The 115,343-nt window shown below is 60.3% G+C and carries 92 protein-coding genes, 1 tRNA gene and 1 riboswitch (2 of these 94 cut by a window edge); of the genes, 67 read left to right on the top strand and 26 right to left on the bottom strand.

All coding sequences use genetic code 11. The annotated features are described in order from the left end of the window. The 10 genes from ACIQTW_RS12655 to pyk all read left to right on the top strand — a co-directional run. Positions 1 to 691, top strand: partial view of an anthranilate synthase component I gene (locus ACIQTW_RS12655; protein WP_402937255.1) — the 3' end only. Its footprint begins 893 nt before the window's first position; only the last 691 of its 1,584 coding nucleotides appear in the window; the start codon falls outside the window, past its left edge; the stop codon is at positions 689 to 691. After that, complete coding sequence (locus tag ACIQTW_RS12650) at positions 688 to 1,293, top strand: Trp biosynthesis-associated membrane protein (protein ID WP_402937253.1); 606 nt, start codon at positions 688 to 690, stop codon at positions 1,291 to 1,293. The genes ACIQTW_RS12655 and ACIQTW_RS12650 overlap by 4 nt, the downstream gene beginning before the upstream one ends. A gap of 131 nt (positions 1,294 to 1,424) precedes the next feature. Next, the gene (locus ACIQTW_RS12645) at positions 1,425 to 1,697 is read left to right on the top strand and encodes an HGxxPAAW family protein (protein WP_011774532.1); all 273 of its coding nucleotides are present in this window, start codon (positions 1,425 to 1,427) and stop codon (positions 1,695 to 1,697) included. A gap of 2 nt (positions 1,698 to 1,699) precedes the next feature. Continuing rightward, on the top strand, positions 1,700 to 2,518 hold the full coding sequence (gene trpC, locus ACIQTW_RS12640; protein WP_402937252.1) for an indole-3-glycerol phosphate synthase TrpC: 819 nt from the start codon (positions 1,700 to 1,702) through the stop codon (positions 2,516 to 2,518). A 114-nt stretch (positions 2,519 to 2,632) separates the two neighbouring features. After that, entirely contained in the window at positions 2,633 to 4,009 is a 1,377-nt protein-coding gene (trpB, locus tag ACIQTW_RS12635) for a tryptophan synthase subunit beta (RefSeq protein WP_402937251.1), read from the top strand. Then, positions 4,009 to 4,821 (top strand): tryptophan synthase subunit alpha, encoded by an 813-nt coding sequence (gene trpA, locus ACIQTW_RS12630; protein WP_402937249.1) that lies wholly within the window; start codon positions 4,009 to 4,011, stop codon positions 4,819 to 4,821. The genes trpB and trpA overlap by 1 nt, the downstream gene beginning before the upstream one ends. Before the next feature lie 21 nt (positions 4,822 to 4,842). Beyond that, positions 4,843 to 5,997 carry a prolipoprotein diacylglyceryl transferase gene (gene lgt, locus ACIQTW_RS12625; protein WP_402937248.1) on the top strand — a complete coding sequence of 385 codons (1,155 nt, stop codon included), beginning with the start codon at positions 4,843 to 4,845 and terminating at the stop codon, positions 5,995 to 5,997. A 259-nt stretch (positions 5,998 to 6,256) separates the two neighbouring features. Further along, positions 6,257 to 10,870 (top strand): glutamate synthase large subunit, encoded by a 4,614-nt coding sequence (gene gltB, locus ACIQTW_RS12620; protein WP_402937246.1) that lies wholly within the window; start codon positions 6,257 to 6,259, stop codon positions 10,868 to 10,870. After that, entirely contained in the window at positions 10,863 to 12,320 is a 1,458-nt protein-coding gene (locus ACIQTW_RS12615) for a glutamate synthase subunit beta (protein WP_364309467.1), read from the top strand. Before gltB ends, ACIQTW_RS12615 begins: the two co-directional genes overlap by 8 nt. A gap of 54 nt (positions 12,321 to 12,374) precedes the next feature. Then, positions 12,375 to 13,868 carry a pyruvate kinase gene (pyk, locus tag ACIQTW_RS12610; RefSeq protein WP_402937244.1) on the top strand — a complete coding sequence of 498 codons (1,494 nt, stop codon included), beginning with the start codon at positions 12,375 to 12,377 and terminating at the stop codon, positions 13,866 to 13,868. A gap of 139 nt (positions 13,869 to 14,007) precedes the next feature. On the opposite strand, the gene ACIQTW_RS12605 is transcribed toward pyk, so the two are convergent. Further along, positions 14,008 to 14,613, bottom strand: coding sequence for an ANTAR domain-containing response regulator (locus ACIQTW_RS12605; RefSeq protein WP_011774540.1), 606 nt, complete (start codon positions 14,611 to 14,613; stop codon positions 14,008 to 14,010). A 198-nt stretch (positions 14,614 to 14,811) separates the two neighbouring features. Between ACIQTW_RS12605 and ACIQTW_RS12600 the strand changes: the two genes are divergently transcribed. Further along, a tRNA-Leu gene (locus ACIQTW_RS12600) sits at positions 14,812 to 14,893 on the top strand. A 518-nt stretch (positions 14,894 to 15,411) separates the two neighbouring features. On the opposite strand, the gene ACIQTW_RS12595 is transcribed toward ACIQTW_RS12600, so the two are convergent. Then, positions 15,412 to 16,071, bottom strand: coding sequence for a TetR/AcrR family transcriptional regulator (locus ACIQTW_RS12595; RefSeq protein ID WP_402937242.1), 660 nt, complete (start codon positions 16,069 to 16,071; stop codon positions 15,412 to 15,414). A gap of 185 nt (positions 16,072 to 16,256) precedes the next feature. Between ACIQTW_RS12595 and ACIQTW_RS12590 the strand changes: the two genes are divergently transcribed. The 10 genes from ACIQTW_RS12590 to ACIQTW_RS12545 all read left to right on the top strand — a co-directional run bounded on the left by ACIQTW_RS12590 (position 16,257) and on the right by ACIQTW_RS12545 (position 30,398). Next, positions 16,257 to 16,481 carry a hypothetical protein gene (locus ACIQTW_RS12590; RefSeq protein ID WP_402937240.1) on the top strand — a complete coding sequence of 75 codons (225 nt, stop codon included), beginning with the start codon at positions 16,257 to 16,259 and terminating at the stop codon, positions 16,479 to 16,481. A gap of 32 nt (positions 16,482 to 16,513) precedes the next feature. Beyond that, positions 16,514 to 18,316, top strand: a complete 1,803-nt coding sequence (locus ACIQTW_RS12585) for a sigma-54-dependent Fis family transcriptional regulator (RefSeq protein WP_402937239.1) — start codon at positions 16,514 to 16,516, stop codon at positions 18,314 to 18,316. 226 nt (positions 18,317 to 18,542) lie between these two features. Further along, on the top strand, positions 18,543 to 19,490 hold the full coding sequence (locus tag ACIQTW_RS12580; RefSeq protein WP_402937237.1) for a C-terminal binding protein: 948 nt from the start codon (positions 18,543 to 18,545) through the stop codon (positions 19,488 to 19,490). Positions 19,491 to 19,508: 18 nt separating this feature from the next. Next, positions 19,509 to 20,798, top strand: a complete 1,290-nt coding sequence (locus ACIQTW_RS12575; RefSeq protein ID WP_402937235.1) for an aspartate aminotransferase family protein — start codon at positions 19,509 to 19,511, stop codon at positions 20,796 to 20,798. A gap of 2 nt (positions 20,799 to 20,800) precedes the next feature. Next, the gene (locus ACIQTW_RS12570) at positions 20,801 to 21,700 is read left to right on the top strand and encodes a fumarylacetoacetate hydrolase family protein (protein ID WP_402937234.1); all 900 of its coding nucleotides are present in this window, start codon (positions 20,801 to 20,803) and stop codon (positions 21,698 to 21,700) included. Positions 21,701 to 21,731: 31 nt separating this feature from the next. After that, positions 21,732 to 23,822: a hydantoinase/oxoprolinase family protein gene (locus ACIQTW_RS12565; protein WP_402937232.1), complete on the top strand. Its 2,091-nt coding sequence runs from the start codon at positions 21,732 to 21,734 to the stop codon at positions 23,820 to 23,822. Positions 23,823 to 23,824: 2 nt separating this feature from the next. Continuing rightward, positions 23,825 to 25,585 carry a hydantoinase B/oxoprolinase family protein gene (locus ACIQTW_RS12560; protein WP_091466934.1) on the top strand — a complete coding sequence of 587 codons (1,761 nt, stop codon included), beginning with the start codon at positions 23,825 to 23,827 and terminating at the stop codon, positions 25,583 to 25,585. Positions 25,586 to 25,669: 84 nt separating this feature from the next. Next, entirely contained in the window at positions 25,670 to 26,803 is a 1,134-nt protein-coding gene (locus tag ACIQTW_RS12555; protein WP_402937230.1) for a Gfo/Idh/MocA family protein, read from the top strand. A 200-nt stretch (positions 26,804 to 27,003) separates the two neighbouring features. Further along, complete coding sequence (gene iolD / locus ACIQTW_RS12550) at positions 27,004 to 28,953, top strand: 3D-(3,5/4)-trihydroxycyclohexane-1,2-dione acylhydrolase (decyclizing) (RefSeq protein ID WP_402937228.1); 1,950 nt, start codon at positions 27,004 to 27,006, stop codon at positions 28,951 to 28,953. A gap of 89 nt (positions 28,954 to 29,042) precedes the next feature. Then, the gene (locus ACIQTW_RS12545; protein WP_402937227.1) at positions 29,043 to 30,398 is read left to right on the top strand and encodes an aldehyde dehydrogenase family protein; all 1,356 of its coding nucleotides are present in this window, start codon (positions 29,043 to 29,045) and stop codon (positions 30,396 to 30,398) included. A gap of 70 nt (positions 30,399 to 30,468) precedes the next feature. Here the strand turns inward: ACIQTW_RS12545 and ACIQTW_RS12540 are convergent, their stop codons facing one another. After that, positions 30,469 to 31,653, bottom strand: coding sequence for a Gfo/Idh/MocA family protein (locus ACIQTW_RS12540; protein WP_402937225.1), 1,185 nt, complete (start codon positions 31,651 to 31,653; stop codon positions 30,469 to 30,471). A gap of 185 nt (positions 31,654 to 31,838) precedes the next feature. Here ACIQTW_RS12540 and ACIQTW_RS12535 point away from each other — a divergent pair, with 185 nt between their 5' ends. The 12 genes from ACIQTW_RS12535 to ACIQTW_RS12480 all read left to right on the top strand — a co-directional run bounded on the left by ACIQTW_RS12535 (position 31,839) and on the right by ACIQTW_RS12480 (position 48,443). Then, entirely contained in the window at positions 31,839 to 32,606 is a 768-nt protein-coding gene (locus ACIQTW_RS12535) for an SDR family NAD(P)-dependent oxidoreductase (protein ID WP_402937223.1), read from the top strand. A gap of 54 nt (positions 32,607 to 32,660) precedes the next feature. Beyond that, complete coding sequence (locus tag ACIQTW_RS12530) at positions 32,661 to 34,421, top strand: IlvD/Edd family dehydratase (RefSeq protein ID WP_402937222.1); 1,761 nt, start codon at positions 32,661 to 32,663, stop codon at positions 34,419 to 34,421. Further along, positions 34,418 to 35,476 carry a D-2-hydroxyacid dehydrogenase gene (locus tag ACIQTW_RS12525; protein WP_402937220.1) on the top strand — a complete coding sequence of 353 codons (1,059 nt, stop codon included), beginning with the start codon at positions 34,418 to 34,420 and terminating at the stop codon, positions 35,474 to 35,476. The genes ACIQTW_RS12530 and ACIQTW_RS12525 overlap by 4 nt, the downstream gene beginning before the upstream one ends. Before the next feature lie 142 nt (positions 35,477 to 35,618). After that, on the top strand, positions 35,619 to 37,082 hold the full coding sequence (locus ACIQTW_RS12520; RefSeq protein ID WP_402937219.1) for an APC family permease: 1,464 nt from the start codon (positions 35,619 to 35,621) through the stop codon (positions 37,080 to 37,082). Positions 37,083 to 37,222: 140 nt separating this feature from the next. After that, a complete protein-coding gene (gene iolG / locus ACIQTW_RS12515) occupies positions 37,223 to 38,230 on the top strand; it encodes an inositol 2-dehydrogenase (RefSeq protein ID WP_402937217.1) in 1,008 nt (335 codons plus the stop codon). 630 nt (positions 38,231 to 38,860) lie between these two features. Then, positions 38,861 to 39,745 carry an ATP-binding cassette domain-containing protein gene (locus ACIQTW_RS12510; protein WP_402937215.1) on the top strand — a complete coding sequence of 295 codons (885 nt, stop codon included), beginning with the start codon at positions 38,861 to 38,863 and terminating at the stop codon, positions 39,743 to 39,745. After that, positions 39,742 to 40,740, top strand: coding sequence for an ABC transporter permease (locus ACIQTW_RS12505; protein WP_354226314.1), 999 nt, complete (start codon positions 39,742 to 39,744; stop codon positions 40,738 to 40,740). Before ACIQTW_RS12510 ends, ACIQTW_RS12505 begins: the two co-directional genes overlap by 4 nt. Positions 40,741 to 40,829: 89 nt before the next feature. After that, positions 40,830 to 41,798, top strand: a complete 969-nt coding sequence (locus ACIQTW_RS12500) for a sugar ABC transporter substrate-binding protein (protein WP_402937213.1) — start codon at positions 40,830 to 40,832, stop codon at positions 41,796 to 41,798. A gap of 124 nt (positions 41,799 to 41,922) precedes the next feature. Then, positions 41,923 to 44,862, top strand: coding sequence for an FAD-binding and (Fe-S)-binding domain-containing protein (locus tag ACIQTW_RS12495; RefSeq protein ID WP_402937211.1), 2,940 nt, complete (start codon positions 41,923 to 41,925; stop codon positions 44,860 to 44,862). A 614-nt stretch (positions 44,863 to 45,476) separates the two neighbouring features. Beyond that, entirely contained in the window at positions 45,477 to 46,142 is a 666-nt protein-coding gene (locus ACIQTW_RS12490) for a carboxyltransferase domain-containing protein (protein WP_402937209.1), read from the top strand. A gap of 32 nt (positions 46,143 to 46,174) precedes the next feature. Beyond that, complete coding sequence (locus ACIQTW_RS12485; protein ID WP_402937208.1) at positions 46,175 to 46,849, top strand: TetR/AcrR family transcriptional regulator; 675 nt, start codon at positions 46,175 to 46,177, stop codon at positions 46,847 to 46,849. Positions 46,850 to 46,979: 130 nt separating this feature from the next. Further along, positions 46,980 to 48,443: an APC family permease gene (locus ACIQTW_RS12480; protein WP_402937206.1), complete on the top strand. Its 1,464-nt coding sequence runs from the start codon at positions 46,980 to 46,982 to the stop codon at positions 48,441 to 48,443. Positions 48,444 to 48,970: 527 nt separating this feature from the next. Here ACIQTW_RS12480 and ACIQTW_RS12475 read toward each other — a convergent pair. From ACIQTW_RS12475 to ACIQTW_RS12460, 4 genes are all read right to left on the bottom strand, one after another. Continuing rightward, positions 48,971 to 49,873 carry a DUF4192 family protein gene (locus ACIQTW_RS12475; protein ID WP_402937572.1) on the bottom strand — a complete coding sequence of 301 codons (903 nt, stop codon included), beginning with the start codon at positions 49,871 to 49,873 and terminating at the stop codon, positions 48,971 to 48,973. Positions 49,874 to 51,129: 1,256 nt separating this feature from the next. Then, the gene (locus ACIQTW_RS12470; RefSeq protein WP_402937204.1) at positions 51,130 to 51,702 is read right to left on the bottom strand and encodes a flavin reductase family protein; all 573 of its coding nucleotides are present in this window, start codon (positions 51,700 to 51,702) and stop codon (positions 51,130 to 51,132) included. Positions 51,703 to 51,704: 2 nt separating this feature from the next. Beyond that, the gene (locus tag ACIQTW_RS12465) at positions 51,705 to 52,751 is read right to left on the bottom strand and encodes a methionine synthase (protein ID WP_402937202.1); all 1,047 of its coding nucleotides are present in this window, start codon (positions 52,749 to 52,751) and stop codon (positions 51,705 to 51,707) included. Between the two features lie 20 nt (positions 52,752 to 52,771). Beyond that, complete coding sequence (locus ACIQTW_RS12460) at positions 52,772 to 53,764, bottom strand: DUF1852 domain-containing protein (RefSeq protein WP_402937201.1); 993 nt, start codon at positions 53,762 to 53,764, stop codon at positions 52,772 to 52,774. Positions 53,765 to 53,884: 120 nt separating this feature from the next. Between ACIQTW_RS12460 and ACIQTW_RS12455 the strand changes: the two genes are divergently transcribed. Continuing rightward, positions 53,885 to 54,826 carry a LysR family transcriptional regulator gene (locus ACIQTW_RS12455; RefSeq protein WP_026546662.1) on the top strand — a complete coding sequence of 314 codons (942 nt, stop codon included), beginning with the start codon at positions 53,885 to 53,887 and terminating at the stop codon, positions 54,824 to 54,826. A 209-nt stretch (positions 54,827 to 55,035) separates the two neighbouring features. After that, positions 55,036 to 55,229, top strand: a riboswitch (cyclic di-AMP (ydaO/yuaA leader). 3 nt (positions 55,230 to 55,232) lie between these two features. Then, entirely contained in the window at positions 55,233 to 56,072 is an 840-nt protein-coding gene (locus tag ACIQTW_RS12450) for a LysM peptidoglycan-binding domain-containing protein (RefSeq protein ID WP_402937199.1), read from the top strand. Positions 56,073 to 56,276: 204 nt separating this feature from the next. Here ACIQTW_RS12450 and ACIQTW_RS12445 read toward each other — a convergent pair whose 3' ends face one another. After that, entirely contained in the window at positions 56,277 to 57,155 is an 879-nt protein-coding gene (locus ACIQTW_RS12445; RefSeq protein WP_402937197.1) for a LysR family transcriptional regulator, read from the bottom strand. A gap of 106 nt (positions 57,156 to 57,261) precedes the next feature. Between ACIQTW_RS12445 and ACIQTW_RS12440 the strand changes: the two genes are divergently transcribed. The 10 genes from ACIQTW_RS12440 to ACIQTW_RS12395 all read left to right on the top strand — a co-directional run bounded on the left by ACIQTW_RS12440 (position 57,262) and on the right by ACIQTW_RS12395 (position 67,290). Beyond that, positions 57,262 to 58,029, top strand: coding sequence for a cyclase family protein (locus ACIQTW_RS12440; RefSeq protein WP_402937196.1), 768 nt, complete (start codon positions 57,262 to 57,264; stop codon positions 58,027 to 58,029). Beyond that, on the top strand, positions 58,026 to 59,402 hold the full coding sequence (locus ACIQTW_RS12435; RefSeq protein ID WP_402937194.1) for a hypothetical protein: 1,377 nt from the start codon (positions 58,026 to 58,028) through the stop codon (positions 59,400 to 59,402). The genes ACIQTW_RS12440 and ACIQTW_RS12435 overlap by 4 nt, the downstream gene beginning before the upstream one ends. Before the next feature lie 172 nt (positions 59,403 to 59,574). Then, positions 59,575 to 61,140, top strand: coding sequence for a multiple monosaccharide ABC transporter ATP-binding protein (gene mmsA / locus ACIQTW_RS12430; protein WP_402937193.1), 1,566 nt, complete (start codon positions 59,575 to 59,577; stop codon positions 61,138 to 61,140). After that, on the top strand, positions 61,137 to 62,477 hold the full coding sequence (gene mmsB / locus ACIQTW_RS12425) for a multiple monosaccharide ABC transporter permease (RefSeq protein WP_402937191.1): 1,341 nt from the start codon (positions 61,137 to 61,139) through the stop codon (positions 62,475 to 62,477). Before mmsA ends, mmsB begins: the two co-directional genes overlap by 4 nt. A 75-nt stretch (positions 62,478 to 62,552) precedes the next feature. After that, positions 62,553 to 63,638, top strand: a complete 1,086-nt coding sequence (locus ACIQTW_RS12420) for a substrate-binding domain-containing protein (RefSeq protein WP_402937189.1) — start codon at positions 62,553 to 62,555, stop codon at positions 63,636 to 63,638. Positions 63,639 to 63,743: 105 nt separating this feature from the next. Continuing rightward, positions 63,744 to 63,962 (top strand): hypothetical protein, encoded by a 219-nt coding sequence (locus tag ACIQTW_RS12415; RefSeq protein ID WP_402937187.1) that lies wholly within the window; start codon positions 63,744 to 63,746, stop codon positions 63,960 to 63,962. 75 nt (positions 63,963 to 64,037) lie between these two features. Beyond that, positions 64,038 to 64,712, top strand: a complete 675-nt coding sequence (locus ACIQTW_RS12410) for a hypothetical protein (protein WP_402937186.1) — start codon at positions 64,038 to 64,040, stop codon at positions 64,710 to 64,712. A gap of 231 nt (positions 64,713 to 64,943) precedes the next feature. Next, positions 64,944 to 65,369 (top strand): YybH family protein, encoded by a 426-nt coding sequence (locus tag ACIQTW_RS12405; RefSeq protein ID WP_402937184.1) that lies wholly within the window; start codon positions 64,944 to 64,946, stop codon positions 65,367 to 65,369. A gap of 436 nt (positions 65,370 to 65,805) precedes the next feature. Further along, positions 65,806 to 66,645 carry an AraC family transcriptional regulator gene (locus tag ACIQTW_RS12400; protein ID WP_402937183.1) on the top strand — a complete coding sequence of 280 codons (840 nt, stop codon included), beginning with the start codon at positions 65,806 to 65,808 and terminating at the stop codon, positions 66,643 to 66,645. Between the two features lie 63 nt (positions 66,646 to 66,708). Continuing rightward, entirely contained in the window at positions 66,709 to 67,290 is a 582-nt protein-coding gene (locus ACIQTW_RS12395; protein ID WP_402937181.1) for a dihydrofolate reductase family protein, read from the top strand. Between the two features lie 260 nt (positions 67,291 to 67,550). Here the strand turns inward: ACIQTW_RS12395 and ACIQTW_RS12390 are convergent, their stop codons facing one another. The 7 genes from ACIQTW_RS12390 to ACIQTW_RS12360 all read right to left on the bottom strand — a co-directional run bounded on the left by ACIQTW_RS12390 (position 67,551) and on the right by ACIQTW_RS12360 (position 76,026). Next, positions 67,551 to 68,426 carry an NmrA/HSCARG family protein gene (locus ACIQTW_RS12390; protein ID WP_402937180.1) on the bottom strand — a complete coding sequence of 292 codons (876 nt, stop codon included), beginning with the start codon at positions 68,424 to 68,426 and terminating at the stop codon, positions 67,551 to 67,553. 631 nt (positions 68,427 to 69,057) lie between these two features. Continuing rightward, a complete protein-coding gene (locus ACIQTW_RS12385; protein WP_402937179.1) occupies positions 69,058 to 69,360 on the bottom strand; it encodes a hypothetical protein in 303 nt (100 codons plus the stop codon). 105 nt (positions 69,361 to 69,465) lie between these two features. After that, positions 69,466 to 70,122 carry a TetR/AcrR family transcriptional regulator gene (locus tag ACIQTW_RS12380; protein WP_402937177.1) on the bottom strand — a complete coding sequence of 219 codons (657 nt, stop codon included), beginning with the start codon at positions 70,120 to 70,122 and terminating at the stop codon, positions 69,466 to 69,468. Beyond that, on the bottom strand, positions 70,119 to 72,578 hold the full coding sequence (locus ACIQTW_RS12375; RefSeq protein ID WP_402937175.1) for a beta-glucosidase: 2,460 nt from the start codon (positions 72,576 to 72,578) through the stop codon (positions 70,119 to 70,121). The genes ACIQTW_RS12380 and ACIQTW_RS12375 overlap by 4 nt, the downstream gene beginning before the upstream one ends. After that, positions 72,575 to 73,711 (bottom strand): LLM class flavin-dependent oxidoreductase, encoded by a 1,137-nt coding sequence (locus tag ACIQTW_RS12370; RefSeq protein ID WP_402937173.1) that lies wholly within the window; start codon positions 73,709 to 73,711, stop codon positions 72,575 to 72,577. The genes ACIQTW_RS12375 and ACIQTW_RS12370 overlap by 4 nt, the downstream gene beginning before the upstream one ends. A gap of 26 nt (positions 73,712 to 73,737) precedes the next feature. Next, on the bottom strand, positions 73,738 to 74,730 hold the full coding sequence (locus ACIQTW_RS12365) for a LysR family transcriptional regulator (protein ID WP_402937172.1): 993 nt from the start codon (positions 74,728 to 74,730) through the stop codon (positions 73,738 to 73,740). A 78-nt stretch (positions 74,731 to 74,808) separates the two neighbouring features. Further along, entirely contained in the window at positions 74,809 to 76,026 is a 1,218-nt protein-coding gene (locus tag ACIQTW_RS12360) for a flavin reductase (protein ID WP_402937170.1), read from the bottom strand. 273 nt (positions 76,027 to 76,299) lie between these two features. Here ACIQTW_RS12360 and ACIQTW_RS12355 point away from each other — a divergent pair, with 273 nt between their 5' ends. Then, a complete protein-coding gene (locus ACIQTW_RS12355; protein WP_402937169.1) occupies positions 76,300 to 77,868 on the top strand; it encodes an MDR family MFS transporter in 1,569 nt (522 codons plus the stop codon). Positions 77,869 to 77,891: 23 nt separating this feature from the next. Here ACIQTW_RS12355 and ACIQTW_RS12350 read toward each other — a convergent pair whose 3' ends face one another. Then, a complete protein-coding gene (locus ACIQTW_RS12350; RefSeq protein WP_402937167.1) occupies positions 77,892 to 81,194 on the bottom strand; it encodes a glycosyl hydrolase in 3,303 nt (1,100 codons plus the stop codon). A gap of 262 nt (positions 81,195 to 81,456) precedes the next feature. On the opposite strand from ACIQTW_RS12350, the gene ACIQTW_RS12345 reads away from it, so the two are divergent. From ACIQTW_RS12345 to ACIQTW_RS12325, 5 genes are read left to right on the top strand one after another with little or no spacing between them, the layout of a single operon-like run. Further along, complete coding sequence (locus ACIQTW_RS12345) at positions 81,457 to 82,773, top strand: ABC transporter substrate-binding protein (RefSeq protein ID WP_402937166.1); 1,317 nt, start codon at positions 81,457 to 81,459, stop codon at positions 82,771 to 82,773. Positions 82,774 to 82,809: 36 nt separating this feature from the next. Continuing rightward, on the top strand, positions 82,810 to 83,769 hold the full coding sequence (locus ACIQTW_RS12340) for a carbohydrate ABC transporter permease (RefSeq protein WP_402937164.1): 960 nt from the start codon (positions 82,810 to 82,812) through the stop codon (positions 83,767 to 83,769). 6 nt (positions 83,770 to 83,775) lie between these two features. Beyond that, positions 83,776 to 84,612, top strand: coding sequence for a carbohydrate ABC transporter permease (locus tag ACIQTW_RS12335; RefSeq protein WP_402937162.1), 837 nt, complete (start codon positions 83,776 to 83,778; stop codon positions 84,610 to 84,612). Next, complete coding sequence (locus ACIQTW_RS12330) at positions 84,609 to 86,150, top strand: family 43 glycosylhydrolase (RefSeq protein WP_402937160.1); 1,542 nt, start codon at positions 84,609 to 84,611, stop codon at positions 86,148 to 86,150. Before ACIQTW_RS12335 ends, ACIQTW_RS12330 begins: the two co-directional genes overlap by 4 nt. A gap of 42 nt (positions 86,151 to 86,192) precedes the next feature. Beyond that, positions 86,193 to 87,827, top strand: coding sequence for a DUF5597 domain-containing protein (locus ACIQTW_RS12325; RefSeq protein ID WP_402937159.1), 1,635 nt, complete (start codon positions 86,193 to 86,195; stop codon positions 87,825 to 87,827). 60 nt (positions 87,828 to 87,887) lie between these two features. On the opposite strand, the gene ACIQTW_RS12320 is transcribed toward ACIQTW_RS12325, so the two are convergent. Continuing rightward, positions 87,888 to 89,387, bottom strand: a complete 1,500-nt coding sequence (locus ACIQTW_RS12320) for a GMC oxidoreductase (protein ID WP_402937157.1) — start codon at positions 89,385 to 89,387, stop codon at positions 87,888 to 87,890. Positions 89,388 to 89,679: 292 nt separating this feature from the next. Between ACIQTW_RS12320 and ACIQTW_RS12315 the strand changes: the two genes are divergently transcribed. Together ACIQTW_RS12315 and ACIQTW_RS12310 are read left to right on the top strand one after the other, a co-directional pair. Next, positions 89,680 to 90,732, top strand: a complete 1,053-nt coding sequence (locus ACIQTW_RS12315) for a sugar phosphate isomerase/epimerase family protein (protein ID WP_402937155.1) — start codon at positions 89,680 to 89,682, stop codon at positions 90,730 to 90,732. Then, positions 90,722 to 91,114, top strand: a complete 393-nt coding sequence (locus ACIQTW_RS12310; protein ID WP_402937154.1) for a DUF6379 domain-containing protein — start codon at positions 90,722 to 90,724, stop codon at positions 91,112 to 91,114. Before ACIQTW_RS12315 ends, ACIQTW_RS12310 begins: the two co-directional genes overlap by 11 nt. A 215-nt stretch (positions 91,115 to 91,329) precedes the next feature. On the opposite strand, the gene ACIQTW_RS12305 is transcribed toward ACIQTW_RS12310, so the two are convergent. The 5 genes from ACIQTW_RS12305 to ACIQTW_RS12285 all read right to left on the bottom strand — a co-directional run bounded on the left by ACIQTW_RS12305 (position 91,330) and on the right by ACIQTW_RS12285 (position 96,261). Beyond that, on the bottom strand, positions 91,330 to 92,520 hold the full coding sequence (locus tag ACIQTW_RS12305; RefSeq protein ID WP_402937153.1) for an FAD-dependent monooxygenase: 1,191 nt from the start codon (positions 92,518 to 92,520) through the stop codon (positions 91,330 to 91,332). A 19-nt stretch (positions 92,521 to 92,539) separates the two neighbouring features. Further along, on the bottom strand, positions 92,540 to 93,223 hold the full coding sequence (locus tag ACIQTW_RS12300; protein WP_402937151.1) for a TetR/AcrR family transcriptional regulator: 684 nt from the start codon (positions 93,221 to 93,223) through the stop codon (positions 92,540 to 92,542). Continuing rightward, complete coding sequence (locus tag ACIQTW_RS12295; protein ID WP_402937569.1) at positions 93,216 to 94,133, bottom strand: alpha/beta hydrolase fold domain-containing protein; 918 nt, start codon at positions 94,131 to 94,133, stop codon at positions 93,216 to 93,218. Before ACIQTW_RS12295 ends, ACIQTW_RS12300 begins: the two co-directional genes overlap by 8 nt. 219 nt (positions 94,134 to 94,352) lie before the next feature. Beyond that, positions 94,353 to 95,783 carry an APC family permease gene (locus ACIQTW_RS12290; RefSeq protein WP_402937150.1) on the bottom strand — a complete coding sequence of 477 codons (1,431 nt, stop codon included), beginning with the start codon at positions 95,781 to 95,783 and terminating at the stop codon, positions 94,353 to 94,355. Between the two features lie 70 nt (positions 95,784 to 95,853). Next, positions 95,854 to 96,261, bottom strand: coding sequence for a hypothetical protein (locus tag ACIQTW_RS12285; RefSeq protein ID WP_402937148.1), 408 nt, complete (start codon positions 96,259 to 96,261; stop codon positions 95,854 to 95,856). A 226-nt stretch (positions 96,262 to 96,487) separates the two neighbouring features. Here ACIQTW_RS12285 and ACIQTW_RS12280 point away from each other — a divergent pair, with 226 nt between their 5' ends. Beyond that, a complete protein-coding gene (locus ACIQTW_RS12280) occupies positions 96,488 to 97,402 on the top strand; it encodes a dihydrodipicolinate synthase family protein (RefSeq protein ID WP_402937147.1) in 915 nt (304 codons plus the stop codon). 11 nt (positions 97,403 to 97,413) lie between these two features. Here ACIQTW_RS12280 and ACIQTW_RS12275 read toward each other — a convergent pair whose 3' ends face one another. The 4 genes from ACIQTW_RS12275 to ACIQTW_RS12260 form a co-directional block, all read right to left on the bottom strand. Continuing rightward, the gene (locus ACIQTW_RS12275) at positions 97,414 to 98,130 is read right to left on the bottom strand and encodes a YoaK family protein (RefSeq protein WP_402937145.1); all 717 of its coding nucleotides are present in this window, start codon (positions 98,128 to 98,130) and stop codon (positions 97,414 to 97,416) included. A gap of 145 nt (positions 98,131 to 98,275) precedes the next feature. Next, positions 98,276 to 99,001 (bottom strand): GntR family transcriptional regulator, encoded by a 726-nt coding sequence (locus ACIQTW_RS12270; RefSeq protein WP_402937144.1) that lies wholly within the window; start codon positions 98,999 to 99,001, stop codon positions 98,276 to 98,278. A 103-nt stretch (positions 99,002 to 99,104) separates the two neighbouring features. Next, on the bottom strand, positions 99,105 to 100,919 hold the full coding sequence (locus ACIQTW_RS12265) for a gamma-glutamyltransferase family protein (protein WP_402937142.1): 1,815 nt from the start codon (positions 100,917 to 100,919) through the stop codon (positions 99,105 to 99,107). Between the two features lie 47 nt (positions 100,920 to 100,966). Then, the gene (locus ACIQTW_RS12260) at positions 100,967 to 101,491 is read right to left on the bottom strand and encodes an Lrp/AsnC family transcriptional regulator (RefSeq protein WP_402937140.1); all 525 of its coding nucleotides are present in this window, start codon (positions 101,489 to 101,491) and stop codon (positions 100,967 to 100,969) included. 148 nt (positions 101,492 to 101,639) lie between these two features. Between ACIQTW_RS12260 and ACIQTW_RS12255 the strand changes: the two genes are divergently transcribed. The 13 genes from ACIQTW_RS12255 to ACIQTW_RS12195 all read left to right on the top strand — a co-directional run. Beyond that, complete coding sequence (locus ACIQTW_RS12255; protein WP_402937138.1) at positions 101,640 to 102,731, top strand: Glu/Leu/Phe/Val dehydrogenase; 1,092 nt, start codon at positions 101,640 to 101,642, stop codon at positions 102,729 to 102,731. Then, on the top strand, positions 102,728 to 103,810 hold the full coding sequence (locus ACIQTW_RS12250) for a thiamine pyrophosphate-dependent enzyme (RefSeq protein ID WP_402937137.1): 1,083 nt from the start codon (positions 102,728 to 102,730) through the stop codon (positions 103,808 to 103,810). Before ACIQTW_RS12255 ends, ACIQTW_RS12250 begins: the two co-directional genes overlap by 4 nt. Next, positions 103,807 to 104,793: an alpha-ketoacid dehydrogenase subunit beta gene (locus tag ACIQTW_RS12245; RefSeq protein ID WP_402937135.1), complete on the top strand. Its 987-nt coding sequence runs from the start codon at positions 103,807 to 103,809 to the stop codon at positions 104,791 to 104,793. The genes ACIQTW_RS12250 and ACIQTW_RS12245 overlap by 4 nt, the downstream gene beginning before the upstream one ends. 13 nt (positions 104,794 to 104,806) lie before the next feature. After that, positions 104,807 to 106,096: a dihydrolipoamide acetyltransferase family protein gene (locus tag ACIQTW_RS12240; protein WP_402937133.1), complete on the top strand. Its 1,290-nt coding sequence runs from the start codon at positions 104,807 to 104,809 to the stop codon at positions 106,094 to 106,096. Positions 106,097 to 106,139: 43 nt separating this feature from the next. Continuing rightward, a complete protein-coding gene (locus tag ACIQTW_RS12235; RefSeq protein WP_159734508.1) occupies positions 106,140 to 106,379 on the top strand; it encodes a hypothetical protein in 240 nt (79 codons plus the stop codon). 43 nt (positions 106,380 to 106,422) lie between these two features. After that, positions 106,423 to 107,637, top strand: a complete 1,215-nt coding sequence (locus tag ACIQTW_RS12230; RefSeq protein ID WP_402937132.1) for an acyl-CoA dehydrogenase family protein — start codon at positions 106,423 to 106,425, stop codon at positions 107,635 to 107,637. A 46-nt stretch (positions 107,638 to 107,683) separates the two neighbouring features. Continuing rightward, on the top strand, positions 107,684 to 108,439 hold the full coding sequence (locus ACIQTW_RS12225) for an SDR family NAD(P)-dependent oxidoreductase (RefSeq protein ID WP_402937131.1): 756 nt from the start codon (positions 107,684 to 107,686) through the stop codon (positions 108,437 to 108,439). A 47-nt stretch (positions 108,440 to 108,486) separates the two neighbouring features. After that, positions 108,487 to 109,707, top strand: a complete 1,221-nt coding sequence (locus ACIQTW_RS12220; RefSeq protein ID WP_402937129.1) for an acetyl-CoA C-acetyltransferase — start codon at positions 108,487 to 108,489, stop codon at positions 109,705 to 109,707. Between the two features lie 148 nt (positions 109,708 to 109,855). Continuing rightward, positions 109,856 to 110,782, top strand: a complete 927-nt coding sequence (gene prpB, locus ACIQTW_RS12215; protein ID WP_402937127.1) for a methylisocitrate lyase — start codon at positions 109,856 to 109,858, stop codon at positions 110,780 to 110,782. Further along, complete coding sequence (locus tag ACIQTW_RS12210; protein WP_402937126.1) at positions 110,779 to 111,957, top strand: bifunctional 2-methylcitrate synthase/citrate synthase; 1,179 nt, start codon at positions 110,779 to 110,781, stop codon at positions 111,955 to 111,957. Before prpB ends, ACIQTW_RS12210 begins: the two co-directional genes overlap by 4 nt. A 43-nt stretch (positions 111,958 to 112,000) precedes the next feature. After that, a complete protein-coding gene (locus ACIQTW_RS12205) occupies positions 112,001 to 112,774 on the top strand; it encodes an enoyl-CoA hydratase (protein ID WP_402937125.1) in 774 nt (257 codons plus the stop codon). Between the two features lie 236 nt (positions 112,775 to 113,010). Then, positions 113,011 to 114,123, top strand: a complete 1,113-nt coding sequence (locus tag ACIQTW_RS12200; RefSeq protein WP_402937124.1) for a branched-chain amino acid aminotransferase — start codon at positions 113,011 to 113,013, stop codon at positions 114,121 to 114,123. Between the two features lie 103 nt (positions 114,124 to 114,226). Further along, positions 114,227 to 115,343: the 5' portion of a Re/Si-specific NAD(P)(+) transhydrogenase subunit alpha gene (locus ACIQTW_RS12195; RefSeq protein ID WP_402937122.1), read on the top strand. 440 nt of this gene lie beyond the right edge of the window; 1,117 of the gene's 1,557 nt are visible here — the first part of the coding sequence; the start codon lies at positions 114,227 to 114,229; its stop codon lies beyond the right edge, outside the window.

The raw sequence follows: 115,343 nt of genomic DNA, 5'->3' as shown, positions 1-115,343 counted from the left end.
GTACTCGATCGTTGGTTCATCACCGGAAGCCCTGGTGACGGTGACCGGTGAGGAAGTCATCACCCACCCGATCGCCGGTTCACGCCCCCGCGGTAAGACTGTTGAAGCCGATAAGGCCCTGGCTACTGAACTGCTGGCCGATCAGAAAGAGCGCGCTGAGCACCTGATGCTGGTTGATCTTTCGCGCAACGACCTCTCAAAGGTGTGTGTAGCCGGAACGGTTGACGTCACGCAGTTCATGGAAGTGGAGCGGTTCAGTCACATCATGCACCTCGTGTCCACTGTGGTTGGCGAGCTAGCCCCCCATGCCAAGGCCTACGACGTCCTGAAAGCGACCTTCCCGGCCGGTACGTTGTCCGGAGCGCCCAAGCCCAGGGCGCTGAGGCTCCTTGACGAACTCGAACCCCACCGGCGCGGTATCTATGGTGGCGTGGTTGGTTACCTGGACTTCGCCGGCGACATGGATATGGCCATTGCAATTCGCTCAGCCCTTCTCCGTGAAGGCCGCGCCTACGTGCAGGCCGGCGGTGGCATCGTGGCTGATTCCCATAAGCCTTCCGAGGCGTTGGAGACGGTGAACAAGGCTGCGGCACCTCTACGGGCAGTTCACACCGCCGGGTCGCTGCAGAATATCGCGGCGGACGCCGTAGGGAATGCGGAAAAATCCGACGACGGGACGCCCGCCTCATGAGTACAGCAGCATCAGCGCCTTCCGTGAGGCAGTCGCCGCGGTGGGCGCGGAAGTCTACGGTGGTCCTTGCCACCACCATCCTTGCATTGGCCGTATTCGGAGCCACCACGCAGACCTGGATCGAGGTGCGCCTGGACCCCGCCGGTGCTTCGAACAGCGACCTCCATGTCCAAGGAAGCAAGGCGGCCACAGCGGTCACGGCGCTGGCCGTCGTAGCCTTGGCCGGCGGCTTGGCTGCATCCATTGCCGGCAAGATTGCCCGCTGGATCATCGCAGTCCTTATCGCGTTGTCTGCTGCGGGAATCATCCTCGCGGCAGTGACCGTGATACTGGATCCACTCGGCGCCGCACAGGGATCAATCGCTGCGGCCACGGGAGTATCGGGCGGGCAGGCCGATGCAGTGATCACGGCCTTCCCGGTCCTCGCGATCGTTGCCGGCTCCCTCTTGGCTGTGTGCGCCATTGCCTTGCCGCTGGCGGGGCGCTACTGGACCTCGCGGACCAAGTATGACGCCGGGGCGCGGGGCAAGAAGAGCGCCAACGAACCGGTGGACGAGATTGACAGTTGGGACAGCCTCTCGCGCGGTGAGGACCCGACGTAGGCACTCATAGAGGACTTTGGACCGCTATGGCGCAACAAAGCCGACACCGGCTGTCCTGACGTCAGGCGATGTCCCGGCCGTCGCCAATAAATGGCAGAATGTAAGCAGTATTCATCCTGAGGAGATTTCACATGAGCAAAACCACAGTGTCCAACAACCAAGCGGAATCCACCATGGCCAGCCACGCTGACGCCATCGGCCACGGAAACAGCCCGGCTGCCTGGACGTGCGTACTTGTGATGCTGGTCGGTGCCCTGATTTCCTCCATCGCGTTCGTCATCGCCAGCACCCCGATCTTCGTTGGCGGACTTGTTGTCATGGTTATCGGCCTGATCGTGGGCTTCGTCATGCGTAAGGCAGGCTACGGAGTTGGCGGCAGCAAGCTGCAGAACAACGGCCACTAATCGTGACCGTTCTTGATGACATCATTGTTGGAGTCAAGGAGGACATGGAGGCCCGCCGAGGCCTCGTGTCCCTGGCGGAGCTGAAGGAGCGCGCCGCAAGCGCTGCTCCCGCTCGTGATGCGTGGGCGGCCCTGGGTGGCCCGTCTTCCATCCGCAACGACCTCAAAGTCATCGCCGAAATCAAGCGCCGCAGCCCCTCCAAGGGTGACCTCGCCTCCATCGCCGATCCCGCGTCGCTCGCTGTGCAGTATTCGGACGGCGGAGCTTCCGTCATCAGCGTCCTTACCGAGCAGCGCCGGTTCGGCGGCTCGCTGGCGGACCTCGATGCGGTGCGCGCCGCCGTCGAAACGCCGCTGTTGCGCAAGGACTTCACCGTTGATGAGTACCAGATTTGGGAGGCCCGTGCCCACGGAGCCGACCTCATCCTGCTCATCGTCGCGGCATTGTCCGACTCGGAGCTTGCCGACTTCAGCGCGCTGAGCCACGAGCTCGGGATGAACGTGCTGGTGGAAACGCACACCGAGGAAGAGATCGAGCGCGCAGTTGCGGCGCAGGCCAGGATCATCGGCATCAATGTCCGCAACCTCAAAACGCTCGACGTCGATCGCTCCGTTTTCGGATCGTTGGCCGGTTTGATTCCGGCTGAGTCCGTGATCGTAGCGGAATCCGGCGTCAGGGGTCCCGAGGATGTCGCGCATTATGCCGCGGCTGGTGCCAACGCCATCCTGGTGGGGGAGGCGCTGGTCAGCGACTCCACACCGCGCGAACGCATTACTGAATTCAAGGCAGCTGGAGCTGCCGCCATCGCCGTCAGGAACTGAGGCAGTAACTGAATCACGGCGAATAGTTGCAAGGCAGCCCGGGCAGAAGCCTGCGGCTGCCTTGTGGCACGTGGAACTACCCAATGAACTAACTGGAACAGGACGGTGAGACTGATGGTCGACGCGCCAACAGCCGGCTCAGAAGAGAATGCGGCGGACGCATTCCTCCAAGGTGGCCCTTCGCTGCGGAACGCATCGGGGCCCTACTTTGGCAGCTATGGCGGACGCTGGATGCCCGAGTCGCTCATCGCCGCCCTTGACGAAGTCCAGGACACTTTTGAAAAGGCCAAAGCTGATCCCGATTTCATCGCGCAGCTGAAGGACCTCAACAAGAACTACTCCGGCAGGCCTTCCCTGCTGACCGAAGCCAAGCGCTTCTCGGAGCACGCCGGGGGAGCACGTATTTTCCTCAAGCGCGAGGACCTCAACCACACTGGCTCCCACAAAATCAACAACGTCCTGGGCCAGGCACTCCTGGCGAAGCGCATGGGCAAGACCCGCGTTATCGCTGAGACGGGTGCCGGTCAGCACGGCGTTGCGAGTGCCACGGCCGCAGCCCTGTTGGGCCTCGAGTGCGTGGTGTACATGGGTGCTGAGGACTGCCGGCGGCAGGCCTTGAACGTGGCCCGCATGCAGCTGCTCGGCGCTACGGTGGTTCCGGTGACCAATGGTTCCCAGACGCTCAAGGACGCCATCAACGATGCCCTTCGGGATTGGGTCTCCAACGTGGAGCACACCCACTACCTTCTGGGCACTGCAGCTGGTGCGCACCCGTTCCCTGCGATGGTCCGCTACTTCCACGAAGTCATTGGTGAAGAAGCACGCAGCCAGATCCTGGAGCAAACGGGCAAGCTTCCGGACGCCATCGCCGCGTGTATCGGCGGTGGCTCGAACGCTATCGGTTTGTTCCATGCCTTCCTCGATGACGCGTCCGTGAAGATTTACGGCTTTGAAGCCGGCGGCGAAGGGGTAGAGACGGGCCGCCACGCTGCAGCCATCTCCCTGGGCCGTCCAGGCGTACTCCACGGGGCCCGTTCGTACCTCATGCAGGACGAAGACGGGCAGACGATCGAATCCCACTCCATTTCGGCCGGCTTGGATTACCCGAGCGTCGGACCGGAGCACTCGTACCTGGCCGACATCGGGCGTGTGACCTACGAGGCCGTGACCGACACCGAGGCCATGGATGCGTTCAGCCTGCTGTGCCGGACTGAAGGCATTATCCCCGCCATTGAGTCCTCCCACGCCCTGGCCGGTGCCATTAGGATCGGCAAGCGGCTCACCGAAGGCAAGGACACGCCGTCGGAAGTGACGGTGATCGTCAACCTGTCCGGACGTGGTGACAAGGACGTGGAAACTGCCGCTGCCTGGTTCAACATGTTGGATGAGGAAGGGCACGTCAAGGGCACTACGCTGTCCACCCGCAAGCCCAAAGGACCGGCCGAGCGCACGTCCGAAGCAGCCGTGGACGTCAACGAGGACCAGAACTGATGACTGAAGAATTCGCCAGCAAATCCGCCGTCGCCATTGATCGTGCCAAAGCGGAAGGACGCGCTGCCCTGGTGGGCTACCTTCCCGCGGGCTACCCCACGGTCCAGGAGAGCATTGAGGCCGGCATAGCCTTGGCACGCAACGGTGCCGACCTCATCGAAATCGGGATTCCGTACTCGGATCCCGTGATGGACGGACCGGTCATCCAGGCCGCTACCACAGAAGCGATCTCCAACGGCTTCCGCGTTGCCAATGTCTTTGACGTGGTTGCCGGCATTACGGCAGCTACTGATGCGGCAGTTTTGGTCATGACCTACTGGAACCCTGTCATGCGCATGGGCGTCGACGAGTTTGCCCGAAGGCTGGCCGAAGCCGGGGGAGCAGGGCTCATCACGCCGGACCTGGTACCTGATGAAGCCCATGAGTGGTTCGAAGCCTCCGACAAGTACGGCTTGGATCGGGTGTTCCTCGTGGCACCCTCGTCCACTCCGGAGCGACTGGACATGACAGTCAAGGCGAGCCGTGGTTTCGTCTACGCCGTCTCCATCATGGGTGTTACCGGAACACGCACCTCCGTCAGCAGCAGCGCTGAAGATGTGGTGGCCCGTGCCCATGCAGCCGGTGCCGAGCGCGTTTGCGTCGGTTTGGGCGTCTCCAACCCGGATCATGTCCGGGAAATCGCTGCCTACGCGGACGGCGTGATCGTCGGCACTGCTCTGGTCGCAGCCCTCCGCGATGGCGGCGTGGACGCCGTCGGACAACTCACCAAGAACCTCAGCGCCGGCTTGGGCCGCGCAGCTGCAGAAGCCTAGGAAAAGGAAACAGCGAAGCGAATGCAGACCGTCCTCCACGCTGCGGCAATGGTCCCCTTGAGTATCCCGAGCCCGTCGTGGTCCGGTTTCGACATTCCGCTACCGTGGGGGACGCTGCGCATCCACGCTTACGCCCTCTGCATCCTGGCGGGCATCATCGTTGGTTTGTGGCTGACCTCCACCCGTTGGAAGCGCCGAGGGGCGCCGGAAGGCAGCCTCTGGGACATCGCCATCTGGGCTATTCCCTTCGGCATCATCGGCGGCCGCCTCTACCACGTGTTCTCTTCGCCGGATGCGTACTTCGGCCCGGGTTTTGACGGCACTGGGGACCTTTCCCTGATCCCGCAGATCCAGCGTGGTGGTTTGGGCATTTGGGGTGCCGTGATCCTTGGTGCAGTAGGTGCGTGGATCGGCTGCAGGCGGGCAGGCGTCAAGTTGACCGCTTTCCTCGACGCCGCTGCTCCCGGACTGTTGCTGGCGCAGGCCATTGGCCGTTTGGGGAACTGGTTCAACCAGGAACTCTTCGGTGCGCCCACCACCTTGCCCTGGGGACTCGAAATCGATCCCGCCAATGCGAATTTCCCGCCGGATATGGCTGCCGGTACGCTCTTCCACCCGACGTTCCTTTACGAAATGTTGTGGAACCTCGTTGGGGTGGCCATCCTGCTGCTCCTGGACAAGAAGTTCAACTTCCGTTGGGGCCGGCTCTTCTGGCTGTACGCCGTGTACTACACCTTGGGCCGTGTGTGGATTGAAGCGCTGCGCATTGATGATGCTGAACAAATCAGCCTCTTCGGCATCACTACCAGACTCAATGTCTGGACCAGCATCTTCGTCTTTATTGCAGCGCTGGCCATCTTCTTTATCCTTGGCAGGCGGGGCCGTCCGGTACCGGACACCCCTTATTTGCCGGGCCGGGAACCGGAAAAGAACGCGGATAAAGACGCCGCTGCGGTGACCAGCGTCACCAGTCATGATGTGGACGCATCTGTCTCAGATACTGGTTCGCGTGGTAATCTCCCAGATAACCAAAGCGATCCGGGCCACGTTGACGAGCCGCAGGAATCAGCAGGGGACAGGGATAAGGACAGCATGTCCGGTACCGGTTCCACATCTGCTGCTACTGCCGCAAGGAAGGCCCCCGGATCCACGCCGAAGGCAGACGACACCAAGTAGTCGCGTTCGGTAAAGGGGCAACAGAGTCACCGCTCGTAGGGCCCAGTCCACAGCGTCGTGGCACCCCGGAAACCGGATCGCAGCATACCGATGTTCACTGGTCAAGCCGGGGCCAGAGGTCTGCGTAACTGTTCGTTGCGCTGGATCGGCTGGCCTACAATTCCAATTACTAGCGCTTTGTTGTGCCCGTCACAGGGCAGGCAAGGTGGGGCCAACGTTGTCCCTTCCATACGCACGATTCCGAGGAAGGACGTCTCCCATGACCCATCTTCATAACCCCGGTTGGTCCGAAAATATCGAACCTCAGGGTGCCATGTCTCCATTCAAGCGCTTTGCCGCGCTCCCGGAGGCTCAGGGTCTTTACAACCCTGACAAGGAGAAGGACGCCTGCGGCCTGGCTATTATTGCCACGCTCCGCGGGGAACCGGGATACGACATCGTGGAAGCGGCACTGACCGCCCTCCGCAATCTCGAACACCGCGGCGCTGTGGGCGCCGACGAAGGTACCGGCGACGGTGCGGGCCTGCTCATGCAGGTTCCGGACGAGTTCTTCCGGGCCGTCACCGAATTCGAACTGCCTGCCCCGGGCCAATACGTGGTGGGCACTGCCTTCCTCCCCGCTGAGTCCCGCGAAGCAGAGACCGCAAAGGCCGGCATTGAAGCACTCGCAGCTGACGAGGGCCTGACGGTCCTCGGCTGGCGTGAGGTTCCCGTGGTTGCCGACCTCGTAGGTGCCATGGCACGGGCATGTATGCCGTACTTCTCGCAGCCGTTCTTTGCTTCCGCCACCGGTGAGCAGCTTGAGCACAACGAGTTGGACTCCCGCGCCTGGCGTATACGCAAGCGTGCCCAGAATAAGTTCGGCGTGTACTTCCCGTCCCTGTCCTCGCGCACCATTGTGTACAAGGGCATGTTGACCACGGCACAGCTCGAGCCGTTCTACCCGGACCTTTCGGACAAGCGCTTCAAGACGAAACTCGCAATCGTCCACTCGCGCTTCTCCACCAACACGTTCCCGTCATGGCCGTTGGCGCAGCCTTTCCGCACCATCGCCCACAATGGTGAGATCAATACGGTCAAGGGCAACCGCAACTGGATGCGCGCCCGCCAGTCCCAACTGGCCAGCCCGCTGCTCGGCTCCGTCCCCGAAGAGCTGTACCCGATCTGCACCCCTGGTGCCTCGGACTCCGCTTCCTTCGACGAGGTAGCCGAGCTCCTCTGGCTGTCCGGCCGCCCCATCACGCACTCCATCATGATGATGATCCCGGAAGCGTGGGAAAACCACGCCACCATGGATCCCGCCCGCCGTGCGTTTTACGAGTACCACTCACTGCTCATGGAGCCGTGGGATGGCCCGGCCGCTGTCTCCTTTACCGACGGCAACCTCGTCGGCGCCACGTTGGACCGCAATGGCCTGCGCCCGGGACGCTACTGGATCACCGAAGACGGCCTCATCATCTTCGCCTCCGAAGTTGGCGTGATCGAGGTAGAGCCTTCCAACGTGGTCAAGAAGGGCCGCGTTGCCCCAGGCAAGATGTTCCTGGTGGACACCGAGGCCGGACGCATCATCGACGACGCCGAGGTTAAGGCCGAGGTCGCCGCAGCAAACCCCTGGGCCGAGTGGCTCAAGGACAACCTGATCGACATCAACGAGCTCCCCGAGCGCGAGCACGTTGTTCACACCGCTGCGTCGGTGAATATCCGCCAGCGGACCTTTGGCTACACCACCGAAGAGCTGAAGATCCTGCTCGGACCAATGTCCCGCACCGGCGCTGAGCCCTTGGGTGCCATGGGTTCGGACACTCCGGTGGCCGTGCTCTCCAAGCGTCCGCGCTTGTTGTTCGATTACTTCGTGCAGTCCTTCGCGCAGGTCACCAACCCGCCGCTGGATGCCATCCGCGAAGAGTTGGTCACCTCGCTGAAGTGCGCCATCGGCCCCAACGGCAACCTCTTGGACGGGAAGCAGGTCCGCCAGCCGCAGATCTCCCTGCCGTTCCCCGTGATCAACAACGATCAGCTTGCCAAGATCGCGAACATCGAAAGCCCCGACGGCGACCGCATCGCCATGAAGGTCCGTGGTCTTTACCGCCCCGAGGGTGGAGAAGCGGCACTTCGTGCCCGCCTGACAGAGATCTGCGAGCAGGTCTCCGGCGCAATCAACCGTGGCGTGCAGTACGTTGTGCTGTCCGACCGTGACTCGAACGCGCAGTGGGCTCCGATTCCTTCGCTTCTGCTGGTCAGCGCAGTCCATCACCACCTGCTCCGCAGCGCCAACCGAACCAAGACCGCGCTTGTGGTGGAGGCCGGCGACGTCCGGGAGACGCACCACGTGGCAGTCCTCATCGGTTACGGTGCTTCTGCCGTCAACCCGTACCTGGCCATGGAGTCGGTGGAACAGCTGATCTCCAACGGCGACGTTGTGGGTGTAACCCCGGAAGACGGTGTCTACAACCTCATCAAGGGCCTCGGCAAGGGTGTCCTGAAGATCATGTCCAAGATGGGCATCTCCACTGTTGCTTCCTACACGGGCGCCCAGACTTTCGAAGCACTGGGCTTGTCCCAGGAGCTCGTGGACGAATTCTTCTCCGGCACGCACTCCCAGCTGGGCGGCGTCGGCCTGGACGTCATTGCCGCGGAAGTTTCGGCACGCCACCAGATGGCGTACCCGGAAGGTGGCATTGAGCACCCGCACCAGCCGCTGCTCGGTGGCGGCGAATATCAGTGGCGCCGTGACGGCGAACCGCACCTCTTCAACCCGGAGACGGTTTTCCGCCTGCAGCACGCCACCCGCGAACGCCGTTACGACATCTTCAAGTCCTACACCAAGGGCATTGACGATCAGTCCGAGAACCTGATGACCCTCCGCGGGCTCCTTAAGTTCAAGGACGGAGTCCGTCCGGCTGTTCCGCTCGAGGAAGTGGAGCCTGTCTCCAGCATCGTGAAGCGTTTCTCCACGGGTGCAATGAGCTACGGCTCCATCTCGAAGGAAGCCCACGAGACCCTGGCAATTGCCATGAACCGTTTGGGCGCCAAGTCCAACACCGGTGAAGGTGGCGAGGATGTTGATCGCCTGCTGGACCCGGAGCGCCGCTCTGCCATCAAGCAGATCGCTTCCGGCCGCTTCGGCGTCACCAGCCTGTACCTGACCAACGCCGATGACATCCAGATCAAGATGGCGCAGGGTGCCAAGCCTGGCGAAGGTGGCCAGCTGATGGCCCAGAAGGTTTACCCCTGGGTAGCCCGGACGCGTCATTCCACCCCCGGCGTCGGACTCATTTCCCCGCCCCCGCACCACGACATCTACTCGATCGAAGACCTCGCGCAGCTCATCTACGATGCCAAGCGCGCCAACCCTTCGGCACGTGTGCACGTGAAGCTGGTTTCGGAAGTCGGGATCGGCACGGTGGCGTCCGGCGTCACCAAGGCCAAGGCCGACGTCGTGCTTGTTTCAGGTCACGACGGCGGTACCGGCGCCTCGCCGCTGAACTCGCTCAAGCACGCGGGTGTGCCCTGGGAACTTGGGCTTGCCGAGACCCAGCAGACCCTCATGCTCAACGGTCTCCGCGACCGCGTGGTGGTTCAGGTTGACGGCCAGCTCAAGACTGGACGCGACGTTGTCATTGCTGCCCTGCTGGGTGGCGAGGAATACGGCTTTGCGACCGCTCCGCTGGTGGTCTCCGGCTGCATCATGATGCGCGTCTGCCACTTGGACACCTGCCCTGTTGGTGTTGCGACGCAGAACCCCGAGCTTCGCTCCAGGTTCAACGGCAAGCCCGAGTTCGTGGTCAACTTCTTCGAGTTCCTGGCAGAAGAAGTCCGCGAAATCCTGGCCGAGCTCGGATTCCGCAGCCTGGAAGAGGCAATCGGCCACGCCGAAGTTCTGGACACCCGCGAAGCGATCAACCACTGGAAGGCCGAAGGCCTGGACCTCGATCCCATCCTGCATGGGCTTGAGTTCGACGACGACGTGCCGCTGCGCAACATGACCGGCCAGAACCACGAGCTGGACAAGCACTTTGACCAGCGGCTGATCACCATGGCTCAGGAAGCACTCAGCGACCGCATGCCCGTCAAGATCACCCTGGACGTCATCAACACGGACCGTTCCGTGGGTACGATGCTCGGCCACGTGGTGACCAAGACGTTCAGCACCGATGTGCTGGCGACCGATACGATCGATGTGACGCTGAACGGTACTGCTGGCCAGTCCCTCGGGGCTTTCCTGCCTGCCGGTATCACGCTGCGCATGTTCGGTGACTCCAACGACTACGTCGGCAAGGGCCTCTCCGGTGGACGCATCATCGTTCGACCGGACCGCACCAACGTGTTCCAGGCGGAGCGCAATGTCATTGCCGGCAACGTGATCGGTTATGGCGCCACCAGCGGTGAAATGTTCCTGCGTGGCCAGGTTGGTGAACGCTTCCTGGTCCGTAACTCCGGTGCGACCGCCGTCGTCGAAGGTATTGGCGATCACGGTTGCGAGTACATGACCGGTGGCCAGACACTGATCATCGGCCGGACAGGCCGCAACTTCGGTGCCGGCATGTCCGGCGGTACGGCCTATGTACTGGACCTGCAGCCTGAGCGCGTCAACAAGATGGCCCTCGATACCGGTGAACTCCAGCTCCTGGAGCTCGACGCCGAGGACCGCGACATTGTCCACGGCCTGCTCACTAAGCACGTTGAGGAAACCGAATCCGTCCTGGCCGGCCGTCTGCTCGAGAACTTCGACGACACCGCCGCCCGCATCACCAAAGTACTGCCGCGCGACTACGCCGCAGTCCTGCAAACCCGTCTCGACGCCATCGAAGAGGGCCTTGACCCTGATGGCGAAGAAGTATGGTCTCGAATCCTGGAGGTAACCGGTGGCTGATCCACGCGGATTTCTGAAAGTCCGGCAGCGCGAGACGCAGCCACGCCGTCCCGTTCCCGTCCGCATCATGGACTGGAAAGAAGTGTACGAAGCCCAGGAAAAGGGCGTCCTGAAGAGCCAGGCCGGACGCTGCATGGACTGCGGCGTACCGTTCTGCCACCAGGGCTGCCCGCTGGGTAACCTCATTCCTGAGTGGAACGACCTCGTGTGGCGGGACAAGGGTGAAGAAGCTATTGAGCGTCTTCACGCCACGAACAACTTCCCGGAGTTCACGGGCCGTCTGTGTCCTGCACCCTGCGAAGCGTCCTGCGTGCTGGGGATCAACCAGCCTGCCGTGACCATCAAGCAGGTTGAGGTTTCGATCATCGACCAGGCCTTCGACAACGACTGGGTCCAGCCCCTTCCTCCCACACGCCTCACCGGCAAGACGGTGGCTGTGGTTGGTTCCGGTCCCGCCGGCTTGGCCGTGGCACAGCAGCTGACCCGAGTGGGCCACACTGTTGCCGTGTACGAGCGCGACGACAAGATCGGCGGCCTGCTCCGCTACGGCATCCCCGACTTCAAGATGGAGAAGGAACAGGTTGACCGCCGCCTGGAGCAGATGAAGGCCGAAGGCACGCGCTTCCGGACCGGCGTCGCTGTGGGTACCGACGTCACCTGGGAACAGCTGCGACGCCGTTACGACGCCGTTGTTGTCGCCACCGGTGCCACCGTCCCGCGCGACCTGCCCATCCCCGGCCGTGACCTCGAGGGTGTCCACTTCGCCATGGATTACCTTGTTCCGTCCAACCGCAAGGTGGCGGGGGAGAACCCTGAGAACCACATCGATGCGCGCGGCAAGCACGTTGTCATCCTTGGTGGTGGCGATACCGGTGCTGACTGCATCGGCACCGCCCACCGTCACCAGGCTGCCTCGGTGACCACGCTCGCGATCGGCAAGCAGCCGCCCGCCGAACGCGCCACCCACCAGCCGTGGCCGACGTTCCCCACCCTTTTCGAGGTCGCCAGCGCCCACGAAGAAGGCGGCGAGCGGACGTACCTTGCATCAACCGTTGAGTTCGTTGGAGAAAACGGCAAGCTCACCGGCGTCAAAGTTGCTGAAACCGAGTTCGTGGACGGCAAACGCCTGCCCAAGGCCGGTACAGAACGAATCATTCCAGCTGACCTTGTGTTCTTGAGCCTGGGCTTTACCGGTGCTGAGCCGGCAGGTATCACGGAGCAGGTCAGTGCAGAATTCGACGGTCGGGGCAACGTTGCCCGCGACGGCTACTACATGACGAACACCGAGGGAGTGTTTGTTGCCGGTGATGCCGGACGTGGCCAGTCACTGATTGTGTGGGCCATTGCGGAAGGCCGTGCTTGCGCGGCTGCAGTGGACAGGTTCCTGATGGGAAGCACCATCCTCCCGGCACCGGTCGCCCCCACCGACCGGGCGATAGCGGTCTTATAGCGCCGGCAGGAACACTTCTTTTACTCAATCAGCATGACTACTTAGGGTAGGTATATGAGACGCGCGAAAATTGTGGCAACTTTCGGCCCGGCTATCTCCAGCTTCGACAACACCCTCGCGGTGCTGGAGGCCGGCGTCGACGTTGCTCGCATGAATATGAGCCACGGCGACTACTCCGTGCATGACACCACCTACGAAAACGTCCGCAAGGCTGCCGCCCAGCTCGGCAAGCCCGTGGCCATCATGGCCGACCTCCAGGGACCCAAGATCCGCTTGGGTCGCTTTGTTGACGGCCCGCACGAGCTGGCCGTGGGCGACACTTTCACCATCACCACCGAAGACGTCCCGGGCACCAAGGACATCTGCTCCACCACGCTGAAGAGCCTCACCGAAGACGTCAACGTGGGCGACGCCCTGCTCATTGACGACGGCAAGGTGGCTCTGCGAGCCCTCGAGGTTGACGACGTCAAGGTTGTCACCACCGTCACGGTTGGTGGCAAGGTCTCCAACAACAAGGGCATCAACCTGCCCGGTGTTGCCGTCAACGTCCCCGCCTTGAGCGAAAAAGACGAGGACGACCTCCGTTGGGCCCTCAAGCGCGGCGCCGACCTCATTGCCCTCTCGTTCGTGCGTGATGCCTCTGACATCAAGCGCGTCCACGAGATCATGGATGAAGAAGGCCGCCGTGTTCCGGTGATCGCAAAGATCGAAAAGCCCCAGGCCGTGGAGCAGCTCCACGAAATCATCGACGCCTTCGATGCCATCATGGTGGCCCGTGGCGACCTCGGTGTCGAACTGCCGCTCGAAGAGGTGCCGATCGTCCAGAAGCGCGCCATTGAACTGGCACGTCGTTGGGCCAAGCCGGTCATCGTGGCAACCCAGGTCCTGGAATCCATGATCGACAACCCGCGTCCGACGCGCGCCGAGGCTTCCGACTGCGCCAACGCAGTCCTCGACGGCGCCGATGCAGTCATGCTCTCCGGCGAAACCTCTGTGGGCCAGTACCCCATCGAAACCGTCAAGGTCATGGCCCGGATCATCGAGTCCACCGAAGTCCACGGCCTTGAGCGCGTCCCCCCGCTGGGAACCAAGCCCAAGACCCGTGGTGGCGCCATCACCCGTGCCGCCGTCGAGATCGCCGACCAGCTGGACGCCAAGTACATCTGTACTTTCACCCAGTCCGGCGACTCTGCACGACGCCTCTCGCGCCTGCGTCCGGTCAAGCCGGTCTTCGCGTTCACGCCGGTTGAGCACGTCTGGAACCAGCTGGCCCTCACCTGGGGCATCCAGCCGGTGCTGGTTCCCTCCGTGGGCCACACCGACGAGATGACTGCACAGGTGGACAAGAGCCTGCTGGAAATGGATCTCGTGGACGAAGGCGACCTTGTTGTCATCGCTGCCGGTTCCCCTCCAGGACAGGCCGGTTCCACGAACTCGCTGAAGGTCCACAAGGTAGGCGACCTCGCCGACACCTCCAAGACCGACGACGGTTCACGCAAGGAACCCGTTGGCCCGTGGCCTGAAAAGAAGTCCAAGGCCAAGAGCTAAGTTCTTCGCTTTCTTTGGTGCGGGCCCCGCCTTTTGGCGGGGCCCGCATTTTTTGTTTTGTCTTTGGCTTGTAAGGGCTTACGACGGCGGCCGCCCACCTCGCGTGAGGTGAGCGGCCGCCGTCGTGTGTTGCTTTGGGTTAGTTGACCTGGTTGATGATGGTTTCGGCAACCTCACGCATGCTGAGGCGACGGTCCATGGAGGTCTTCTGGATCCAGCGGAACGCTTCCGGCTCCGTGAGGCCCATCTTGGTGGTCAGGAGGCTCTTGGCGCGCTCTACAAGCTTGCGCGTGGCGAACTGCTCCTGGAGGTCGGAAACCTCGTTCTCGAGCGCCTTGATCTCCTCATGGCGGGAAAGGGCGATCTCGATGGCGGGGATCAGGTCTGCGGGGGAGAACGGCTTGACGACGTACGCCATGGCGCCGGCGTCGCGTGCGCGCTCCACCAGTTCCTTCTGGCTGAAAGCGGTCAGCAGCACAACAGGGGCAATGCGTGCCTTGACGATCTTCTCAGCCGCCGAAATGCCGTCCATGACGGGCATCTTCACATCCATGAGGACAAGGTCAGGCTTGAGCTCCTCGGCCAGCTGTACGGCCTTCTCGCCGTTGTCTGCCTCGCCGACGACGTCGTACCCCTCGCCCTTCAAAATCTCGATAATGTCCAGGCGGATGAGGGTCTCATCCTCGGCTACGACAACGCGTCGGGCCGGCTGGGCTGTGGACGTGGACTCCGTCTGTTCGGTCACGGGATCTCCTTGAAAAGGTTCGGCGGGTTCATGTCCATCTTAGTGTGGACTCTTTGATGGCTGGTTTTTGTTGCATCAGCGCGCCCGGTTCTTTGAATCAGCCTATCTGCATGTAGAGTAGTTTCGCGTGCTGGGAAAGGATCGCGTTGCTCACAGAAATGAGAGCAGTCAGCGAGATTTAACTTCCCGGTAATCCGCGCCCGAGTGGCGGAATTGGCAGACGCGCTGCACTCAAAATGCAGTATCGAAAGGTGTGTGGGTTCGAGTCCCACCTCGGGCACGGCATACCCCCTCGTCAGAGGGGGTTTTTGCTTTAACGTATGTACATTCTGTTGGGTCAGGTCCCTCTGACACTGGCCGCGGGGGGTGCCTGGCGCCGCGGATCGTCTGTTTGTTTGTGGGGGAGCGGGGTCAGGGTCGTGGCTGGCGGGCACTCCGCGCGCTCTGTACTGGGGCTATGCGTTCCTCTCTTGGGTTCGTTCGGTAGGTCTTTTTTGGCCTACACCACTTCATGGGTAGGGCGACTGAGCACAACATGACTTTGAGAACTTGCGTCGAAGATCCTGGGTTCGGCTCGTTCCCTTAAGTGAGGAAGCTGGCCAGGCTGATGCTTTGTCAGGCCAAAGCCAGCAGTAGACGAACCTGGGAGACCCGGGTGCCGGATACTGGTTGTAGGCACCAGTCACCAGGCAGCCGCCGTAGCCCTGAGGTGAAGCTAAATCTGAAAGGCGCGGAGCCTGCGTTCCGTGCCTTTCAGATCACGGGAATCCATACTCCTGCCCGGGGGGGAGGATGGCGCTACGGTTCGCCGGGCAGTTCGGCCCCAAGAATGATGCGGGACAACAGCACGGCCTTGTCCGCCATAGCTTCGAGTTCCACATCGTTATAGTGGTTTGGAGCCCAGCGTGTGGCTCCTTCCAGGAGGGTCACCACAATCCGGACCTTTTCTTCGGGATGTGGGTGGCCCATGTCCCGGGCGGCAGCTGCGTACATGTTTTCGTGGAGTGCAACCCAGTCATCCACCTGGGCCCGCAGGTCTGCGGGAAGGATCGAGGCCATCCTGTCGGTTGCCACGAGCAGGTCCCACAGATTGCTTTCGGGAAGCCTGACCTGTCTGGTGAAATGCAGCCTCACCATGGCGTCCCAGAAGTCATCTGCTGATTCCGCGTGATCAACGGCCTCGAGAAGAGCCGTGCCGAAACGGTGAAAGTGCCAGCGCAGTGATTCCGCGACGATTTCGTCCCTGCCGTTGGGGAAATGCGAGTAGAGGCTCGGCGGTTTGATGTTGACGGCGTTGGCGATGGTCCGCATGGAGACGGAGCTGAACCCGTTGGCGATGGCCAGTTCCAGAAATGCCTCGAGTATGTGGCGTCTTGAAGCCCCTTGGCCGGCCCAATCCCATTCTTCCAAGCGGTGGGCGAAGGTGTCGCGGGCGGCCTTGTAGGAGGAACTGCTCATGCTTTGACCCTAACAGTCGTGGGGGTCGACCCTTCGGAATTGGTCCATCGCCGTGGCACATTAAACATGGTCCAACTTTACGCAAACTCTTGGCTAACGACCATTAGTTAGCTACTCTGAAAGTGGCGCAAGCCAGCACAGGCTGGTCCCGTCACTATCAGTGCCTTAACAGGGAGGAACGGATCATGTTTAGCGAAGATTCGAACCGGGGGGCCAAAGGAAGCAGCATGACCTTTGGCAGTGGGCTTTCTGGCATGATCGCCGCCTATATCAGCGCGCGCGCTGTGGAAGACGATGCGGCTCACAACGACAACTGGCACGCGCAACAGGCTTTCCGCCCTAAGAGTCGAGGCCGGGCGCGCAAGTGGCATAACTCCCGCCGTCGCGGTGGTACCGCCGTCGTTTCCTGAATACCTGGCTCCAGCAGAAAGAACCAATTGACATGTCCTCTGCAGAAGTACTTTCCCCTTGGGTGCCGCGAGAGCCGCTGCTTCAAATCGATCGGTTACGCGAACTCTTCCTCATGCAGCCCCATGCCGACCTCAGCGGAATCCGACCCATCGTCGCGCGCTCCTGGTACAGGAGCAGGGCAGCCGGCGTTGATGCTGTGGCAGACCGAGGGTTTTTTGACGAGGGTCGCGTGGACGAACACACCATCCAGGCGGCAGGTCCACACCTGCAAAAACTGGACGAGGTCGCCGCGGACCTTGGCGGTTACGTCAACCTGACGGCGCCCAACGGTGTACTGGTCAAAGCGGACTACCTACGGGATGACGGCTTCCCGGCCGGATACTCACTCCTTGAGGAGAGCTGCGGAAGCAATGGTGAAGGTCTAGCCCTTGAAGAAGGACGGGGTGTCTGGCTCGCACCGGAAGAGCACTTCCGTGAGGACATGCGCGGTAACTGGTGTTTCGCTTCCCTCGTCCGCGACCCTTTCCACAACAGGGTTCGGGCCGTCATCGGACTGACTCTACCCGGCAATCGGGTCACCTCTTTGGAGCCATCGTCCACTTTGCTGATGCTGGAAGGGGTAGCCTCTCGGATTGAGCGCGACATCGAGGTGCGGACCTCATCAAAGGAACGTGCTCTGCTCAGCGAATACTTGAGGATCTCCCGCCGGCGCGGCAACCGGGCAGTGATTGCCCTGGACGGCAAGAACTCCCTGCTCAACGCAACGGCAACGGCGACCTTGGAGGACGGCGACGTCTCCGTCATCTCCGGGTATGCGAAAGCGGTCATGTCCTCCGGCCGCGAACTCAACTGTGAGGTCTCGCTCCAGGGGCCTGGGATCTCCACCCTGGAAGTTTCGCCCGTGACGTTATCTGCAGCCAACGTAGGGGCCATCGTGGTGGTCCGCCCACACTCACCCACGAAGGAACGTCCAACCCAACCGCATAGCGACGAGGTAGTGCCGCAGGCTGCCTTGCCGGATGCGGCAGACAGGCTGTTGAAGCATGTTGACGGGACGAGCATGGGCTTCAAGCGCACCTTGAGCCTTGCCCGCAAGGCTGTAGAGCAGGAGCGTTCCGTTGTCATCATTGGAGAGCTCGGTAGCGGTAAACGCCGGCTTGCTGGCGCAATTGCGGACATTCGCGGCCAGCACGTGGTGGTCGATGCAAGGGGTGGCTCGCTCCGGAACAACCAACTCCGGGATGTGATACACCGAGTATCCACCGAGCTGCCATCGACGTTGATCGTCGAACATGCCGACGAACTTTCACAGAGCGAGGCAGCAGAGCTCGCCCGGAACCTTCGGGGCAATGCCACCACCAAGCTTGCGTTCACCATCACTCACCCAACGGATGCCACATTGATACTGTCAGAGGCGTTCGACGTCTTGGAAATTATGGTTGAGCCGCTGCGAAACAGGCGGGAGGACATTCCCCAGCTTGCGGTGGCGATTGCAGAAGAGATGGGGGACCGAAGGTTGTCCCGACGGCTACTAACAACGCTGACGCATGCTGACTGGCCGCGAAACATCGACCAGCTCCGCGCCGTAGTGTCCAATGCCGTTGAACGCGCCAGCGGAGCGGAAGTTACCGTAGACGATCTCCCGCAAGGGTTCCACCGGGTCTTGACCAAAGGGCGGTTGTCCCGTCTGGAGGACGCCGAACTCAGCGAGCTACGAACCGCGCTGCAGGAAGCGTCGGGTAACAGGAGCCTTGCGGCAGAGACGTTGCAGATTGGCCGCTCCACCCTCTACCGCCGGATGGACTACTTCCGCAGTAGAGGCTTCGACCTATAACCCCAAAACTGCGCAGTAAGGCAGCCGGCCACCATTGATGGCCGGCTGCCTTTTTGGGTCCTGGCCCCCCGACAGTCACCGGTGGGACACTGTCCCACCCCAGTGTCTCGAATTGGTACGGATGAACCTGCACATATCGCGTTGTACTTGAAATCACCCGCACACCGGCACCCTACAACGGGTGCTCGGCAGATGAAGAGGGTACTCAACGAACAGGACGACGACTATGACCCGCGATGCCCAGGGAACCATTCTTGTGGCCCCCCATCACTTTCCAAACCTGGACCGCGAGCACGCGCTCGCAGAGGAGTTCGGTTACACACTCAACCCGGCTGCCGACGTTGAAGCCTTCCGGGAAGGCCTTCCCGAAGCCGACATCGTGATGATCACCCCTTACGCGAAACTCACAGCCGCAGACTTCCCTGTGATGTCCAAGTGCAAGGCTGTCATCAGGTATGGAATCGGCTACGACAACATCGATGTTGATGCAGCCACCGCGGCAGAGATCCCCGTGTCAATCGTCCCCGGAACAGCCTCAGAGGAGGTGGCATCGCACGCGTTTGCGATGGGTTTGGCACTGGCCCGCCGTCTGCCGGCAGGTGGCGCATCGATCCAGAACCTTGGTTGGGCCGGGACCATCGGCTACGACACCCCGGTTCTGTCCGAACTTGAGGTCGGGGTCCTGGGAATGGGGCGCATTGGCCAGCACGTTGCCCGCATGTACCAGGCCGTTGGGGCGCGGGTCCGGGCCTACGACCCGTTCGTGACGGAGAGCTTTGTGGACCTGACCACCTTGGACGACATCCTGGAAAATTCCGACGTCGTATCGCTTCACCTGCCGCTGACCGCTGATACCGCAAACCTGATCTCCAAGGATGTTCTGGCGCGCATGCGAAAGGGAGCAGTGGTGGTCAACGTATCCCGTGGCGGTCTCATCGAGGAATCAGCCCTCGCCGAGGCACTCACCTCCGGCCACATCGCAGGTGCAGGCATCGACACCTTTGCCGAGGAACCCCTCGGGGCAGAACACCCGCTTCGCTCAGCGCCCAACACCATCCTGACGCCCCACATTGCCTGGCGCTCCAACCGTTCCACAGGCGCACTTCAAGAGGGTGCCGTTGAACGTGTCCGCCTGGCCCTGACCGGGCAACCGCTCATCGACCTCGTGAACTGAAAGACTGGAGAGAACCAAGTGGGAACAGAAAACCAGAAAACAACCCCGCAGAGCCACCTCTCGGAGGACCCGCACCTGCGCAGAGGACCTCGTGGATTCCCTCTGCTGCCTGGCGGCTACGGCCGCTCGACGTACTACACGGGGGCCCCGAGCCCCTATGCCATCCGAGGTGAGGGCTACAGGGTCTGGGATGACCGTGGTCATGAACTAATCGATGCGAACAACAACTTCACCTCACTGATTCATGGCAACGCGCACCCCGAGATTACAGAGGCCGCGACCAAAGCACTCACTGCCGGTGCCAGCTGGGGAATCCCCAATCTCTACGAGTGGGAATTGGCGGATCTCCTGCTTTCCCGCCTGCCTGACCTTGACCAGGTGCGATTTGCCAACTCCGGCACCGAGGCCGTCATGTCCGCAATCCGCATCGCCCGAGCGAGCACCGGACGGGAGCGAGTCATCGTCACCAAGGGCGGCTACCACGGAACATCTGAAGTGGCCTTGGTCCCGGGCGGGCCTGCCTACCAGCGTGGAGTAACCCGCGGCGTGATCAACGATGTTACCGCAGTGCCCCTCAATGACATTGATGTCCTGCGCCAGGAAGTTGAAGCAGCACCCGACTCCTACGCAGCCATCATTCTGGACCTGTTGCCCAACAGAGCCGGTCTTCTCAGGATTTCCGAGGAGTTCGTGCACACCGCGAGGGACCTCGCGACGCAGTACGGGATTGTCCTGATTATTGACGAAGTCATCAGCCTCCGCTTGGGATTCAACGGCTTCAGCGGTGAATATGGTGTTTCCCCGGACTTGCTCACCACGGGCAAATTGATCGGTGGAGGCTTCCCCGTTGGCGCTGTTGCCGGTAGGGCTGAGCTGATGGCCGAAGTGGATCCCACTCGTCCCGGCAGCTTGCCCCACGGTGGAACATTCTCCGGCAACCCCGTCAGCATGGCCGCCGGAGCCGTCGCTTTGAGGCTCTTCACTCAAGAAGAAGTAAAGAGGCTGAATCACTTGGGCGACACCACCCGCGACTCTGTGAACGCGAAGATCGCTGACGCTGGCTGGGAAATTCGCGGCCGCGGTTCGTTGTTGCGCGCGGTTCCTGCTGGTGCGGAAAAGGTTAACGAGCAAACTCAGCACGAGTTGTGGTGGGCTTCGTATGAGCGCGGCTTGCTCGGTTCTCCAGCCAATCTGCTGTCCTTGTCCACCCCTATGGACGAAAAGGTAGCAGGGGATATCGCTGACCGCTTGGCCGACGCTGTGCTTGCTGTGGCAAACCAGAACCCGGCAACGGAAGGTGCTAAGTAACCATGAAGATCGTTTCCTACCACCACGAATCGGGTGTCCGCGGCGGAGTCCTGATAGACGATGCCGTCTATGACCTGGAGTTGCTCCTTCAAGGCTCCACAGAAGCCATCCACGGTGCCACAACTTCCGTACGTGAATTCCTGTCGCTTTACGGTGACCGGATCCCTGCCATTTCTTCCGGCATCACAGCCCTTGCCTCCGAGGATCCGGTGGCCCGGGTAGGCGCAGTGGACGAGGTCCGGTTGACCACGCCGGTCACCGATCCGGCGAAGGTTCTGTGCATTGGTCTCAATTACAAAGACCACGTTGCAGAAACCGGGCGTGCGTTCCCCGAGTATCCGGACGTCTTCGCCAAATTCGCCTCCACCATGGTTGGCCCAGAGGACGAAATCGGCGGCGCTCACGTCAGCAACAACCTCGATTTCGAAGGAGAAGTCGCCGTCATCATTGGTCGACGGGCATCCGAGGTCTCCGAGGACGAAGCACTTGATTACGTCGCAGCCCTCGCGCCCCTCAACGATGTCACAGCACGCGATCTCCAGTACCGCGGGACCCAGTGGCTGGCCGGTAAGGCCGTGGACGGATCAACCCCGTGGGGCCCCGCCATTGTCACATTGGATGAAGTTGGAGACCCGCAGAAGCTGGACATCGCGACACGGGTCAACGGCATCGAAGTGCAGCGCTCGAATACCCAGCATCAGATCTTCCCCATAGCCCGCATCGTCTCTTACCTGTCGAGTTTCCTCACTCTCGAGCCGGGAGATGTGATTGCCACAGGCACGCCCCAAGGCATTGGTGCCAAGCGGAATCCTCCAGTCTGGCTTGAACCGGGCGACACGGTGGAAATCGAAATCGACAAGGTGGGACTGCTGCGTAACCGCGTCGGCAAGCCCCAGCTATAACCCCTCCAACTCTACGAAAGTTAGATGACCCATGAGTGAAGTACAGACACAACCAGGTGAAGCGAGGTACCGCATCGCCGTTGATACCGGTGGCACGTTTACGGACGTGGTGGTTGGTTCAAACACAGGCGACATGGCGGTAGGTAAGGCACTAACTACCTATGACCGTGTGTTCACAGGCTTTGAAGCCTCTGTTCGCAGGGCGGCCGAATCCGTTGGTTGGAGCGGCGACGAAGTCCTGCGCAATGCCGACGTCATCGTCTATGGCACAACGCACGCAACAAACGCAGTCCTCACCGGCAAGGTGGCCAAGACTGCTCTCCTGACAACTGACGGTTTCGCCGACACCCTCCTGCTCCGCGAAGGCGGACGCCGGGACGCCTTTGACTCCAAAGCTGCCTACCCCCCGCCGTACATCCCTCGTCATCTGACCTTCGAAATTACGGAGCGGATCTCTGCTGAGGGTGATATCTTGGTGCCCCTGGATGAAGGGAAAGTGCGCGAAGTACTTGGTTCCTTCAAGGAGCAGGGGATCGAGGCAGTCGCGGTTTCCTTCCTCTGGTCCATCATTAACGACGCCCACGAGAAGCGCGTCGCGGAACTCATCGAAGAGATTCTGCCCGATGTGCCCTACACGTTGTCCAACGAGGCCAACCCGACAATTCGCGAATACCGCCGTTCGTCGGCGGCGTCAATTGATGCCTCGCTGAAGCCGCTCATGGCAGACCACCTTGGCAAACTGCGCTCCGACCTCGAAGAGTACGGATTCGGTGGTGACCTTTTGGTAGTGACTTCCGAAGGCGCCGTGCTCGACGTCGTAGATGTTCTGGACCGCCCGGTACTGCTCTTGAACTCCGGCCCGTCCATGGCACCTTTGGTTGGCGCGGCCGCTGCTCCGGACCGGGACACTGTGGTGGTCTGCGATATGGGCGGCACCACGTTTGACGTGTCCTTGGTTGAACAGGGCGTCGTTCGCCACACCAGGGAAGCCTGGCTGGGAGAGCCCTTTGTGGGCCACCTGACAGGTTTGTCCTCGGTAGCTGTTTCCAGCATTGGCGCCGGCGGTGGCAGTATCGCATGGATCGACGGCGGCGGTCTGCTTCGCGTGGGTCCGCAGAGCGCCCGGAGTACCCCCGGACCGGCCGCGTATGGTCGCGGTGGCGAGGAACCCACCGTCACGGACGCTTGCGTAGCTTTGGGTTACCTCGACGCCGACGGATTTGAAGGCGGATTCACGCTGAACCGTGAGGCTGCCATCCGCGCCATCGATATCCGCATCGCTGGCCCCTTGAACATGGATACTCTGCAGGCGGCACAGGCCATTTTGGATGTATCCGCAAACCACATGGCAACAGCAATCCGCCAGGCTTCCTTGGAACAGGGTGTTGACCCGCGAGGTGCCTTGATTGTGGCGGGCGGCGGTGCAGGTGCCATGGTGGCGGCCGCCATCGGCGTGCTCCTGGAAGCTGACACCGTCCTGATTCCCGCGACCGCGGGCGTGCTCGCGGCCTACGGCGCGCATCGCGCTCCGATCGCTACGGAATTCCTCTCGCCATTGCACAACGACACCCGTAGCTTCGACGCTGGCTCCGCTTCGCGGGCCGTTGAGGAGCTAACGGGGAAGGCCGAGGTGTTCGCCAAGAGGTTCGATGGTGTGGGAGCCGCTCCCAATGTCACCTACTTTGTTGACGCCCGCTACCCGGGCCAGGCCTGGGATTTGCGTGTGTACTTGGACGCTGCGCCCGACACTGCAGCTGATGCTGCGGGCATCGTTGAGCGCGCCTTCCACGAAGAGCACGATCGCCGCAACGGCACGCACGATCCGGACAGCCGCGTGGAGATCATCACGTGGGGCGTCAGGGTCGAAATCCCGCGGCCTGAGCTGACAAAAGACCAAGCCGAAGTAGGCCGTGGGACTGAAGTCCACCGTACGGACTCCATTGTGTTCGGGGGCGAAAGTTTCAGCACCCAGCGATACCGCGGAGTCACCCTTGCTCCCCGGGACAAGATCGTTGGCCCTGCTGTCATCGACCAGCCCACAACCACCATCGTGGTGCCACCGGAGTGGAACGCCACGCTCGACGAACGATCCAACATCTACCTCACCCGTAAGGAGGCGTAACCATGACACGCGAATTCGATCCCGTAAAGCTCTCGGTCCTCGCTAATGCATTCGACGGCATTGTCCGCGAGATGACCAACGGCCTGCTGCGTTCCGCCCGTTCCTCTGTCATCAACACTGCCCGCGACTTTTCGTGTGCTGTTCTGACAGCTGACAACCAGCTCTTGGCAGCAGCAGAAGGCGTCCCGGTGCACGTATTCGGTGCCGGACCGCTCGGCGAGGACATGGTTGAGCTGCACGACGACATCCGTGAAGGCGACGCGTTCCTTCACAACGACCCCTATATGGGCAACTCGCATGCTGCCGACCACGTGATCCTCGTTCCGATCTTCATACAGGGACGTCATCTCTTCACCGCTGTGACCAAGGCCCACCAAGCCGACTGCGGTAACTCGTTGCCCACCACCTTCTTCGCCACAGCACGGGATGTTTATGAAGAAGGCGCACTGATCTTCCCGTGTGTCCGTGTTCAGCGCGACCATAAGGACATCGACGACATCATCCGTATGTGCCGGTCCCGCATCCGTGTACCTGACCAGTGGTACGGCGACTACCTGGCCTCGGTCGGTGCGTCGCGCATCGCCGAACGCCGCATTCACGAACTCGCCGAAAAATTTGGTGTAGATGACCTGGTGGACTTCGTGGATGCTTGGTTCGACTATTCGGAACGCCTCACCGCGACTGCGATCGAAACGCTGCCCGAGTACGTACTCCACGGCACCTCGGTTCACGATCCTTTCCCCGGGACCAGCGCAGACGGCGTGCACCTGCAGGCCACCCTTGAGGTGAAGCCCAAGCAGGGCAAGATCGTCATTGATTTGCGCGACAACCCGGACAATCTCCCCAACGGTCTGAACCTCACAAAGGCTACAGCTACGGGTGCTGCCTTGGCCGGCATCCTCTCCGGCATCCCGGAGAACCTGCCGAGCAACGCGGGCACCTTCCGTCGGGTGGAAGTGCTTCTGCGCGACGGCTGCGCGGTGGGAGTCCCGAAACACCCCTACTCTTGTTCATCGGGAACTACTAACCTTGCCGATCGGGTTGTCAACATTGTTCAAGCCGCCTTCTCCCAAATCGACGACGGCTACGGTACGGCTGAGGGAGCGGCCGGACAGGCTCCGGCAAAGTCGGTCATCTCCGGTATTGACGAACGCAACGGTAACGCCTATGTCAACCAGATTCTTGTTGGCGGCGTAGGCGGCCCGGCAACACCTTACGTTGATGGTTGGCCGACTTATCAGCGACCCGTATGCGGCGCATTGCTGTACCACGACAGCGTCGAAGTAGATGAACAGCGCTACCCCATTTTGGTTCACGAACGCACCCTGGTTCCTGACACTGGCGGAGCCGGCAGGCAGCGAGGCGGACTCGCGACCCGCGTGACCATGGAACCTCGTGGTGAAAGCGTCACGCTCACCTACGGAATCGAGGGCAAAATCAACCCGCCGAAGGGTGTTCGCGGCGGCCACGACGGTGCCGAGCCGTCAACCTGGGTTGAAGATCTCACAACCGGCGAACGACGCGAGATCCCTGTGGTGGGTCGTTACGATCTCCAGTCCGGTGAAAAGGTTGTATCCATCACCCCTGGAGGTGGTGGATACGGTGATCCGCTGGAACGCGACGTCCTCGCAGTCCTGGACGACTACCGCGAATCACGGATTTCCTTGGAAGCGGCTGCCGCCAAGTATGGCGTCGTTATTACCGACGGCGCCGTTGACGAAACAGCCACGGCAAAGACGCGCGAATCGCGTCTGGCCAGCTGAAAAGTATCAGCCATAGCAACTGATTCCGGGGCGGGGTATAGTCCTCGCCCCGGAAGGTTTCACCAACTACTGACGGAGATTCACATGGAACCCATTCGAGTCGGCATTATCGGCGTCGGAAACGTTCTCAACCAATATTTGGACAAGATCGGTGTCCACCCGGACGTGAACGTCGTGGCACTTGCGGACGTGAACCCTGAAGCTGTGAAAGCCCGGGCAGCGGAGTATTCGGTTCCCAAGGCGCTCACACCGGATGAGCTGCTGGCAGATGAAGAGGTTGAGTTGGTCCTGAACCTCACTCCGCCCAAGCTCCATGCACCGGTGACGCTCCAAGCGATCGCTGCCGGGAAACACGTCCTCTCGGAAAAGCCGTTCGCTACTTCACTCGAGGAAGCACAACAGATCCTGGATGCTGCACGCAAGGCAGGCGTCAAAGTAGGATCCGCTCCCACCACCTTCCTCGGATCCGGCATGCAGACCAGCCGCAAGCTCATCGACGACGGATGGATCGGAGAGCCGGTAGCTGCCTTTGCATCCTTCGCCTGCCGCGGCTACGAACACTGGCATCCTAGCGTTGACCCCTTCTACAGCCCAGGCGCCGGCCCGATGCTGGACATTGGGCCGTACCTGATCACCAACCTGGTGAACTTCTTCGGTCCCGTGAAACGGGTTTCTGCTACTACACCGCGCTCATCTGAGACCCGGCCGCGTCCGGGCAAAGACGGAGAATTCATCCACATCAAAACCCCGACGCACGTCACCGGCACCCTCGACTTCGAGTCCGGTGCGAGCGCCACCGTCATGGTCAGCTGGGACATTTGGAACCACAATCTGCCGCATTTGGAGGTCTATGGGACGGGTGGCTCCCTTGCTGCGCCGAACCCGGACCACTTCTCCGGCGCGCCCGTCCTCCGCCGCGGCGAACCCGGCGACCTGGCTCTGGACATGACTCCTCCGGGTGGAGGCGACTGGCGCGAAACGCTCATCACGCATCGGGACGACGCCTACCGCGGCATCGGCTTGGCTGAATTCGGTTATGCCATCCGCAAGGGCCTGGAACCTCGTACAGGAGGGGACTTCGCCTATCACGTGCTCGAAGTGCTGCTCGCCTTCGAGGCCTCTTCGGAACAGGGTCGTCACATCGAGATCGAAAGCACCTGCGAGCGGCCACGTCCTCTGCCCTCGGTGGGGCCGCAGGAGCCTTATCGCTTCGACTAGAGAGACATCAAGAAAACAGCAGCCGACGGCGGTACACGCGTACCGCCGTCGGCTGCTGTTTTTTGGTCTTAACCGATTTGCCACTGCGGATACGACCGCGTATCAAAGTGGGACACACTGCGTCCCCGCGACGGTGAAAACCTGAAGTTCGGGCGAATCGGTTTGCAAATGCCGACGCACCTTCGAATTTAGGAGATCGCATGACTAGCACAGCCGCTGCTGACATCGGCACCGTGGTCGACAACAAGGCCGTCCGCCGCCGCACTGTCGCACAAGCAATCGTTGAATACCTTCAGGTCCAATACAGCGAATTGGACGGTGAGCGTCGTCGCCTCGTTCCCGGCATGTACGGCATCTTTGGCCACGGCAACTCAGTTGGTCTGGCGCAGGGAATCGACGAGTACGGCGTGGACTTCCCGCACTACCAGGGCAAAAACGAGCAGTCCATGGTCCATGCGGCCATTGGCTTCGCGAAGGCTTCCAACCGCGCAGCAACCCTTGCGTGCACGGCATCCGCAGGGCCGGGTTCTACCAACATGGTTTCTGGTGCCGCCACGGCAACTACCAACCGGCTGCCCGTGCTTCTGTTCCCTGCGGACATCATCAACAACCGCTTTGGCGATCCGGTGCTGCAGCAGATCGAGCATCCGGTAGAGCGGGATGTCTCCGCCAATGACTGCTTCCGCCCGGTCAGCCGCTATTTCGACCGGATCACTCATCCGGCGCAGCTGCTGTCCACCCTTCCCGAGGCCATGCGAGTCCTCACCGATCCCGTGGAAACCGGCGCCGTCGTGGTCTGTCTTCCCCAGGATGTTCAGGGTGCGGAATTCGATTTCCCGGAAGCGTTCTTCACTCCGCGGGTGTGGCACATCCGTCGCCGTCCGGCTGTGGAGGACGAATACCGCGATGCTGCCGAGATCATTGCAAACGCCGAGCGTCCCCTGCTGATTTCAGGGGGCGGCGTTCGGTACTCGAAAGCACAGGAGGAACTGGCACGCTTCAGCGCCGACTTCGGAATCCCGGTTACTGAGACCTATGCAGGTAAGGGCAGCGGTCCCATTAGTGAGCTGAACCTGGGCGCGCTGGGTGTGACCGGAACGGTGGGAGCTAACGAGGTCGCCGATGGTGCTGATGTTGTCATCACCGTTGGTTCACGCCTCCAGGACTTCATCACCGCTTCACACTCGTTGTTCCAGAACCCCAACGTGAAGTTCGTAAACCTCAACGTTGGCTCGTTCGACGCCCACAAGATGGGTTCGTTCCCCGTCATCGGAGATGCAAAACTGTCCCTCGTAGCCCTGCGGGACCGCCTGGCAGCTGTTGACTACGGCACCTCCGATGATTACCGCAGCGACATTGCGGACGCGCGAAAAGCCACCTTCGAGGTACGCAAGCACGATCTGCAGGCTTTCCCTGGGGAAAACATGAGCCAGGCCCAGGTCATCGATGTTCTGAACCGCACGGCAACCAATCAAGACGCACTGATCTTGGGCTCAGGTGGTGTGGTTGAGGGTATCCACAAGGCCTGGGATCCTTCCAACGGTGCCGAAATCCATTTTGAGTACGCGAACTCCTGCATGGGCCATGAAATTCCGGCCGGCCTCGGCTACCGGATCGCACGTGGAGATGCACCGGGCGAGGTGTACGTTTTGATCGGTGACGGCACCTACTTCATGCAGCCTACGGAACTGGTCACCGCTGTACAGGAACGGAAGAAGATCATCACCATTGTGATCGACAACCGGGGGCACCAGTGCATCTGGCCGCTGCAGGTTTCCAAAGGTGGCCCTGGCCGGGAGTTCGGAACACAGTACCGGGAACGCAGCAATGAGTCAGGCCGCCTTGACGGTGCGATCTTGGACTTCGACATTGCAGCCAACGCCGCCAGCATGGGCTGTGCAGCCTGGTCAACCTCCACGGTCGAGGAGTTCCAGAACGCGCTCACGGAGGCCAAAGAAGTGGACGGGCCCGCAGTCATCGTTGCCCGCGTAGAGCCTTGGCGGTACCTGTCCGGCAACGGAGCCTTCTGGGACGTGGGAGTACCCATGACCTCGCAGCGCCCAGGCAGCCAGGAAGGTACTGCAAAGCACCTGGAGGGTCGCGCCCGCCAGCGTTTCTACGCAGCAACCACTGCACCTGACGAGCGCTAAGCGCAACGGGCGGGACCGTCATGCGACGGTCCCGCCTGACCCTTTTACCGGGTCAACCCAAGCCCTATTTTCCGATAAGGAGTACTATCATGAGCGCATTTGCCGTTATTGATCCAGCCACGGGAACTACCCACGCACAATACCCGGCGGCTACGGACGCAGAGGTCGAAGCCGGCCTGAGTGCAGCCCAGACGACGTACCAGAACTGGTCACGCACCACCACTGTGGCTGAGCGGGCTGCCATGGCCAAGCGCCTGGCCGAACTGTTCGTAGAACGCAAGGACACACTTGCAGCCATCATCAACCGGGAGATGGGCAAGCCCCTCGCGCAAGCAGCCGGAGAAGCAGAATTCTCCGGTTCCATCGCCGCAGCCTTCGCCGAGCACGCAGAGGAATGGCTGGCTGACGAGGAGCTCGAGGTGGCCGATGGTCTGCGGACGTTCTTCCGCTACCAAGGCCTGGGCGTAGTTCTGGGCATCATGCCGTGGAACTACCCGTACTATCAGGTGGCACGTTTCGCGATTCCCAACATCATCCTGGGCAACACGGTGATAGTTCGCCATGCGAGCCAATGCCCGGAATCTGCCCTGGCACTTGAAGAACTGTTCCGCGACGCCGGTTTCCCGGACGGTGCCTACGTCAACCTCTTCGCCACACATCAGCAGATCTCAGACATCATCGCTGATGACCGCATCCAAGGCGTTTCTCTCACTGGCTCCGAGCAAGTGGGCGCAATCGTGGCGGAGCAAGCTGGCCGTGCTTTGAAGAAGTGTGTGCTGGAGCTCGGCGGCGCCGACGTGTTCATTGTGCTTGACACTGACGACGTGGATCAGGCCGTAAAAAAGGCTGTCATGGGTCGGATGGGCAACACCGGTCAGTCATGCAATGGCTCCAAGCGGATCGTGGTGCTGGACAAGTACTTCGACGAGTTCTCCGAAAAGTTCAAAGCAGCCATTGCCGGCCAGTCTTACGAGAACGGCGACTTCGGACCGCTATCTTCAGACTCTGCCACCAAGTTCCTGAAAGAGCAGGTGCAGGGAGCCCTCGATCAGGGAGCCGAAATCCTGGTGGGCAATAACGAACCGCAGGGCAACGTCTTCACGCCGACAGTGATTACCAACATCACCCCTGCCATGGACGTCTACAGTGAAGAGCTCTTCGGACCCGTTGCCCAGCTTTACAAGGTCAGCAGTGACGAGGAAGCCATCAAGCTCGCGAACTCGTCGCCGTATGGTCTGGGATCTGTGGTGATTTGTGATGACCACGAGCGTGCCGAGCGGGTAGGGAACCAGCTCGATGTTGGTATGGTCTTCATTGGCGCCTACGACCTCAGCGGAGCCGACGTACCGTTCGGCGGCGTCAAGAAGTCCGGTTATGGACGTGAACTGGGCAAGGTTGGCATGCTCGAGTTCGCCAACAAGAAGCTGTTCCGCTTCGCCAAGTAAACAGATACGTAGAAGAGGAGGCCGGATCATTATGATCCGGCCTCCTCTTGTTTGCAGATGGCTGTGGTGCTTAAGCCTGGTAGGTCGTTCGCCCGGAGACTTCCGGAACCTGGACCCATTCGCCGGAGCCGGCGCTACGCAGGGAGGCATCAACGAGCTCGGACGCTGACCAGCCGTCCGCGACGGAAGGACCAAGTTGTTTCCCTTCGGCCACTGAACGCAAGAACAGTGCCGCTTCAATGGTCTTGAGGTCATTGAAGCCGATGCCGGGGCCGGGTCCGGGCTGGAAGCGTCCGAACTCACCGAAGGACGGGGGAGTCATGATGGTGCGATAGCCAGTGCGGTCGGTGGCGAGTTCCAGTTGGTTCATCCGCTCGAAGTTCCAGCGCAATGATCCCTCGGTGCCGTAGACCTCGATGATGTATTCGGCGTGCGGGCCGACGGCGACGCGGGTGGATTCGAACATACCGATTGCTCCACCCTCAAAGCGGGCAAGCATGGCAGTGTAATCCTCATTTTCCACCTTTTGCGTGACCTCGGAAGCCTGGCCCATATCGAAGGAATTCGAGGAGTTGCCAGCGGGGAGCGGTCGGTCCTTGATGAAAGTCTCGGTGACGGCGTTCAAGGACGTGATGCGACCTACCAGGAACTGAGCTAGGTCGAAGCCGTGGCTCAGTACGTCGCCCAAGACGCCGGATCCTGCACGTGCCTGCTCGTAACGCCAGGTGAAGACTTGGTTCGGATCCGAGGCGTATCCGGTAAGGAGGCGAATTTGCACATTGGTGATCTTGCCCAGCGTTCCGGACCGGATCAGCCTCCGCGCTTCCGCCACGGCGGGTGCATGCCGGTAATTGAACCCGACCGAGGTAATGAGTCCTGCGGCCTCGGCACCTTGGGCAATCTCGCGCGACTCATGGGCGCTGCGGCCCATGGGCTTCTCAATCCAAAAGTGTTTTCCTGCCTCAATGGTGGCAAGCGCTATCTCGTGGTGAAGGAAGTTGGGCGAGCAAATAGATACAACGTCCACATCCGGGTTTTCCAGCACCTTGCGATAATCCGTGGCGGTTTCCTTGTAGCCGAGTGCGTCTTCGGCGTGATGGCGTCCGGCATCGTCCGGGTCGGCCGCGATCACCAATTCTGGATGACGCGGCAACTCAGGAAAGAACTGCTTGGTCGCCAGATACGCGCGAGAATGCAGTCTCCCCATCCATCCGACCGAAATCAGGCCAACTCCAATGCGGTTTTGCTGTTCCAAGAGCGCTCCTTAGTCTCTACCGCTGTCCGGCGGTGCAGTGCCGCAGACTGACGGCGGCATCTGTTGATTAGCCTAGGAACGTTGTCCGTGTGCTCTGTGTCTCAATGTGAGACAGCTGGAGGCAGCTGCGCGCTGTTTTAGTGGGACGTACTAGTCCGCCGCCAAGCAAGAGGAGCCCGTCACTGATGATGGACCGCGAGCAACAACTTCGAACGGAACCACTTCGGGTTCTCATCACCGGGGCAAGTTCAGGACTTGGGGAAGCGACCGCAAAGCTCTTCGCCAAACGCGGCGCAACTGTGTCACTGCTGGGACGGCGTCCTGCCGAACTGCAGCGAGTGGCCGGGGAGATCGGCACCTGTGCGCACATCGTGGTTGCGGATGTCTCCGATGCCCTGGAAGTCAGGAATGCCGTCCAGAGCGCGGTGCACGCAATGGGTGGCTTGGACGTAGCGGTCAATGCAGCGGGTGTAGCCGGGAATATTGCTTTGGAAGACCTCACCGAGGACCACTGGCACGAGGTGCTGCAGACAAACCTGTCCGGCACTTTTTATGTGGCCAGGGAGGCGGCACTCCACATGAGGCGCTCCGGCGGAGGGTCGATAGTCAATGTGGCATCCGATCTCGCCGCCATGGGCGTGCCGGGGCTTATTCACTACTGCGCTGCGAAAGCAGGCGTAGTGGGACTAACCCGCGCCATGGCGATGGAACTCGCCCCGCATGTGCGCGTGAACGTCGTTTGTCCCGGGCCAATTGACACGGCCATGCAGCGGGCCGAGCTTGCTGCGGTGCCGGATCCAGTTGAAGCTCGCACGTTGAAAGAGCGCACAGTGCCGCTGAATCGGCTCGCGGATCCTGACGAGGTGGCGGCAGCCATATATTTCCTGGCGGTCGACGGAACCTTTGCCACCGGAACCAGCATGGCGTTCGACGGCGGCACATCTGCCGCGTAGTCATCGTCACCAAATTACCTGTCGAGACCTATCTAACCCAAGGAGCTATAAGACATGGAAGAGTCAAGCTATAAAGACCTCCGCAGTGCGCGGTGGTTCGCGCCCCACGACCTCACGGGATTCGTTCACCGTACAGCGATTCAGGCTGAGGGCTTCTCGCGCTTCGCACTCAAGGACAAGCCGGTCATCGGTATCGCGAACTCATGGTCGGAGCTTGTCAACTGCAACATCCACTTCAAGCTGCTGGCCGACGCGGTGAAGCGTGGTGTTCTCATGGCCGGCGGGCTGCCACTTGAGTTCCCCACCATTTCCTTGGGCGAGAGCTTGATGAAGCCTTCGGCCATGCAATTCCGAAATCTTATGGCGATGGACGTTGAAGAGTCCATCCGCGCCTACCCGTTGGACGCCATTGTGCTTCTGGGCGGCTGCGACAAGACCGTTCCAGCCCAGCTAATGGGTGCTGCTAGTGCAGACGTTCCAACCATCATGCTCACGGGTGGGCCCCAAGAGCCCGCGCACTTCAGGGGTAAGCAGCTCGGTGTCGGCACGGACACGTGGAAGTACGCAGATGAGCTGCGGGCAGGGAAAATCACAGAGGCGGACTTCGACGAGCTTGAGTCGGCGGCCAAGCCCTCTGCTGGACACTGCAGCGAAATGGGAACCGCCTCTACCATGACGTCGCTGGTTGAGGCACTCGGCATGTGTTTGCCGGGCACTGCATCAATCCCGGCCGTGGACGCGCGTCGTGCCCAAGCTGCCGAAGCCACAGGACGCCGGGCAGTTGAAATGGCCATGTCACAGGGACCAAAGCCAAGCGAAATATTGACGAAAGAGGCGTTCGATAACGCCATCACCCTCCTGATGGCCGTGGGTGGTTCCACGAACGCAGTAGTGCATCTTCTGGCGCTCGCGAGGCGCGTCGGTTACGAGTTGCCGCTGGATCGCTTCCATGAGATTTCGCAACGTACGCCTCGAATTGTCAACGTCCGCCCCTCGGGCGAGTACTTGGTGCAGCAGCTGTTCCAGGTGGGCGGTATTTCCACGGTACTCAAGGAACTGGCGCCGCTGCTGAACAAGGATGCCATTACCGTTACAGGTGAGTCCCTCGAAAATGGTTACAGCTCGGCCCCCGAACCCGATGGTGTAGTGGTCAGCACCCTCGAAGCCCCGTTTGATGCCTCCGGAGGCATCGCCGTCGTCCGCGGCTCCCTCGCGCCCAACGGCGCGGTGATCAAGCGTAGTGCGGCGTCGAAGGATCTGCTGCAGCACAAGGGATCGGCGGTGGTGTTCGAGGACATTTACGATCTTGGGCGCAGGATTGACGATCCCGAGTTGGACATCACCGAAGACTCCGTTCTGGTCTTGCGAAACAGCGGGCCCGTTGGAGCTCCCGGGATGCCTGAATGGGGTATGTTGCCTATACCCGAGAGGCTGTTGCGGCGCGGTATCCGTGACATCGTCCGTATATCCGACGCCAGAATGAGCGGCACCGCCTTTGGAACCACAGTGTTGCACGTGTCTCCCGAAGCCGCCGTGGGCGGACCGCTGGCCATTGTTCGGGACGGAGATCCTATTGTGCTGGACGTAGAGAACCAGCGTCTGGACCTGGATATCCCAGCCGAGGAGATTGAGAACCGGCTCGCGGAACTCAAACTGCCGGAGCCGAAGTATCGGCGGGGCTACGGACGGCTCTTTATAGATCACGTCAACCAGGCCGACGAAGGCTGTGACTTTGACTTCCTGAAGGGCCTTCCCGACGAGGAGCCACAGCGCTTGCCGTATGGCCTCATGAGCGGTTGGCAGGGTGGCTGGTGAGTAGCTACGCGTTCAAACACGAGAACAACCGGGGGAGTGCCGTTGAGGGGAAAGGCCGGGAAGTGGAAACGGTGTCACGACCGAAAGTGATGGTGATTGTTCAGGAGGGCAGGCCGCTGCCTCCGCTTGAACGGTTGGAAGCCGAGGCTGATATCTCGGTGGTGCGCACTGCAGATGAATTTCGGTACGCTCAGCCAGGAACAGAGATCCTGTTCCTGAACGATTTCCGGACCAAACTTCTTCGAGAGGTAGGACCCGGCGAATTGCGCTGGATACACACGTCCAGCATCGGTGTTGACAGCCTCATGACCCGCGAGATCATCGACAGCGACATTGTCGTCAGCAACTCCCGCGGCGTGTGTGAGCGTCCCATAGCTGAATGGGTACTCGGGGTATTGCTGATGTTCACCAAAGACCTCCGTCGCACCATCGAGCTTCAGCAGGCCCGGACATGGCAGCATCGCGAAACCCAGCCGCTGCTGGGACGCAAGGTCCTGGTTGTGGGGCCGGGGCCGGTTGGCCGCGAAACCGTTCTTCTCCTTCGTGCTGCTGGAATGGACGTTGACATTGTGGGTCGATCTGCGAGAAATGATTCACAACTGGGACAGATCTCCGGCTTTGATGATCTTGACCGGCTGCTGGGCAGCGCTGATGATGTGGTGCTCACCTTGCCGCTTACAGAAGAAACCCGGGGTCTGTTCAACTCATCCCGATTCAGAAAAATGCAGCCTGGAGCTCGTTTGGTGAACGTGGGCCGAGGGGCGGTAGTGGTAGAGCAAGACCTTATGGACTCTCTTGACTCCGGGCACATGGGTGGGGCGGCCTTGGACGTCTTCGAGCATGAGCCCTTGGATGCCACTAATCCGCTGTGGGGCCGACGGGACATCCTGGTGTCACCGCATGCCTCCGGGGACTTGATCGGTTGGCGGGGAAAAGTGGTGGACTGTTTTGCCCGGAACCTGAGGCGTTGGAAGGCCCACGAGCCATTGCGGGACGTTGTGGACCTGAAAAAGCTTGACCCGTCCGCTTCGGTTACAGCACAGAATAGGACCTGATAAAGCCGGCCCCATGGGATATTCCGAGAATGAAAACACGCTGGAATATCCCATGGGATCCGGTGTCTCAAGCTGGTACAGTGCTTCCACGATCCTCGTCGATAGTGTGATTCAGCACTCTAAATTTCGTGACGAGGATTACATGTCAAGCACAACAAGAGGTACGACGAAAACGCCGACCCAACCCCAGGAACACAAGCTCAGCGGCAACATGGGCGTAGGCGAGTTAGTGATGAATGTTCTCGCCTTTTCCTCACCGCTGACCACCGTTGCAGGCACGCTGCCTGTGATGCTTCTGTTTAGCGGCCACACGGCACCGGGCATCTACCTTCTGGTGACGCTCATGCTGCTGATTTTTTCAGTTGGCTTCGTCAAAATGAGCCGCAGCGTTGAAGCTCCGGGCGGTTTCTATTCATTTGTCACAGCCGGCCTCGGTAAACCGGCGGGCCTTGGGGGAGCGCTGCTGGCGCTGTTTGGCTACATTTTCATCGGGTTCTTTGCGCCGTCCCTCTTCGCGCTGACGCTCCAGAGTTTCGTGGTCAACACTCTCAACGGCCCTGACATCCCCTGGTATTGGTACGGGCTTGGCATCATTGCCATCACTACCCTCCTCGCCTACAACCGTATTGATCTCTCGGCAAAGGTTCTGACCGTCGTCATGCTGCTGGAATCGGCAGTAGTCATTGTTTTCGACGTCGCAGCTTTTGCAACTGGATCAGGGGAGATGGTTCAGGGGATCGGCTTCTCCATGCCGTGGATCACAGATGCCGGCCTGGGGTTGGCGCTGCTGTTTGCCGTTGGAAACTTCTTCGGATTTGAGGCGACTGTCATCTACAGGGATGAAGTCAAAAACCCGGACCGCACCATTCCCAGAGCCACCTACATTGCAGTGGTGGGAATCGGATTGTTCTACGCCGTGGCGGCATGGGCCTACACAGCCTTCATCGGGCCTGACAAAGTCCAAGGCGAAGCTGCAGCGAACACAGTGAACTTGTTCAATGATGGTGCCACGGTGTTGGTTGGAAAGATATTTGCAGATATTGCGATTGTCCTGCTCATCACCTCGATTCTGGCGTCAATGCTCTCGATCCAAAACATCGCCGCCAGGTATAGCTTCTCGCTGGCCGCAGACGGAGCGTTGCCTTCGATTCTAGGCCGGGTGCATCCCCGTCATAAGTCGCCCTACCTTTCAGCGTTGGCCGTTGGCCTACTGTGGGCCGTCGCGACCGTCGTTTTCACCGTCATTGGGGTTGCCCCGGAGGCCTTGTATCCGATTGCAAGCGGGAGTGGCACTTTCGCAGTCCTGCTTCTGATGTTCATCACCAGTTTTGCCGTCCTTGTCTATTTCGTTCGCCGCCGGCGTCTGAACCCGGATTCGGTCTGGAAGACCATCGTGGCTCCGATTGTCAGTGTCGTTTTTCTTGGGCTCATCACCTACCTCGCCATCACCAATTACCCGGAACTTATCGGCGGCTCTGCAGTCATGACCGCGATCTTCATGAGCTTCACTTTTGCCTTGTTCTTTGGCGGGATTGTCTACGCATATCTCCTGCGGTCCAAACGACCAGATGTTTATGCGCGCCTGGGCCGGCAAAAGATCGACTAGTAAACAAAACGTACTTCAACATCAATAAGTGGAGATCTGCAATGCGGTCCATGCGGCCTGATTTTTATGCGCGCCTGGGCCAGCAGAAGATCGACCAATAAACAAAAACCTACTTCAACATCAACAACTGGAGATCTGCAATGACGCAACAGATCAGAGTCGGCCTGTTCGGAACCGGGCGTATAGGCCAGGTACATGCCATGAGCCTGGCCACCTTGGACGAGGCAACGCTGTCCTGGGTCTGTGATCCCTTCATTGAGGGGGCAAAACAAACAGCTGCCGAGTTCGGTGGTCGGGTGACTGACGATCCTGATGAAGTGTTCGCTTCCGGCGAGGTCGATGCTGTCATTGTTGCCTCCCCCACGGCGACTCATTTGGACCTCGTGGAGAAGGCGATCGACGCCAACGTGCCAGTACTGTGTGAAAAGCCAATCGACTTGGAGATTTCCCGTGTAAATGCATTCCGGGATATAGCCGCAGGATCAGACGTTCCGGTTGCTCTTGGGTTCAACAAGCGCTTTGACAGGCACTTCGTCGAACTGAAGCGTCGCGTGGCTGCCGAAGAAATCGGGGCCTTGGAGCAGTTGCTGATCACCAGCCGGGACCCGGGCGAGCCGCCGGCAGCCTATCTTCCCCAGTCCGGCGGAATTTTCCGGGACATGACCATCCACGACCTTGATATGGCGCGATACTTCATCCCAAACATCGTTGAAGTTTCAGCGCAAGGTGCAAACGTTTTCAGCGACGCCATCCGTCTCGCGGGGGACTTCGATTCCACCGCTGTCACCTTGCGGGGGTCCAACGACGAACTCGTGACGATCATCAATTCGCGCCACTCAGCCTACGGCTATGACCAGCGGATCGAAGCCTTCGGCTCAAAGGGACTGCTGCAGGTGGGGAACAAAAACGACAACCTGGTTCGGCACTGGGGACCTCGATCCGTTGAATCCATAGGGCCCTACCAGGACTTTTTCCTGGAGCGCTATGCAGAGGCCTACCGTCTGGAAGTTGCAGAGTTCCTCCGTGCTGTTCGAGGACTGCCTTCCAGGAGTCCCGGGTTCGAGGACGGCCGCGCTGCATTGATTCTTGCGGATGCCGCCGAGAAATCCGCCCGAACCGGCACTGCCGTTGAAGTAGACCTGAGCTAATCAGGTAACAAGGCCGCCTGCCTGGGCCGCAGATGTTCTCGCAACGACATTTGCGGCCCAGAGCAGGCATTTTCATTGAAAGAACCTTGGTGATCCGTTGCCAATGGGAAGGATGGGTAACTGGACATGAACGCAGCACATAAGTCAGAGAACGAAATGCGGGCCAGCTGGACACCGCCAGCCGGATTCTGGGAGAAGACGGAGCCAGGGGACGCTGTCCGCTTGCAGAGGCCTGGATGGCCACCCTATGACGGATACGTTGACGATAGGACTCCCGACGGTGATATCGTTTGGGTTCTTTCGTTAGGTGAGCGTCGACTATTTCACAAAGCCGATGGCTACAGCCTTGTAATGTGTGGCCATAAGTAACTGCTTCTAGCGTCCTTTATTCACTTTAGAAGCTACATTTGGCTTGTAGTTGAAACGTATCATTTCCGTGTTCCAAAGTGGCACACATCCTCTGAACGCCAGTCCGTCAAAGTTCTAGTAAGTGAAACAGTGTGGCGAAGGTCACGCGGATTCGGGGCTTTAGAACCATCCCGACTCAGCAGGTCAAACAACGTAGTTCGATTGACCGCGACTCAAGTGTTTCACCGGATCATTCACATGGCCCTAACGAACGAGGATGAGATGACCGAAGCACCACCGGCGACCCCTCCACTGGTCGCCCTCAAGGACATACACAAGACATTCGGAGCGGTGTCCGCGCTGCGCGGCGTCAGCATCGATGTCCAGCCCGGCGAAACCTTTGCCCTGCTAGGCGACAACGCCGCCGGCAAATCTACGCTGATGAAGGTACTTACGGGTGTGTATCAACCAGATAGAGGTTCGATTGAACTGGACGGTAAGGCGACAGAGTTCCCAACCCCGTCGGCTTCCCGCGATCAGGGCGTGGAGATGGTCTATCAGGACTTCGCTTTGGCGGATAACTTGGATGTTCGGTCCAACATTTTCCTGGGCCGGGAACCACAGAAAAACATCCTCGGCCCCCTATTGCGGATCATCGATCGCAAAAAGATGGAACTCGAAACCAAGCGGGTGCTCGAACGTTTGGACATTCCCATCAATCCGCGGCTTAAGGTCAAGCGTTTGTCCGGCGGACAGCGCCAGGCAGTCGCGATTGGCAGGGCACTGGCATTCGATGCCCGCCTAATCATCATGGATGAGCCAACGGCAAACTTGTCGGTAGCCAAGGTGGACAAGCTCATTGAAGTGACCCAGCGACTCAAAGATCTCGGCATCGCGGTCATCATCATCACTCACCGACTGGATGAGGCATTTGCCGTGGCAGACCGCTTCGCAGTCATGCGCCAAGGCCAAGTAGTGGGCCGCTTCCGGGTAGGTGAAGTTACCGAAGCACAGGTGGCACACCTCATCTCCCACGGCACGCTGGACGACTACATCGACGACGGTGCAGGCATCCCGGAAGAACGCCGCAAAATCGGAAGCACCTCATCAATGGATGTCGTTGATGCGTTGGCCACTCCAGGTACTACGAATGGGAGCCACTCATGAGTCTCACAATGGAAAACATCAAGACCAAGCTCGGACCCGCCGACCTCAAAGAAGGAATGACTGCCACCAAAGTCAAGCGCTTCATTGGTGACTATGGGATCATCATCCTTTTCGTAGTAATCCTCGTCTTCCTCGCCGTCGCTGCGCCAAACTTCCTGACCCTGAACAACATAGTCAACGTCGTCCGGCAGTCCTCCATCATAGGGCTGATCGCCTTAGGGATGACGTTCATCATGATCACCGCCGGCATCGACCTGTCTGTCGGCTCGATTGTGGGTTTGGCCGGTATGACCTTCGCATTGCTGGCGCCGGCAAGCGGAGGCGCCTTCTGGCTGCCGCTGGTTGCAGGCCTCGCAGTAGGCCTGCTGGTCGGATTCCTGAGCGCAGCGTTGGTGGTCTGGGGGGCCATCCTGCCCTTCCTGGCAACACTGGCGACAATGGCAATCGCCCGCACGGCAGTCCTGGTCATGACGGACGGGCAGGTTGTCTCCGGACTCAGCGGACCTGCTGAATGGCTTGGTTCGGGCTTCATCGGTCCGGTTCCCGTCCCGGTCATCATCTTCTTGATCGCCGCCGTCATCTGCGAGTTCGTACTCAGCCGAACCAAATTCGGTTCTCACGTCTACGCCGTAGGTGGCAACGAAGAGTCCGCCAAGAAAGTGGGCATCTCCACCAGCCGCGTGCTCTTCACCGTGTACCTCATTGGTGGCGTGACAGCCGCTCTGGGAGGTCTGGTCCTCACCGCGCGTCTGGACGGCGCCGCGCCGGTTGCTGGCACCGGATACGAACTTCAGGTGATTGCCGCCGTCGTTATTGGAGGAACGAGTCTCTTCGGTGGCGTAGGAACGATTCGCGGAACGGTCATCGGGGTCCTCCTGCTGGGTGTGGTCATGAACGGCATGAACCTGATGGGTGTCTCGTCGTACTACCAGCAAGGTGTCCAAGGCATCATCCTGGTCCTCGCCGTCCTCCTGAACCGGTGGAAGTCGGACTAGCCACTACAACAACCGAAATGCCCCAAAGCAACCGGGGTCCATAGAACCAACAATCTCCTAAGCAATCAGAACCACTGAAAGGAACAATCATGGGAATGCGACAGAAGCTCGCCGTGACCACAGCTATGCTGGCCGCGGGAGCTCTCACTCTCACCGGCTGCGGGGGCAGCAGTACCCCCGGGACCTCGGAGGCTGCAGGCAAGTCCTACAACATCGGCGTTGTGGTGCTTGACCTTCAGGACCCGGATCTGGCGCACATGACGGACGCCATGAAGAAGACGGCTGATGAAAAGGGCGTCAAGCTCAACATCACCGACTCCAAGAAGGACGTAGGCAGTGAACTGAACCAGGTTGAGGATCTCCTCACCCGACAGGTTGACGCCGTCATCATGCAGCCGTTGGACGGGGAGGCCAGCCAGAATGCGGCAAAGCGCGTCATTGCCGCCAACATTCCACTGTTCATCCTGTCCACCGAGTTCGCCGAAGGTTCAGACGTTGAGTACAAGAGCTACATTGGCGTGGATGACACCGTGGCCGGTGAAATGCAGGCCGAGTACCTGAACAAGGCCCTTCCGGAAGGCGGCAATATCGTGTTCGCCGCCGGCATTTACGGCGCCTCCTGGACCGATCGCCGCAAGAACGGCTTCGACAGCAAGATCAACAAGAATTTCAAGGTCGTGGCGGAATTCCAGGCGAAGGGAAGCCGTGACGACGCCAAGCGCAATATGGAAGACACCCTTCAGCGCTTTGGCGCTGGCCAAATCGATGCCGTAGTGGCCAACAATGACGAGATGGCTATTGGTGCAGCCTCTGCCATTGCTGACGCGGGACGGACGGCCGAGTTCAAGGCAGTAGTTGGCGTTGATGGTACTGAACCAGCCATGCAGGACATCAAAGCCGGAACAATGTCAGCTACGGTCCGACAGGATTCTGCTGGGCAGGGCGTCAAGGCAGTTGAGGTTGTAACTGACTTCCTCAATGGTGGAAATGTGGAGAATCGTTACACTCTGCCGTTCACGCTCATCACCAAGGACAACCTTTCCGAGTTCTTGAAGTAAGCAGCTGATCAGTCCAACGGGCACAGCGGATTCGTCCGCTGTGCCCGTTCTGTTTTGGCACAGTCTGGCGCGTACCCCAGCTGCCTACACTTCTTCCGGAACCCTACGAATGGAGAACGCAACCATGTCCCATGGTGACAACGGCGACACGGCTCTGAGGCAGTTGCTCGCCCGGTTGGAACATCACGGCGTAGAGGTGGACGACTCTCCGCGAAGGCGGTCTGAGTACTCCTACGATGCATCGAATTATCGGGTAAGACCTGCCGCTGTCGCCTTCCCAAGGAACGTCGACGACGTACGAACAGTTATGCGCGTATGTTCGGCCCTGGGAGTTCCCATGACTACGCGCGGCGGGGGTACCTCGATGGCCGGGAACGCCATCGGCGACGGTTTGGTGATGGACCTCTCTCGCCGCATGAAGACGGTAGGAGCTCTCGACGCCGAAGATAGGACAGTTTGGGCCGACGCAGGGGTTGTCCTCGGTGAGCTGCGCGCGCACGTTGAAAAGGCCACCACGGGGACTCTGACATTTGCACCGGACCCTTCCTCTCTGACCCGGGCCACCATCGGCGGTTCCATCGGCAATGACGCCTGCGGAAATCACTCGGTGGCCTATGGCCGAATGACGCATCATGTGCGGGAAGTGGAGCTGGTCACCGCGGACGGTGCCTATTTGAAGGCCGGGCGTAATTTCCTCCGCGCTGTTGACGAAACTGACACCCACTCAGTTGCCCGAGCGCTGGAACTCACGGACTGCCTGAAAGCCTTGGCCGCTGAGAACATGGCCAGGCTCCGCGTTGAGCTGCAGACCATTCCCCGGCAGGTCTCTGGTTACCACGTGGGCCACCTGCTGCCGGAACACGGATTTGATGTGGCCGCGGCATTAGCTGGCAGCGAAGGTACGTGCGCAGTTGTTGTGCGGGCACAGGTGGGCCTCGTGTCGAAACCCCTCACCACAGCCCTGCTGTGTTTGGGCTACCGCGACACCATCGATTCCGCACGTGATGTCACTTCCATTTTGGCTGCAAAGCCGAGCGCTATCGAGGGGCTGGACGTCTCTATCGTGGACATCATGCGGCACCGGCGAGGAGCCGCCAGCGTTGAGTCGTTGCCTGATGGCAGCGCTTTCCTCATGGTGGAGTTTTCGGCTGACACCTTGCAGCAGGCGGGCGCTTCGTGTCAGGAACTGGCTGACAGGCTCGGCGCGAATGGGCGCGTTGTTGATTTCAGGATCGTCGCCGACCCCGTTGAGCGGGCAAAGCTGTGGCGTGTGCGTGAAGACGGCGCCGGACTCTCGTCCCTGCGGATCGACGGAGTGCAAACGTGGCCGGGTTGGGAAGATTCTGCGGTAGCCCCGGAACGGCTTGCCGACTATCTGTCGGACCTCCTTCCACTGGTGAAAAGGTACGGATACACCGCCCTGATGTACGGCCACTTTGGGGCGGGCTGCGTTCACATGCGGCTGGACTACGATCTTCGCAGCGACGCTGGACGCCAGGTATTTGGTGACTTCACCCGTGAAGCGGCCAAGCTGGTAGTGGCTCATGGCGGCTCTCTGTCCGGTGAACATGGAGACGGTAGGGCACGCAGCGAATTGCTGGAAGTGATGTATTCCAAGGAGATGATGGGCATCTTCAGGGCCTTCAAACACATCTGGGATCCGGCCGGAATTCTCAACCCCGGGATCATCGTTCATCCACTTCCCTTCGATGCATCGCTGGCTTTGGAAGGTGTCGTCAAACCCGGACCCAACCATGCTGAGCTAAGCGCAGACCCGGGTGGCGCCGTCGTACTTTCCTCTGGAAATCGCGAACTGCTACCGGTCTCGAGTCCTTTTGTGGGTAATACCCACGCCTGCATCGGCGTAGGCAGATGCCGTTCCACCACCGGGGGGTTCATGTGCCCCAGTTACCGGGCTACCAAGGATGAAAAGGATTCGACTCGCGGCAGGGCCCGGGTATTACAGGAACTGACCCGTGCAAATGGCAGCAGCAAGGATGGTTGGTCAAGCCCGGAAGTCCGGGAGGCCCTGGACCTTTGCCTATCTTGCAAAGCCTGTTCCACTGACTGCCCAACTGGCGTAGACATTGCCGAGGCGAAATCAGAATTGGTCGATGAGTACTATCGTGGACGGATCCGGCCCTTCACGCATTACTCCATCGGGTGGCTGCCCCGGTGGCTTCCAGTGCTGACGCGGGTGGCGCCACTGGCCAACTTGGGAACCTCATTCCGGCCCTTCAGGCTTGTGGGGGAGTGGTTGGGCATCAGTGCTCGACGACGGCTTCCCGCCTTTGCGGCTAATGGCAAGATCCGAAGGCGGGTGACTGAAGCCAAATTCGTGGAAAACGCCGACATCCTTGTGTTCATAGACAGCTTCACCCGCGCTTTCAGGCCCGAGGTAGTTCCGGCCGCTGCCCGAGTGCTCGGTGACACAGGCAAAACCGTAGGCTGTACGCCGGACGCCTGTTGCGGTCTGACCTGGATCTCCACGGGTCAGCGCGGAGGGGCTCGACGACGGCTGGCCCGGTTGATCAGCAAGCTCGACGACGGCACAGACCGGGACATTGTTGTCCTCGAACCCAGTTGCGCTGCCACCATCCGCGACGAAGGTCCGAAACTGGTCGGCGGCGCCGCTGCTGCGAGGGTCGCGGCCAGGGTGCGATCCTTCGCGGTTGCCTTGGATGAAGCCGTTGCGCGAGGATGGAAACCGAAGGCCTTGCCGCCTGAATCAGCAGTATTGCAAACGCACTGCCATGAGCATGCCGTGTTCGGCTCGGGCGCTCAGAAACGGGTCCTGGAAGCCTGGGGGGTTTCCAAACTGGAGGAATCGTCCTCATGCTGTGGTGTGGCCGGCAACTTCGGTTTCGAGGCTGAGCACTTTGACATGTCGATGAAAGTCGCGGAGCACTCGATCATTCCTGCCCTTGCGACAGGAGATAGCTCGGCGCTTGTTCTCACGGACGGTTTTAGCTGTGCCATGCAGGTCTCGCAGATAGACGCGGATTACACAACCAAGCATCTGGCCGTGGCGCTGGATCCTTATAGCGCCCGCTGGGTTGGCTAAATGGAGTACTTCGGCATCTTCCTGGTCCTAGTTGCTGCCGGGCTGCGTTTATTCGGCGACCATTTGACCAAGCCTGGGCCTCAACCGCGAGCGACAGCAACGATGCGAGGTATCCACAGCGTGCCGCCTGGTGCAGCGGCGCTTCTGATTGCTGCATCTGGGATCTTCATCTTTGTTATCAGTATCAGCTCGCGTTTGAGTCACTGAGTTCTTTTGCAGTGTCTCAAACTGACACGGATGGAAAGGTCCGCAAAAACCCAAACTGGAAGGGACCAAACGGCACAACTAATTCTTAAGGGTTGATCCCGATGATGAACAGGAAGCTCGCACAAGGACGGCACGTTGAGTGGCTGCGAACCTCACCTCACTCCAGTGAGACGGATCCCGGAGAGCGCAGCGACCATGCACTAAAGCGCTCTGGCAGGACTGTTCATCGACTCCTGCAGGAGATGTCGGAGGGCCGCGACACGAGCGATGCGTGGCCGTGGCCAACTCGGGGCATTTAGCCCTGCAAGCTGCGGTCCGTAGCGCTTGTTCCTGGCACTGTGTTCAAGCGCTACGGCCCGCTTTCCTTTTTCGCGCGGAGATCTGAGGGCATTGTGAATCTCCAAGATATGGCTTTCATTGCCTGTGAACCGGGAAAGCTGCTGGTGGAAATACTGGCTCCAGCCTTTCCGCGTCCGCCCGTAGAAGCGTTTGTGGAGGCCGTCCAGTCCCTTGAATCAGTCGCTATCAATAGTTTCAAGAAGATGAAGGATGGCGTCCTTCTCGAATACGACGAGCGTTCTATAGATGCGCAGGACCTCAAGGCCTTCTTAGCGGCTGCCTATTCAACGGTCACCTATGACTCTGGTAAGCATTGCCCAGCAACGCACATCTTGCCGGTCACGTTTGGAGGTCCAGCCGGTCCGGACCTGGCTGTGGCAGGTGTCCTTTTAGGTACATCGGAGAACACCCTGATCAGGCGGATCTGCCGAAGTAGACACACTGTAAGAATGTTTTCGGAGCCCGGGGCATCTGCGCTCCTCGAATTGCCATGGTCGGACGGTGGCCTCCAAACCGTACAGGCGAGCAGATGCAAACGGGCTGTGCCTCCGGGGTCGCTGACACTGTCTGGGGCTGGCCTGACTATTGCCAGCCGCGCATCTTATTCGGACGAACTCATCTTGGGACGGGTGAACAACAATTCGGTCGAGGCCTCCGTGCTCTTGAGAATGGGCGATCATGTATGGCTGAGAGGACGGTTAGATTCATCCCCTAGGCTAACGAGTGTTCGTTAGCTAAGCTGGAGTTATCACTGTTGATAAACGGAGTGGATGATGTGAGCGAATCGCCGCGTGTGCAAGCAAATGCCGCTGTCAGAAGGTTCTTGGCGGGGCGTGATTGGTCAATTCAGACTCCGGCCCGGCGCCGAATCGTGGCAGGCTTCCTGCAACTCGCCACGGCCCGCGGCTTTGAGTCAGTCACCATGCGAACTTTAGCTCGGGAGGTAGGCGTGAAGGCACCCAGCATCTACTCGAGCTTTCCCGAGGGAAAAGACGAGATCGTAGCTGAGGCGCTCCGGTCGTTTACACATGCCTTCGCTTTTGACCTTCTTGCGGGAGCAGAGAAGGCGACGTCAGCCGAGGAATACTGGGCTGCGCTCGTTAGAGGCCACCTGGCCCAACAGCTCCAGAGACCTGAACCAGGTCTCTGGGACCTATTGGTCGCCACTGACAAAGTTGCACGATTCCTCAAAGACGAGGTCCGCGCCGATCTTGACCAATGGGTGCGGCTGCACGAGGACATGTACATTGCCGCAGCGGAGGAGATGGGCTTCGAGCTATCTGTTCAGACCGTCCGAGTGATATTTACTTTCCTGGATGGTGCCCGGCGATGGGCCGATTGGAGCGGAAGTGATGGGGAGCTTGCTCAGTTAGGCGACCGTTCTGTTGCGCTGACACGCACCCTCCTCAATGTCAGCAGCGGAATTCGCAGCCCCGCTTAGTCAGCGGCGTGCTCCGTTGTCGACCCCAGGCGACTGCGCCGCTGCAAGCGGTGTCTCAAGCTGGCACACCACCACGGCAATCGGCGTCGATACTGTGATTCAGAACTCACAACTCAGTGACGAGGACGACATGAATAACACCACAATTGACGCTCCTCAGGCGACGCGTCATAGCCAAGAAACCCGGCTCAGCGGCAACATGGGGGTGGGAGAGCTGGTAATGAACGTGCTGGCCTTCTCCTCACCTCTGGCCACAGTGGCCGGAACTCTGCCGGTTCTCTTGATGTTCAGCGGGCAGACAGCACCTGCCATCTATGTACTTATTACTCTGATGTTGCTGATATTTTCTGTCGGCTTCGTGAAGATGAGTCGCAGTGTCAAAGGACCAGGCGGCTTCTACTCCTTCGTTACGGCCGGATTGGGAAAGCCTGCCGGTCTTGGAGGCGCATTTCTCGCGCTGTTTGGCTACATCTTCATCGGATTCTTTGCACCTTCGTTCTTCGGTGTGACCCTTCAGGGCTTCGTTATGAATTCCCTGAATGGCCCGGATGTCGCTTGGTATTGGTATGCGCTAGCCATTATCGCCGTGACCACACTCCTCGCGTATAACCGCATCGATCTCTCGGCGAAGGTGCTCACTGTCGTCATGCTCCTGGAAGTGGCCGTGGTGGTGACGTTTGACATTGCGTCGTTCTTAGCAATGGGGATGGAGGCGGTACAGGGAGCGGTCTTTGCCCTTCCCTCTCCAAGTGACGCAACCCTAGGCTTGGCGCTCCTGTTCGCCGTCGGTAACTTCTTCGGATTTGAAGCCACAGTCATCTATCGGGACGAAGTACAGAATCCCGACCGGACCATACCCCGGGCCACCTATATTGCCGTCGTCGGCATCGGGCTCTTCTACGCGGTCGCTGCGTGGGCGTTTATCGCGTTTTTGGGACCCGAGAATGTGCAGTCGGCAGCGGAGGCGAACACGGTGAATCTCTTCGATGACGCCGTTGGGGCGTTGGTCGGAAAAGTCTTTGCCGATGTCGCTGTAGTGCTGCTTATCACCTCGGTACTCGCTTGCATGCTTTCGATTCAGAACATTGCTGCCAGATATAGCTTCGCATTGGCCACCGATCATGCTTTGCCATCGGTTCTCGGTCGGGTGCACCCCAAGCACAAGTCTCCCTATATTTCGGCCTTGGCTGTTGGACTCATCTGGGCTGCCGCCACGGTCATCTTCACTGCGCTGGGTGTCTCGCCGGATGACCTTTATCCGATCGCAAGCGGAAGCGGCACTTTTGCTGTTCTGCTGCTGATGTTTATCACGAGTTTTGCGGTATTCGTCTACTTCCTTCGCCGCCGCCGGTTTGCTCCGGAGTCTCTTTGGAAGAGCATCATAGCGCCACTGATCAGTGTCGTTTTCCTAGGGGTCATCACTTACTTGGCGATCGCCAACTACCCGGAACTCATTGGCGGTTCAGCCGTTCTCACTGTGATCTTCATGAGTTTTACCTTCGCGCTGTTTTTGGGTGGCATCCTGTACGCCCTCTTCCTCCGATCCAAGCGTCCCAACGTTTATGCGAGGCTGGGCCGGCAGAATGTCGACTGATCCTCGATAGGACTTGCCGGAATCTGAAATTCCTTACCGAAAATGCTCCGCTAGTTGCCGTTCCCATTATTGGAGACTCGAATGAACAGCTATTACCCGCTCGCTCTTCTACTCGCTCGACAAGAAGCTGCGCAAAGCGCCTTTGAAACCGCAACCAGTGCTCTGCCAAACGCTCCTGTCGTCCCTTACGCTGAAAAATCTTCACCGCGTTGGTTGGATGCCCTACGCGGGCGCGTTGCAACGATACTCCATCGCGTTGCGTGGGCACTTGAGCCAGAGGATCACATCGGCATCGATCACTAGCCAGGCTTTTCGCGCCAGTAGCGGGTGGACTGATTGCGCTTCGGCGTTTTGATTTTTTCGGATGGCGGGACGGTGGATGATCCATGGAAGTTCGTTAATCTCACTTCCGCGCTCCGATCCATGAACTCAATCTCCCGGACGGTGCCAGGGCTTGGACACGGGACTGTGTAGAGGTCCAGCCCTAGTCCGATACCCCACAGAGCATCATCGGTCGGCTGTAACCTTCAGGGCATGTCGAGCCGGGTTTTGTAGGCGGTGTCTTTGTTGGTGTTCCAGCCGGCAATGATGCCGGCTCCGAGCATTTGGTCCGTGAGACGAGCGAAGCGGTAGCCCGGGTCCGTGTCGAGGGCGAGTTGCATGTATTGGTGTGCTTTGGAACCTCGTCCTTCCCACCAGTTGATGTAGCCGATGGTGGTGAGGATAGGTGCTGCGTGTTGAGGGCTCGTTCTCGTATAGGCGTGGAGGAGTAGCTGTTGTGCCCATTCGACGCGTGACCACTTCGGGGCGGTTTTGGTTTGGGCGAAGAGGATGTGTTGGGGTGGTTCGTTGATGCCGGGGATGTCTGCCATGAGCCGGTCGCGGATGTGGGGAAATTGGAAGTTCGCGATGAGCGCGGTGCAGTCTTCGTCGGTGGGGAAGTCGCTTGCCTCCAGCATGGTCGACCACAGTTTGCTGGCTTGTTCTGCGGCTACACCAGGGGGCAGCGCCCTGATGATGGTCATGTGGTCATCGACTGCGATTGCTTGCGCTGCTTCCTGGGCTGGCGCAGGGAGGACGATTCGGTTGGTGGGTTCGATGGTGCCGCCGCGGTAGATGAATTCGGCGTTTACGCGGCTGTATTCGGTGGTGCTGAGGGGCAGGCTGATGTCTTGTCCGGGTTCGCTGTCGTAGGGGGAGTAGGTTTCGTCGCTGACGAAGATCCCGTCGCGGATGGTGATGCCGTTCTCGGCGAGGACCCCCGTAAGGGCGGCAATGGTAGCTGCGTGGGGTTTGGGCTGTCCTGGTTGGCAGTGGGCTGAGGCGTAGAGGGCGAAGATGATACTTGTCGCGTTGGTGTCGCTGGTGAGGTAGCTGCTGACCGTCCGGGCGTAGGGGAGTTCTGTTCCGAGTTGGCGGGGGAGGTCGATGCGGAGGGTGGTGTGTTTTTGGCCTTTGCGCCGTTCTGATAGGGGATCTGCGCGCTGGTGAGGGGCTGGACTTCAATTTGGGGGACCGGGACAGAGGCGGAAAGTTCTGGAGAATGGGAATGGCCCGGAGCGCAGAGCCAATTTCCCGGATTGATCCGGCCGCCTCGCGCAGTGGTTGCACGGAGGTCCATCCAGCGATGACCGTGATATCAGAATGACAAACAGCGTTGTTGCTTCTGGCTATTCATGGGCGGGCTGATCCGTAGCGCCATGACGTGATCTGCCCTATTTTTAGGCGTGTGCAATCCCTTGTCGGAATCCCTGAGTTGGGTAGCCCGGGTGACTGCTTCCAGTCCCGACATATGCGCCGTTATCGGCGGTTGCGTGCTTTCCGATTGTCCGATTCTTCGAGGCGGCGCGGTGCTCGCCGCCGCTGACCTACGCTGGTGCCAACTTGTTGCGGGTGAGTTACGACGAAACCAAAACACCAAAGAGCCGCGCCTGTCTTGATGTGGACCTATTGATTGCGCAAGCTGTCTGATTCTTGGGAGTCCTTTGTCGACCTGCGGACACGCGTCCTACTTCGGCCAGGGGCGCTTGTGTTCTACGTTTTTTGGACTCCTGGCCTGAAACTTGTTTGCGGCAGTAGTAAAGCTTCGGGGAGCCAAGTCCCAGATCCTTTCGTGGTGTTTGCCTAGGAGCCCTGCTGCCATTGGGTGGGTCCCTCCAGGTCTGCACGCCCAGATTCCAAGTTGTTGCGTGGGTCGGTGTCGTAGGGGGACCAAGTGGCTCGTCGATATAGGTGCTGTCGCCGATCGTGATGCCCGCCTTGGCGAGAACTCCATAGAGAGGGCTGTGACGGTGTCCCGATGCGGCCGCGCTATGTCTGGTTCTGATTGTTCTGCGATGTTGAGGGCGAAGACGATGCCATTGACACGGTCGTCGCAGATCACCTGTGTGCAGGGCGCACGGTTCTCCCAACGGACGTGCCTTAGGGTTCTGGTCTCGACGCCGATAATGGCGCCGCTGACATGAACCAAAGGAATAAACACATGCTCGAAGCAACCCGACCCCTGCCCGGCACAGAAGATCAAAGAGTTCTGAGTGTGCTTCGCGGCATGTACTTCAACTACATGCTCGGGAAGCGGTCCGAGATAGACGCCGTATTCGTGGCCAACTTCTCGAGGACGACGGCGGGAGTCACCTCCCGCCGTCGTGCGTTGTTCGCGTGGCGCCCCGCGTTGTTGGCGAGGCGCTTAGCTTTCGAGTTTGGAGTGCTCGCCGAGGCGGTGCCACGAACGGTTGTGGTAGACCAAGGCGTCTCCGGGTTCTCCCGCTGGGACGTCACGCATCACGCGGGACTCCAGGGCGTGAACGGCGATGATGGTGGAGGTCCCTACCTCCATGCGGTTGATGATGGCGCAGCGCACCCAGGCGCGGACGTCGTCATACACTGCTTCGCCGGTTGCGAGGGCTGACCAGCGGTGCGTCTGGTTGAAGCGGTCGGCGCCGGGGGTCGCTCCGAACTTCGCCAGGTCGACGTCGTGTGCGTCCAGCAGGTGCACGACGACGGTTTCGGCGCGGGAAAGCACCGTCGACGCAGAGGACAGTGCCGAGACCGAGAAAATCAGCAAGGGAGGTTCCGCACTCACTGACACCACCGACGATACCGTCAGCGCCACGGGTCCTTCGCCTGCATCGGCCGTGATGACGGCGACACCGCCTGGGTGGCCACGGAACAGTGCTTTGAATTCGTCGGCCGAGAGGGAGGACGGGAAGCTCTGGTTCGGAGCCCCGAGCCAGGTGTCTGGGGGGTAGGCGTGAAACATCGTTATGGCACCTTGGGGGCGGAGCGGGCGAGTTCCTCGCGAACGATGTCCGTCCCTGCGCTGAGGGCACTGAGTTTGGCCAGTGCGACGTCCCGGGGGAACGGTGCCATGCCGCAGTTGGAGCTGGCTATGAGCTTGTCGGCATCGACGAACTGCAGGGCTTTGCGGAGGGTGTCGGCGACTTCTTCCGGGGTCTCGATGGTTTCGCTTGCGACGTCGATTGCTCCGAGCATGACTTTCTTGCCGCGGAGGAGCTCGATGAGGTCCATGGGCACGTGGGAGTTCTGGGATTCCAGCGAGATGATGTCGATGCTGGAGCTCTGAAGCAGCGGGAAGGTTTCCTCGTACTGCCGCCACTGTGAGCCGAGCGTCGCCTTCCAGTCGTTGTTTGCCTTGATCCCGTAGCCGTAGCAGATATGTACGGCGGTTTCCGCGCGCAGTCCTTCTGCCGCTCGCTCGAGCGCGGCCACGCCCCAGTCCTTGACCTCATCGAGGAAGACGTTGAACGCGGGCTCGTCGAACTGGATGATGTCAACGCCGGCCGCTTCGAGTTCTTTCGCTTCCTGGTTCAGGATCGCTGCGAACTCCCAGGCCAGCTTCTCGCGGCTCTTGTAGTGGTCATCGAAGAGTGTGTCCACCATGGTCATGGGACCGGGAAGAGTCCATTTGATCGGGCGGTCGGTGGTTGCGCGGAGGAACTTTGCGTCGTCGACGAATACCGGCCGCTCGCGGCGCACCGGCCCGACGACGGTGGGCACGCTCGCGTCGTAGCGGTCGCGGATGCGCACGGTCTTGCGTTGTTCAAAGTCGACCCCGCTGAGATGCTCGATGAAGGTGGTGACGAAGTGCTGGCGGGTTTGCTCGCCGTCGCTGACGATGTCGATGCCGCGTCGGCTTTGCTCGTGGATGGCGATGCGCAGCGCATCCTGCTTGCCCTCGAGCAGCGCATCTCCCTCCAGCTTCCAGGGGGACCACAGAGTCTCCGGCTGTGCGAGCCACAATGGTTTGGGCAGGCTTCCGACAACGGTGGTGGGCAAAAGTGTGTTCATGATTGACGATTCTCCGTGGGTCAGTTGACGAGAGCGGGGTATTTGGCGGTCCACTGGTCCAATAGATCCTTGTGGGGCGTGATGAAGTGTTCCTCCGTGTACTTCGCCTGAGTGACCGCGAGCTGACTGCGCTCGACGCGGTCGTAATCGATCTGGGTCCGCGAGTAGTCCTGCTCTCCCAGGCTCGGCTGATAGACGACGGCGGCGGCGGAGTTCGCGTTGTAGACCTCCGGGCGGTAGATCTTCTGGAACGTCTCCATGGTGCTGATCGTGCCGATGAGCTGGAGGTTGGAGTAGTCGTTGAGCAGGTCGCCGCGGAAATAGAAGGCCAGCGGCGCAACGCTGCCGCGTGGCATGAAGTAGCGAACCTGCAGCCCCATCTTTGCGAAGTACGCGTCCGTCAGTGAGAACTCGTCCTGCTGGTACTCGACGCCCAGGACGGGGTGATGGTTCTCGGTTCGCCGGTACGTCTTGGTGGTGGAGACGCTGATGCACACCACTGGCGGCTGCGGGAAGCGTTCCTGGCATGCCGGGGAATCGAGGAATTGCTGGAACAGCTTGCCGTGAAGTTCGCCGAAGTTCTCGGGAACGGTGGGCTTGCCTGTCTCCGCTGCTGCCGCTGGCAGTACAACGCTGAAGTCGAAGTCACGGACGTAGGAGGAGAAGTTGTTCCCCACGATCCCTTGGTGGCGGACCCCGTTCAGCTGGTCAACGATCTGGATGTCGAGAACCTCGAACAGCGGGAACTGCTGATCCGTACCTTCGGCAGTGAACTCTATCTGCACGGAAACGATCTCCAGTTCGAGCGTGTAACGGTCCCGGTCCGGGTTGTCCCAGCTGGCGAGATCGTTGAAGCGGCGCCGAATCATGGTCAAGGCGTTGCGGAGGTTCTCCTGACGGTGCTCGCCCCGTGCCAGGTTGGCGAAATTCGTGGTGATCCGCGAGCCTTCCGACGGGGAGTAGTCCTCGTCGAAGGGGGTCGTGGTGATGCTGAAGGTGAAGTCGTCTGCCATGTGCTGCCAATCCGTTGATGGGCCGGAGACGGCCTTTCCGAAGGTGATGTATCCATGGTGCAGCCTAGGGCGGGGTATCAGGTAACTAGTGGTTGCTATGCATTGATATAGAATTTTCCTATGGCCCAGATTTCGAGCGGATTGACCCTGCAGCAGCTCCGCTACTTCATAGAAGTTGCAGCGGAGGGGTCGATCTCCGCCGCTGCCGATCTTCTCTACGTAGCGCAGCCGACGATGTCTGCATCGATGAAGGACCTTGAGGCCCGGGTGGGGCGTGCGCTCCTGGTTCGCTCGGCCCGCGGGGCCACCCTCACCGCCGACGGGGTAGAGTTCCTTGGCTACGCGAGGCAGGTCGTGGAGCAGTTCGCTCTCCTCGAGCAGCGCTACCTTGGCAGGCCGCCGCGGCGGCGTCTGCTCGGGGTGTCAACGCAGCACTACTCGTTTGCGGTGGACGCATTCGTCCGGATGGTCAAGGCCACTGATGTGGCCGAGTACGAGTTCTCGCTGCGTGAGTCCCGCACGTGGGACATCATCGAGGATGTCCGGACGCTCCGCAGCGAGATAGGCATCCTCTACCGGAACGATTTCAACAGGAAGGTCATTGACAAGCTGCTCCGGGAATCCGGGCTCGCGTTTACTCCGCTTTTCCTCGCCGACCCTCACATTTTCGTTGCACGGAACAACCCGCTCGCTTCAAAAGAGCGTGCGACTCTCGATGATCTCGCCGGGATGCCGCGGCTCACCTTCGATCAAGGTGCGAACAACTCCTTTTACTTCGCCGAGGAGATTCTCTCCACCATGTCCAGTAAGCAGGAGATCAGGGTCTCTGATCGTGCCACGATCTTCAACCTCATGATCGGGCTCCACGGCTACACGATCTCCACCGGCATCATCAGCGGGGAGCTCGATCCGGAGATCGTCGCTATCCCGCTTGACGTTGACGAACGCATCGAGATCGGCTGGATCGGCCACGCAGCGATCCCGCTCACCGACCAAGCGCAGCACTACCTCAGGGAATTGCGGGCCGTCGTCTCTGAGTTCGGCGTAGCGCTGCTCGACTGACCGCAGTTGAGCGGGCGGGTCATACGTATTGGTGAGCTTACCGGGCATATACGGACTCCCGTCGCTGACCTGCGACGTCAGTGCTGGTATGGATGAATCTGAGGCGGCGTCTTGGTGAACTCCAACCCTATATTCCGTTATCGGAATGTGACATCTGGGAAAAGCAGCGGCTAAGGTTGCTCGGTGTCCTGATTCAAAGCTGGGACATACCCGTCAGTATGCCGAGCCCTGCCGCTGAACCGGGACCCCAACGCAATCAACTGGCAGGGACGGGGGAACCACTTTTCCACGGCTTCATCCGAAGCCTTGGGGTTAAGCCATACGACCGTCCTGAACGGCGTACGGCCGGGTGTCTCCGACCCGAACCCGACAGCTCACCCCGCAGGCATGGGAGAGGCAACCAACCATGTCCAAGATGTTCACTGCCGCACGCCATCGCGCAGCCCCCACCACGTCCCGCACCATGATGATCGGGCGGCCGGCCCTCGTAGTCGCCGCCGCATCCGGCCTCTTTTTCGGCTTCAGCGCCCCGGCACAGGCCAGCGTCGGCGGACCCGACAACTCCGGGGCAGCCACTGTTCCGGGCCAGGTAAGTGCACCGGCAGCTGCGGCTCTGGTTCCTGCACCGGCCGCAGCCAACGTTCATACCGTCGTCCCCGGCGACACCCTGGGCCAGATCTCCGCCGCGAACGCCGTATCCCTCAACGACGTCCTGGCCGCCAACGGGATGTCCCTGAGCACCGTCATCTATCCGGGCGACCAGATCAAGATCCCCGGCGCAGGGCAAACGGATGCGGCAACGGCCGCGACAGTCGCGTCGGCGTCCGCGGGTGCAACAACCCCGGCCACGGCAGCCCAGACCGCCCTGGCGCCGGCTACGCCCACCAACACAGGCGTCGTGCTGGCCTCAACCTCGGCTACAGCCCAGGCCCCCACCGGCTCAGCTGGCTCGGCAATCCTGGCCTCCGCGTACTCCCAGCTGGGAATGCAGCAGGACTGCACCGCCATGGTGGAGAAGGCACTGCGCTCTGCCGGCAAGAGCGTGGGAGACCTGGCCCCGGGCCAGTTCTTCCAGTACGGCAGCGTCGTAGGCACCCCTGCCCCGGGTGACCTGGTGATAACCGCCGGACACGTGGGCGTCTTCGCAGGCAACGGCCAGGTTGTCAGCGGCGGCGTGGACGGTTTCAAGACCGAGGTCCACTCCCTCAGCTGGCTCCAGGGCGCATCCTTCGTCCGCGTAGCCTGACCCCTGCCGGTCGGGACGGCGGCGGGCGTCACCCAGCCGCCCGCCGTCGTCGGCCGTTGTTGATCTTCAGACTCCCTGCCCCGACCAAGGCATATCGCTCCGCCTGATCCTTGCGGGCGGTACGAGCCGACCCATCAGGCGCGCATCCTTCCCCGCCGGCACGTTGTTCGTGGAGGCTAGACGACGACAGTGTTCATTACTGCTTTATTTTTGCCCAGCGGGTTGAGCTTGGGTGGCCACGGCATTGACCAAGGCCCGTTCCAGCGGGCCCAGATCCGTTCTCGAAGCGGCCATGACCCGCTCGGTTGGCGATGGGCTGAGTTTGATCTTACGGAGGGAGCGTTCGTCGACTGCGCGGTCAGCGGTCGTGAACGTTACCCCCAGCCCAGCGGCGACCATGGCTTCCGCAGCTTGTGCCGATGAGGCGGTTACCGCGATCTCGTCAACGAAGCTCCATTCGTCTCTGATGGATCGGAGACGGAGCAGTGCAGGCGATTCGATCCAGTTTTCAGTCGACAGATCGTCGGCAACAACGGTGTCTCTGTCTGCGAAGCGGTGGTGGACGGGCACCAGGAGGATGTAGTCGACGTCGAAGGCGAGGACCAACTCACCAGGCCATTGGTTGAACTCGATGCCGAAACCGACGTCGATCGTGCCGCGCTGGATGGCCTCTCGGAGCAGTTGACCGTTCTCGAATTCCTGGACCCGTGCGCGAAGATGCGGGTGTTGGACACGGAGGGATGCCAGGGCGGCAGCAACGCGGGGGATGTGCTCGCTGTGTTGGATGCCTACCCCGATTTCGGGAATTTCAGCAGATGCGGCCGTCAGTGATGCCAGGCGCGCGGTTGCTACTTCGCCTGAGAGGTGTCTTACCTTGTCCAAGAACGCCTGACCTGCGGCAGTCGGGAAAGTGCCCCCGGGCAGACGGTCAAAAAGGCGGACACCAACCTCGTCCTCGAGAGCAACGATCTGCTGCGACAAGGATGGTTGGGCGATGTGCAGTTGTTTTGCTGCGAGGCAAATAGAACCGGCCATTTCAACTGCAAGAGCTGCATCGATTTGGCGAAGAGTGATCTTCTCCATAGAGAAATCCTATGCCTATGGGCAAGCTACCTAATAGCTTTTGCCTATGCCCCTAAGCGCGGATTGGTCTTTGATTCGGCGGGAATCCAGCGCGCACTGTTGATGCATGACAATCCACAACGAACTGGACTCGCATCAGGCCTCGGCCGAAGCGCTGCGGGACACTCTGAACTCCTACCGCGTCATCGACCTCAGCCGTGAACTGATCCAGGGAATCCCGACGTTCCCCACGCACCCGAAATTCTTTCTTCTGCCGTTCCCCGCGATGTCGGATCCCGCGGAATTCAACCAGCTCATCATGAGTGACCACTCGGGCACGCATGTGGACGTGCCGGCCCACTTCGTCCCGGAACACGACGGCGATCGCCGTGTATACACTCACGAGATCCCAGTGGACGGCCTGATGGGCCGGGCCGTGAAGCTCAGCTTCGGCCCGTACGAAGCGACCAGCTACAACATCGGTCTAGACGAGATCACTGAGTGGGAAGCCCAGAACGTCGCGATCGAAGCGGATGACATTGTCCTCATCGACACGAAATGGGAACACCGTTGGTCCCTCGTTCCCGAGGGCTTCGACTACCTGCGCGGCTGGCCGGGACTGACCGGTGAAGCAGCAAAGTACCTCCGCGAAAAAGGCGTCAAAGCAGTCGGCATCGACTGCATCAGCATCGACCCAGGCGACAAGTCAGGCTCTGATCTTCGCGCCCACTACGAGCTGCTTCCTCACGGAGTACTCGTCGTAGAAAACCTCTGCAACCTCGCAGAGGTCCCCACTGTCAGCTACTTCATGGCCCTGCCGCTGCGGCTTACCGGGGGCACAGGCTCTCCGCTGCGCGCCATCAGCCTGGTACCGGAAACGGGCGACGTCCGATGACACGCGAAGTCTCCTTCAAGGAGGTCCAGCTTTCCGAACTCGCCGCCTTGGAGAACGAACCGGTTCTTCCCCGGGAAACATACGAACAAAGGTGGGTACAGCTGCGGGAACGCATGGCGGAAAGCGGACTAGGAACCGTTGTAGTGTACGCAGATCGTGAGCACCCCGCCGGGGCTCTGTACTTGACCGGTTTTGACCCCCGGTTCGAAGAGGCCCTGGTTGTCATCGGCGCGGAAGGACCGCTGGCTGTCATCGCCGGCAACGAGTCCCTGTCCATGGTCGCCGACCGTGGCCTGGACTTGAAGGGTGTGCTGTGCCAATCCCTGAGCCTGCCCGGCCAGAAGCGCCAGACCCAGCGCAAACTCTCCGATGCCCTGGTAGAAGCCGGAATTGATGCGTCCCTGCCCGTTGGCCTTGTCGGCTGGCGCCCGATCCCGCAGGATGATGTCCGCGGATCGGAGCCGGCGTTCGCAGTACCCCACTTTGTTCTCCACGAATTGCGTCACGTCGCCACGGCCGGAGTCGTGGATGCCAGCAATCTGCTTGGCGGTAACGACGGACTTCGAGCGACCAACGACGTCCACCAGCTTGCATTGAATGAACACCGCTCTACCCGGGCCTCAGGTCATGTATGGCGGGCCATCGACGCCCTGCGCCCCGGAATCAGCGAACTCGAACTGTCCCAGTACATGGGCTTGACCGGGCTTCCGCTGTCCGCCCACGTCATGCTCGCCACCGGCGCGGATAGGGTCAACGGGCTTTACAGCCCCAGCGACAGAGAGATCAGCCGCGGTGACCGGTTGTCCACAGCTGTTGGACTGCACGGCGGCCTGGCCTCCAGGGCCGGCATCGTCGCTGAGATCGGCGACGATGAACTCAGTGGAGAACAGCGGGAATTTGTCCGCGGATACTGGCTCGCAGTCGCGACCTGGTACGAATCCTTGACGATAGGTGCCTCCACCGGTGACATAGCAGAGACGGTCACCAAAGTGCTTGCCACGGCGAATATTGAACCCCTGCTGAACCCGGGGCACCTGCAGCACATCGACGAATGGCTTGACAGTCCCTTCACAATTGGGGACGACCACCGCATCCACTCCGGAATGTCGCTACAGGCGGACATCATCCCCGTAGGTTCACACGATGGACTGTTCGCCAATGTCGAGGACGCCCTCGCTATTGCTGACGAACCGCTCCGCGCCCAGCTCGCCGAACTCTACCCCGCAGCCTGGTCCCGTATCCAAGACCGCAGGACGTTCATGGAAGAAGAACTCGGCATCAAACTCGCCGAAGAAGTTCTTCCCTTCTGTGACCGGCCGGCAGCGCTACCGCCCGGTCTCTTGAGCCCAACAGTCGTCGCGACCTTGGGCTGATCTGCAGCAGCGTGGACCGGCAGGGAGGCCGCCAATAACCGTTGGCGGCCACCACCCCAGCTTCCGGCGGCAACGCCTGCCCCACACCGCGAGCTTCAGGCTCGCCCCGCTCTCAAGGGTTTCGGCCCTTTCAACAGCCCTACATCGTCCCAACGGGAGGAAAGCCGTGCCAATGGCGCCCCAACCAGTCATCCTAGAGATGCGCGCGATCACCAAGGAATTTCCCGGTGTTAAGGCCTTGAACGATGTCTCCCTTACCGTTCGTGCCAATGAAATCCATGCGATCTGCGGCGAAAACGGAGCCGGGAAATCAACCCTCATGAAGGTCCTTTCCGGGGTCTACCCTCACGGGACCTACACCGGAGACATCGTTTATGGCGCTCAAACCATGCGCTTCAAGGACATCAAGTCCAGCGAGCAGCACGGCATCGTGATCATTCACCAGGAACTCGCGCTGATTCCCGAGTTGTCCATCACGGAGAACATCTTCCTGGGGAATGAACCGGGCAGGCACGGCATCATCAGCTGGACCGAAGCACGACGCCGCGCCTCGGAGCTCCTCGCCAGGGTGGGTCTTTCGGATGACCCTGACACCCAGGTTAAGAACATCGGGGTCGGGAAACAGCAACTGGTCGAAATCGCCAAAGCGCTCAACAAGGAGGTCAAGCTCCTCATCCTTGACGAGCCCACAGCAGCCCTGAACGAGGCGGAATCCGCACACCTTCTGGACCTCATCGTGGGCCTCAAACACAAGGGCGTCAGTTCGATCATCATCAGCCACAAACTGAACGAGATTGAGCAAATATCCGACCAAATTACGATCATCCGAGACGGGCACACCATTGAAACCCTGGACGTCAAAAAGGATGGCGTAGACGAGGACCGCATCATCCGCGGCATGGTCGGTCGAACGCTGGAGAGCAGATTCCCTGAGCGCACACCAAACATCGGGGACATTCTTTTCGAGGCACGTGACTTGGTCGTCCAACACCCGCAGGTCCCCGAACGCCTGGTCGTAAAGAACTCCAGTTTTTATGTCCGGCAAGGCGAAATCGTCGGATTCGCCGGCCTGATGGGCGCCGGGCGCACGGAACTGGCCAGGAGCATCTTCGGCCGGTCATACGGCACCTGGCTTTCCGGGAGCATTTACAAAAATGGCAACGAAATACAGGTCCGGAACGTCTCTGAGGCCATCGACAACGGCTTGGCCTACGTTTCCGAAGACCGCAAAGTCCTCGGCCTGAACCTCCTCAACGACATCAAAGAATCGATCGTTTCAGCCAAACTCAGGAAAATCGCCAAACACGGGGTCGTCAGCGACCAGAAGCAGTACGCCATCGCGGAAACCTACCGCAAGAGCCTGCGCATCAAATCCCCTGACGTGGACAGGGGAGTAGGAACGCTTTCGGGCGGGAACCAGCAGAAGGTCGTGCTGGCCAAGTGGATGTTCACCGACCCGGACATCCTCATCCTGGACGAACCCACCCGCGGGATCGACGTCGGCGCCAAATTCGAAATTTACGCCATCATCCAGGAACTCGCAGCCCAGGGAAAAGGCGTCATCGTCATTTCCTCCGAGCTTCCCGAACTCCTCGGAATCTCCGACCGGATCTACACGATCTTTGAGGGTCAAATAACCAATGAGCTCCCCATCGCCGAGGCAACACCCGAGGCCCTGTTGAGGAGCATGACATCTGCCAAGAACACGCAAGTCACCAAGGACGTGAGCCGAGCATGACAACCCTGTTAGCCGAGAAAAAAACATCGGGAGGCATCCGCGACCTGGGCAAAATGTTCGGTAGCGGCCAATCGACAGGACGCCAATTCGGCATCCTCGGAGCCCTCGTCGTCATCACAGCCCTATTCCAGATACTCACCGGTGGCAAAACACTTGACCCCGTGAACCTGATCAACCTGATCAACCAGAACGCCTACGTCCTGATCCTCGCCATCGGCATGGTCATGATCATCATCGCCGGGCACATCGACCTCTCCGTCGGTTCAATCGCGGCCATGGTCGGCATCATCGTGGCCAAGGCAATGACCGAGTGGCACATGCCCTGGCCGGCGGCAATCCTGCTTGGCCTCTGCATTGGTGCCGCCGTCGGCGCTTGGCAAGGATGGTGGGTCGCCTACATCGGCGTACCGGCATTCATCGTGACCCTGGCCGGAATGCTCATCTTCCGCGGCTTGAACCAGCTCATCGGAAATGCCAACACCATCCCCGTCCCGGCCGACTTCACCTTCATTGGTGGCGGCTTCCTCCCCGAATGGGGACCCGATACGGGCTTCAACAATCCAACCATCATCCTCGGTCTGCTGATCACAGCTGCTCTGGTGATCATGGAAATACGGACGCGGCGTACCCAGACGAAACTCGGATCAGACAAAGCACCCCTGTGGGTCAGTGCCTTCAAAATCCTGATCCTCTGCGCCGTAGTCATGTATGCCACGTTCTTGTTCGCCGGGGGACGGGTGGGCACATCCTTCCCGGTCTCGGGCATCATCCTTGGCGTCCTGATCATCATCTACTCCTTCGTCACCCGGAACACCGTCTTCGGCCGGCACGTCTACGCAGTGGGCGGCAACTCACACGCAGCTGAGCTGTCCGGCGTGAAAATCCAGCGCATCAATTTTCTGGTGATGATGAACATGTCTGTCCTGGCCGCGCTTGCCGGTATGATCGCCGTCGCCCGTTCCATCTCATCGGGACCACAGGATGGCCTGGGGTGGGAACTGGACGCCATCGCCGCTGTCTTTATCGGCGGAGCAGCAGTTGCCGGAGGTATCGGTACCGTGGCCGGCTCAATCGTCGGCGGCCTGGTCATCGCGGTCCTGAACAACGGTCTCCAACTGCTCGGCGTGACCAGCGACAAGGTTCAGGTCATCAAAGGCCTCGTGCTCCTGATCGCCGTCGGCATCGACGTCTACGCAAAACGCAACGGCCGTCCCTCCTTGATCGGCAAACTGCTCAACCGGAGCAAAACCCCCTCAACCGGGACCGGAGACAAAACGACTCCGGCATCAAATCGTCCCGACGAATCAACTGAAGAGACCCCCTCATTGGTCTCCTAAGACCTTTCCAACAGCAACACCCAGCTCCACAATTCAACTCAACCACAACATGAGTTCCATAGAAAAGAGATGCAAGTGCGCAAAGTATCCACCGCGACAGTGACTGTCGCAGCGGCAGCCATGCTCGTCCTCTCCGGGTGCTCCGGCCGCGGTGAAGCGGCAGAATCCGCCGCAGCGGGCTTCGACAAGGGAGCAACCATCGGTGTAGTACTTCCAACCAAAACATCCGAAAACTGGGTTCTGGCCGGGGACCTCTTCACCAACGGCCTCAAAGACGCAGGTTTCAAGGGCGACGTCCAGTATGCCGGGGCGTCCAGCTCCGTCGCTGATCAGCAATCCCAGATCACCTCCATGGTCACCAAGGGTGCCAAAGTCATCATCATCGGTTCGGTCGACGCCGGCCAGCTCGGCTCCCAAGTTAGGGCCGCCCACGACGCCGGCGCAGTCGTCATCTCCTACGACCGCCTGATCACCAACAGCGCCGACGTGGATTACCACATCGGATTCGACGCAGCCAGGGTCGGGGAACTTCAAGGACAATCCCTCCTTGACGGGCTTAAAGAGCGGTTCCCGAACAAGACGAGCTACAACGTCGAGCTCTTCTCCGGCTCCCCGGATGATTCCAACTCGGCAGTCTTCTTCAACGGTGCCATGAAAGTCCTCAAGCCAAAGATCGAGGACGGCACCATCAAAGTCGTCTCCGGCCAGACAGACATCAAGCAAACTGCAACACAGGGATGGCTCCCGCAGAACGCCCAAATCCGCATGGACACCCTCCTGGCCGGCACCTATGGCTCAGCCGAGCTCGACGGTGTCCTCTCCCCGAACGACGCGATCGCCCGGGCCATCCTGACCTCGGTCAAGAGCACCGGCAAAACGCTCCCCGTTGTCACCGGTCAGGACTCCGAGGTCGAATCAGTGAAGTCCATCATGGCCGGCGAGCAATACTCGACGATCAACAAGGACACCCGTCTACTGGTCAAAGCGAACATCGAAGCGGTCGAGGCCCTGGCCAGCGGACAAAAGCCCAAGACCACTTCCGACGTCAACAACAACACCAAGCAGGTCCCCGCCAACCTCCTGACACCACTGATCGTCACCAAAGCCAACGCCACTGAAGCCTACGCGAACGACCCCACCCTGTTACCGCTCACCAAATAGCAGCACCACAGGGCAGGACAGGAGGCGGGCTGACCCCAACGGCCAGTCCGCCTCCAGCCGCCTCACCACATCCTCCAAACCACTTCACTCCAGATCGGAGAACACATGGCACTGTCCATGCCGCTATTGGTCGCAGAAGTTACCGCGGCCGATCGGGTAACACTGGAAGAAATGCTCGACGAAGCAGAAATGCTCGCCAGGCACGAAGCCATCAAGACGGGTGCAGGCGGCATCCTGGTCACCCGCCACAGCCACGACCGCTTTACCATCACCCTCACCGACGCTGTGCCGTACGGCACCACACGCATGCTGACCTGCTGGTGAGCGATCACAACGCCGAATAACGTCCCCAAGACCCGACGGGTCGATACCTTCAGTACGAGAAGAAGCTCGCTAATCATGACAACTAATGGCGCACTGCCGCAGATACTCGAACGCATCAAGTCGTTCGACAAAGTTATTTGGGACTTCGACGGCGTCCTCTCCGAGACAGAAGTTCTGCACCAGGAAAGCTATCGACGTGTAGCATCCGATCTCGGCTTTGTCCCCACCGGTGACTGGTACACACCACTTATCGGCAACACAGCCTTCAACAATTGGGGCACGCTCATCAAGTGTGGACTGCAGGCGACCACGGCAGATATCCCGGAGCTTGAAGCGCGACGCGAGCAGCTCTTCACCTCACTTGCCGGCGCCGGACTGCGTTTTAGCAACATCGGCGAGATCCTCGTCTTCGCTTTTGACGCCGCGGGCATACAACAGGAAGTTGTCTCGAACGGTGACCTCTCACTCATCGCGGAATCCATCGGGCAGTGGGGATATGACGGGGTCCTGCACGTCGTGGAGCGCCAGCCCGACGCCGACAAACTGGCCCTTCTCGAAGCCCGCGCCCGCCCAGGAACCATCACCTTCGACGACACGGACCGATACCTCCGCGCGGCTGAACAAGCCGGAGCACACGCTGTCGGCGTTCGTCATGGTCACAACAGCCATTGCGTGCTCACTGATCCTGCCTTGAACATCGACGACGGCCGCGACTTTCCCGTCCGTTCCAACGAATGCCTGCAATTGTGAACACGGACGCCCGCAGCACGTCACTACGTCGAGAACTTCTCTTCCAAGGTCGCCGAGCGCAGTAGTCCACACGCTTGTCGTTGTGTGCACGTCGAAGCCGAACAGTTTGCCGGTAAGGCCTTTGCAGGGCCAACGAAAGCTTCTGGACTTCGCGGGGCGGTGGTGCCACTATGGCCGCAGAGGCGGCCGCCGCTTGGGCCACACGGCTCTAAACCGGACGTTGGAGGGACCATGTCAGGGACTGTCGATCTGCTTTTGGAGCAGTACCATCGTGCGCTTGATGCCGTGGTCTCGGGTAATTCTGCACCCATGAAAGAGCTGATTTCCAGGCGAGATGACGTCACGCTCGCTAATCCGCTTGGGCCGCCTGTCCGGGGCTGGGAAAACGTCGAGAAAACGATGGATCATGCGATTTCCCATTTTCGCGAGGGTGAGCCGACACGGTTCGAGCGGATTTCAGAATTTGTCGGAACTGAACTTGCCTACATTGTTGAATTGGAACGCACGCGGGTAAAGATTGCGGGGTCCGACGAGTTGGTACCGATAGCCCTTCGGGTGACAACGATTTTCCACTTGGAAGACGGAGCCTGGAAAGTCCTCCATCGCCACGCTGACCCCATAACTGCTCCCAGATCAATCGAAACCATCGTTCAGTAGTGAGAGAAGCAAGGCGGACCATTCCTTCTGGCTCAACAACCCCAGAAACCGCTGTCGAGAGCCGCCTCCGGCCGATGTCCAATAGTCGATAACTGACACTCCCTAGGCTGCCATGGCTCAGGCTCCGTATGATCTTTGCATGGGCTTCGACCAGGTGGTTCCAGAGTGTCGACGTGCGCAGTCGGACGGAGCTCCGATATGCGAAATCAGCATTAGCTCTATGTCACGCACGAGCGATGAACCGCCGGAAGAAGTTGGGGTGAAATTGGCCTAACGCCGAAAATGCAGCCAACGTTATTTGCTTCGAGCACGCGAATTCCAAACTCAGGACCCTGCCCCTCGGAGCCTCGCTCGCGATGTCGTCTGTCCGGGATGGGCGCTGCTCGATGCTTGCGGCCGTGCGCGATGCCGGATGACCGTCAACGATGATGTAACCATGGAATATGTATCCAGGGTGGCGGGTCCGCCGCTCGACGGGCTGATCGACGACCTCTACTATCTGGAGGGTGTCCCGCCGTACTCCCGGTTGTTGTTGCCGGCGGCGCCGGCGCCTTTGCTCATCGTCAACCTCGGAGCGCCGTTTCTCATCCGCGCAGGCACCGACATAGAGGCTGTGGAATACACCGACGGCTGCGCGGTCTCCACTCCCACCCGTGCGTGGGAGTTCGGCTACCCAACCCCTACCCGGTCCGTTGGCGTCCATTTCAAGCCGTGGGGGCTGGCACCGTTCCTACCTATGTCTGCTGTCAAGTTATGCGATCGACCGGCGACTCTGGAACAGATCTGGGGCCGCCCCGCTATCGCTGATGTGCTCCAACGACTGACCTTGGCGGAGGCGCCCCACGAAATGCTATTGGTGTTGGAGGAGGAACTGGTGCGACGGCTTCGGGCGGTGGACGGCATGGACATCGTCCGTGACATGAGCAGGGCTATCGCGTCAACCGGCGGATCGGTGCCTATCAGTGAACTCGGCATGGCAGCCCGCGCCAGCAGCACCTACTTGGCGAAGCGGTTCAAGGAGGTCGTCGGCGTCACTCCGAAGCGGCTGGCACGCAGCTACCGCTTCACCTCAACGGTGTTGGCGATCGAGGTCGGTGCACTGATCGACTGGGGCGACGTTGCTGCCCGCGCGGGTTACTTCGACCAGGCCCACTTCGTGCACGAGTTCCGGGAGTACACCGGGCTCACTCCGACCCGGTATGTCGAAGTCCGGCAACGTTTTCTGCGCGAGCATCCCTACCATGCGCTGGAGGGCTGGCCACTGCCGGCCGATTGATTTCTTACAAGAGCGACCTCTCACGATGAACGAGACTTGGGACTACACATAGAGGAGGAACCAATGGGGAAAGTAGTCATGAATGCGTCGGTCTCGGTGGATGGCTTTATCGCGGCTGAGAACGATGATCCCGGTCCGCTATTCGAATGGCTGGTCAGCGGTGACGTGCCGCTGGATGAGAGCGGCGTATTGAACGTGTCGCAAGCGTCCTACGACCACGTCCGGCCTTACTGGGACCAGATCGGGGTGACGATCGCCGGACGCCTTGTCTTCGACATGACGGACGGTTGGGACGGCAAGCCGCCGAGCGGTGTCGACCACGTGGTCGTCGTGACGCACAGGCCGCCGCCCGAGGGCTGGGACCCCAACGCGCCTTTTCACTTCGTTCACGGCATCGAAGAGGCCGTTATCAAGGCGAAGGAGCTAGCGGGTAACCGTACTGTGGAGGTCGCTGCTGGCGACGTCGGCGGCCAAGTGCTCGCGGCGGGTTTGGTGGACGAGGTACGCATGGACGTCGCACCCGTCGCGCTCGGGTCCGGCAAGCGCTACTTCGGCTCCATCGACTGCCAGTACCTGCTGGAAGACCCGGACATAGTTATTCAGGGCAATCGGGTGCTTCACCTGCGCTATCGCGTGCGCCGTTGACGGTCTGAGTGGGCACGCGAAGAAGTCCACTGCGACGGTGATACGAGATAATGTCTCCTGCTGCGTTTGTGCATCACTGTCTGGGACACAAATGAAAAATGAAGTGTGGATAGTGTCCACACACCGCATTCAAGACTGCCTAGTACACCTCCCACCCGACTCCGGGGTACCGGAATCGGCGCTCGGCGAAAGCGAGTGGCCCAAGTCTGGTCACTACACTTGACCAAGTTTGAGCTGGACCAGGCGCTGCTGAGCAGCGTTCACTGTGGCAGTTGTATCAGCCATTCCTTTATGGTCCGGGCCTCCGGCAGGACCTCGCGCGTTGCCTGCGTACTCATGTCGAATTGCCCGGTCCGCAGCCATCGCCACATGGTGGTGAGGTCCTTTCCCACGAACCGTTCAAACAGCTTCTCCGGCATCGGCAACCCGCGGGGTTTTCGTCCGGTCTGTTTCTGCCAGAGGGTGCGGCACTCGTCTATTGACCGAACGTCGGATGCCAGTCCCAACACCGCGCCGCTCCACCGTTCGGGGTCGGCGAACATCCGGGCGGCGATGGCACCCAGATCGTCAACACACAGCCAGCCGACCGGCCGGGTCGGGCCCATCAGCTTTGGCATCAGGTGCCAGGTGGAAAACTGCGGGTAATAACCTTTGTCCGTCATCAGTTCCATGAACGCCATAGGCCGGAGCACGGTGAGCGGCAGTCCCAGTTCGCGGAAGCGCCGGGCGATGACCAGCTTCGAGTCCCAGGAGCCGACGCCTGTGGGCTGGTTGCTGACTCCTGCCGCCCCGTACACCACGTGGCGTATGCCCGCTTCAGCTGCTGCCTCCGCCACGTTGCTGCCTTGCCGGACCTCTGCGTCGATTCCACTGGTCATAGGATTCTGGACGTTGAAAAGCCCGATGGCCCCTTCGAACGGCGTCTGAAGAGAGCCCGGATCCTCGGTGTTGGCCTGCTGAACCTCAGCGCCGAGCGCGTGCAGGGCCTGTGAAGCGTCGCTGGACGGATTTCGGGTCAGGGCCCGCACCTGCCACCCGTCTTTGAGGAGGTGACGGACCACAGCCGATCCCTGCCGGCCGGTCGCACCGACCACTGCCACCACACCCGGAGTGTCCCTGCCCGAGGAAAAAGCCATGACTTAGTATCCCATTCGGGCCGAGGATTTGACCTCGAACGGAAGGAACGGCCCACGCCCCATCCGGATGGATGAGAGCGGCGGTTTCGAAAGCTTCTCGGGGATTCATCGGCGGCTCGGCGGCCGGAGCAGATGACACTGGTGGTCTCGACTGGGCGAAAAAGCAGTGTGGATAGTGTCCATACTTTCCAGCTCGGACTGCCCCGTACACCCACCGGATTGCCCCGGATTCCGCATGTTTCCCCACCTCCCACCCTTTCCAAGGCTCGGAATCCCGTTCGAGTCCCACCTCGGGCACAGCAAACCCGCTGGGCGCAACATGCCGTGAAGAACCTGTGCTTAGCACCGCCGTCACCGGAAGCCTGGCCGGTCCACTGTCCCTGTGCTTAACCAGGATGAATACAAACGGAAAGGCACCCCGTATATATACGGGCGCCTTTTCGGCAAGTTTCTCTAAGGGTTCGGCTGAACGTTTCGTTGCAGCGTGAATGTCGCTTCACGTCCGGACGACTGTACAGTCAGGACAAACGATGGTCCCGACCCTCCGCGGTCCGACCCTAAGTCGCGGTGATTCGCCCCACCATCAACTACGGGCAGAGCGTGCCACGTTGACTCGTCCACATCGCTCACGTCAGAAAGCTTCGACGTGCGCTCGTACATGGCTGCCATCCTCGCTCAGCCAGCCTTTGCCGGCGGCATAGACCAGCATGTTGGCAAAGCGATAGTTCCATCCCATGCCGATCCGCCCGGCGCACTCGTTGCGAATCCAATCAACCGACACCAGTACGTCGCCGTCGTCGAGCCGTCCGGCGGAAGTCGTCTTGAGCAAGGCGGGGAGCTTGTCTCTCGCCGCTTCGGACAGGAGCACCTTAAAGCTGGTGCAGTCGTCGGGCTCATCCAGGGCTACGGATCCGGGGCTGACGCGAACGTGCACGGCGGACTCCTTTCAATCGGCAGTGAATTTGTGCTTGTTTCCACTATGCCGAGAGGCGGGAAGCGTCAGGAAGACGAGCTTTTGGATAGCCGGTATTGCCGGGACTTATGCCTTGCTGGAAGGCTCCTGGGCGCTGGCCGCTAGGTAGGACGTCACCATGCCCGAGAGCTTTTCGGAGATTTCGGGCCAGTCCAGTTTGCCGCTGCCTTCCATGGTGCTTCCCAAACCAAGTCGTCGAGCAATGACGCTGTAGGCAACGTTGAAGCACCAATCGATCTCATCTTGGCCAAGGTAACCGCCGGGCCATTTGCGTAACACGGCCGTGAAGTTGCCTGCGTGTACTGCATGCGATGCTGCACCTCTTTGGGAGATGGTTTCATCGTTGGTTGCTCGGAGCATGAAGGGGCGAAGAATGTCCGCGTAACGCCTGAGAAGTTCGATGGTAGCGTCCATGGCCTCGCGGACCACGGCTTCCAACCCATCCTCCGGGTGGGACGGAAGGGCCGCAAAAAGATGGTTGGAGACGGCGTCGATGTCATCCATTTTCCGGCCATGGGCCACGCTTACGAGGTCATCCTTGCCTTCGAAGCGCGCATAAATGGAGCCGATGGACACGCCTGACCGGGCGCTGACGTCAGCGAGGGTGAAGTCGTCATTGCCCCGTTCTTCGAGCAGGGCCAGGGCCGCCTCGATCGTTTTTTCAAACGACTGGCGGCTCCTGGCCTGCTTAGGTTCGCGGGACTTGGTCTCCGGAAGGGTCACAACGCGATCCTACAGAGAATTCCGTCATCAGAGGCACTTCGGGATACGCGAACCTCCCAATCTCCGGACGGCACGGTCCATCCCGATCCCGAAGAGTCCCATCGCCTGAACCCCAGGGCGTCCAAGGCAATCTTTGCCTCGGAGGTCTCCCCGGCCACCACTGCAACGGCAGTGAAGCCGGCAAGCCTGAATTCCGTCTCGCCGGGCGCCTTCGCGTAGGCCTGCAGGACGTCACGCCCATCCGAGGGACCGGTGTTGGTGACGACTGCCCGAACGGAGACGCCGCTCACGCCGAAACAAGCAGGTTCCCGCCGGGCAGTGCCGACGGAAGCGACCGCATCCACCAGCTCAAAGGTGGTGTAACCAAGGCCGTACCCGAACGCGTAGCGGGGCTGACGTTCCGCAGGCTGGAAGTGTCGGTAGCCCATGGGCTCACCGGCTGCGTAGTCCAGCGTTAGTTCGGCATCCAACCCGGTTCCCCACCCGGGGATATCTTCATCGCGGAGTGGGAAAGAAACCGGCAGGCGCCCTGAAGGAGCAGCGTTACCGGTCAGGACCGAAGCCAATGCGGGGCCAAATTCCTGCCCGGGGAACCATGCCATGAGCACAGCCTTGACCTTGTCCGCCCAGGGCAGGAGCACCGCCCTGGAAGCATTGACCACCACAATGGTTTCCGTAGCGACTTCAGTCACCGCATCAACCAGACGGTTACTGGCCGGGTCGAGTGCCGCCGTCGTGCGGTCTGCACTTTCACGTGATGATCCCTGCTCGTCACCAATGACGATGACCACGGCATCGGCGCGGGCCGCGATTTCAACCGCTGCATTCAGGGGGTCGCTGACTTGTGCGGGTGTTGCGACGGCGGTGATGGCTTGTACGCGTCCGGGCTGGAAAGCCATGTCGATGACCACTTGGACGTTCCCGGCGGGAAGGTCCAAAGCAACTTCCCGGGTGTCTGCGCGGGCTACGACTCCCATGACGTCATCGGGTGCGGGTGGAGGAACCACCAACACCTCGCTGCCGTCTACCCGAAGGGAACTAACGCCGGTTCCACCCGCACCCAGGGTCCACCGGGTCGCGGCGGGGAGGTTGAAGTGCGCGGTGATCCGGGCGCGCCCTGGAACCCCGGCACCAAGACCTGGAACGGGACCGAACCAGACGAATGCTGATGCCTTGCGCACCTCGCTGTAAAGGACGTTTTCCGCGTCGCCTGCTGCCAGGACCTCCAGAAGCACTCCCGGCGTGCCGTCGGGTGCTGTGCTGCCAAGATCCGTGAGGGACAGAGCCGACGACGGCGCGGCGCCCGGTTCGTAGAGAACCTCCACACCGGTCCCTGCTGCTTGGCGGATGGCCTCCAGCGGGGTGACTACCTCGCCTTCGGGACGGACAGTGGCAAACGTTCCGCCTTGGAAGCACGGCTTGTCCGCGTTGGGTCCTACGACCGCCAGCGTCTTGACCCGTGACATGTCCAAGGGAAGGACATTGTCCTTGTTTTCGAGCAGGACGAAAGACTCTGCGGCTGCCTTCCTGAGGATTTCCCGTTGCTCTTCCTGACTGCGGTGATGAGCGGGTGCTGGCGCAGTTCCGCCCGAACGGTGGCCGGTTCGATCCGCGAGTCTGGTGAGACGTTCGACGGCGTCACGCAGCCTTGGCGCCGCAACGTCACCTGCGGCAACCGCCTCCCCAAAGCGTGCGCCAAGGTAAGTGGCGGGGCCGGGCATTTCCAGATCCAGGCCGGCATTGGCGGCGGCGATTGTGTCGTCCACGCCGTACCAGTCTGAAACGACGACTCCGTCGTACTTCCATTCATCCTTCAAGACGCTGATCAGTTCTGCGTTCTGGGAGCAGTGGGTGCCGTTGACCCGGTTGTAGGCCATCATCAGCATCCATGGGTTGGCCGTCCGAACGGCAGCCTCGAACGGCCTCAGGTATGTTTCGCGCAACGTGGCCTCATCCACGCGGGAGTTCATCCGGCGTCGTTCCGTTTCGGTGTCGTTGGCCACGACGTGCTTGGTGCATGAGCCCACGCCTTGCGATTGAACCCCGTCCACCCAGGCCGCGCCCAGCACGCCTGTTAGGAAGGGGTCCTCGGAAAACATCTCAAAACCCCGACCCGTGAGTGGAGAGCGCGGCATGTTCAGATTTGGTCCGAGGATGGCCGACACTCCACGCTCCAGACCTTGCTGGCCGATGACCTGGCCGACTTCCGAGACCAGCTCCGGGTTCCAAGTAGCACCGAGGGCCGTGCCCGAGGGCATGATCAGTGAGGTGTCGCGTTCGTCCATGGCCTTGCTGACGATCCCCAAAGGACCATCCAAGAGGACCATTTCCCGGATGCCGGCGGCTGGGCTTGCTGACGTGCTCCAGCCGTTCAGGCCACCAGTGAGTTCTGCTCCAGTGAGGTCCGGGTCAGCCGCGTCTGTTTCTTGTTCGCTGGTGGCAGCACCCGCCGTCACAGTGCCGCAACCTTCTCTGAGTCAGCAGCAGATTTCGTGGCCCGCAGCAGGGGCTGAACGCGCTCTGAGAAGAGCCGCATTGTCTGAGCTGTGAAACGGCGGCGTTCCTCTGTCAGCGGACCGCCCATGATCGCCATGAGGACGTTGCCGATACCCAGGTCAGCGTACTTTTGCAGCTCGCCGGCTACCGTTTCCGGGCTGCCGTAGAGGCACCACGTGCCCTTGTAGCCTTCAGTCCGGGCATCCGGCGTTGAGCGCAAATCCACGCCGCTGAGTGATTCGGCCGCTTTGTTGGCAGCGTATTCGCGCTCAACGGTCTCCTGGTACTGCTCAAGGATGATGTCCATCTCGGCGGCCGCTTGCTCGTCCGTTTCCGCAATGTGCACATGCTGGTACGAGTGGGTGGTCCACTCCAGGGCCGCCTTGACTACCTCATCTGAATGGCCGGCTGCTTCAAGGGCGTCACGATAGATGCCGAAGTTCTTCTTCACTTCCTCGTAGGCGTTGCCGCTGTCAATCACCGGAGGCGTGAAAGCGAGGATGAAGGCGGGCTGGGCGTTCTTGGCGGCGCGTTCAACGCTGGAAGGACGGGCGGCGACGGACATGACGCGCGGCTCAGGCCTGGTGTACGGCGTGGGCACGATGCGGGAAACCACGGCTCCACGGTAGTGGCCGTTGTCGAATACCACCGGATCATCGCCCGGCTTCTTGGCCCAGAGCCGCTCTGCGATCTCCAGGTTTTCATTGGCCAGGCGTGAGCTGTCCTGGTAGTTCACTCCGAAGCCGATCATTTCTTCCGGCGTGGTTCCACTGCCCACACCCACCAGCAGCTTGCCACTGGTCAACTGGTCCAGCAGTGCCAGGCGCTCCGCGAAGCGGACGGGGTGGTGGAGGGCGAGGGTCTGCACCGAGAATCCGAAGTGCATGCGTTCGAGTTTTCCGGCCAGGTACGCCGCAAAGACGAAGGGATCACTGGCGGGGGGAGCGTAGCCGGTGAAGTGATGGTCGGGGAGGAAGACGGCGTCGAAGCCTTTCTGCTCGGCATCGACTGCGTGCTCCACCATCGCCTGCATGACGGGGCGGTCTTCTTCCGGGCCGCGGGAGCGGGAGGTGAGGAACAAAGAGAAATGCATGGAAACTCCTGAAGTTAATGGATATGTCAGGCGGGGACGTGTTGTGCCGTGTGCAGCTCGAACGTCGGTTCTGCCTCGGGTTGTATTGATGGTGAAGTATTGGTGGTGGTCTGGGCGTCGAGTTGGGCAGCGGCACGCGCAACGAGCCGACGGAACCACTGATGCCCCGGGTCCGCGGACTTCGAAGGGTGCCACCAGGCGCATTCCACCAAGGTGGGAAGGCTTATTGGCAGCTGCATGATCCTGACTCCCGCCACGGAAGCCAACATTCGAGCAAGCCTCTCCTGGACGAGGGCCAGGCGGGCTGTTCCTGCCACGGCGAAGGGCAGCATCAGGAAACTGTCAACAATGATGTCCGTTTTCTCGCCCAGTTGGAGGTCATAGACCCTGCGGTCGGCCAGCGTTGAATCAACCTCGGCCCCGAAAAGCCGGGCCCACCGGGCATCCCGCATCTCCTCAACAGTCAACGTTCTCTCCGGTGATGTGGCTCCCGTGACGCATACCCAGTTGTCCGTGAACAACTCGGTGTGCGGGAAACCGGAGAAATGACCCTTGGGGATCAACATCAGATCGGCAGACTGGAGCGTCTCCTTGATGCGTTCCACTGCCTGCGGGGTGACGGCATCAAAGTGCACCTGCACGCCGGGGGCTTCCTCTTGAAGCATGCTCATTAATTTCCCGGACAACGCCGTGAGGCAATAGTCCGAGGTGACAATCCGGAAGCTCCGGGTGGACAGTGCAGGATCAAAGACAGCCTGTGCGTCAAAGGTCCTTTCCACCATGCGCAGTATCTGTGCAACGTCTTCTTTGAGGACCTGGGCCAGGGGGGTGAGCTCATAGGCTGCACCAACCCGCGTCAGCAATTGGTCATCGAACTGCCGGCGAAGCCGTTGCAAGGAGGAGCTCATGGCTGGCTGACTTATGCCAATCCTGGCGCCTGCCCGCGTGACGTTTTGTTCTACGAGCAGCGCGTCCAGGGCAACCAAGAGGTTGAGGTCCGCAGTCAGAAGGTTGACCATGAGATTCTCCAAATCCGAATTAGAATACTGATACTAATTATGAGACGCGTCACACCCCGGGTCAATAGCCTTCGTCGTTTAGGGTGCGCTGGGTCGCGGGGGAGTACCTCCGATCGCTTCTGAGATCGCCTTGGCCGAGGCCAGCAGCCGGTCGCGGCATTCCTCCAAACGGGCCACGGAATCAGTTCCTGAGAACCCGTTAAGCGTCAGCGTTACTGCAACCTGCCCTTCGGAATCGAAGATCGGTGCGTGCAGGGAAGTGACTCCCGCAGGATCGTCCAGTGATGCCGGCCCTGATGACGCAGCCCTCTCAATGAGGAGAGGTAATACTCCGCTGAGATCAGGTGATGCGGTGTCGCTGGGGACGTGCACGATGCGTTCGAATTCAGCTGCTGCCCCGACGTCCACGGATACGGCGTAGCCCACGGCCCGGACTTGACCAAGCTCTGCGTGCGCAAGTTTGGCGTCAACTTCGCCCACCACCTCGCGGGCGTTGTCGATCCATCGCTTCTCAGCGGCTTCACCGGCCCACGCAACGTGCAGAGGTGCCAGGGGAGCGGCAAGGCCAAAGGAGACACCTACGCGTGATGGCGAACCACCAGGGGAGCTGTTGACGCCGGCTGCGGTGAGGACCACCACGGAATCCTCAACGACACCGCTGACCAGGACTTCCAGCTTCAGCTGATCAGCGAGCGCTTCAATGACCGGGCGGGCGGCATCAGCGGCCTTGACATGCCTGGTGAGGGCGGTCGCGGGGGAAATGATGGAAGGAATGGTGAAGGAACCGTAGCCGCCGCGGAGGAACAGCAGCGGCAGTTCCCGGGAGGAACCGACTCCCAGTGCCTTGACGCGTCCAATGACGATGTCGTGGTCGCCGGAGCGGATGACGTCCTCGATGTCGCAGTCAATCCAAGCGGCCGCACCCTCCAGCCGTGGGCTGCCGGATGGTGTGTCTCCCCACTGGTTGGCGCTGAAGCGGTCCTCGGCTTTCCGGGAGAAGGCTCGGCAAACTTCCTGCTGTCCAGCGGTGAGGATGTTCGCGCAGAAAGAACCGGTTTCCCGGATCTTGGGCCAACTTGTGGAGCGCACATCGGGCATGAACGCCACCAGGGGCGGATCCAGTGAGACGGAACTGAACGTTCCCACCACCATTCCTGCGGGTTCGTCGTCGCTGAGGGCAGCCGTAATCAGGGTGACGCCGGTGGGGTACTGGCCGAGGACGTAGCGGAACCAGGCAGCGTTCTCGGGGCTGGTTTCCTGCGTCTCGGCAGTGGAAGCACGGATGCTCTGTGTCATCGTCTTGCTCTCCTCTTCGTTGAGATTTCCTCCAGTAAACGCGGGGAAGATGCTGGTGCGGAAATAGTTCCAAGGTATGCGCGCTATCGGGAATTCCGATGCTGCATTCCCGGGTCTTGGTGTGTGCGCCGGTGATAGGTTCGTGGGGATACCGGGGCTCTTTGGCCCGTCGGCCGGGGTGAACGTTCCTCCGGACGCGCATCTGGCCGGTATCGAGTCAAGAGTTGGCTCTCCCAGAACGAGGTTGCGGTGCGCCGTTCAAACTTGTCCCCAATGACCAGTTCCGACCCTGCAGGCAGTGAGGCTCCCCTCGACGGATATTCGGCGTCGAACTCTGCCGCGGAGCCGTCCCCACCGGATGACCGGCCGGGAGCGAAAGTGCGGGTTGGGCCGATCTACGCTGCCTTGCTGATCATCGTTCTGCTCGGTGCCTTGGACCATACAATCGTCGCTACTGCCCTACCTACGGTGGTGGGTGAACTTGACGGCGCGCGCCACATGGCGTGGATCATCACGGCCTACACCTTGGCGATGACGATGGGTATGCCCGTCTATGGGCGGTTGGGGGACCGGTACGGCAGGCCCGCGCTTCTCATGGTCGCCCTCACCATATTCCTGGGAGCGTCCGTGCTGTGCGGCTTTGCGCAGGATATGTTCCAGCTCTCCCTTTTCCGCGGCATTCAGGGACTTGGTGGTGCGGGACTGGCTGTCCTGCCGCCGGCTATCATTGCCGACCTCGTACCGCCCCGGCAGAGGCCTAAATACCTCGGTCCGTTGGGATCAGTTTTTGGTGTGGCTACAGTCATCAGCCCTTTGGTGGGCGGAGCCATCACTGACACCGTTGGCTGGCGGTGGGTGTTCTGGATCAACCTCCCCGTAGGTTTGCTGGCCCTTGCCATGGCATTTTCCCTCCGCCGCCTGAAATCTGTCCGCGGTTCGGGCGGCGTCGATTGGGCGGGAACCCTTCTGATGGTGATCTTCACCTGTTCCTTGGTAGCGGTCATCTCCCTCTCCACAGAACCGGCGATCCCGGGCGGAGTTCTGATGGGGATCGGTGCGCTGGCGGTTGTTTCCGGGGTGTTCTTCGTCGTTGTCGAGGTCCGTTCCAAGCATCCGTTGATTCCCATGAGGATGTTCCGCAGTTGGCCCGTGGTCAATGCGGCGGGCCTGGGCTTGGTCATTGGGGCTGGTCTGTTCAGTGTGGTGGCGTACCTGCCAAGCTACGTGCAGATGGTCTATTCGACGTCGGCTTCCGTAGCCGGGATGATCCTGCTCCCGATGGTTCTGGGGATGATGGTTTCCACCAACCTGAGCGGCTGGATTGTGAGCCGCACGGGGAGGTACAAGATCTTTCCGCTGGCCGGTTCGGCCCTCGCTGCAGTCGTGGCGATCTGCCTCAGGTTCCTTCAGCCAGGCACGCCGCTGCCGGTGGTCGGAATATTGCTGGCATTACTGGGACTGGCCGTGGGCAGCTTCATGCAGATCACGGTAGTGGCAGCGCAAAACGCCATGCCGCATTCAGTGGTGGGAAGCGTGACGGCCTCACTTGGCTATCTCCGTGAACTTGGAGTCACGTTGGGAACAGCGATCTTCGGCGGTCTCTTCGCAACGATGCTCGCCAGGGGTTCGGCAGAGAACAAGCTAGGCTTGCCGCCCTCGATGGTCACCGATCCGCAGGCGGTTCAGCAACTGCCCCCAGCGCTTCAGTCCGGTGTGGCCACCATCTACACGGAGGCGTTCCTCCCCATCTTTGGACTGCTGGCATGCATCTTCGCAGTGGGGGTGTTGCTCTCCGTCTTCATGCCGGAGCAGCGACTCGCCGACCACAAGGACCAGAGCTAGGCGTCCTCTGGTCAGGGCGGGGCCTATCCCGCCCTGACCAGCAGCCGGACGGGGCCGTGGAGACCGGCCGGCAAGGGCTTGGCACTGGCTTCAAAGATGGAAGCTCCCGGACGCCAGGGATTGCCCTCCGCAGCATCGCCTGCCATTCGGTTCCACCACGTATTGGTGACTGCTATCTCGAGAACATTCGTGCCGGCCTGGACAGCATCGCTGATATCAATGCTGAAAGGGTGGGTCCACAGCGTGCCCAGAGGTTCGCCGTTCAGGCTTACCTCGGCAAGATCGCTGACATCGCCCAAGTCCAGCAGCAACCGTTGCGCCGGTCCGGACAGCAGCGCATCGGCAGAGAACGCATGGCGATACGTCGCAGTTCCTGAAAAGAACGTGACGTCGTCTGTGTGATGGCCTGCGTTCGGACCGCTCCAGGGTGCCGCGGTTTCCAAAACGAGTGCGGACGGTGACTGGCCGTCGCCATCGAAGGTTATCTCCCACGGACCCTCCAGCAGGTGCTCGGCGGTAGCGCTTTCCTGCGGATGGTTGGAAACCAAGGTGCGGCCGCCATGCTGGCGGAGAAGGATGAAGGTCGAACCGAACGGTTCGAGGTAAAAGTCGACGACGGTCCGGCCGGCTTCGGAGCGCACGCCGACCCCGGAGCGTGCAGCCGTCACCGGGTCCCAAACTTCCGCCGAGGCGTACTCACCTCTGAACGAGGCACTCACTTTTTCCGGCCACTCACGTTGGTTGCTGATGAAGTAAAGCTCTGCCTCCTGCAGGTGACGATGGATGACCGGCAGCACCGCGGCATCTGAAGCCCGCATCCTCCAGTCGGGTTCCACGTTTGTCCTGGCGAGTGCAGCGGCGACGCCGTGTGCCGATGCCACGCCCGAAAGGTCCAGCAGGCCGGGACGTCCAACCCACAGATTCTCGACGGCGGCAGCCCACTCGGCGGGGTCGTCGCTGTGGCTGGGGGAGCTTTCGGGACGCCATCCGGCAACCGTGGCTCCGGCGTCGAGCAAGTCCGTGATGCGCCGGACGGCCGCCAGGGTCATCCGGCGGCTGGAACCGCCAAGGTACAGCAACCGGTAGGTGGTGCCGCCCGTGGTGAGCAGGCCGCCTTCGCGGGTGACGCTGAGATGATTCAGCAGCCCGTCAAGGTTGATGAAGTCGAAGCCATAGCCCTCAGGAACTTCGGGTGCTGTATCGCCGAAGACAGCTGTGAGGGGTGCTTCCTCGCCGTAGAAGTATGCGACGTCAGCGGCGTAAGTGCCTTGCTGCAGCAGGTAACTGCAACGGCCAACGTAGTCCAGCCATGGCTTCGCTGCATGCGCCCAGGTTTCATTGCGGGTGAAGGACTGGCCGAGATACGGAGAAAGGGTGATGCCCGGCTTGGGAACGGCATCCGGCTGGTGGGGGGACGTATGGATGTTGAGGAGATTAACACCCAAGGCGAATTCCATGTCCACGATTGGTTTGAGCGTCCGGGGCGTAAAGGTAAATGGCTTTCCGAAGGCACTCATGGACTCGGCACCGGTTGCTGACTTTCCGTACACATGAGCCACAGAGGCAGCGCCCCGAAGGTCCGCAACGTAGGTGGCTTGAGGTCCTTCGTCCGGTTCGTAGCACCACATGGCTCCCATGGGGATGTCAGCGTGGGAGCGCATCTCGAGGTCGTCGCCGAGCTGCGGCCGATGATCCTCCAGAGCTTCGGCGTAATAGGTCAGGCCCCGCCCACGGGCTATTCCGGCAATGGTTCCATAGTGGTTCTCTGCGAGAAGTTCCGAGATGGTCTTCCTGAGGTCCCAGAGGAAGGAATCACTCTGCTGCGCACTGCCCACAATGATGCCGGTGATGGTGGGAAGCCATGGAAGCAGATCGTAGCCGCTACGCTTTTGAAACTCCCAACGCATGGCGGCGGTCCAGTTCTGCGGGCCCGATTCGATGCTGTCACTGAGCAGAGCCGAGACTCCCTCCAACCCGTTGCCGAGGGCATCTTCGAAAAAGCCCAGATAGTCATTGAAGTACTCAGTGACCAGGCCCGCGTCCAGCTTGTCCACTTCCAACCCGGTAGCGTCAACAGGAGCCGGAGCATTGAGGTGCCCGGTCAAGGAATAGCCAAACCGCAAAATGGTCCATTCTCCGCTTTTGGGCGCCCAATCCAAGGTTCCGTCAGGAAGCAGGTACTCGGTGACATCAAGGACGTCCTGCGGGCGGACGGCATCGGACGGTTGGCTTGGCCCGCCGTCGAGCGCGTAATAGTCGGGAACGGGAGCATATCCGGCCTTTTCCTCCGCACGGGTAATCCGTGCACCGGAAAAGAGCTGAAAGGCAGACACCTTGAAGGTTGGAGTACTGGCCGACGCTGCAAGGGGCAGCGGTTTGATGCCCGGTGCAATCGGGAAGCTGCGTCCGACGCTACTCTCCAGGACCAGCCGGAAGATGCGGGCGGTCACGGCAGGAAAACTCGTGGAACGAACCGGCGATGCCGATGCCGGGAGCTCGGTCACCAGGCTGAAGGATTCGCCGTCAACGCTGTATTCCAGCCGGGCCGTTGGCGCCGGCGCTGACCCAAAGCCATGAGCGACGGGTAGGCCGACCCGCACGGAGGCAACTGACGTTGGCTCGTCGAATTCCATCATGATCCACGCGGTATTCGCTTCAGCAGCGAGGTCCAGTGCAGGCCAGCTACGGCCATCCGTCAATGAAGCAAGGACCCGGTCGCCGGAGATGGTTCCGCCAGCGCTAATACGGGCGGCATCCAGCGGAAAGTGGCCATCGGTCCGGGGAAACGCCACCACCGCGACGTCCCCGTAATAGTCGGCAACACCAATCGGGTCTTTCCTGATGGCCGCAAAGGGCACGTCCTGGTAAGGACCCGACGACGACGGCGGGGAAGCCAGCGATATCCGGCCACGATCTCCGGAGGTCACCCGCGTGGCACTCCACACCAGCTTCTTCATTCCAGCAGCCGGGGCAACCCACGGGCCACCTGTTGCGCTCCAGCCGGCCGACGTTGCCACCGCCAATTCAAGACCAAGCCTTGTGGCGGTAGATGCCGCACACGAAATAGCGGACTGCCATGCCGGGGACCGGAAAGCTGCTCGCTCATGGGTGTACTGGGGGACACCCATCGATCCTGTGAAGGCTTGAACGCCGCCGGCGCCGGATGCTGCCAACCATTCGAGATCCTTGACGATCCCCGCCTCATCCACGTTCCCATCCATCCAATGCCACCAAACCCGAGGACGCGCGGAAAGGGGCGGATCCACAAAACCCTGAAACAAGTCCTCTTCCTCAAGTGGAAGGGCGGGCATGGCATCATCAGGCACGGGAGCATCCTTTGGTGGGGGAGACGGCTCAGGCCGCCAAGTCTGAATTCAGCCTAAAACGATCACGCATGCCCATGGGAGGAAACAGGCATGCGGAGAGAAGATGGTGAGCATAGACGATAACTATTTCCATGGCCGCTGTGACCTGACCTACCTTGAATGACAGGAGCCAGCTTGTGATCCAGGGAACATTTCCCGGCATCGGCTCGAATCCACTGATCGCTATGGCGAGCAGGACAACGACGTCATGAAAGGCCACACCATGAAGAAAGCACCAAGCCCCACAGGCCGGAGGTTCCTCTCCGCCGCGGCGCTCGCCTCTGTGACCGCTTTGGCTTTGAGCGCCTGCGGCGGCGACGCAAGCAGTGAACCCATTGCTGAAGAGACCGGCCCCGTAGAGATCACCCTTGCCACCCCGGCTTACACGGGAGGCGGCACCGGAAACCCCTACCTCACACTGATTGACGCCTTCAAGGCGAAGAACCCCAACATCACGGTGAAACTGGTGGAATCCCCGGCCGACCAGCACGGGCAGACCATGCGTACCCAGCTCCAAGCCGGCAACGCCCCGGACCTCTTCTATGTAACTGCTGGTCGAGGAAATAACCAGTCCTTCGCCTCCCTGGCCGAGGCCGGCTACCTCCAGGAACTGACGGACCAGAAATGGGCTGCAGACGCGATCCCCGCTTCGGCTAAGAATCTCTACTATGGCGACGCCAAAATCTTCGCCGTGCCGGCAGACCTCGCTCCCATCACACAGTTGCAAAACACGGCTGTGCTGAAAGAACTGGGCCTCAAGCAGGCATCAACGCTGGACGAAGTTGTGGAGCAGTGCAAGACGGCCCGGGCAGCAGACAAATCCTTATTCGCTGTCGCAGGAACCTCGGGTGCCAACACAGGCCTTCAGGCCATGCAGCTCGCGGCTTCCCTCGTCTACGCCAAGGACCCCCAATGGGATGCCAAGCGGGAAAAGAAAGAGACCACGTTCGCTGACTCTGACTGGAAGAAAGTGCTCGAACAGATCGTCAAGTTCAAAGACGCCGGCTGCTACCAGGACGGTGCAGCAGGTGCCGGTTTTGACCAGCTGTTCCCAGCCGTAGCCCAAGGCAAAGTGTCGTCGGTGTTCGCACCGGCTGGCGCGGTCGCAGCACTGCGTGCCCAGGTCAAGGATGGCTCCTTCGACGTAGCGGTCATCCCGGGCGAGAAGGCGGAAGACACCCGGCTCATCGCAAGCCCGGGCAACGCCCTGGCCGTAAACGCTGCCGGCAAGCACAAGGGCTCCACGCTCAAGTTCCTTGAATTCCTAGCTCAGCCAGCCAACCAGGACGCACTTGCAAAGGCCAACGGCAACGTTTCCATCACCGCTGCAGTCTCCGGCACCGTGCCTTCCCAGTTCCCCACCTTGGAGCCCTTCTTCTCAGAGCCCGACAAGAAGATCGTCACCCAGCCCAACTTCCTGTGGCCGAACAGCGGCGTCTACGACTCGCTGGGGACTGGCATCCAAGGACTGCTGACCGGACAGGCCACTCCCGACCAGGTCCTGAAGACCATGGACGAGCAGTACGACCGCGGCGCCTAGCCCACGGCAACGCAACCCTGATTGGAAGAACATCCCATGACCGCACAACTTGAGCAGAAGACGGAGGGCGCCCGGGTCTCCGGGCGCCAGCCCCGCTCCACCAAGCCGAACGGCAGTAAAGATCACCGCCGAACCGAGCGCCGCTTCGCAACGTGGTGGTGGTTCACCCCCGCGCTATTAGCCCTTGTGCTCATCCACTACGCACCGAGTGCCATTGGCGCATTCTTCGCCTTCACCAACTGGAAGGGCATCGGCAAGTGGCAGTTTGTCGGCTGGGACAACTTCGCAGCGATTGCTGAAGGTGGTCCAACCACCACGGCGCTCATTAACACCTTCATCATTGGTATTTCCTTTGTGGTGCTAACGAACGTCCTGGGTTTGCTGCTCGCACTTGGACTCAACCGGACTGTTAAGTCGCGCAACATCATCCGCACGCTGATATTCGCTCCGGTGGTGCTTAGCTCATTGGCGACCTCCTACATCTGGAAGTTCATCTTTGAACAGGACGGACCGCTCAACGAATTCCTGGCCTCGATCGGACTGGAATCCATGCAGCGGACGTGGCTGGGCGATCCGTCCACTGTTCTTCCAGCGATCATCATCGTTATGGTCTGGCAGAACGTCGGCCTTGTCATGGTGATGTACCTGGCTGGGCTGGCCACAGTGTCTCCGGAACTTGAAGAAGCCGCGTCCCTCGATGGCGCAACCTTGTGGCAGAGGTTCAACTATGTCGTGCTCCCGGCCATCATGCCGTCGGTTGTCATCGCCATGACGCTCATGCTGATCAACGGTCTCCGCGTCTTCGATCAGATCCAAGCCCTGACGGGCGGCGGCCCCTACGGCGCTTCGGAAACCCTTGCAGTGACCATCTACAAAGAAACCTTCGTCATGGGCCGCTTCGGCTTCGGTGCCGCACTTGCCCTGGTTATGTCCGTGATCATCATCATCCTCACGGTGGCCCAGCGCCTCCTCCTCCGTACGAATTCCAAAGGTTAGCCAGCCATGTTCCGTTATACGAAGAAGACCTTCCTCCGTGAGGCACTGCTGATCCTGGTTGCCCTCATCTTCCTTTTGCCGTTCTATTTCCTGATCAACCTGGCCTTCAAGAACGGAAACGACGCACTTACGACGTCGGCGATGCAATTGGCCACCAACCCCACCCTGGACGCCTTTGGCCAAGCAATTCGGGGAGGCCGGCAAGCAACCTTGATGGACGGGATGCTCAACAGCATCATCATCACCGCCGGTAGCGTGCTGGTGTTGGTAGCTGTTGGATCGATTTCCGCCTACACGCTGAGCCGACGGACCGGGAAGTTGAGCAAAACAGCCATGGGACTCATCCTGGTCACCATGGTGCTGCCGGCCCAGGCCGCGATCATTCCCATCTACGTGGGTATGCGCAACGTCGGTCTGGTTGGTACGCACGCCGGCACCATCATCATGTACGCCGGTGCACTGCTGCCTATCTCGGTTTTCCTGTACATGGGATTCACCAACAGCATCGCCCGGGACTATGAGGAAGCCGCCCAGATCGATGGAGCTTCACGGTTCACTGTGTTCCGTAAGATCATCTTCCCGCTGCTGTCGCCGGCTACCGGCACCGTTGCGATCTTCACCGGCCTCATCGTATGGAACGACTTCTTCACTGGCCTGATCTTCCTCAACGGTTCAGACGCCGTCACGCTGCCAGTGGTGATCTACAACTTCGTTGGCGAGAGCGTTTCCCAGTGGAACGTGATCTTCGCAGCCATCATTATCTCGATGATTCCGATCCTCGCATTCTTCCTGGTGGCACAAAAGCAATTCATCCAAGGCTTCACAGGAGGCGTCAAATCTTGAGTTCTCTCGAACTGTCAGCGGAGGTCGAAGGTCAGCGTCGAGCCGATCTCGGCGACGGGACCTATGTCAATCCGGTTTTCGCCGGCGACCATCCGGACCCGGCCATACTCAGGGACGGTGAGGACTACTACGTCACGTTTTCGTCCTTCGAGTCCACCCCCGGACTCATCATTTGGCGCTCCCGGGACCTCCTCAATTGGCAGCCGTTGGGCTCCGCCTTGCCAACTCCCATAGGTAACGTCTTCGCCGTCGACATGTGCAAGGTGGAGGACAGGTACTTCATCTATGTGCCCATCATTTCCACAGCCGTATCGCCGGACCCTGCCGCACCGCCGCAGATTTACGTGATCCATGCAGATTCCATGTCAGGGCCGTGGAGTGAGCCCGTCAACCTTGGAATCAACGGTCATATCGATCCCGGTCACGTGGTGGGCGAAGACGGTAACCGCTACCTCTTCCTGAGTGGGGTGAGCCGTGTCCGCCTCTCCGTGGACGGTCTTTCCACCGTCGGACCGGTAGAGCACGTCTACGACGGATGGCGCTATCCCGATGAGTGGGTCACCGAGGCCTATGCCCTGGAAGGGCCAAAGATCGCCAAACGTGGCGAATGGTTCTACCTCACGACGGCGGTAGGCGGCACTGCCGGTCCCCCCACCGGGCATATGGTCACCGTAGCCCGCTCACGCTCGGTGCACGGTCCATGGGAAGACTGCCCCGCAAACCCGATCATCCGGACCTGGGATTCCAAGGAACCATGGTGGAGCAAGGGGCACGCCACGCTCTTTGAAGGACCGGGCGGTCAATGGTGGAGCATTTATCACGGCTATGAGAATTCCTTCGCTACATTGGGCCGGCAGACTTTGCTGGAGCCCATCGAATGGGATGAAGATGGCTGGCCCCGCGCGGCCGGGGGCCATCTCTCCGAGCCCCTACCTGCTCCTATTCCAGCCGCTTCCAGGCGTGGTGAGATGAGCCATGGCCTGCAACTGTCGGACAACTTTGCAGAGGACCGTTTCGGGATTCAGTGGTCCTTCCATGCACCAGCCAAAGACGAGTACCTCAGGGCTTCCCTGGATGACGGACTCATCCTTGAGGCACGCGGCACCAACCCATCGGACAGCTCCCCCCTGACCTGCATCGTGGGGGACAGGGGCTACGAAGTCAGCGTCGAAGCCGAATTGACGGATGGCGCCCAAGGAGGTCTGCTCCTCTATTACAGTGACCGCCTCTATTGCGGCATGGGCCACGACGGCACCCGCCTGCAGAGCTATAGGGCGGGAAGGGACATTCCCTACTGGCGTGAGCCGGCACCCGCTGCAGCGAAGATCCATTTCCGCATCGTCAATGACGGAAATATCGTCACCCAGTACTACAGCACCGATGGCATCGACTGGACGCGCCACGGCCTGCGGTTCGAAGTGTCCGGGTACAACACCAACACCGTCGACGAGCTTCTTAGTTTGCGCCCCGCCCTGTTCGCTACGGGCTCCGGCCACGTCAAATTTAGGAACTTCCGGTACCGGACGCTCCAGCGCTAGAGACCCGGTGACCCATGACTGCACTTAACAAGAAGGAAGACCATGCCGCCCCTCCCACGACTTGAACGCTATGCCGGACATGCCCGGCTGATCGTTGACGGTGAACCGTTCCTCTGCATTGGCGGAGAGCTGCACAATTCCAGCTCCTCCGACCGCCAGTACATGGCACCACTGTGGGAAAAGATTGCGCAGTCCAAAGCCAACACCGTCATCGCAACAATTGCGTGGGACCAAGTGGAACCCACTGAAGGTGTCTTTGATTTCTCCGCTATTGACGGGCTCATCGAAGATGCCGGATCGGCTGGGCTGAAGCTCGTCATCATCTGGTTTGGAGCGTTCAAGAATGCCTCATCCACCTATGCGCCGTCGTGGGTACGAGGCGACACTTCACGCTTTCCCCGTGCCGATCGAGGCTCGCAAACCATGGAAACTCCCTTTTCCTACAAAGGTTCCATGCCCCGTCCAACACTTTCGGTCTTTTCCAAGAACCTCTATGAAGCCGACAAGGCAGCGTACTGCTGCTTCATGGCCCACCTTGCTGAGACGGATACACGGCACACGGTGATCATGGTTCAGGTGGAGAACGAAGTCGGACTCCTCGGAGCAGTACGAGACCGCTCGGCAGCAGCTTTGACGGCGTGGGAATCGCCGGTACCGGAAGTGCTCCGGAAGGCCTTGGCCAACAGTGAGCACTCATTTGACCCCGAGCTGGCAGCAGTTCTTCATCCCATCACCACCTCTGATGCCAGTTGGGTGGAACACTTCGGCGACGGTAATCCGAGCGCGGACGAGGCGTTCATGGCCTGTGCGTTTGCAACGTACGTCGGTGGTCTGGCGGCGGCTGGAAAGGAAATACTGGAACTTCCGGCGTTCGCCAATGCGTGGATAGGACCGCAACCCGGCCAGGACCTGCCGGGCAACTATCCAAGTGGCGGCCCAACGGCGAAGATACTGCCGGTGTGGCAGGCAGTTGCCCCGGCCCTCGATTTCCTTGCCCCGGATATTTATGTCCCCAACTCTGCTGAGATCATGGCCCAGTACGCTCTTCCGGAGAATGCGCTCTTCATCCCGGAGGCCAAATTCCGTGCAGGAGATGCCTTCCTCGCTGTGGGCCGGTTCGGAGGTTTTGGCTACCATGTCTTCGGCCTGGAGGATGGACGTGAGGGCAACCAATACAGCAGGGCATGCCTGGCGATAACTTCCCTTACCCAAGAGATTGTTGATGCGCAGCGGGATGGGCGAATCTTCGGGTTTGCCTTGGAACAGGACGAAGACGATGTAGCCACCGACTTCGGCGGGATTACTGTCAGCATCCGCAACGCAGCCAAGCTCTACCGGGCAATGCTCCTTGATGCAGGGGTCGTCCTTCCGCCGCCTCCGGAACTGCCTGGGGAGACCGAAGGCTCCGCCCACGGTCACACTGCAGGCGACAACCGTCCATTCGGAATTGTTATTGAGACGGCACCACTGGAGTTCCTCGTAGTTGGCCAAGGTGCGTTGTTCGATTTCCATCAAACAGACTCGGAGCTTGAAGTGGATTCAGTTCGTGAGCTTCGGCTGACCTCAGAGGGCTGGCACGAGGGACGACTCCTTAACGGGGATGAACGCCTGCAGGTTCTCCAAAGTGACCAGATCAGCGCTGCACGGATTAGGCTGCTGGCCGTTGCCCAGCATTGACCTTTCACCACTACGGCGGTGTCACCTCGAGGTGACACCGCCTTTTCGCTGTGTGCGTGATTACTGGATGCGATCAACTATCGACCGGGCACCCAGCACCGCCAAAGCCACTGAAGTCAGAGTGGGATTGCACGCCGTGGACGTCGGGATGACTCCGTTCCCGGCCACATACAAACCAGCAGTACCCCAGACCTGGCTGTCCGGACCGCATACTGAGCGACCGTCGTCGTGCTGTCCCATGCGAACCGAACCCTGATAGTGCAGCGACGAACCGGCGGGGAGGAGGAAGGGCGGTCTGTCGTCCAGGAAGGTTCCCAAGGCCTTGCCGGCGCGGGTGACGGCTTCCTTTGCCTCGTCGATGACCCGCAGGTCCTTCCATGTGAGGTTGTAGTGGATGCTCATCCGAGGCATCCCGTAGTGGTCCGGGTTCTCGTCGAATTCCACCCGGTTCTCTTCGACGGTTTCCGTGGCACAGAACCAGCCGAGACCAATGATGGATCCGGGCACTACGTTGTCATCTTCAGCGAGTGGGATGGGCGAGGCGTCCAGTTGCATGACTTGGCCGTGGAATGGCTCCTCGTCCGTGTAGGGAACCCAGGAAACACCGCTGTTCCGTGCAGCTCCCACGGTAGTAGCTTCCACAACATCAGGCGGCAAGCGGACGGCGCTGATCACTTGCGGCTGATCATTGAGGTAGCGGCCAAGGGCGCGGGGCCTGATACCGGATGCGAACAAAAGCTGCGGGGTGCGGAGGGCATCAGCTGCTACCACCACCACAGGAGCATTCACGATGGAAACAGCGCCGGTGGTGAGGTCTTTCAATTCTGCTCCGGTGACGTGTCCGTCGTCGTGTACTACGCGTTGGCATAGCGTATGGTCACGTAGCTCGAAGCGGTCACCGCGCGTCTCGGCGGCGCCCAGCGGACCAAGTACGACGTCGGTCCCTGACCACGTGACGGTGCCATCAGGATGCTTTTGAACAGCCAGCGGCATCGGTTGGATGGCCGCCGGCCCCCTACGCTGGAACTCGCCATCGAGCCGACGCCGGACTTCAGCCGCGAATGGCGCGTCCTCGAAAGCCTCAGATGTGACAGATAGCAGCCGTTCGGCTTCCAAGAATGCGGCGTCCAAGAGGTCGTCGTCCAGGAACGTGATCCGTTCCGAAGCTCCGGGCCGTGGACAGGCGCAGGTCCAGTGGGCGCCCATGCCTCCGACGTTGCTGGACATGGCGGCCGCGGGCATCCCGGCGTTGGGAGCGAATTCGTCCCGACGTAACAGGAATGTTCCGGGGCGTCCCGGACCTGGTGTTGCTGACTCGGGGCTAAGGGAGGTCACTGGGCCTTGGGACGCGAGCTGCGCAGCCGCTCGTGCTTGTGGGTCCGCCAGGTTTTTCACGTGCAGGCCTGCCTGCTCGGACAACAGCGGTCCAGCTTCGACCATGAGGACCCGGAGCTGTGGAGCCTCTTCGTGGAGGATGCGGGCATACGTGGCGCCCGAAGGGCCGCTGCCAACAATGACGACGTCGTACGGTTGGCCATGCATGACAGATACGGTTTTCACGGGGAATCCTTCGCGGATTACTTCAGTGCCCGGGTGTTAGCCCGGGGCACGGTGCCCGGGAGCATCAGCGCACGAAGCGTGCTCAATTGATGCAGGCACCTGTGAAAACGCTACCCTTTGAAATTGCGGCGGCACGGCCTGTGGTCATTCGAACTGTGGATGAGCAGCATTGGCGTTCGTGATCTTCCGGACACTGCCTTTTGTGGGAGTGCGACAGTAGCGTAGGAATACGCCCGTCGTTGGTCGGTGCGAAATGTCGCGCTAACAGCGCGCGCCAAACACGAGGAGCTGGGTGTTGAATACCGCCCATCAGATCAAGCGTGGAGTCAGTTTCTACAGCTATCAGGAAGAGTACTTCCTGAGGAAAATGTCCTTGGAAGACTGTGTCAGGGAGGCCGCGTCCATAGGGGCATTCGGCGTCGAAATCATTCCCGAACAGTCCATGACCGGCTACCCGAATCCTGGAGATTCGTTCTACCGCACGTGGGATGCCTGGATGGAGAAGTACGGCACCACCACTGTTGCTACGGACCTGTTCCTGGACACCAAGCGATACCCTGGCCGCGTCATGACACTCGACGAAATGACCGAGTCTGTTCGCAAAGACCTGGACATCGCAAAGAGGCTCGGCGCCAAGTATGTCCGTGCCATTATCAACACGCCACCGGAGGTCATGGAAGCATGCGCCCCATACGCTGAGAAGCTGGGCCTGAAGCTGCTCCTGGAAGTCCACGCCCCCTTCCACTACGAACATCCCTGGATCATCCGGCACCTGGAAGTGATGCATCGGCTGGAGTCGCCGGCCCTGGGATTCATGCCGGACATGGGCACCTTCGTTGAACGCTTCCCGCGTGTGATGTCGGATCGCGCGTTACGCGACGGCGCCCGGCCTCACTTCGTAGAGCTCGCAGTGGAGACCTACAACAACCACGGGGACGTGCACGGCCTCATGGATACGTTCAATTACATGGGTGCCAACCCCGTGGAACAAGGAATCGCCAGGCTCTCGACCTTCCTGACGTGGAATGACCCGCGGGTAATGCTTGAGCACATGCCGCTGATCCACCACATCCAGGCCAAGTTCTATGAGATGACAGATGAGGGCGTGGAGTACAGCATCCCCTACGACAAGATCATCACGGTGCTTATTGAGGGCGGCTACAGCGGTCATCTTTCCAGCGAGTACGAGGGCAACCGCCACATTCAGGACATCTTTGAGGTGGACAGCGTTGAACAGGTCCGGCGCCAACACCGAATGTTCGAGCGTTTGCTCGGTGAAGAACCTACGTCCGACGCCGCCGCTGCGGTCGGCGTTTCCGGCGCGGGAGGCAGCAATGTTCGATAAATACATCATCGTGGAGGACACCCTCCGAAACGTCGTGAACGGCGACGACGTCACCGGCTTCCAGCTCGGCGTGCGACTTCCGTACTACCGCGGTTTAGGACTCTCCATGGTGGAGGACGTGCAGATCACCATCGACGGTGAAACTGCTCCGGCCGCATCGGTGTCACTAACGGTTCACGGCAATACGTACCAGCTGACCGAGCTTTCCGGCATCTTCGATGACCGATGGGAGATGGGGGAGGTCGCCACGGTTTCCGTTGCGAAGCCTGGTGGCTTGGCCGGGGGCGAGCACGCCGTCGCCGTAAGCGAACGGCTGCGGATCTCCTATATGCCCGTACCGGGTGGGGGCGCCGACCACAAGTTGCTGACCCTCCGGGACTGACGCGAGCCCGCTGCAGCTGCACCCCGTCTACTTCCTGGTCTACGGATTTGCTGAAGAAGGCCGGGATTACAAGACCGTTGATGTCTCCTATGCAGCGGCGTAGAAACGACTATCTCTGCGGATGGCGGTGCGGCGCTTTGGTATGTGGGCAGGTTGGGGGTGAATGTACGCAGAAGGCGGCTGTCCGGTATCCCGGAGAGCCGCCTTGTGGTGTTTTAGGACAGCGGGAGTGAAATCAGGGGAAATTGCCGGTTTCGCTCATCAATTTGGTCTTGGGTCTCCGGCACCATGAAGTCGCGTGCTTCCAAGACCCCCTCTTGCGCCTTGACCACAGCAGGCCGGAGGCGGGACTCGTACCGGGCGAATGCGAGTTCATGTGCGTGATCGGAAGCGTGGAGTTCTTCAGCGAGGATGGCAGCACCCATGATCGCTAAGGATGTTCCCCTCCCTGAGAACAGCGATGCCGCGTGCGCGGCGTCCCCGACCAGCACTACACGTCCTTGGGACCATCGGGGCATGTGAACTTGGCTGACGGAGTCGAAGTAGATCTCGGAGGCTTCCCACACGGCATCGAGAAGAAACGGGATGTGCCATCCTTGCTCTGCTTCGAATGCTTGTATAAGGAGCTTCTTCTGCGCTGTTGTATCTCGGTAGTCGTATTCGGTTTCCGGGCCTCTGTAGGCAAAAACACCGAACGAGCGGTCTCCGTAGTCGTTGATCCCCACCATTCGCCCCGGGCAGTTGAACGTGCGGCTTTCGCCGCTGATACCTTTGCTGGAGCGGGGGAGGTCGACGATTGCGTAGTAAACGCCCAGGTGCTTTCGATACAAGCTTTCCGGACCAATCAGAAGTCGCCGCACTGAAGAGTGAATCCCATCCGCGCCCACGACGATGTCAAAGGTCTTCTGTTCCCCGCTTGCAAACTCCACAGCAATGTTTGTTTCACCATCAATGATGGAAACAGGCCAGTCGCGATACACGAATTCGGTGGTCCCGTCCGTCTTGGCATGAAGGATGTTAATCAACGCTTCACGGGAGATCTCGATGTCATCGTCGGAGTCGTTGGCCATTTCCAAGGGTAGTTGGGCAACGGCATCCCCGTTTTCGTTGACGAAAGTGGTAAACACCGGTCGTTCATCACTGTTTACCCTGTTCTTACGCAGGTCTTCAAGAATTCCCATCTTCCCGGCGACGGCCAACGCTTCGCCGCGGACGTCGATAGGCGTTCCAGTCAGTCTCAAGTGCGGTGATCTCTCAACCACTGTTGTTCTGTAGCCGACAGCCGAGAGCTGGGCGGCCGCAGAGAGACCTGCCATGCTGGCGCCCACGATGAGTGCAGTGCGGGTGCGAGCAGCGTTGGTAGACGCGGAGGGCGCATCCTGGGTGGTTGGGACTTCCTGTGGCATGGTGGCCTCTCTGGGATAGTTAGGATTTGTTTTGCGTTTTGGCTGGGCGCCGAAGTTTTTGGGGCGGCACACTGCGCAGTAGATATGAGGTGACCGCTCGGATGAGTTCCCTCTCGTAGACCTCGGGGTGGGGAAACCCGTCATACACGTGTTCAGCCTCGGTGATAGTCCCCAATGATGTGACGCGCATGAGAAGGCCTTGCACCATAAGTTCGTATACGAAGTCAACAGATTCTTCGAAAGCATTGTCCCTGCCAGGATGGTTGAGAAGCAGGGTGTGGCGCAGAATTGTCTTGAGTCTCTGATGGAACAGGAACCCACGTTTGCGCATCTCAGCATCGTGAACGCTCTGCGCGAAGATGAATGCAAAGAGTTTCCGTTGATCCGTGAGTGCACCTGACAGCTCGGTGACGAAAGCATCGATGGTACTTTCAACATCGTCCGCGGTGATTTGGAGCCGCTGTTCGAGTTTGAGCTCAAGTCTGGTCAGTACGTCGTTCTTCACCTCACGAAGCAGCGCTTCTTTGTTCGCGAAATGTGCGTATAGCGCGCCTATCGACAGTCCAGAGCCTGCCGACACCGAAGCCATATTGAATTCCGAGTAGCCGTGGAGATCAAGTGCTTTCTCGGTGGCTCCGAGTATTCGTTGAGCCGAGCGACGGCTCCGTTCCTGGACTGGCTTGGAGCTGGTTGAGTTAATCACGGGGGGCTCTGGTACTTGGGTCAGCCCAGGATGCCCGCAGAAAGGTGATAGCCTGCTGGACTGTTTCTCGTTGGGAGAATACCTGGTCTCCGTGCTCGGCCCCAGCCAGCGTTACCAACGTGGAACTCCGGCCGAGACCCAAGAGCCCTTCGTGAAAACGAATACTTTGGCCAAGGCCAACGCGATGGTCAGCGTCTCCATGCATGAACAGGAACGGTGGAGAATCTCCTCGTTCCCGGGCAACTTGCAGTGGCGTGGCTTGGGTTGCTCTTTCCGGATCCTTCATGGGATCGAAGCCAAGGAACTGACGAATGATTCTGGCGAGTGCTTCCTTCTCATGCTCGGTATTCTCAAACGCGTCTTCACTTAGCTTCGCGAAATCTGAGATGCCGTAGTGGTTTACGACCGCGGAGACATGTGTGAGTGTATCGAGATCGTCCCCGATGGGTCGGCTCAAAGGAAGTTCTCCGGAAACGGCGGCCATGGAAGCAAGGTAGGCACCGGCGGAGCTTCCCCACAGGGCGATCGCGTTGGCATCCAGGTTGAATGCTTCGGCGTTCCTCCGGGTCCATCGCACAGCGGCGCGGATGTCTTCGACGGGGTCCGGGAAGTGGGCTTCTCCGGACAGGCGGTAGGACACCGAGACCACGGCTATTCCTTGCGCCGGCAGGGATTGCCATGGTCCCATCGCCTTGATTCCTCCTAGAAAGCTACCTCCGTGTACGTACACAACTGCAGGGTAGGGACCTTTTGATCCGTCCGGAAGGTGAACGTCCAGAAGCAGCGGCCTCCAGCCGAGGGGGGCAGCATATGAGAGGTTCAGGTGGCTAAGGCAGCCATCGAGCACCCTCTGGGGAGGCGGGCGAAGCAGCTCAGCGGGGGCTAGTTCTTCATAATCGAACGCTGGCATGAGCGTTGAACTATGGGTGCCCGATTCGTCGCTGGTTGGCTCGTGGTCTGGGAACATGCGGCTTGCTTTCTACTCGGGACTCAAAGCCCTGCGTCTCTTCGGGGCTGTGGGGGGTACGGAAACCGAATTCTATTTCGCCTCAGCGGACAAAAAAGAGGGCCGGACGGACCGGCTGGCCTGGATGCGGAGCCATGAAGGTGGCTCCGCATCCAAGTCCCACTACTCCTTAAGATGTTCCTCCAGGTCCGCGGCGTGGCGCCTTCTGTAAGCGATGGCTCCATAGATTGCAGCCGCAGCGGGGATGGCCGGCATCAGGGCCACCACTAGGGAGTCGCTTCCGGTGACCGCTTGGTAGTTCATCACGATGATGATCACGATGATGAGCAGGCCGGCTCCCGAGATGGCCGGGGCCACGATGGTTGCCCAGAGTCCCTCGGGAAGGAGCTTGCGGGTGCTTGCGACGATGATGCTGACGCAACAGCCGATCATGAGTGAGGTCAGTGACAGCGATGTAATGCCTGAAACAGCCGGGAACAGGTTCACTATGGGGTCGGCTTGTGTCAGGACGAACGGAACCAGCATGACAAAGGAAATGGCAATCTGGACCATTGAGCTGATGTAGGGGGTGCCGAAGCGCGAGTGTGTCCGGGCCAGGCGTTTGGGGAGGAGGCCTGTGCGTCCCAGTGCAAAAAGGTACCTCGCCGCCATGTTGTGGAAGGCGATGGCAGCGGCCAGGAAGCTGACAGTCACCACGGTACTCAGCACACCGCCGGACCAAGGACCCAAATACATGTCAGCGGTACGGAATACCAGGGTCCCGGCATCCTCAAGAGCCACGGACTGAACGTTGTCGAAGGCCGACACGATGGACCAAGTCGAGAAGACGAAAACGGCGGCCAAGAGGATCAGCGAACTATAGGTCGCAATTTTGATGCTGCGGCGGGCCGCTTTCGCTTCCTCGCCATATATTGCTGTTGCTTCGAATCCGGCGAAGGAGAGCACACAGAAGACCAAGCTAATGGCTATGTTGCCGTTGAATGCAGCGGAGGGAGAGAAAGCTGCCAACGACCATCCTTCGGGACGTTGCAGCAGGATCGCAACGCCGAGGGCAATAATGATACCGAACTGTATCAAGGAGATGCCTGTGGTGAAGCGTTGGGCTATTCCGACGCCGCGAACACCCAGCAATCCAGTTACAACGAGTGCGACTGCTCCGTAAACATACCAGGGCACACTGAGTCCGGTGTAAGACTCGACAGTGAGGCTCGCGAAGTAGCCGGTGGCAGCGATCATCCCTCCTGCAGCCATGTTGTACGCCACGGATGCCACAAACGCGGACGCCGCTCCGGTCCGCTTTCCCAAGCCGTAACCGATGAAGACGTAGTACGCGCCGGCGTTGGTGACGTGCCTGCTCAGGACTACGAAGCCAACAGCGAAGATGGCCAAGAGCCCTGCCACGAGAATCAGCTGACCTACGGTGCCAGCACCCACCCCAAGTGCAAGGCTGATGGAGAGGTTTGAGGCCATTGCTGTCATCGGCGCGGCTGCGGCGATAACCATAAAGGTCATCCCGAAGGCTCCGATGGTGTTCTTTTTTAGTCCGGGTGAAGCAGATTGTGCCACGTCTGCGGCGCTGCCCTGAACGGTCATATTTCCTACTCCTAAAGTGTTCCCGCCCGTTGGGGAGGGCGGGTGATGGCTGGTACGGCCCTGGAGTGAATCAGTACCTGTTGCGTAAGTCGGTGACTTTGCCCAAGTCGTTGGAGACTGTGGGCAAATCCGTTGCGCTGGGGGACTCTTCGCTGATGAGCTCGATGATGTAGTGCGTCGTTGCATGATCGTCGAGGCTTCGGACCCTGTGAGGAACAAGCGGTCCTGATGAACCGACAGTCTTGAAAGCGACGTATCCGGGCTGGGCGACTTGTTCCAGTGACCAATCGTCATCTCCAAGCTCCTGGCCTTGGACGTGTCCGTTTTCGGGCCAGAGGATCACATGATCGTGGAAATGCTGGTGGTAATCGAACATGCCGTGGGCGGGGATGGTCATCGACCACACCCGGACCCTCTCGTTTTCGAAGATCAGTTTGTCTCCAGGGGTGGGAGGGTATGTGCCCTGTGCGTCCGTCATGACTCTCCTGGTCGATCCGTTCCTGGCCCGAGCGAGCTGCTACGGGGCCGCTCCCATTGGCAAGGATTGGATGTAAATGTGTAGAATTGGATCCGATTTGATGTGATGAATATCGCATGCATCTGGTGGCGGCGTCAACCCGTCACGGAAAATTCACCGTATGTTTCTGTCGCCCGGGTGCTTGTTTGCACCAGGGGCGCGAAGCACTTCCATGATGGGAAAGAACTTGACGAACGCAGCAGCATCCCGGACCGGCGCCGGCCCCACCGCAGAACCTCCCCTGGATCTATGGGGCATGGTTGCAACGCCATTTCTGCCGGACTTGAAGGGGGTTGATGAGAAATCGCTGGGGCAGCTGGCGCGGACGCTGGTCGAGCGAGGATGTACAACGCTGGTAGGCCTTGGTGTTATCGCCGAACCGGGTAGCCTCTCCATGAGTGAGAAGCTGCTGTCGATGGAAGCGATTGCGGATGCCGCCGGCGAAATACCGGTAGTAGGTTCAGTTATGTCAGTGCGTGAAAGTGAAGCGTTGCTGGAAGCCGGGCAGCTGACGCGAGCCTTGCGGGGGCAACTCTCGGCGATCATGGTGCCGGTTACCAATAGCGACTCAGCGACATTCCGCGGTCATCTTCTGGGCGTCCACCGGGCTACCGGACTGCCGATCCTGGTTCAGGATCTACCGCGTGCCACGGGCATCCGGATCAGCGCCGAGGATCTTGCGATGGCCGTTGCAGGCTTGGATTTCATCGCGGGTATCAAATGCGAGGCTGAGCCCACGTTTGCGACCATTCAGCATCTGGCAGCTACAACGTCGTGTCGCCTCATCGGGGGCTTCGGGGGGTTGGGTTTGGTGGAGGATCTCCGTGCTGGAGCAGTTGGAATGGTTGCCGGGATCACTCGCCCGGAGGTACTTGCCGCGGCCATGACCGCGTGGCAGTCGGGTAATGAAAGTCGCGCCGCCGCCTTGATCGGGGGGATTTCCGGGCTCATCAACTATGAAACCCGGCCGGGGACGAGTGTAGCAATCCGAAAAGAGCATTGGCGCAGGCAGGGCATCATAGAATTCGCTGGGGTAAGGCCGCCGGCCAGCTCGTGGTCGGCGGCCTTCGATCCGCACAGTCGGTTCTATGGATTCATCTGAGCTCGGTGGAACTAAACTGCGGCGACCTGATTTTCCGGCTCGGGCACCGGCGTCTGTCGCCCCAAAAGATGGCCAACCACAGCAGCTACGAGGGTGATTGCTGCTGAAAGTGCGATGCCAAGCGCCAGGTGAACTGATAACAGAACCGCGCCGACCGTTGCGCCGGCGCTGATGAGCAAAACAGCCAGTAGGCGCCGTGGCCACGGCTGGGAGATGCGGGCCGCCAACCACGAATCCGCAGAAAGCCCGGTAATGGTCGAAGTGACGACCACCGTAGTGACATCTTTGACGCCCAGGTGTCGGGCGGCGGCGGCTTGGGCACCCATCGTCGTTGCTATAACCGCAGCGACAACGATCTCACTCAACTCCGGGGCTCCGGCGGACTCAAGGCTCAGGTACACTGCCAGTGCGGTCAGGGCGAGGCCTACACCTAGCAGGATCCCGGTGGTGACGCCGGTCCATGCTGCTTCCAGCCCTCGAAGTGCGCGCCCGGCTATTGCTGCGCCGGCCATAAACCCCACGAGCGCAACGGCGGGGCCAACAATCGGTAGTCCATCCGCGCCGGCCAGGGCCATACCAAGGATGACCACATTCCCTGTCATGTTGCCGGTGAACACTTTGTCGAGGCCAAGGTAACCCACGGCGTCGGCCACGCCGGTGGAGAACGTCAAACCCAGCATCAGCCAAAGGTGAACCGTCGCTACCTTGGGGCGATTTCGGGCTTTCACAGAGCCGCCCCGCTCAGGTCAGCGAGCCAGCGGAGGGGGTGAGCCAGGGCAAAGGAGCTATCAATTGGATATGTCATAAGCTAATGATATCCAGAACAGCTAGAATTGGATCCAAAATGACTCTAAGTTATGACCGCCGTAACTGTCAGCCTTGTTGCGTTTGTGATCCCATGTGAATTTCGACAAGTTCCCGTGCCCGGGCGCTGTGCTCAATGGTCAGTTTGCGCGCAAGTTCGGAGTCCCGTTCTTCGATTGCGTCAGCGATGCGCAGGTGCTCTTCTGCATTGTCGCTTAGCAAACGAGGGTCCCCTCCAAGCGCTGACCATGTCAGGTTTCTCGGCATCCGATGATGCAGGGCGTTGATGCTCAAGCTGAGCTGCCTGTTGCCGGAAGCTTGGATAACGGTGCCATGGAAGAGCTCATTGGCTTTGTACCAAAGTTCCTTGGCCTTCTCGTTGGATCCCTTGCGCGCTTCTTCGGCGGCCGCTTCAAACCATTGCCCTGCCAGATGGAGCTTGTCCATTTCGGCCTGAGTGCAGCCGCGTGCCGCGCGGAATGCCGCATGGCCTTCAAGTACGCCACGAACCTCAAAGGCCTCTGCAATATCGCGCATGGAGGGCATCTTCACGCGGGCGCCACGGTTTGCGACAATCTCGACGACGCCGAGTGCCTGGAGACGGTGGAGAGCTTCGCGTATTGGCATCCGGCTGACCCCGAATTCTTCGGCCAATCTTTCCTGCCGAATCCACGACCCGACACCGAACTCGCCGTCGCTAATTCGTTCCTGAAGTGCGTTGACCAGAAAGTCGACGGTGCGTGCCCGCCCTTCGGTTGGTTGAAGGCGGGTGTCACTGTCAGTGGGGTCAGTCATTGGGTCCTCCAAGATCGATGCTAACGCATTTCAGTCAATTGGATCCTATCTGAATCAACTACCTGTAGGGATGTAGTGACTGAAGCAGCGCAGAGAAGGAAGGTCATCTACCGGCGGCGTAGCCCTGATTGCCTCGTGGGTTTGCGGCCGCACTGACTTGACCGGTCTCGGGATCCCTGAGGACCGTCGATAGGCGCCCCAGGGACCAGCCGTCGACCATGGTCACGTCGTGGCCCCTTTCCCTCAACTCGGCCAGGACCTCAGGCTGAAGACGAGACTCGGCAATGACACCCAGTGCGTTCCACGTTCGTGGCCAGAACGAACTGGCCAGGGCGCTGGTGTGGAATGTAGGTGCATCTATCGCTTCCTGGGGCGTATACCCACCTACAAGCGTCCTGAGCAGATAGAGCAACTGCCACTGATCCTGTTGATCACCGCCCGGCGATCCCAGGGAAGCGACCACACGGCCATCTCGCATCAGCAGCGTGGGGCTTAGTGTCGTTCGGGGCCTGGCCCCCGGGCGGAGTGCCGAAGGTGAGGATTCGTCCAGCCACGTCATCTGCAGTCGAGTCCCGAGGGCGAAGCCCAACTCGGGGATCGCGGGGGAGGACTGTAACCAGCCGCCCGATGGCGTCGCGCTGACCATGTTTCCGTATCTGTCGACGACGTCCAGATGGCAAGTGTCTCCCCGGGTTTCGCCCGTTATCCGGACGGTGGGTTCGCCGGCGCCCAGCGCGGATGTCGAATCAAGGGCATTAACAAGCGGGGGCCTGTGGGCAGGGATTCCGGGCAAAGCTCCCGGCCGGAAGTCCTTTGACGCATAGTCCGAAATGAGCTGAGCCCGGTCCCTGCCGTATGCGTCGGAGTACAAGGCTGTGAGATCCGCCGGCTCCGCACGCGAGTCCCCATAGAAGGAATCCCGGTCAGCCATGGCGAGCTTCAATGCTTCGATGATGGTGTGGGCGCCGAGGGCTGTTGATGGATCCAAATGTTCATCGTCAAAATTCTTAAGGATAGCCAGACACTGCAAAAGTGCCGGTCCCTGCGACCAGAAACCCGCTTTGAGAACAGTCGTCCCACGGAAGTCCATGGATACCGGTTCTTCGATGCAGACGTTGAAGTCAGAGAAGTCGCTGAGGCCGATAACTCCCGCGTGATCTGTTCCGGACGAGTGCCTATGGGGCCTGCGTGCGAAAGTGGTAAGGGCTTGGGCGACAAAACCTTCCTTCCACTCCTTGAGGGATTCACGGATCCTGCCCTGGCGCGTATTAGCCGCGCTACCGGCTTCAATCAATCGTTTAAGGACATTGGCGTAGGCTACGTTTTTGACGTTGTCTCCCGCCGCGGGAAGTTTCTGGTCCGGGATCCAAAGCGACGCGGAAGTAGGCCAGTGTTGCTCAAAATGCACTGCCATGGTGCCGATCACTGCCGCCGCTTGATGACCTATAGGGTGGCCATTCTCTGCGTAGTGGATGGCGTACTCGAGCACTTCTGCCAATTCCCACGATCCGTGGTCGGCCAGCAACGTCATCCAGGCTTCAACGGCCGCCGGGACAGCTGCCGCAAGCGCGCCGGCACCAGGCACTGAATCGAGACCCTCCGCGGCAAAGTGCTGAATAGTGGCTCTCGCCGGGGCTGGTCCCTGACCCATCAGGACGCGCGGATCCCGGCCCCTGGGTGCGTAGAGCGCCACCATGTCACCAGCGGGCCCGTTGAGGTGGGGTTCAACGACGTGCAGCACGAAGCCAGCCGCTACGGCTGCGTCGAACGCGTTGCCCCCACGCTCCAAAACAGACTGGGCACTCGCCGTAGCCAGCCAATGGGTGGAGGCGCTCATGCCGAACGAGCCCTGAAGAGTGGGCCGGGTAGGCGTCGCAGCCGCCGTCGTGTATTTCGTTGCAAAACCTGTGTGCGTCATGAGCCTAGTGTATTCAATTTTTCCCGTTTTGGATCCAATTATTGAGCCTAGTTCTCGTCTTCTGCCGGGCTGGCCGGAAGGGGAGTGGATCGGCCCCATCCTAAGTCCTTAGTGAGATGGTCCAGGAGTGGTTGAACCCGATAGGGCAGCGGGGTGGAGACGGTAAGCGTTGTGTTGGTGTGCCGAACGCCGGGAATGTCCACCATTCTGGCTGCAGCGGACTGAACTCCCTGCAGGGTGGTGGAGGCAACCCGGACCATGAGGTCTTCGCGTCCTGCCTGCGTAGTGACTTCAAGAACCTCCGGGATCCTACTGAGGGCATCGACCACCTTTGCGAGCTGGCGCTGGTCCAATTCCAAGCCAATGAAGGCCTGGACGGGAACGCCCGCTGCCTCCAGGTCCATCACAGGGGAGAATCCCTTGAGTATGCCTGCGCCTTCCAGCCGTTGAAGTCTTCCCAGAACCGTATTCCGTGAAATTCCCAGTTGCACTGCCAGTTCCGCCACTCCCACCCTGGCCTTACTGTGCAGCCGCTTGAGGAGTTCGGCGTCGAGCTTGTCAATGGTGATCATTTTGTTCAGTTGCCCCTTCGAGTGCATCGCGCCAAGTGGACGATTCGTTTAGTTGCTGACGAATGTGTTGACCATATCACCATGCTTACCTCACGATTGTGGAACAAATCCGTATTGGATCCAATTATCCGGCATCAGGAGGCACCACGTGTGTGCGGCGTTATTGATCAAGCCCGACATGGGCAGGGACGGTACCTTCGACGTCGACGTTGATCAGACCAGCGGTCACGAACTAGTACGGATCATTCGTGACAGAGATACGGGACTGAGGGCGATCGTGGCGATCCACGATTCTTCCCTCGGCCCGGCACTGGGGGGAACACGCTTCTTTCCCTACAGGGATGAAAAGGAAGCCCTCACAGATGTCCTGCGGTTGTCCGAGGGAATGACGCTCAAGGCAGCCGCTGCTGGACTTCCGCTTGGCGGCGGCAAAGCGGTAATCATCGGGGACCCCCGGACGGGAAAGTCTCGGGAGCTGCTTGAAGCGTACGGCAGGTTCGTGGACATGTTTGAGGGCCAATACATCACTGCAGGGGACGTGGGGACGACGGCGTCCGACATGGACATCATTGGTTCCCAAACCCGTTGGGTGGTAGGCCGCAACACGGGAGGATCCGGAGACAGCGGGTTTTCTACGGCCTTGGGTGTGTACTCGGCCATGCAAGCCGGCGCGCTCCACCTTTGGGGCAGTGCGGGGCTTTCGGGCCGCAGCGTCGGTGTAGAAGGTGCAGGAAAAGTTGGGGGCCAGCTTGTCCGTCTGCTCGTGGACGCAGGTGCGAAAGTGGTCCTCGCCGATCGTGATCCCGAGGCAGTGGAGCGCACCGTCCAAGCTAATCCCGGGATAGCCACAGCGTCTGCAGTACTGGATCAGGGAATCGACGTCTACGCTCCTTGTGCTTTGGGAGCCACCCTGAACGAAACGACAATCCCCTCCCTTAGGGCGCGATTGGTTTGTGGTGCTGCCAATAATCAATTACTGACTGCGGAGGGTGAAAGCCAACTCCACGCACAGGGCACCCTCTGGATACCCGATTACGTTGCCAATGCCGGTGGCTTGATTCAGGTCTCATCCGAGGTCTGCGATCCAGGCGCAGAAGAAGTAACTACCCGAATTGCAATGATCGGCGCCGCCGTCACCGAGATGCTCAGCACAGCACGGGATGGTTCGAAAACCCCGGCAATGGCAGCTCGGGAAATTGTGCAGCGCCGTCTTGCCGATGCAACAGGAGGCCGCGCATGACTGCCGAACCAATCCAGCTACTAAGCCAGGATGGAACCCTTTTATCACACCCTGATTTGTCTCTTGATCAGGACACCGTAGATGGCGCTGCCCTCTTACGAGACATGATCATGACCCGCAGGGTGGACACCGAGGCAATCGCGCTGCAACGCCAGGGAGAACTTGGACTGTGGCCATCCCTGCTGGGTCAGGAAGCAGCGCAAGTAGGAGCCGCCGCCTCACTGGCGGAAAGGGACGTTGTTTTTCCTACCTACCGCGAACACGGTGTGGCGTGGTGCCGTGGGGTGGATCCGGTAAACCTCTTGGGACTCTTTCGAGGCACAACCCTGGGTGGCTGGGATCCCACAGAGAACAACTTCAACCTCTACACACTGGTCATTGGCGCCCAAACCCTTCATGCAGTGGGATATGCGATGGCCATAGTGCGCGACGGTGACGTCGGGACGGGCAATCGCGAACGTGACCGTGCGGTCCTGGTGTTCCTTGGTGATGGGGCCTTGAGCGAAGGAGAAACCAACGAGGCGTTCATCTGGGCTGCGGCCCAGAATCTTCCCGTTGTCTTCTTCTGTCAAAACAATCAATGGGCGATCTCGGCTCCCTATTCTGTCCAAAGCCGGGTTTCCGTCGCACAGCGCGCCCAAGGGTTCGGTTTTCCCGGCATAAGAGTCGACGGCAATGACGTCCTGGCATGCCTGGCGGCAACCCGCGACGCAATGGCATCGGCCAGGGCGGGAAATGGCCCAACGCTCATCGAAGCATTCACGTACCGGCGCAATCCGCACACAACCTCGGACGATGACGGACGCTACCGCTCAGGCGCAGAAAACGACGTATGGGCATCACTGGACCCAATCGAACGCCTCAGCAACTACCTGACAGCCGCTGGACTTATTGACCAATCGTTTTTGGATCGGATCGCCCAGGAAGAACAGGAATTGGCCGAAAGGCTCAGGGCCGGCTGCCGCTCCGCCAAGGACCCTGCCCCCGATCTGCCCTTTAGAACTACGTACACCGACATCACAGCGGAACTTGAACGCCAAATGAATGACCATAAGGCCTTTGTGGAGGCAGCAGAATGAGCAAGCAGCTGAGCACCATGCCGATCGCGCACGCCTTGAACGCCGGGTTGCGCGAGGCCATGGAAGAGAATGACAAAGTCATGTTGATCGGAGAAGACATCGGCCAATTGGGCGGAGTTTTCAGAGTCACCGACGGGCTCCAAAAGAGCTTCGGCGATCTAAGGGTCGTGGATTCTCCACTGGGTGAAGCAGGGATTATCGGAAGTGCCATAGGTCTCGCAATGGCAGGCTATCGACCGGTCTGCGAGATCCAGTTTGACGGTTTTGTGTTTCCTGCAATGAACCAGATCATTACTCAGCTCGCAAAGTACAGGCACCGATCAGAGGGCAGAGTGAGTCTGCCTGTCGTAATCCGTATACCGGTCGGAGGAGGTATCGGCGCGATCGAGCACCACTCCGAGTCTCCGGAAGCCTATTTTGCCCATACTGCAGGCCTGAAGGTGGTCAGCCCGTCGTCGCCGCAGGAGGCATACGACATGATCCGTTTGGCAGTGCGCAGCCAGGACCCTGTGGTGTTCCTCGAACCTAAACGTTCCTACTGGCTCAAAGGCGAGGTCGACCCAGCCCGGGCGCCTCAGCCTTTGGAGAAGGCAACTGTCGTCCGACCCGGCAATGACTTGACTCTTGTGGCCTACGGGGCCCTGGTTCCCGTGGCCCAAAAAGTCGCCGACGTATGCGCCGAAGAAGGCCGCAGCGTTGAGGTCGTTGATCTCCGATCACTGTCCCCGATTGATGATGCCACGATCATCGAGTCGGTAGAACGCACCGGTCGTCTGGTCGTCGCCCACGAGGCTTCCCGCACGGCAGGATTGGGCGCGGAGATCGCCGCCCGAGTCCAAGATGCAGCCTTCCATTCTTTGGAGGCTCCAATCATCAGGGTCACCGGTTACGACACGCCGTACCCACCGAGCCGGCTTGAAGAAGACTGGCTGCCCGGGTTCGACCGCATTCTCGACGCCGTTGACCAGAGCTTCAACTACTAACGGAACCGGAACCATGACTATCAAAGAATTTGCCCTTCCGGATGTGGGTGAGGGCCTCACAGAAGCAGAAATCGTAAAATGGTTGGTCAAGAGCGGAGACCATGTCACGGTCAACCAAGCCATTGTGGAGATTGAAACCGCAAAATCGCTGGTGGAACTACCATGTCCCTTCGCAGGAGAAGTCCGCGAACTGCTGGCCGAACAGGGCGAAACAGTTGATGTGGGACGCGCGATCATCAGCATAACGACCTCGTTGACCGAAAACTCCAGCACAAACCAGCCATCCACGGATGCGAAGGAATCCGTGGCCGATGATCGGAACCCGAAGCTGTTGGTGGGTTATGGGGCCCGGGAAACCGTGGCCAAACGACGGCGGTCGCGGACAACGGGACCAGATAAGCAATTTCGCCACGCTCCCGCAGTATCGGTGGGCCGGCCCAAAGCAAGCCCGCCTGTGAGGAAGCTGGCGAAAGACCTGGGATTGGACCTTCACACCATCGAACCAACAGGTAACGATGGAATAAGGACCCGCGAAGATGTGCTGAGGGCGGCACACTCAGTCAGCACATCCAACGCTCCTGCAGGAGCAGTCACCCCCGGCGACATCCGAATCCCCATTAAGGGCGTTCGTAAACACACTGCCGCAGCGATGGTCCAATCAGCATTCACGGCACCGCATGTCACAGAATTCGTCGCCGTCGATATCACGCGCACTTTGGAACTGAAGGCCGAAATCAGTCGCCGCAGAGAATTCTCAGGAATCAAGCTCACGCCTCTGACCTTCGTAGCCAGTGCCTTCCTGAAGGCACTTCAAAGAACGCCGGAAGCAAATGCCAGCTGGGACGAGGAAGCTCAGGAGATCGTGCAATTCGCGCAGATCAACCTAGGCATCGCGGCAGCCACACCCCGCGGTCTGATGGTTCCCAACGTCAAAGGCGCCCAGCAGATGGGCCTCCTCGAACTAGCGGGAGCGATTGGAGACTTGGCAGCTACGGCCCGTGCGGGCAAAACCGAACCGCAGGCTATGTCCCAAGGCACCGTGACCATCACTAACATCGGCGTGTTCGGCATCGATTCCGGAACCCCCATCCTCAACCCAGGGGAAGCTGCGATCCTGGCGGTCGGAACTGTCCGTCGGACTCCCTGGGTTGTGGAGGACGAACGCGGGGAAAGGATCGAACCAAGGTCCATCCTTCAACTGGCTCTCTCCTTCGACCATCGCATCATAGACGGGCAGCAAGGTTCTCAGCTGCTGGCCGACACCGCTGCTCTGCTCCGCGAACCAGGGCTTGCATTTCTATAGAGCTCGCCCGCAGCCAACCTGAGAGGCATGACACAGGCCGGACATGGAGACGAACCAAGCCTTCCTGGTCACCGACTGGACCATCCTCATCGGAGCCATGGTTCATGTTTGGCAGGACCGACGCATTCTTCGTATGGGTGTCGTTGAGACAGTTTCGACCGACGGCCGCGTCATCTGGCTCGAGCAGGGGCATGGCTTCGGCCGGCAAGTGGTGGACAAGGGGTCGGGATTCCAGATCCTGATATCCGAACAACAACTCAGATCCATCGGCAAGCTCCAGTAGTACAAATCCACCATTAGCTGACCCTGATAAGAAAAGAGGAATCATGCCAGTGCTCAAAGAGGCAATGCCGAAAGTGTGTGCGGCCACTGCCCAGCATGACGACCTACCGCCGTATCCGGAAGCCGACCTTCTGTTCCTCGCGGACCTCCTCACCGCAGAGGAATACGCCAGGCTCCAGAGCGTACGGGACTTCTTTCAGCGCGAGGTACGGACCATAGCTGTTGACTTTTGGAACAGAGCCGAATTCCCCTTCGAGCTCCTTCCCCGTCTTGCCGAACAGCAGCTGACCGGCCTGAACAGCCAAGGACATTTGCTAGCGGGCCTGATTCAGATGGAATTCGCCCGTGCTGATACTTCCATCTCGACCTTCTTCGGCGTGCATGACGAGCTCTTCACCGCCGCCATCAGGGAACTCGGGTCTGAGGACCATCGCCGAAGAATTCTTCCCGAGCTGCTGTCGCTCAAAAAAATTGGAGCATTCGCCCTCACAGAGCCGCTGCACGGATCCGACATCTCACGGGAAATGCAGACGACGGCGACCCAAGACGGCGGCGAATGGATCTTGAACGGCCATAAGCGGTGGATTGGAAACGCCACTTTCGCTGATTACGTTTTGGTGTGGGCCCGTGACACCGCAGACGGGCAAATCAAGGGCTTTATCGTAGAAAAGGGCACCCAGGGCTTCCATACACAGGCAATCCCCAACAAGACCGCCGTTCGGATAATCCAAAACGCCGACATCACCTTGGATAACGTTCGAATTCCCTTCACCAACTGGCTGCCCGGAACAAACACTTTCCGTGACGCCAATTCCCTTCTCCTGCACTCCCGGGTCTGGGTCAGCTGGCAAGCGGTGGGACAGCAGCTTGCAGCATTCGATGTTGCCCGGGCCTATGCCTTGCAAAGGCAACAGTTCGGCAAACCCATCGCGTCATTCCAACTCATTCAGGAACAGTTGGCCAGAATGGCCGGAAACGCCACCATGTCGCTCTCTCTCATGATCCAGCTTGCCCGCCTCAAGGAATCGGGGAGGCTCACCATGGACCATGCGGCACTGGCTAAGGCGAGTTGTACAGGTCTGATGCGCAGCACCGTTGCACTTGGCAGGTCCATCGTTGGCGGAAACGGAATCAGTACCGACTTTGAGATGGCGAAAATCTTTGCGGACGCCGAGGCCATCTATTCGTACGAGGGAAGCTACGAAATCAACGCGCTCTTGGTCGGCCGGGCGGTAACCGGGATCTCGGCATTCGGCTGATGCCCCCGCGACCTACTTCAGCACACCCCAACGGAGGAGCACCTCAATGGAAATCAACAACACCGCAGCAATCGTTACCGGTGGCGCTTCTGGACTGGGCGCGGCAACCGTTCGTGCACTGGCCCTGAATGGCTCCACGGTATTCGCCGTGGATCTGGAGGAATCAATCCAGAACGCTGAGCCCGTGAGCGGCGTGGATTACCTCGCCGCCGATGTCACCGACCCAGGACAGGTCCGCAGTGCCATCGAGAAGGCATCAGCCGGACTCCCACTCCGGACGGTTGTTAACTGTGCCGGGATCTTGCCAACAATGCGAATCCTCGGCAGGAGAGGAGTCCATGACTCCGCGCTCTTCATGAAAGTTGTCCAAATCAACCTGGTGGGTTCGTTCAACGTTCTGTCGGCCGCAGCTGAAGCAATCTCGAAGACGGCCGCCGATGAGCACGGACAGCGCGGTGTCATCATCAACACTGCCTCGATCGCGGCGTTTGAAGGGCAAATAGGCCAATCCGCTTATGCCGCATCAAAGGCCGGAATCGTGGGCCTGACGTTGCCTGCGGCGCGGGACCTGGCTCCGTTCGGCATACGAGTGAACACCATTGCACCGGGCATTGTTGAAACCCCCATGATGGCGTCCGTCAGTGAAGAGGTGCGCAAAGGCCTCGCCGCAGACGTCACATTTCCTAAACGGTTGGCCCGCCCCGAGGAATTTGCCCAGCTTGCCCTTTCGATCATTGAGCACGACTACCTCAATGGGGAAACCATCCGCATGGACGGCGCTCTGCGGATGGCATCCCGGTAAGCGAAAACTCCATACCGGAAGCCCACGACTTATTCCGAAGGACACACATGAACAAGCAATCGTCAGTAAAACACATCCCGCCACGACCGGACGACGTGGTGATCGTAGGGGGAGCCAGAACCCCACACGGCAAGCTAAACGGCCAGCTGGCCAGCTTTACTGCCGTAGATCTCGGCGCGGCTGCCGTAAGCGGGGCACTCGAAAAGGCAGGAATCGATCCCTCTTTGGTCGACGCAGTCGTGATAGGGCAAGTAGTCCAAGCCGGCTCAGGTCAAAACCCCGCCCGCCAGACATCGCTCAAAGCCGGCATCCGGACCGAAGCGCCCGCAACGACCGTGAACAAAGTATGCCTTTCGGGTCTTACCGCCGTTATTGACGCCGCCCGCCTTATCCGTGCCGGAGACGCCCAAGTGGTTGTGGCCGGGGGACAGGAGTCCATGACCAGGAGTCCGCACCTGCTGCCGGGGGCACGCCAGGGTTGGCTCTACGGCCAGGGGATCATGGAAGATTCGCTCGTTCGGGATGGGCTCAGTGACGCCCAGGAGGCCGTGTCCATGGGGATTCTGACGGAGCGCGGAAACGAAGTTCTCGGTATTGAACGGCTCGAGCAGGACGAAGTGGCAGCAGCGTCACACCGGCGAGCCGCCCAAGCTGCCCAGGGAGGGGTCTTCAACGACGAGATCGTTCCCATCACCGTCAGGCTAAAAAAGGGAGAGCCTCGAGTCCTCAAGCATGACGAGCAGGTGCGCCCCGCCACGGATGTAGAGACCCTGGCCAAACTCCCTCCAGCTTTCGACGCAAATGGGAGCATAACGGCGGGCAATGCTTCCCCACTCACCGACGGCGCTGCAGCGGTTGTCCTCACCAGTCGGGCAAATGCGGAACGCCTCAACTGCCAGATACTTGCAGTTGTGGGCGCTCCCGGCCAGGTGGCGGGTCCAGACAACTCACTGCATTCGCAGCCAGCACATGCCATCTCATCCGCACTGGCCAAGTCGGGGTGGACAGTAGAGCAACTCGATTTCGTCGAGATCAACGAGGCTTTCGCAGCTGTCGCTGTTCAGTCCCTCAAAGAACTGAACATTCCCTTGGACCGCTGCAACATACACGGCGGAGCCATCGCGCTGGGCCACCCAATCGGCGCGTCCGGAGCGCGGATTGCGCTGCACGCAGCAAACGAACTATTCCGCCTCGGCACCGGCAGGGCAGCAGTGGCCCTTTGCGGCGGCGGCGGCCAAGGCGAAGCACTTTTACTCTACCGAAACTAGTCTTCCCGGCTCCGAGATACACCAAACGGACCATCCGAGCGCGCCTACGTTCCCCGACTACCAATTCCAGGATGAATTGATGACAACAACCTATGAAGTCCTCGTTGACAAGAATTACTCCGTGGCAGCTCCGAAGGGACTGTTCTAAATGCTGTACTCCACAACCACCCCGGAACAGAAGCGGGTGCGCCTGCGGGAGTTGCTGGCCTCAGGGACCGTGCAGCAGTTCCCGGGCGCCTTCAACCCGCTCTCAGCACGCCTGATTGAAGAGAAGGGCTTCGCCGGGGTCTACATCTCCGGCGCCGTCCTGGCCAACGACCTCGGCCTGCCCGACATCGGACTGACCACGTTGACTGAGGTGGCTACCCGCGCCGGGCAGATCGCCCGCATGACGGACCTGCCCTCCCTCGTGGACGCCGACACCGGCTTCGGCGAACCCATGAACGTGGCCCGCACCATCCAGGAACTCGAGAACGCGGGCCTGGCCGGCTGCCACATTGAGGACCAGTTCAACCCGAAACGCTGCGGACACCTGGACGGCAAAAACGTCGTCGACATCGACACCGCCACCAAACGCATCCGCGCCGCAGCAGACGCCCGACGCGACCCGAACTTCCTCATCATGGCCCGCACCGACATCCGGGCGGTCGACGGAATCCAAGCCGCGCAAGACCGCGCCAAAGCCCTCGTGGACGCCGGCGCCGACGCGATCTTCCCCGAAGCCATGCGGGACCTGGACGAATTCCAGGCCATCCGCGACGCCGTGGACGTGCCCATCCTGGCCAACATGACCGAGTTCGGCAAAAGCGACCTCTACACCACCGAGCAACTCCAGCAAGTCGGGGTGAACATGGTCATCTACCCCGTCACCCTCCTCCGCATTGCCATGCGGGCGGCAGAGGGAACCCTGAACACCCTCAAGAGGCTGGGTACCCAAGAGGTACGCGTCGGCGAAATGCTCACCCGTGCGCGCCTCTATGAACTCGTCGACTACGAGGCCTACAACCAATTCGATACCGGCGTATTCAACTTTGAAGTGCCCTCGCTGTTCACAAAGACAAAGGAGTCACGATGATCATTCAGCAGGAAGTAGTGCAAGCGCCCGAAGTTCGTAGAGGATTGGCCGGCGTCGTGGTGGACTACACCGCCGTCTCGAAGGTCAACCCGGACACCAACTCGCTGCTCTACCGCGGCTACCCGGTCCAGGAACTGGCCGCCAAGTGCAGCTTCGAAGAAGTCGCCTACCTGCTGTGGAACGGCGAACTGCCCAACGAAACCCAGCTCGCCGAATTCACCGCCAGGGAACGCGCAGGCCGCGCCCTGGACCCTGTGGTCAAGACGGTAGTGGACGCCTTGCCCACCACCGCCCACCCCATGGACGTCTGCCGCACGGCAGCATCGGTGCTCGGCGCCCGGCACGAACTGGCCGAGGACTCCACGCCGGAAGCGAACATGAAGAAGGCAATCGACCTCTGGGCCGCGATGCCCTCCGTGGTGGCCTACGACCAGCGCCGCCGCCGCGGCCAGGACTCAATTGGGGCCCGCGAGGACCTGGACTACTCGGCCAACTTCCTCTGGATGACCTTCGGTGAAGAACAGGTCCCCGAAGTGGTGGAGGCGTTCAACGTCTCCATGATCCTGTACGCGGAGCACTCCTTCAACGCCTCCACCTTCACGGCCCGAGTGGTCACCTCCACACTCTCGGACCTGCATTCAGCGGTGACCGCCGCGATCGGCGCGTTGAAGGGTCCGCTGCATGGCGGCGCCAACGAAGCCGTGATGCACACCTTCGACGAGATCGGCATCCGCAGCGAGGAATCCCTCGAGGAAGCCGCCACCCGTGCCCGGGCCTGGATGGAAGACGCCCTGGCCCAGAAGAAGAAAGTCATGGGCTTCGGACACCGCGTCTACAAGCATGGTGATTCCCGCGTGCCTACCATGAAAGCCGCCCTGGACAAGATGATCGCCCACTACGGACGACCCGAACTCCTGGGCCTCTACAACGGACTCGAGCAGGCCATGGACGAGGCCAAAGCCATCAAACCCAACCTCGACTACCCTGCCGGCCCCACCTACCACCTCATGGGATTCGACACCCAGACGTTCACCCCGCTGTTCGTCGCCAGCCGCATCACCGGCTGGACCGCCCACATCATGGAACAGGTGGCCTCCAACTCCCTGATCCGTCCCTTGAGCGAATACAACGGACCCGAAGAACGGCACGTCGCTGTAGCGACTCCTGCGATCTGATGAGACCCCTCCGGAACGGCAACACTGAACAATGAGGACCGCAATGAACTACCAATCCATCAACGTGTCGCGCGACGACCGGGTCGGCATAATCACGTTGAACAGGCCCGAGGCGCTCAATGCCTTGAACTATGAACTCATGCAGGAAGTAGTTTCAGCGGCGACCAAAATGGATAGAGACGCCACAATAGGAGCCATCGTCCTCACCGGTTCAGAACGCGTCTTTGCCGCAGGGGCTGACATTAAAGAAATGTCGTCCAAATCGTACATGGACTTGTACTTTGAAGATTGGCTGCAGGACTGGGAAAGGCTCTCTGGCGTTCGCACGCCTGTCGTGGCTGCAGTCTCTGGCCATGCACTGGGCGGCGGCTGTGAACTGGCCATGGCCTGCGATTTTATACTTGCCTCCGACACTGCAACCTTCGGCCAGCCGGAAGTTAAGCTCGGCGTCATTCCCGGAATGGGCGGTTCTCAGCGACTGACACGGGCGGTCGGAAAAGCGAAGGCCATGGAAATGATTCTCACCGGCCGAACCATAGATGCTGTCGAAGCCGAACGAATAGGTCTTGTGGCCCGAATAGTTCCCGGAAACGGACTCATCGAAGATGCTCTAAAAACGGCTGCGGCGATCGCCGGGATGCCAGCCCCAGCCGTGATGCTCGCTAAAGAAGCAGTAAATGCGGCCTTTCAGACAACCCTGGATAGCGGGATCCTGTTCGAACGCCGCATCTTCCATTCCATTTTTGCCACAGCTGACCAAAAGGAAGGCATGCTGGCATTCGTCGAGAAGCGCCCTGCGCGCTTCTTGCACCGATAAGTACTCGTCCGCACGAGCCTCTTGAATACCTCAACATAAGCGAATCCAAGCCAGCGGAACAGAGTACCCATAATCTCCCGGCGCGGCAGATGACGTCGCAACGCAGAGCCCGAAATCCGGGTGCCGCGCCGGGATCCACTCCCCGGGGCGTCTTTTGCCAGCTGCAGTTCAGCGGCGGGATTGCCTACCCGGCTTCATTTGCGAAAACGCACAAAATGCCAAGACAGGAAATCGGAATGACTCAGACTGCCCATGGCGTCGAATTCAGCCAGCAGCTTTCGGATACCCCGAGGTCTGCTGAGGAGCGTGCAGCCGTCCTGGCGAACCCGGGCTTCGGCGACTACTTCACCGACCACACCGCCGTCGTCGACTACAAGGTTGACGCCGATGGCAATGGCGGTTGGCAGAATGCCAGGATCGAGCCTTACGGACCCATCTCCCTTGACCCCTCGGCTGCGGTCCTGCATTACGGCCAGGAGATCTTCGAGGGCCTGAAGGCCTACCGTCACGCTGATGGTTCCGTTTGGACTTTCCGGCCCGAGGCCAACGCCGCGCGCTTGAACAAGTCCGCGCGTCGCCTTGCCCTCCCGGAGCTGCCCGAAGAGTACTTCCTGGGCGCCATCCGCGAACTGGTGCAGGCGGACAAGGAATGGGTTCCTTCCGGTGACGGTGAAGCCCTTTACCTGCGCCCGTTCATGATCGCCACGGAGGCGTTCCTGGGTGTGCGTGCTGCCCGTGAAGTGTCCTTCCGCGTCATTGCTTCTCCTGCCGGGAACTACTTCGGCGGCGAGCTCAAGCCCGTGTCCATCTGGATCTCCCGCGAATACGCCCGTGCCGGTCGTGGCGGTACTGGTGCTGCCAAGTGCGGAGGCAACTACGCAGCTTCCCTGATCGCGCAGCAGGAAGCCGAAGCGAACGGGTGCAAGCAGGTACTGTTCCTGGACCACTCCAATGACGACGCCGTGGAAGAACTCGGCGGCATGAATGTCTTCTTCGTCATGAAGGACGGCTCCCTGGTCACTCCCGCCTTGAGCGGCACCATCCTTGAAGGCGTTACCCGCATGTCTGTTATCCAGGTGGCCAAGGACATGGGCCGAGAGGTGACCGAGCGCAAGATCACCCTGGACGAATGGCGCGACGGCGTTGCCTCCGGTGAGATCACCGAGGTCTTCGCTTGCGGCACTGCAGCTGTGATCACGCCGATCGGTGTGCTCAAGGACGCTACCGAATTCATCGGCTCCGAGGACGCGAAGGCCGGGGAAACCACCATGGCTATCCGCCGGCAGCTCCTGGGCATCCAGACCGGAACCGTCAAGGACACCCACGACTGGCTGACCCGACTGCTCTAGCCTCCGGGCGAGGAGGTGGATCATATCCAACCCGACGTGACCACGACGCCCGTTCACGACTTTGACGTGCAGCCAGGAACTTACATATGAAAGAGAGCAAACGATGACACGCATAGGTATCGTGGCCGAGCTGGGCCAGGAGTCGAGGGTGGCGGCGACGCCTGTCACAGTGCGGCACTTGTTGGGGTTGGGCTACGAGGTTGTGGTCGAGAAGGGTGCGGGGGAGCGTGCCTCGTTCCCTAATGAGTCCTATGCCCAGGCTGGGGCCCTGATTGTGGGTAGCGACGAGGCATGGAGCAGCGAAATAGTGCTGCGGGTTAATCCGCCCTCTGAAGAAGAGATCGGCCGTCTTGCCGATGGTGCCACCCTGATCGGAACGCTCAGCCCGGCGCTCCGACCCGAACTGGTGGAGGCATTGGCGTCACGCCCTATCACGGCATTGGCCTTGGATGCCGTGCCACGCATTTCACGCGCGCAGTCGATGGACGTCCTCAGTTCGATGGCGAATATAGCAGGGTACCGTGCCGTAATCGAAGCCGCCCACGAATTTGGCCGCTTCTTCACCGGGCAGGTCACCGCAGCGGGCAAAGTCCCGCCCGCGAAAGTCCTGGTTGCCGGCGGAGGCGTTGCCGGACTCGCGGCAATCGGTGCGGCCTCGAGTCTCGGCGCGATCGTACGCGCCACCGACCCCCGGCCTGAGGTGGCTGATCAGGTGAAGTCCATCGGCGGTACCTACATTAAGGTCGAGGTTGAGGAGGCGATGAACTCCTCAGACGGCTATGCCAAGGCCACATCCGAAGCGTACAACGCCCGTGCTGCCCAGATATATACAGAACAGGCCGCGGACGTAGACATCATCATTACCACTGCTCTGATTCCCGGCAGGCCGGCATCGAGGCTGCTCACAGCCGGGGACGTGGCCGGGATGAAGCCCGGCAGCGTGATCGTGGACATGGCCGCTGGCCTGGGCGGAAACGTGGAAGGCTCAGTCGCGGGACAAAGGATCGTGACCGAAAACGGCGTCGTGATCCTGGGCTATACGGATCTTCCGGGGCGACTGCCGGCCCAAGCATCGCAGCTGTACGGCACAAACTTGCTGAACCTGCTTAAGCTTCTTACGAAAGACAAGGACGGGCACCTCAGCATCGATTTCGACGACGTCGTTCAACGATCGGTCACCGTGGTGAGGCGTGGGGAGAAGACCTGGCCCCCACCTCCCG

The organism is Paenarthrobacter sp. NPDC090517 (genome assembly GCF_044769165.1).
Classification (GTDB): domain Bacteria; phylum Actinomycetota; class Actinomycetes; order Actinomycetales; family Micrococcaceae; genus Arthrobacter.
Note: the sequence above shows the minus strand (reverse complement) of the source record. Positions and strands in the feature narration are given on the sequence as shown.

Coding starts and splice junctions, on each gene's coding strand:
- ACIQTW_RS12335 (WP_402937162.1), top strand. CDS start 83,776: ATGTTCCGTTATACGAAGAAGACCTTCCTCCGTGAGGCACTGCTGATC.
- ACIQTW_RS12565 (WP_402937232.1), top strand. CDS start 21,732: ATGAGTGAAGTACAGACACAACCAGGTGAAGCGAGGTACCGCATCGCC.
- ACIQTW_RS12365 (WP_402937172.1), bottom strand. CDS start 74,730: ATGGTCAACCTTCTGACTGCGGACCTCAACCTCTTGGTTGCCCTGGAC.
- ACIQTW_RS12370 (WP_402937173.1), bottom strand. CDS start 73,711: ATGCATTTCTCTTTGTTCCTCACCTCCCGCTCCCGCGGCCCGGAAGAA.
- ACIQTW_RS12410 (WP_402937186.1), top strand. CDS start 64,038: ATGACAACTAATGGCGCACTGCCGCAGATACTCGAACGCATCAAGTCG.
- ACIQTW_RS12455 (WP_026546662.1), top strand. CDS start 53,885: ATGGCCCAGATTTCGAGCGGATTGACCCTGCAGCAGCTCCGCTACTTC.
- ACIQTW_RS12555 (WP_402937230.1), top strand. CDS start 25,670: ATGGAACCCATTCGAGTCGGCATTATCGGCGTCGGAAACGTTCTCAAC.
- ACIQTW_RS12360 (WP_402937170.1), bottom strand. CDS start 76,026: ATGACACAGAGCATCCGTGCTTCCACTGCCGAGACGCAGGAAACCAGC.
- ACIQTW_RS12585 (WP_402937239.1), top strand. CDS start 16,514: ATGTCCTCTGCAGAAGTACTTTCCCCTTGGGTGCCGCGAGAGCCGCTG.
- pyk (WP_402937244.1), top strand. CDS start 12,375: ATGAGACGCGCGAAAATTGTGGCAACTTTCGGCCCGGCTATCTCCAGC.
- ACIQTW_RS12295 (WP_402937569.1), bottom strand. CDS start 94,133: ATGCCAGCGTTCGATTATGAAGAACTAGCCCCCGCTGAGCTGCTTCGC.
- ACIQTW_RS12535 (WP_402937223.1), top strand. CDS start 31,839: ATGATGGACCGCGAGCAACAACTTCGAACGGAACCACTTCGGGTTCTC.
- ACIQTW_RS12305 (WP_402937153.1), bottom strand. CDS start 92,520: ATGCCACAGGAAGTCCCAACCACCCAGGATGCGCCCTCCGCGTCTACC.
- ACIQTW_RS12560 (WP_091466934.1), top strand. CDS start 23,825: ATGACACGCGAATTCGATCCCGTAAAGCTCTCGGTCCTCGCTAATGCA.
- ACIQTW_RS12230 (WP_402937132.1), top strand. CDS start 106,423: ATGCCAGTGCTCAAAGAGGCAATGCCGAAAGTGTGTGCGGCCACTGCC.
- ACIQTW_RS12225 (WP_402937131.1), top strand. CDS start 107,684: ATGGAAATCAACAACACCGCAGCAATCGTTACCGGTGGCGCTTCTGGA.
- ACIQTW_RS12490 (WP_402937209.1), top strand. CDS start 45,477: ATGGCTTTCATTGCCTGTGAACCGGGAAAGCTGCTGGTGGAAATACTG.
- ACIQTW_RS12260 (WP_402937140.1), bottom strand. CDS start 101,491: ATGATCACCATTGACAAGCTCGACGCCGAACTCCTCAAGCGGCTGCAC.
- ACIQTW_RS12345 (WP_402937166.1), top strand. CDS start 81,457: ATGAAGAAAGCACCAAGCCCCACAGGCCGGAGGTTCCTCTCCGCCGCG.
- ACIQTW_RS12290 (WP_402937150.1), bottom strand. CDS start 95,783: ATGACCGTTCAGGGCAGCGCCGCAGACGTGGCACAATCTGCTTCACCC.
- ACIQTW_RS12590 (WP_402937240.1), top strand. CDS start 16,257: ATGTTTAGCGAAGATTCGAACCGGGGGGCCAAAGGAAGCAGCATGACC.
- ACIQTW_RS12650 (WP_402937253.1), top strand. CDS start 688: ATGAGTACAGCAGCATCAGCGCCTTCCGTGAGGCAGTCGCCGCGGTGG.
- ACIQTW_RS12205 (WP_402937125.1), top strand. CDS start 112,001: ATGAACTACCAATCCATCAACGTGTCGCGCGACGACCGGGTCGGCATA.
- mmsB (WP_402937191.1), top strand. CDS start 61,137: ATGACAACCCTGTTAGCCGAGAAAAAAACATCGGGAGGCATCCGCGAC.
- ACIQTW_RS12390 (WP_402937180.1), bottom strand. CDS start 68,426: ATGGCTTTTTCCTCGGGCAGGGACACTCCGGGTGTGGTGGCAGTGGTC.
- ACIQTW_RS12495 (WP_402937211.1), top strand. CDS start 41,923: ATGTCCCATGGTGACAACGGCGACACGGCTCTGAGGCAGTTGCTCGCC.
- ACIQTW_RS12595 (WP_402937242.1), bottom strand. CDS start 16,071: ATGAGCAGTTCCTCCTACAAGGCCGCCCGCGACACCTTCGCCCACCGC.
- ACIQTW_RS12440 (WP_402937196.1), top strand. CDS start 57,262: ATGACAATCCACAACGAACTGGACTCGCATCAGGCCTCGGCCGAAGCG.
- ACIQTW_RS12340 (WP_402937164.1), top strand. CDS start 82,810: ATGACCGCACAACTTGAGCAGAAGACGGAGGGCGCCCGGGTCTCCGGG.
- iolD (WP_402937228.1), top strand. CDS start 27,004: ATGACTAGCACAGCCGCTGCTGACATCGGCACCGTGGTCGACAACAAG.
- ACIQTW_RS12500 (WP_402937213.1), top strand. CDS start 40,830: ATGGGAATGCGACAGAAGCTCGCCGTGACCACAGCTATGCTGGCCGCG.
- gltB (WP_402937246.1), top strand. CDS start 6,257: ATGACCCATCTTCATAACCCCGGTTGGTCCGAAAATATCGAACCTCAG.
- ACIQTW_RS12270 (WP_402937144.1), bottom strand. CDS start 99,001: ATGACTGACCCCACTGACAGTGACACCCGCCTTCAACCAACCGAAGGG.
- ACIQTW_RS12545 (WP_402937227.1), top strand. CDS start 29,043: ATGAGCGCATTTGCCGTTATTGATCCAGCCACGGGAACTACCCACGCA.
- ACIQTW_RS12445 (WP_402937197.1), bottom strand. CDS start 57,155: ATGGAGAAGATCACTCTTCGCCAAATCGATGCAGCTCTTGCAGTTGAA.
- ACIQTW_RS12580 (WP_402937237.1), top strand. CDS start 18,543: ATGACCCGCGATGCCCAGGGAACCATTCTTGTGGCCCCCCATCACTTT.
- ACIQTW_RS12245 (WP_402937135.1), top strand. CDS start 103,807: ATGAGCAAGCAGCTGAGCACCATGCCGATCGCGCACGCCTTGAACGCC.
- ACIQTW_RS12470 (WP_402937204.1), bottom strand. CDS start 51,702: ATGTTTCACGCCTACCCCCCAGACACCTGGCTCGGGGCTCCGAACCAG.
- ACIQTW_RS12250 (WP_402937137.1), top strand. CDS start 102,728: ATGACTGCCGAACCAATCCAGCTACTAAGCCAGGATGGAACCCTTTTA.
- ACIQTW_RS12415 (WP_402937187.1), top strand. CDS start 63,744: ATGGCACTGTCCATGCCGCTATTGGTCGCAGAAGTTACCGCGGCCGAT.
- ACIQTW_RS12235 (WP_159734508.1), top strand. CDS start 106,140: ATGGAGACGAACCAAGCCTTCCTGGTCACCGACTGGACCATCCTCATC.
- ACIQTW_RS12450 (WP_402937199.1), top strand. CDS start 55,233: ATGTCCAAGATGTTCACTGCCGCACGCCATCGCGCAGCCCCCACCACG.
- ACIQTW_RS12400 (WP_402937183.1), top strand. CDS start 65,806: ATGGAATATGTATCCAGGGTGGCGGGTCCGCCGCTCGACGGGCTGATC.
- ACIQTW_RS12200 (WP_402937124.1), top strand. CDS start 113,011: ATGACTCAGACTGCCCATGGCGTCGAATTCAGCCAGCAGCTTTCGGAT.
- ACIQTW_RS12505 (WP_354226314.1), top strand. CDS start 39,742: ATGAGTCTCACAATGGAAAACATCAAGACCAAGCTCGGACCCGCCGAC.
- trpB (WP_402937251.1), top strand. CDS start 2,633: ATGGTCGACGCGCCAACAGCCGGCTCAGAAGAGAATGCGGCGGACGCA.
- iolG (WP_402937217.1), top strand. CDS start 37,223: ATGACGCAACAGATCAGAGTCGGCCTGTTCGGAACCGGGCGTATAGGC.
- ACIQTW_RS12435 (WP_402937194.1), top strand. CDS start 58,026: ATGACACGCGAAGTCTCCTTCAAGGAGGTCCAGCTTTCCGAACTCGCC.
- ACIQTW_RS12220 (WP_402937129.1), top strand. CDS start 108,487: ATGAACAAGCAATCGTCAGTAAAACACATCCCGCCACGACCGGACGAC.
- ACIQTW_RS12465 (WP_402937202.1), bottom strand. CDS start 52,751: ATGAACACACTTTTGCCCACCACCGTTGTCGGAAGCCTGCCCAAACCA.
- ACIQTW_RS12310 (WP_402937154.1), top strand. CDS start 90,722: ATGTTCGATAAATACATCATCGTGGAGGACACCCTCCGAAACGTCGTG.
- ACIQTW_RS12570 (WP_402937234.1), top strand. CDS start 20,801: ATGAAGATCGTTTCCTACCACCACGAATCGGGTGTCCGCGGCGGAGTC.
- ACIQTW_RS12240 (WP_402937133.1), top strand. CDS start 104,807: ATGACTATCAAAGAATTTGCCCTTCCGGATGTGGGTGAGGGCCTCACA.
- ACIQTW_RS12510 (WP_402937215.1), top strand. CDS start 38,861: ATGACCGAAGCACCACCGGCGACCCCTCCACTGGTCGCCCTCAAGGAC.
- ACIQTW_RS12480 (WP_402937206.1), top strand. CDS start 46,980: ATGAATAACACCACAATTGACGCTCCTCAGGCGACGCGTCATAGCCAA.
- prpB (WP_402937127.1), top strand. CDS start 109,856: ATGCTGTACTCCACAACCACCCCGGAACAGAAGCGGGTGCGCCTGCGG.
- ACIQTW_RS12325 (WP_402937159.1), top strand. CDS start 86,193: ATGCCGCCCCTCCCACGACTTGAACGCTATGCCGGACATGCCCGGCTG.
- ACIQTW_RS12530 (WP_402937222.1), top strand. CDS start 32,661: ATGGAAGAGTCAAGCTATAAAGACCTCCGCAGTGCGCGGTGGTTCGCG.
- ACIQTW_RS12645 (WP_011774532.1), top strand. CDS start 1,425: ATGAGCAAAACCACAGTGTCCAACAACCAAGCGGAATCCACCATGGCC.
- mmsA (WP_402937193.1), top strand. CDS start 59,575: ATGGCGCCCCAACCAGTCATCCTAGAGATGCGCGCGATCACCAAGGAA.
- ACIQTW_RS12395 (WP_402937181.1), top strand. CDS start 66,709: ATGGGGAAAGTAGTCATGAATGCGTCGGTCTCGGTGGATGGCTTTATC.
- ACIQTW_RS12460 (WP_402937201.1), bottom strand. CDS start 53,764: ATGGCAGACGACTTCACCTTCAGCATCACCACGACCCCCTTCGACGAG.
- ACIQTW_RS12210 (WP_402937126.1), top strand. CDS start 110,779: ATGATCATTCAGCAGGAAGTAGTGCAAGCGCCCGAAGTTCGTAGAGGA.
- ACIQTW_RS12265 (WP_402937142.1), bottom strand. CDS start 100,919: ATGACGCACACAGGTTTTGCAACGAAATACACGACGGCGGCTGCGACG.
- lgt (WP_402937248.1), top strand. CDS start 4,843: ATGCAGACCGTCCTCCACGCTGCGGCAATGGTCCCCTTGAGTATCCCG.
- ACIQTW_RS12285 (WP_402937148.1), bottom strand. CDS start 96,261: ATGACGGACGCACAGGGCACATACCCTCCCACCCCTGGAGACAAACTG.
- ACIQTW_RS12520 (WP_402937219.1), top strand. CDS start 35,619: ATGTCAAGCACAACAAGAGGTACGACGAAAACGCCGACCCAACCCCAG.
- trpA (WP_402937249.1), top strand. CDS start 4,009: ATGACTGAAGAATTCGCCAGCAAATCCGCCGTCGCCATTGATCGTGCC.
- ACIQTW_RS12355 (WP_402937169.1), top strand. CDS start 76,300: ATGACCAGTTCCGACCCTGCAGGCAGTGAGGCTCCCCTCGACGGATAT.
- ACIQTW_RS12405 (WP_402937184.1), top strand. CDS start 64,944: ATGTCAGGGACTGTCGATCTGCTTTTGGAGCAGTACCATCGTGCGCTT.